The organism is Methylomusa anaerophila, from assembly GCF_003966895.1.
In the GTDB taxonomy this organism is placed as follows: Bacteria; Bacillota; Negativicutes; order Sporomusales; family Sporomusaceae; genus Methylomusa; species Methylomusa anaerophila.
On record NZ_AP018449.1, the window covers coordinates 3,397,910 to 3,513,252 of the forward strand.

Here is a 115,343-nt window from a genome sequence, read left to right on the forward strand (position 1 = left end):
GTTGAACAGAGTTTTCTGGATGAACTCAACCGGAAAAAGCCAAAAACTTTGGACGCGGTCAGCCGGATTTGGTACGAGGGTGTGGATGGGCGAAATGAACACTATCACGACAGCCGTTACCATTGCCTCAATCTGCACAGCGTGTTTCAAAAGGGTACCATAGAATTTCGGCTCTTCAACAGTACCACCCACGCCGGCAAGGTCAAGGCTTATATCCAACTATGCCTTGCCATCTCCGCGCAGGCCCTCAATCAAAAATGTGCCAGCCGGCAAAAGACCCGCAGTACCAACGAAAAGTACACCTTTCGCACTTGGCTCCTGCGGTTGGGGCTGATCGGAGATGAATTCAAAACGGCGCGGCTCCACCTGCTGGAGCACCTGGACGGCTGCATCGCCTGGAAAGACCCGGCGCAGGCCGAACAGCAAAAGCAAAGGTTAAAACAGAAAAAGGAAAAAGAACTGGCCGAGGCTGCACAGAGGGCATCGGGGCAGCCGGTGCCGACAATTGAAAGTGGACAGGAACGGACCGAGGCGGAAGAACAAAGCCTCGGTCTTTCCATGTCCATGTAATGTTTAAAGGAGGAATGAACCAATATGAAACCAGAAACGCTGTACATTGCTTACGGCAGTAATCTGAACCTACCGCAGATGTCCGTCCGCTGCCCCACCGCCAAGGTGGTCGGTACCAGCGAAATTAAGGATTATGAGATGCTGTTCCGCGGCAGCCTAAGAAGCGCCGTAGCGACGGTGGAGCCGCTGAAGGGCTCCAGTGTTCCTGTGCTTTTGTGGAAGCTGAAGGAACGTGACCTGCAGGCCCTCGACCATTATGAGGGATACCCCTCCTTTTACCGCAAGGAAATCCTTCCGGTGGAACTTAAAGGCAAAACAACCTCCGCCATGGTTTATATCATGAATGACGGTCATCCCCTCGGGGCGCCGTCCGATTATTACCTTAACACGATCATGGAAGGCTATCGGTCGGCGGGTTTCGACACAGATTTTCTGGAACAGGCTGTGGAGAAATCCATACGACTGGCGCAGGAGCAGCAGGAAGCAGAACCGGAACAAGGCACGCTGTTCGGACCGAAATGGTGGTGATGACCTATGGCAGCACCTGCAGCTATTACACTTGCGGTCAAGGCCGCCATCGCCGCAGCTACCGACAAGCGAACGTGGAAGGCGGTAGGCGTTCTGATCGCCGCCATTCTGACGCCCTTTATTCTCGTGATCGTCATGATACTCAGCCTACTCTCCGGCACATCACAGCATAACAACGCCGCCATTGACCTGTGTTTCAATGGCGGCGTTGCTGGTTCCTCTGTCCCTGCCGAATACACGGTCTACATTGAGGACATGAGCGGTTGCTTTTCTGTTCTGGATCAGGCGATAGCTGACACGGAGGCCGGGATGAACGGCGGCTCACTGGACAATGTCCGCATCAAATCCATTTTTTATTCTCTGTATTTCGGCGCGAAAAACCTCTCGCTGTCCGACGCCGAGGCCCGTGCCTTCGTGAACTGCTTTGTGACTTATGAAAAGGATTCCGAGAATCACACGGTTGCTGTCCCAGCCAGTCTGGACACGACATACGCAAATCTCGAAGCGTCAGGGATTCCGGTCACGAAGGAGTCAAAGGCTAACGCACTGCAGATCTACCAGAGGATTGTCTATGGCGGTGCCGGATCGTATACCGGGGAGATTGAATACGGTGGCAAAGGCGGTACCGCATTAGACGGACTAACCCTGCTCCACCCGGTAAACAAAAACAACCTGGATCTGGTGACCTATGCCGAAAATGCCTTTAACTCCGGCTGGGGGTATGTATGGGGTACCTACGGCGATGTTCTGACAGACTCGCTGTTCGAATACAAGCTGAAGCAGTACCCGGATGGCGTGGGTGACTATGAAGATTTCATCCGCGAGAACTGGCTGGGCGGCAGGACAACCGACTGTGTCGGCCTCATCAAAGGATATGGCTGGTATAACCCGGACACCAAGACAATTGAGTATGGAACCAACGGCATGCCGGATGTGGGCGCGGACGGCATGTACAATGCCGCTACCGTCAAAGGCTCCATGGATACCATGCCTGACACACCGGGCTTGGCCGTTTGGAAATCGGGGCACATCGGTGTATATATCGGCAATGGCGAAGTGATCGAAGCGATGGGAACAAAATACGGCGTCGTCAAAACAAAGCTCGAAGGCCGCGGTTGGAAAGCGTGGCTGGAGGTTCCGTATATCAGCTATGAAACAAAATAACATCAACCCATGGCCTGTCGGATGGACAGGCGGAAAGGAGAAAACCATGCTGCATTTGAAGGCGGTCTTTGAGAGAAAGACCAACGAATTTCCTGTGAGAGACTGTGTCATCGAAAACATCGTGGAGCTTCCGGCAACAGAATATGCCCGTTTTCGCTCCAACCTGATCCGGGATGCCGATTTCATCGCAGAGAATAAAAACAGGATGTATCAGGATGGAAACGGAATCCAACATTGCCTTCTGGTGCTTGGTGAAAACAGCACGGAAGGCGTTCTTGTTCAAAGCGAAGGTTACGACTATGCCAGGTATGCCAGCCTCCTGCCGGGAGCGAGAGACTTTGTAACCGCCCGGCTGAATGAGCTGGCTGATCAACTCGTCCGGGAGGGGACGCAAAATAGCAGAAGCGGCGTCTGGGCCGTTCACTTTGGAGAACTCAGAGACAAGTATCATGTTACCCTTGATCCTACCGGCAACATTACTTCCATGTTGTTGAATGTTTTAGAAGCAAGACGTGAAATGGCGGCGGTTGAACCCATGGAGTATGGCTTCGATATGGTCATGTTCTCAGCTTACTGTCCCAACATTCAGGAGGGCGCGACTGAGCAGGGGCCGGATGAATCCGGCATGACAATGGAATTCTAAGGAGGAAATAATTATGAGTATGACTGAATTAAAGGTATCCTTCCCTACGGAGAAGCTGGAGGCTCTCCGTTTTTTTATCGGCAAGAAGGACCAGACAATCGAACAGGAGCTGCAGGATTACCTGGACAAGACCTATGAAAGGATGGTACCCGCACAGGTGCGGGAGTTTGTGGAGAGCCGCATGGAGCAGATACCCGCACAGCAGCAGACGCCGGAACCGGAACAGTCTGCCGCTTCGAGGGAGCGACCCTCACGGCAGACCCGCCGCCAGAGGGAACAGGCCGCGCCTGGACCGGCCTCTGTCCCGGAAGCGCCTTCCGAGTCCGAAGGTCCCGCCGAGCAGGAAAACCAGGGCATGACCATGAACATGTGATCTGCAGAAAAAGAAAAAGGGGGTGTCAATCATGATCAAGCTCGGAGTGGACAATGGAAACTACAACGTTAAATCCTCAGAGGGAATGCTCTATGCCTCCGGTTACGCGGTGAGCGACAAGGAATTCATTACGCCGGAGATGCAGCTCTTTTATGAGGGAAAATATTACGCCATAGGAGAACGCCGCCTGCGTTTCCAGCAGGACAAAACCAAGGAGCCGGATACGTTTCTCCTGACACTGCCGGTCATCGCGGACGCCATGAAAAAAGCCGGCGCGACCAACGCGGAAATTGCCTTGGGCGTGGGGCTGCCTATCGACAGTTATGGAACCCAAAAGGAAGCGTTCCGCAGGTACTTTCTGCGGAGCAATGTCTCGTTTATGTTCGAGGGCACCTCCTACCGTTGCCACATAACGGAATGTAAGGTGTTCGCTCAGGGGCATGCCGCACTGTGCCGGTATTATCCGCGGCTGTCAGAATACCGGGGCATAACGCTGGTAGATATCGGCGGATACACCGTGGATGTGCTCACAGTCCACAATTTCAAGCTGGACAGGTCGAGCTGCGCCAGCCTGCGCATGGGGACCATCACTCTGTACAGCCGCATACAGGATGCGCTCCAGAAAAGTGATATCCTGCTATCCGATGAACTCATCACAGACGCCATCCGCGGTGAAATCCAGCACACCGACAGCAAGCAGATTGCGGCTGTGGTGGATCAGACGGTGGCAGCTTATTGTAAGGAGCTGTTCAATGCTCTGCGAGAAAGGGGCCTGGACCTAAAGCTCCCCACGGTGTTCGCGGGCGGCGGCGCGGAGCTGCTGAAATCCCGGCTGTACGATGATAACCTGAATACGGTAGCGGTGCTGAACCGGTTTGCCAACGCAGACGGTTATAAGCTCCTGATGGGGTGATGATATGGCAGAACGAAAACGCTACTTTTTATCCTTCGACAGGGACAATCCAAGACACCGGGAAGCCGAAGCACTCTACTTAAAGCAGGCTGCCAGACAGCGTTCCGATTTTGTAGTCACCTGCATCCTTTCAGCAAATCAGGCAGAGCATCTGGAAAGGTGTGTTCGAAAAGCAATCAGGGATGAAATAAGAAAGCTACGACTGACTCCAACGGACGCACAGGAGGAACCGGATGGGGCTGTTCAGCTGAGCGATCTTCCCAGCAGCCTGATTAACGCACTGGATGAATTGTAACCATGATGGTATACTTCCCGGCATTCGTCGTGAAAGTATACCATCATGGCAATTTTTACTCAAAAACACATGGAAAGGAGCGCGAAGCTCATGAAGCTGGATACCATTCAAATCCGGTATAACACTGAAAAGCTGTGCATCCTCCGGCATTATATAGATGACACAGCACTGCAGACCGAACTGCAAGCTCAGCTGCAGACTCTTTATGAAAAGCATGTACCTGCTGAAATCAGGGCTGGTATTGACAGTCAGGAAGGAGGCACCACCGTATGAAAGAAGCGATGACGCTGGAGCAGTTCCGGCAAGAGCACCCGGAAGATGTAATCCAGATCATGTCGCCCGGAGGTTACATCACCCTTCCGCCCGACAGACCGCTGGATCAGTTATACGCTCACGCAGGTGTGAGAGGTACGGAAATTCCGGTCTCCTGGGAGGAACTCAAAGACCAGATCGTTGAAAGCTGCAACTTCAATGAGGCCGATGGCAACTGGTATCTGTTGACGGATACCCCTTCCCTGAACTGCCCAACGCAGACAATCGGCATGTAGCTTACTCTTTTTCTCTCTGACGTTCGCGCTGCGGCTTAAGAGGGACATAGAACGGCAGAGCATATATGGGCGATACATCTATCGAGCTGTGGTTCAACAAATATCAGCATGATGCGTTGGAGCGCATTCTTTCTCAGCCAGCTTCGCCCGTGTTGTCGCCTGTGTGCCCCTGTGTCGCGTTTCCCGGCAGGGATGGCACAGTAACACCTTTGAGAAAGTAAGGCCCCGTGTTGGGGCTTTGTGCGGCGGGTTGAGAGAAGCCCATCATTCTGGCTTCCGGGGGTGAACCATGGGCATGAAAACGATGCTGGTTAAAGGCAGGTGGTCGCTTTGCGCCCACCTGCCGAAAAACACCGCCCCGCAACGCGGGTCGGGGACGTTCGGCGGGTACACCTAAATAGGGCGTTGGTCACCTCCTGGGTGGTCAAAACTCTTTCAAATCTGCCACTTAACCTAGAAAACAAAGACTTTTCCGGGGTACACCTGTCAGGTGGTTCCGGAGCTTTTCAGACAAGGAGGGTCTGCTATGACTGAAGAAATCAAAACCCGCATCCCGCTCTGGCTCTATCCCAGCACCATCGAGGGAGTAGATGCGATTCTGGAGAAGGACAACTGTAAAAGCCGCAGTGAATTTATAGAAAAGGCAATCCGTTTTTATAGCGGCTATATCGCTGCGGAGGATGGCATGAAGTACCTCCCGACCGCCATCACTTCTGCCATGTCGGGAATTGTCAGCTCATCGGAAAACCGTATGGCCCGGCTTATGTTCAAGCTGGCGGTTGAAATGTCCATGATGATGAATATCCTCGCCACCACCGCGGACGTGGATGAAAACACCCTGCGCCGGCTGCGGGGCAAGTGCGTTAATGACGTGAAAAAATCGGTTGGCTCCGTGACTTTCGAGGATGTCGTAAAATTCCAGAAGGGTGATTAATCATGCCAAGGATTATCTTCAAATGCGGTTATATTAAAAACGATCCGGAGCATGTAAAGAACCTGATAGAGTACGTGGGGACGCGGGAAGGTGTAGAAAAGCTTACACAGTACAGACGGAACCAACCTGCTACCCCAAAGCAGATAGAGCGCATCGGGGACATTCTCACCCGCTTTCCTGATTCCAAAAGCCTCTTTGAATATGAGGACTATCAAAATAAGCCGACTCTCGAAAATGCATCGGCATTTATTACCGCAGCCATTGACCATAATCTGGATCAGCTGACTCATCAGGAGGTCTACGTCAACTACATTGCCACCCGTCCCCGCGCGGAAAAGCTGGGCAGCCACGGCCTGTTTACAGATGAGGATGAGCCGCTGGTGCTGTCTAAGGTGGCCGAAAAAGTGGCGGAGCATACCGGAAACATCTGGACACCTATCATTTCCATGAGACGAGAGGACGCGGCCCGGCTGGGATACGATAACGCTTCCGCATGGATAGCCCTCCTCCGCCAACAACGCAATATATTCGCCGAGCAGATGAAAATCGCTCCGGAAAACCTGCGCTGGTATGCGGCTTTTCACGACGAGAGCCATCATCCGCACTGCCATATGATCATTTACTCGGTTGATCCCCGCAAGGGCTATGTTACAAAGCCAGCAATTGAAAACATGCGGAGCAGTCTGGCACGGGAAATCTTTCAGCAGGACTTACTTCAAATCTACTCGGAGCAGACGATCCAGCGCAACACGTTGACGGAGCAGAGCCGGAATACCCTGCGGGAACTTCTGGAACAGATGGGTACAGGAACTTGCGAGAACCCGGTGATTGAGGATCTGATGTCCAGACTGGCGGAGAAACTAAAGCATACCACAGGAAAAAAGCAATTTGGCTACCTACAAGTCCCGCTGAAGGAACTGGTCAATCAGATTGTGGATGAGCTGGCAAAGGACGAGCGCGTCGCAGCTGCTTATGCCAAGTGGTATGAGATGCACAATGAGGTTCTGCGTACCTATAAGGACAAACTGCCCGAACCTCTTCCACTCTCACAGCAAAAGGAATTCAAGCAGATCAAGAACATGGTGATTGCCGAGGCGGTAGACCTCGGCAATCACCATCTCACCTTTGAAGGCGATGAAAACGCTGAACCAACCTACGAGGAAGAAACCGCTGCCGGGGATGACGAGCCGGAGCAGCTCTTGGCAGAGCCGGAAGCTGTGTTTCATGAAGTAGCGGAAGATCAGGATTACAATCTTTCTGATGCCCAAGACCACGCATCCTCATCGAATTCCGATAGCATAGAACCCGGCAAACCGCATATAGCATGGAGCGACCGATATAAAGGAGCCCGAACCTATCTCTATAGCAGCGACGATACGGAGCCGGACTTTGAACAGGCCCTCCGGTTGTTTCTGGAGGAAGCCGAGGATGGCAACGCTCTCGCCATGCACGACCTCGGCAGGATGTATGCGGATGGGCTTGGCATGGAGATCGATGCAGATACCGCTTTTTATTGGTATGAGAAAGCTCTCTTTGCGTTTATGGATATTGAAGCAGAAAAAGAAAACCGGTACATAGAGTACCGCATCGGCAAAATGCATGCGGCAGGACTCGGCACGATACAGGACTATGAGGAAGCGGCTGGCTGGTTTGATACGGCAGTTTCAAAAAATCACAAGTACGCACAGTATTCGCTTGCCGGCCTGTACTACCGGGGGCAGGGTGTTGAGCAGGATTACCAGACCGCCTTCGAACTATACCGCCGATCTGCAAGACAGAATGTTCCCTATGCCCATTATGAACTGGCAAAGATGTACCGGGACGGTATAGGTACCGCAAGAAATATTGAAGAAGCCGAACTGCACTTTGAGGAAGCCTTCTTCGGGTTTAAGAGACTGGAGGAACAGAGCCACGACGATAAGCTCCAATACCGCCTGGGTCAGATGCTGTACACCGGCACTGGCACGGAGAAGGATGCGGAAGCCGCCATCGTCTATTTTGAAAAAGCTGCCCGGCTGGGCAATGTTCACGCCCAATACATGCTTGGTAAGTTATATCTGGACGCGGACAGCGGTCATGAGAATATCGAACAGGCCATCCTATGGCTGACAAAGGCTGCGGACAATGGCAATGCTCTCGCACAATACGCCCTCGGAAAGTTGTACCGGGACGGCACCCAAGTAGATAAGGATATCCAGAAAGCCATCGCTCTGTTTACACTCTCGGCCGAACAGGATAATTCCTTCGCGGCGTATGCCCTTGGCAAGCTGTATCTTACCGGAACGGAAGTACCCAAAGACATAGAAGCCACAGTAAGATGGCTGACACATTCAGCTGAGCTTGGCAACCAGTTTGCCCAATATGCACTGGCAAAGCTATATCTCACCGGCGAGGATGTGGCAAGAGACATCCAAAAGGCACTGGAGCTGTTCCTGAAATCAGCGGAGCAAGGCAATCAGTATGCGCAGTATCAGTTAGGCCGGCTCTACCTGAAGAGCGAACATGTCCCCAAGGATGCCAAGGCTGCTGTCAAATGGCTGACCGCCTCCGCAGAGCAGGACAATCAATATGCACAGTATCAGCTAGGCAAGCTCTACCTGCTGGGCGAGGATGTACCAAAGGATGTGGAAACTGCCATCAGATGGCTGACCGCCTCCGCGGAGCAGGGCAACCAGTATGCCCAATACACCCTTGGGAAGCTCTACCTGGTGGGCAAAGATGTTCACCGTGACCGGGAAAATGCTGTACGCTGGCTTACCTTATCCGCTGAGCAAGGAAATGTCTATGCGCAATTTTTCTTAGACCATCTGGACTCCTTTCATGATCCTTCTCCTTTTCTTGCAGCAACAAGGCTCCTGCATCATCTGAGTCGAATATTCCGTGAAGAAGAACGAAGGCTTCCAGGCGGACCAGGTATGCAGGTTGAGAGTAAGCTGCGGCGAAAGATCAGGGAGAAAAAGATTGCCCAGGGCCATGCCCCGGACGACCATGAGCAAAGGCTTACAACTTATTAAAGAAAAGGAGTGCTCCTATGAAGAAAAAATACCCTATCAGGCAGGAGAAAAAAGTGCTGCCTGATGCAAAAACTAACCGTTTCTCATTTACACCACCTGCCAGACAGCGGGTGGCTTTTTTTCGCCGTTGCGGAAAGCGCAGGCATTGATAAGGGGGTGCCAAGGGATGGCATATATTCACTTTACCGACGAAGAAAAACAGCGCGCCAACTCCGTCGACCTGGTGGACTTTCTTGAGCGCCAGGGAGAAAAGCTCACCCGATCCGGCCCTGAGTGGCGATGGAAACGGCATGACAGCGTGACTGTCCGCGGGAACGAGTGGTTCCGGCACAGCCGCAAGGAAGGCGGACATGCTATCGATTTTGTTCAGGAGTTTTATAACGTGAGCTTTCCCGAAGCAGTGCAATGGCTGCTTGGTGGTGAAGCTGGCGTGGAGTGGAACCAGACCTCTAAAAGTGCACCGGCGCCAAAAAAAGACTTCGCACTGCCTGAGGTCAATTCCGACATGCGCCGGGTGTTCGCTTACCTTATCAAACAGCGGTTCATTGACCGGGATGTGCTCTCGCACTTCGCCCATGAGAAGCTCATCTACGAGGATAAGGAATATCACAACGCCGTGTTTGTTGGGCTGGACGAAAAAGGAATCGCCCGGCATGCCCATAAGCGCGGTACTTATACTCAAGGCGAACCATACAAGGGCAACGTGGAGAGCAGCGATCCGAGATACAGCTTTCACTGGATTGGAAAGAGCAGTAAACTGTATGTTTTTGAGGCTCCCGTGGATATGCTGTCTTTCATTACACTTCACCTGAAGGACTGGAAAGAACACAGCTATGTCACATTGGACGGGGTGTCGGAACACGCCCTGCTCCAGCAGCTCCGACAAAATCCGCATCTGAATGAGGTTGTTTTCTGCCTGGACCATGACGAGGCGGGGATCGAAGCCGTTGGTCGTCTGAAGGGCATTCTTGCAGAAAACGGATACACAAATACAGCAATCATGCAATCCACCTACAAGGACTGGAACGAGGATCTGAAAGCCAAACACGGCGTGGAGCCGATTCCCTCTGAGGAACATCCGAAGCTGATGCTCCTTCCGCAGGTGTGCGCAGAGCTTTCCGAATTGTGCGAGGCTATTAGAGCGCACAGGGATACCCGCGCATTTGTGACGGATTGCTTTGACGCGCTGGAACCTCTTGTGAATTCGGGAAAAGTTGCGCCGGAGAATGTCGAATCTGTAAGAGAGTGTCTGGAGTGCATGGCTGCAGGTTCTCTGCTTTTGACCAGGGAGCTGTGCCGGCAGATGGAGCATCCTGTGACAACAGAGCAGCTTATGAGAAAACTACAGGCCAGCTACCGCCCCCATGAGGACAGAGGCTGGCTCCGTACCCGGACGGAGGATATCCGGAGGGCTCTGGAGGAAATTAACCGCATGGTGAATACGCCTGGTATCCGCGGAGTAGAAGATCAGCGGCGCCTTGGCAGCTCATATCTTCGTCTGGCTCTTGACTGTGTCAGGGCGAGGATGTTCATTGAGCTGGAACCACAGGTAATGCTGCCAAAACAGGAGCAACCAGAAAATATATTAATGACGATGTAAAGGAGGGATCAAAGTGCAAGCATCCCAAATCATAACCCTGATCGCTGTAGGGCTGACCATGTTCGGCGTCATCGGCTTTTTATCCTTGTTGGCTCATTACTACACACTCAACGGTATCAAGTCCAAGACCGTGGGCGATGGACAGCATGGGACGGCCCGCTGGGCATCAAAACAGGAGATCAGAAATACCTATACGGAAGTCAGGTTCGAACCGGAAAAATGGCGGAAGGGAGAAAATCTCCCAACCGTCCAGGGGTTGGTTGTCGGCTGGCGAAGGGCTTCGCTGTTTGACAATACAGCGCCCCATGGCTACGCGCTGGTGGATGACGATGACATCCATTGCCTGATGATCGGCGCTGCAGGCGTTGGAAAGACCGCCAATTTCCTCTATCCAAACCTGGAATATGCCTGTGCCTGTGGCATGAGCTTCATAACCACGGACACCAAAGGCGACCTCTACCGCAACTACGGCAGCATCGCCAAGGAACACTACGGCTACCATGTGGCCGTCATCGATCTGAGAAACCCCACCCGCTCGGACGGCAATAACCTGCTCCATCTTGTCAACCGATACATGGATATGTACCTTGCAAACCCTCGGAATCTGGCATACAAGGCCAGAGCCGAAAAGTATGCCAAGATTACCGCCAAAACCATCATCAACTCCGGAGGGTTTGATGTGGCGTCTGCAGGCCAGAATGCCTTCTTCTATGACGCGGCTGAAGGGTTGTTGACCTCCGTGATACTGCTCATCGCGGAATACTGCGAACCGAAGCAGCGACACATTGTGTCCGTGTTCAAGCTGATTCAGGACCTGCTAGCGCCCAGCGGCGTTAAAGGACGCACCCTGTTCCAGCTCCTTCTGGCACACCTGCCGGACGAGCACAAGACAAAATGGTTTGCAGGCGCGGCCCTCAACTCTGCGGAGCAGGCCATGCAGAGTGTCCTCTCCACCGCCCTTTCAAGGCTCAATGCCTTTCTGGACTCCGAGCTGGAGCAGGTGCTGTGCTTTGATACGGCTATCGATGCGGAAAAGTTCTGCACTGAGAAAAGCGCCATTTTTCTGGTCATGCCGGAAGAAGATAACACGAAGTATTTCATCATCAGTCTGATTGTCCAGCAGCTTTACCGGGAAATCCTCTCGGTGGCCGACGAGCATGGCGGCAAGCTGCCGAACCGTGTGATGATGTTTCTTGACGAGATCGGCACCATACCAAAAATCGAGTCAGCGGAGATGATGTTCAGCGCCAGTCGTTCCCGCCGCATGTCCATTGTGGCGATCATACAATCGTTTGCTCAGTTGGAGAAAAACTACGGGCGGGAGGGTTCCGCCATCATCATCGACAACTGTCAGGATACGGTGTTCGGCGGTTTCGCCCCCAACAGTGAATCCGCGCAGATATTGTCGAAGGCCCTCGGCAACAAAACCGTCATGAGCGGCTCCGTCAGCCGCGGCAAAAACGATCCCAGCCAATCCCTGCAGATGATCGAGCGGCCGCTGATGACCCCTGACGAATTGAAATCCATGCCCAAGGGACATTTTATTGTGACCAAGACCGGAGCGTATCCCATGCGCACCAGACTGAAGCTGTTCCTGGAATGGGGCATTGTCTTCGGGAAGCCATACGAAATTGCAGAGCAATCCGCCAGAATAGTGGAGTACGCTGACCGCTTCACCCTGGAAGAAGAAATCATCCGGCGCCATGCCGCCTGTGAGGAAGTGCTGGAGGAACCTAAAGCGCCTGAATCTGCATCAGGCGGAATGCTTCACACGCCGGGACCAACGATCAATCTTGACCCTTTTATTCAAAAACAGGAATCCACAAGGGGGTGACGCTATGGGGTACTTTACCTCGCTTTATTCCTCCGAACTGCCACACCGTGCAAGAGCCGTCTATATGTATCTTTCCGACCGCTCCGACAAGGAAGGTAAATGCTATCCGGCGATTGGTACCATCGCCAGAGAGTTGAAGCTGTCCAGGAGTACCGTCAAGCGCGCGCTTGCCGACTTGGAAAAGAGCGGGTATCTCCGCAAAGAACAGCGTTGGCGGGAAAACGGCGGAAAGAGCAGCAACATGTTCTATCTGAGAAAGTCAGATACTAGCTGATAAGCGAAAAATATATTTTCACACCAAGGGAAAAGTCTACCCTATGCGTGAACCATGGAAGGGTTCATGGTGAACCATGAAGGCGAACCTCTCACTCTAAGAGTGTTCAACAACAGAAAAAGAACAATAATTTCTCTGCAGATCATAGTGAAACTGACTTAAAAAAAGAACAGTATAAAAGTAAGGCCGGAATATGATAAAACTATTGTCAGGGGGAGCAAAACTGTTCCTCCTGACTTCTTCCTCATCATAAGAATTTCACTAATGTAACGCCGTTGGCGTTATACTAACTCACATGGAAACTGTTGGATTTAGTGTCCGCATAATATACTGTTACTTATAGTGTTAATGTAACGCAAATAGAGTTATTCGGAGGTAAGTGCTATGAAAGATAAGGCTATCGGCAAGAGGATTCAACAATATAGAGAAGCAAAAGGATATACACAGGAATCATTTGCAGAAATTGTTAAGCTGACTCCTAATTATTTATCAGCTATTGAGCGCGGTGTAAAAACTCCAAGTGTGGACACTTTAATTGATATCATAAATGGCCTGGATGTATCAGCGGATGAAATATTAATGGATGTGATCAATGCGGGCTATAAAATCAAAGCATCAAAGTTATCCGAAGCAATCAGCAATCTGCCGCAGGATGAACAGCGAAGAATTCTTTCTGTTGTAGAAGCACTCATCAAAGAGGCAACGTCGCGATAACTATTTTCAGAATGATGCACAGAACTTGATACAGCCACAGAAAAATAAGCCTAACAGTTTTTAGCTGCTAGGCTTTATGCTTCATTAGCTGAAACATCGTATCAATAACATTTAATATCAGCTTTTGATCATCAAGGCTTAAGGTATTAAGTTTGTTTATTATCAGGGACATTGTGGTACTGTCCGTTTCCATGTTAGATGGCTGTATGTATTTAAACAGATCCTCGAAAGTTAATCCCAGCGCCTTGATAATTTTATCCAAACTGATTAAAGAAGGATTCCTTTCTCCTCTTTCTAACCTGCCCAGATGAGAAGGGTCTATGCCTGCTTTATCTGCAAGTTCCTCCTGACTCAGCCCTTTTTCAGATCTCAAAATTCTTATTCTGTCACCTACAATTTTTGAAATATCATTCATTCTATCACCACCTATTATATAGAAACTTATATGGTGGCGGTGATAATGGCAAGGGTATATTAGTCATATTTATTTATATTGTGACTAATATACCTTGACACAAACACGAAATTTGTCTATACTTGGAAATGTGTATTTTTTCCAAAGGAGGAAGATTAGGTGATGTGGATTTCAAACAATCCAAGAGACAACCTGATAGCCTTGGCTGTCTTAACTGGCATACTTGCCATAACAGGTATAGTGCATTTAATAAAAAAACATAGAGAAAAACAGGAAATAGAGAGGTTCAGACAAAGACAGTGCAAACAGGGTGAAAATATCTCCAAAAGGGATATTATTCATTTAAATAAAAGTGGCAAGGAGCGATAAGTGTGAGCTTTATATTTGACTACTACAATGAACATGGAGAAATGCCTAGTCCCGCGTATTTTCTCGTACTGCTTGCAATAATGGTTATACTGCTTGTCGGAATAACCATTTATAACCATAGACAAGATAAAAAATAAAGACCAGATAATAATTTACTATTTTTCATAATGTATCCAGGCTTCGACACATATCGACGTATTCTATGTGTTACACTAATACTGATAGAGTTACATTAACCCTATTAGAATTAGTAACAGGAGTGATGTAGATGTATAAAAAACTTAGGATGAAGATGTTGGCTGTCAGGATTGAATGGCATTGGGGCTTTATTATGAGAGGCAGAAAAAAAGGAAATCATCTGCTTGAGAAAGGGCCGCCGTATACTTCTGACAAGATACTGAGGCTGAGCAAACGAGTGGATCGTCATTGCAACAGCATTTCAAGGTTGACTAATAAATATATTGAACTAGCAAAAAACGATCAAATTCTTCCATGCTTTAATATGAAAGGCGAAGCTTTATGTAGGCATAATTAACAAAAATTTCGTAGGGCATATCATTCCTACCAAGAAAAATGAGTAATCAAAATTAATTAAGGAGTTACGATTATGCTAGCGGTTACGAAAAGAAAAGTTGACGAACTTGGCAGAATTGTTCTGCCGATTGAGTTAAGGACGAATCTCAGCATTGAATCCGGTGATTCACTTGACATATGTACTGATGAGCGCGGTAATATAATTTTACACAAGTCAATAGACCGCTGTGTTTTTTGCAGAGCGACATCTAGTCTTACCCTTGTTATGGATAAATGTGTTTGCTTAAGCTGCAAAAACACCATAAACAATACCTAATTCTAATTATTTAATACTTCAGTAACCGGGTGCGAAAAACGCATCCGGTTATTTTTTTGGAAATATGTCCATTGGCTAATCCCAAGACAATAAAACTATTATATCAATAGCAGTAAAGATAGCAGCTGGGGGATGAAATAAATTCGCCTGCGGCTAAACTTACCTTGCAATGGCAGTGTCTAGGTTGACATATTCTATAAATTAAATTTTTATGAACAATAAATATCGACCATATTTTACAAAATTTACTATTACATATATTGTAAAATTAATATAGCGGCCAGAATTTCGTTGTAATCGCTATTTTATTGTTGCTTTTAAAAGAAAGGAGATAATTTTTTAAGTCTGAAATTTACAAAAAAACAAATAAAGCGATAAGGGCAAACCTGTTAAAAGACAGCGACGCAAAGCCAAGGGTCTAAGGTACTGCTGACAGCAGCACTATGATTGCCTGGTTACCGAACTGATTACAACTATACTATAACCCTGCCCTTTTAGGCAGGGTTATAATTTTTGCGCAATTCATAGCTTCAATGACTATGAATAGGGCTTTTATGCCGGCATGTCTTTTATATTTGCCCATTGTGAAAGGGGTACAAAATGGGAATTTCAAAAAGGACATTGCTAAGAGGCCCGAAATAAAGAAATTTTTCACGGCAATTTCAACACTAAATACATTAATCAGTTAACAAGTGATTGGGACATTGAATGGCCCGTAATTTGCTATTGGCATTTTGCGGGCTTTTTCTGTTTTTTAAATAAAGCATTAGTCTCTATAAGATGCCGTTCCCCTCCGCTTGTTCTTCATTTCCGGATTTCAAAAATCACGAAATGGAGGACAAGCCTTATGGAAGAAGGCAAGAAACGAACTAATTATAGGAAGCTATACCCTGGCGTAAAAGAAGAAATCTATGAGGTGCTGGAGCGATCTGATCGGAAAATCAAGTACAGTAGATATGATCTGAAAACGGAAAGATGCAACATTGATTATGAAAAAGCAACGGTTACATACATTCCAAGCCGCGAAGATTCCCTCGATAGGCTTGAAGAACAGAATTACCAGTTTTCAGATCAAAGCGAAGGCGTGGAAGATCGCGCAATCAAAGACACTCTGATTGCTGATATGAAGTCTTGCATAAAGCATCTTTCAAAGGAAGATCAAGCTTTAATTACCTATATCTTTTTCAATGGGGGAACCCAGCAAGGCTATGGGGAATTGATTGGCATTACGCAACGTGGCGTTGGCAAGCGCCAGGAAAAAATCCTTGAAAAGCTCAGAAAAATGATGGGCATAGATATTTAAAAAAAATTCAAAATTTTAGTTCTGAACCCTCTCACTCAACGGCCAAATAAGTGAGGGGGTTTTTTCTATCCCTCTTTCGCTCCTTGAAAATTTCATATCCGACAGCATAAATACATGATCTGTCCGGCCGTGATGAGCGGCAGCGACATTGACGGGAGCGCCAAGACTACCTGCGGATGGGTGACAGACATCCGTCGAACCGATGGCATCGAAGGCGACGAGCGGCAAGGCCCGGTTATAAAACAGTCTGTGGTAGACTGTTTCGCCATGAAACGGACAGTGACAATGCTACTTCCGCCCAGCCACAGACATCGCAATGGGGGCGGCTCGGTGAGAACCACGGAGAGGTGAAATCCCTATGAGGCTTGCTGACCACAAGCCGTTTATGCTGCCGCCCTGGCTTCGGGTAGTAGTGTCAAATAGAAGCAGCCAAATGAAGAACAAGAGATCGTTTGATCTTAGAAACTACGCGGCAGGATTTTTATTGCTCTTTTCCCATCCTGCCGCGTCCTTGTAAGATTAAACACCAACAAGGAGGTAATGTTATGAGCAACAAATCACTGAATGAATTGCTGGAAAAAGACCTGGTCGTCGGCTATGTCTATGGTTATGACGGAACGCGTCAGGTCTTTTATTTCGAGAACTCCCCTGCAAACATTGCAAATTTTATCATGCTCCATAGCGAAAACACAGATAAAATCGTTCTGACGGATCAGTTGGACAGGTTAATCCTGAACACCTTTGGGGAATTCATCAACAGCTGTCCCGATCAGGCATTCCTGGAGGAAGTCAAGAAAGAGCTGGTACCCATGCAGCTGGGGGAAAAAGAACCGTCTGAGATACTGTCTGCCAGCGAGGATGAATTTGCCAAACTCTTGTACGAGGAAGATCGGCAAGTAACGGAAGCTGAGCTGCGGATGTTGTAGCTCCGGCTTTTTAATTAATATAGAACGGAGGGTTTCATATGAAAGAACAATTACGCGCTTGGCTCTATTGCCGGATTGATGCTCCGGAAGATACGCATGGCACATTGAAAAGTCAGAAGGAAGAGCTCTATGATTATGCGGAGCAGATGGGCTTTGTTGTTACTGGCTATGCAGAAGATCTTGGAAGTGGTCTAAATTTAAGCCGCTCCGGTCTGCAGGAGACTGAGAAGGCGGCAAATGAAAGTCAAATGGATGTATTGGTCGTGAAAAGGCTTGACCGTATCGGACGGGATACAGCACAAGTGCTGGAATTTCTCCGGGGACTGGACCAGCTGGGCATTGCGATTTATTCCCCACTGGAGGGCGAAATCCGTCTGGAACAGCAGGGTCTGGACTTCTTTCTGCGTTAGGAAGGAGGGGCTGTCATGTCAAGAACTCAGGCATCCAATGAGGTGCAGTATAAAATCTCCATAAAATTCCTGAACATCCTGCTTCGCAACGGTATTATAACTTCTAATGAATACAAAAAAATCGACGATTTGAACAGGCAAACCTTCACGCCTGAACTATCTCAAGTATATGCGCAATAACACTAGCTTTCCGGGAAATTGTGTGGTAGTGTGTGTTGCTAACAGGAGGACAAAAATAAGAAAGGAGAAGATCATATGGCAAAAAATGTACAAATTATTCGTCCTGTTAAGCAGCAAGTTATCCAGCAGTTACAGCCTAAAAAGCGGGTCTGCGCCTACTGCAGAGTCAGTACCGATTCCCGCGAACAGCACAATTCCTTCTCGGTGCAGACGGACTATTATAAGAATTTCATTGAGAGCCAGGAAGATTGGGAGTTCGCCGGAATTTACGCTGACGAGGCACGAAGCGGCACAAAACTGCAAAAGAGAGATGACTTTTTACGGATGATGAAAGACTGCGAGGACGGGAAGATCGATATGGTTATTACCAAATCCGTAACCCGCTTTGCAAGAAACACAGTAGACAGCATCCAGGCAATCCGCAGGCTGAAGGAGCTTGGAATTGGCGTCTACTTTGAAAAGGAGCACATCAACAGCCTGTCGGAAAAAAGCGAACAGATGCTGACCATTTTAAGCTCACTGGCACAGGGAGAAGCCGAAAGCATCTCCACCAACAATAAATGGGCGGTTATGAAGCGTTTCAATGATGGTACATTCACCATAAGCTGCCCAGCCTACGGTTACACCAAGGATGAGAACGGTGAGCTGGTCATAAAGGAGGAAGAAGCCTCGGTTGTACGCCGGATTTTCCGGGACTACCTGCACGGGAAAGGAACCTACCTGATTGCCAAGGAGCTGACCGATGAAGGCTTCCCTACAATTCGCTCCGGTGAAAAATGGAGCGACGGAGTGGTCAGGGAGCTTCTTTTAAACCCCGTTTACTCCGGCAATCTGCTTTTACAGAAAACCTATACGACTGACGTACTTCCCTTCAAGCGAAAGCATAACAGAGGGCAAGTGCGTCAGTATTTTATTGAGGACAATCACGAACCACTCATAAAACCCGAACAGGCAGAGGCAGTCAGGGAGATCATGGAATACCGAAGCAAACAGCATGGTGTGGATTCTGAAAAATGTCAAAACCGTTATGGTTTTAGTAGCAAAATTCTCTGTGGTGAATGCGGAAGCATTTTCCGCCGTCAGAAAATTTACATCGGTAAACCCTACGAAAAAATCCAATGGTGCTGCAACCAGCATATTGAAGATAAAACTAAGTGCGGTCAGAAGGCTGTCCGTGAAGATATCCTTCAATGCGACTTTATCCTCATGTGGAACAAGCTGATCAGCAATTATACTGATATCCTGCTCCCCCTGCTTGAGGTGCTGAAAAAGATTCGGATGGATGAACGACAGGAACAGGAAATTGAAGACTGCAACAACAAAATTATGGAACTGACAGAGCAGGGACATATCCTGAGTCGGTTGATATCGAAGGGGTATGTGGAACCTGCTGTTTTTATAGAGCGCCAGAATGCCCTTGCCCTGGAGCTTACCGAAGCAAAGAAGAAAAGAAATCAACTTATGGATAACAACGGACTGGAGCAGGAGATCGCAGGAACAGAGCTTCTGCTGGAGCTCATCAAAAATAACACCGGCATCCTTGAAGCATACAGCGAGGACTTATTCTCCCAAGCGGTTGAGAATGTCATCATACGAAAAGACAAAATAACTTTCCGGCTGATCAACAAGCTGGAGCTGACAGAATCCATCGGAAAGGAGGAAGATCAGAATGGCACAGCGGCACATGCCCATCGGTTATAAACTGGTGGATGGAAAAATTCAACTGGACGATCCCAAGGCAAATGTCGTAAGACATATTTTTCAGGAGTATGCATCCGGAGCTTCCCTTCTGGACATAGCCAAAGCGATGACGGCGGCCGGACTCCCAAACGCCAACAATCAGCCCAAATGGTACCATGGAACGGTCAGCAGTATATTGGATAACGTAAAATATCAGGGCGACGAGTTCTATCCCCCGCTCATCAACAAAGAATTGTTTGAAAAGGTCCAGCGCCGTCGAGGTGAACGATGCGAAAAGCTCGGACGGAACCTACAGCTTAACAGCGCAAGCCGTCAATCGGTTTTTTCCGGTATCCTACGCTGTGGAGAATGCGGCGACGTTTACCGAAAATATGCAGAGCATTGCGGAAAGCCAACAAAACGGACCTTCTGGAAATGCAAGAGATATATCCACAAGAACAAGGTTTGCTGTTGTAACAGTTTTCTCACAGATGAACAGATCAGATCGGCATTCCTTTCAGTAGCAAATCGAATCATCGCAAACAAAAAATGTCTGGATCGAATTCCGAAAAAGGAACCCGCCGTAAATAACTTTGAATATATCAAGCTGGATAAAAAAATAAAGGAGCTGGAAGCAGAAGGACAGTATTCGTCCAAAGAGCTTCCGGCTCTTATTTTTGAACGGGCAAAAGCCTTTTACAAAACATCTCGTGTCGATGATGCCGCCCATAATACTGAAAAGATGAGGCAAGCATTTTCCGACCGGATGCCTCTCCATGGATTCGACGAAGAACTGTTTCAGACAGTCATCCGACAGATCACAGTACATAAGGATGAGAAATTGACCTTCGAGTTTATCAACGGGCTGACGCTGGAGGCCAAATACTGATTTTTATAAATCACTGAAGAAAGGATGGAACGAAAAATGGCTAAGTCAAATAATACGCAAAAAAACGAAAATCCTTTAAAAGCTGTTTTTTATATGAGGGTAGGAAGTATAGAACAATTAAGCCCTGAAGCGCAGAAAGAATACCTAGGCAAAAAAACAGAAGAAATGAAAAAGGAAGAATTCAGGAAAGGAGATAACTAAGATGCAGACTGCGGCAGCGAAAAAAAAGAATATATCGATTATCCCCCCACAGCCGGAATACGACCGGAGTATCAAGGTACAGTTTAAAGCCCTGCGGGTCGCTGCCTACTGTCGCGTCAGCACTTTGCTGGAACAGCAGGAAGGCAGCTATGAAGCTCAGATATCCTACTATACTGAGAAGATAAAGAGCAATCCCAATTGGAAGATGGCCGGCATTTATGCTGATGACGGAAAATCCGCAACCAACACGAAAAAACGTGATGATTTCAACGCTATGATTGAGGACTGCCTCGCAGGGAAGATCGATATGGTCATCACAAAATCCGTCAGCCGCTTCGCCAGAAATACAGTGGACTGCCTCCAGAATATCCGTAAACTCAAAGAGAAGAATGTCGCCATTTTCTTCGAAAAAGAGGGAGTAAACACTCTGGAGGGGTCAGGAGAACTGCTGATCACAATTTTAAGCAGCCAGGCGCAGGAGGAAAGCCGGAACCTGAGTGAAAACACCCGCTGGGGTCTGGTCAGACGCTTCGAGAACGGAATCATGTCAATTAACCACAACAAATTTATGGGATACACGAAAGATGAAAACGGAGATCTGGTCATCGTACCGGAGGAAGCTGAAATAGTCAGACGAATTTTCCGCCTCTTCCTCGAAGGAAGCAGCTATGTCCAGATCGCGAAGATTTTAGAGAGCGAGGGTATACTTACCGTAACCGGCAAAAAGGAGTGGTGCCCCAGCGTGATCGACCAGATGCTCGAAAATGAAAAGTACATGGGTGATGCCCTTCTTCAGAAGACCTACACGGTAGATTTCCTCACAAAAAAACGAGTGAAAAACCAGGGCATCGTTCAGCAGTATTACATACAGGACAATCATGAAGCGATTATCCCAAAAGAGCTTTTTTACCGGGTACAGGAGGAAAAGGCCAGGAGGGCAAGCCTGTGCAAATCTGCGGCAACAAGGCGGGCTAAAAAAGAGCAAAGCAAGTACAGCTCGAAATACTCTCTATCCGACATTATGATCTGCAAGGAATGCGGACAACCATACCGCAGACAGGTCTGGTCAAAGAACGGTCAGAAAAGCGCCGTATGGCGTTGCGAAAACCGCCTGAAGAACGGAACCAAACACTGCAAACACTCTCCAACGCTGAAAGAGGACGTTTTGAATGAAGCAATTATGACAGCCATTAACAACGTCGTTGAAAACCGGGGTGATTTTGTAGGCGCCTTCCGGGAAAACGTAATACAGGTAATCGGGAGTTATTCCACCAAGAATGTACCCACCGAATATGACGAACAGATCACAAAACTGCAAGGTGAAATGCTGACTTTGATTGAGGAAAACGCAAAGATGGGTTCGATCACCGAGGATTTTGACGAACAATATCATAAGATTGCGGAGCAGATCAAGGAGCTCAAGCAAAAGAAACTGGATAGCATCCGAGATCAAAAACGGGCTGCAGATTTTCAGCAGAGGGTCAGCGATATGGACACCTGCCTGAAAAAGGTATCCTGTTCGGTTCGGGACTTTGATGACGATCTGGTGCGCAGACTTCTGCAAGGAGTTAAAGTTATAAACGAGGATACACTTGAAATACAGTTTAAGTCAGGGATCGTCATGAAGCAGAGAATACCCTACTGCAACTAACATGTTATGTCCAACATAGAGGCAGAAACGATAAAAATTTTTGCATAGGGGTTATCCTTTTCTAAAAACAGATGATGTTTTGACCACTTTTTTGTGTAGCTCCAAAATTATCGGATTATTATCTATCATCAATATCCAGTTTTTCACAAGATATACGTCTTTTTTAAACCATCCTTTGCATAAGCGCAAGGGGTTAATAAACGGCTAAAAGCCAATATTTAGACAAAATTCCCGTGCATAACTGTTTACTGAATATGATGTTCACAATAAATAACGAAAACCTGCCTCAAGGGCAGGTTTTGTTCAATATCTTTAATCAGATTCTACAGGGTATCAATAATCACGCCGCAATCATATAAATCTCATCTACAATGGGCATATTGATGTACTGGACCCTTCTGTTGAAACTAATAAATATTGTTTTCCGGTTTCTGTGTCCTCTAAGATGCAGATCATATAAGCTTGATCATCTTGCGAGTAGATAATTCTAAACCGTTGATTTTTCATTTGGATCACCTCACTATTCAATTTGCTCCTATTTGTTCCTTAAACAGTCTGCTGTGATCTGCTCAATGATGGGGATACAATTCCGATAAAAGCAGGCATATTCTGCCATTATCTCAATCTGATCGTTGAGCAGTTCACACTGACCAAATACATTTTTATTCTTCATTGCGTTGATTAAGTAGGCGCATAGCAGCCCCGTCAGCGTTTTTCCCCTAGCTTATCGACGGCTGCCTTAACAGCTTTCCTTTTGGGTTTCATCCCCCAAAATACAACATTCATCACAACTACAACCATTGCTATTACGAACATAGAAACCCAAAATCCTATGTTAATGCCAAACCACTGTGTTGTACCAAAAAGATTCATCCAAATATGATTCAAGTTCATCGTCATGCCCCTTTCTTTTAAAGAAGATCACCGTAATGCCGTATATATGCCTTTTTCAGACTCGTGGCCAGCACCATGTACAACGCGATACATGGAATCAGATATACAAAGTATGAGGCCGGAAGCGGGAGAAATCCGAGCGTTCTTCCAAAAGTGGTAAAAGGAATAACCGTTACGATTGCAATGCCAGCAAAGGTAAGTAGCGTAAGCGTAACGGAAGCGCGGCTTTGGATGAACGGAAGTTTTGGCGTACGGATCATGTGAATCACCATGGTCTGGCTCCACATGGACTCTACAAACCATCCGGCCTGGAACAGCGCCGTATAATTCGTTTGCATCCGTATTAACTCAGCACCAGTAAAGTGATTTGCTAGGTCGTTATACAGAATACCGTTGGACACAAACAGCGGGCAGAAAACAAAGTACATGAACGCATAGGTAGTCCAGTCAAATATGGAACTTGTGGGGCCAAGCCACAGCATGAAGCTTCCGACAGAAGAAGCATCCCACTTCCGGGGTTCCTTCAGGAATTCCTCATCTACGTTATCCCAAGGTATGGAAGTGCAGGACAGGTCGTAGATCAGGTTGAGAAAGATCAATTGTGCGCCCATCATGGGCAGGAACGGAAGCAGGGCAGAGGCTGCCAGTACCGAGAACATATTGCCAAAGTTGGAGGACGCCGTCATCTTAATGTATTTATTCATGTTGGCGTAGGTCTTGCGGCCCTCGACAATGCCTTCCTCCAAAACCATCAAGTCTTTTTCCAAGAGGATAATGTCTGCGGATTCCTTTGCAATATCTACTGCGGTATCCACAGAAATGCCAATATCAGCAGACTTCATTGCGGCGGCGTCGTTGATACCGTCGCCCAAGAAGCCAACGGTGTGACCATTATTGCGAAGGACGGTCACGATACGGGCCTTCTGATCCGGAGAGAGCTTCGCAAACACATCGGTGTTCTCTGCTGCCTTTGCAAGCTCGTCATCGGTCATTTGGTCAATATCGGAACCTAGTAGCAGGTTATTAACCCTCAAACCAACCTGTTTGCAAATAAAGCGGGTTACTTTGTCATTATCTCCGGTCAGAATTTTGGTTGTAACGCTATACTCCTTGAGGGCTTTGATTGCCGCATGAACGGATTCTTTTGGAGGATCAAGGAAAGCCAGGTATCCGATCAGCACCATGTCGCACTCATCTTTTACTCCAAATGCGCCAACGGGAGACGGGTTGGTTTTCTGTGCAACAGCAATTACCCGCATCCCGTCTTCGTTAAGGGTATCTACAGTCCGAATGATGTTTTCCTTTAATGCTTCCGTAATCGGCTCTACTTTGCCCTGATATTCCACAAAGGAGCAGATGGAGAGCGTTTCCTCCACGGCACCTTTGGTGACCATCTGAGTTTTGCCGCTTTTATCACTGACTACCGTGGAAAGACGGCGGCGGGTGAAATCAAAAGGAATCTCATCTACTTTTGTATAAGCTTCAGACAAATCTATGAGTCTTGGATCGGAGGCTTCCGCTTCCTCTGTCTTGCGGATGATGGCCCGATCCATCAGATTTTTATAACCTGTTTGAAAATAACTGTTCAGGTAGGCGTGGCGAAGCACACGGGTATCCTCATTACCCATAACATCTAAGTGGTACTCCAGTACCACGCGCTCCTGTGTCAATGTACCGGTTTTGTCCGTACAGAGAATATCAATGGCACCAAAATTCTGGATGGAATTCAGATTCTTCACGATAGTTTTCTTTTTAGACATGGATACAGCGCCTTTTGCAAGGCAGGTGGTGACAATCATCGGTAGCATTTCAGGGGTCAGCCCTACCGCGATGGAAATGCCGAAAAGGAGCGCTTGCAGCCAGTCACCTTTGGTAAGCCCGTTGATTACAAACACGACGGGCACCATAACGAACATAAACCGGATGAGTACCCAGGATACGGCATTGACACCCTTGGTAAAGCTGGTTTCAACAGCCTCTCCTGTAACCGAAGAAGCCATGGAGCCAAACAGGGTATCATCACCAACAGAGATAATCACTGCGGTGGCGCTGCCGCTGATCACGCTACTACCCATGAATACAATATTGGGATACTCTGTAACGGTATCAACTTGACCCTCGCTAACTGTCGCAATTTTTTCCACGGGTTCGCTTTCACCGGTCAGGGCTGACTGGCTGATAAATAAATCCTTTGCCTGGAGCACTCTTGCATCTGCGGGAATCATATCACCGGCAGAAAGATGGATGATATCACCAACCACCGCATCAACAAGGGGAATTTCCTGCCTTTTGCCATCCTCCCGGTCAACGGTGCAAGTTGTGGTAATCATGCCCAGGAGTTTTTCAGCGGCATTTCCGGAGCGTGACTCCTGCACAAAACGTAAAGTGCCGGAAATAACGACCATGGCCATGATAATGATGACTGTACGCAGGCTAATATCCTCCGGTGCGTTTTGCATAATCGGAAGGACAACATCCGTAATCGTAGATACAATGGCAAGGCAACCGAGAATTGCCGTAAAGGGGTTGATGAACGCGCCTGCCAATTTCTGCAGCAGCGTTTTTTTCTTTTCGTGAGTCACCCTGTTGTTGCCATAGGCATTACGGCTTGCAGTGACCTCTTTTTCTGAAAGACCGTCCAGGGAGGTGTTGAATTTCCGTAAAACAGTCTTTATTTTATGGGTTGCGGCGAAAGCAATTGTTTCGTTGGCTCTGTCCCTGCGAACGTGGCTCTCTGAAATTTTTCTTATAGCCGCTCTGTTTTGTTTCTTGTTCATGAGTCTATACCTCCTGATAATTTGATTCATTTGGAAGCAAGACACCAGCCTGAATAGACTTAGACTATGTTTGGCAAAACAGATAGCATGTTTTGAATTATACTAAAGTTTTGTTGGCATCTTCTTCGCCCGGGAGGGTGTATGTCTTGCGGACTTCGTTCACCACTAGTGTCGGATTCCATCTGTTTCGCCCCTTTCTTTCTAAATTATCTATATCAACGCCTCTGGCATATTTTTATGGTTCCTAAAGATCATTCCGATTTATACCGGTTTGACTTTGTGATGAAAGCTACATCAAGTCCTGTCAACACAAACCAAACTATCATGCTCCACATAAATGCAGTATTCATAAATTCAGGACTAAATCCGGATGTTAAAAAAATAGCACTGGCGACCAAAAATACGCACCCGATATTCTTGCTGAGATCATCCATGCGTATTTTGTTTTTTTCTTCTTTTGGCATCTCACGCCATGCTTTAATCCATTTTGGCCCCACTCCAATGAAAAAGGCGATACCAACCACCAGGAAGATAAGTCCGAAGGCAATGCAATGTAAATTCATAGTTTCACGCTCCTTTATTGTGTAGTTCTCTGGCGAACGGCTGAAAAGGGCATAAAAAAACCACCGCTTTTATGTTTCTCCAGCACATAACCCGTAATTTGTTTTCAGCAAAGGTTCTTCGCATTTACGGAAATGCAGCATATAGAGGAATACATAACGATGGACAAACGATCTATGGATCAATGGATAGAGATTTCTGTGCTATTCCAATAGCAGCATATCAGTTCCAGTTATAACGAACCTGTTATAACATCCATACATGTCTATTTGACTAACCGTTTTGTTTTGTCCCCTACAACTGTAACTGTCCACGAAATCTCATCTCCTTTACATTTCTTTATATTGCTCAACAGCACCTTATTAGTATAGACATAATCGAAAATAAATAATATAGCCAAATTCTTGCGATTTTCTTACCAAATAGCAAGAAAAAACGGATTGATTTTCGCTGTGGAACCGGCTGAAATCAATCCGTTTTTCTATATTCTGTCCGTAAACTTATAACCAATTCCCCAAATGGTAAGGACGTATTCCGGTGCGTCCGGGTCTGGCTCAATCTTTTTTCGGAGCTTTCGGATAAAAGCCATGATATTACTGTCCGCCATGAGGTAATCTTCTTCCCAAACCGCTTGGTAAATTTGTTCTTTGGTGAAAACCGCCCCCTTGTTCTTCGCAAGAAAATATAGAATGTCAAATTCCTTGGGCGTTAAATTGACCTCAATTCCGCCATGCAGCACTTTGCGGCTCTTGGGATGAATTTCAAGGGCACCGGCATAAATGCCATCGTCTACGACATGGACTAAATTTTCTCCAGGACCGACCATTCCCAGCATGAGGGTAGCTACTTCACCTTCCATCAAATCCTCTAATCCCTGGAGCAGCTCGTGGGAATACTTAGATTTGAGCTCTAAAGTTTTTAAGGTATCATACAGGGATTTAGCAAGGGCGGAATCCATTATGATAAAGCTTGCATTTTTCTTCAAAATGATTCCTCCTCTCTAAATCAACTCATCGTATTTAGCAATGTAGATTCGCTTTAATACGGTGGTTAATAACATATAGCTGGCAACAACAACAAGCAGGAACCCAAAATACCACGGGGGGAGAACCGTTAAGCCCAGGACATCGACCATAGGAGTAAAGGTAAGTCCCGTGAACAACAGGATGCCTATTACCGTAATCAGCATAACCGGAGCCGATGGTCTGCTTTGCAGGAAAGGTATTTTTTTCGTTCGTAGCATGTGTATAATCAAAACCTGTGTCCACATGGATTCTAGAAACCATCCGGTCTGGAAGAGTGCGATATATCGAAACTTCATGGCCGGATCGGTTAATTGCGTAAAGAGCAGTCCTCCGGTAAGCGTCGGGCAAAGGACAAAGTATAAAAACAGGAAGGTGATCACATCAAAGATAGAGCTGATGGGACCGAAAAACCGCATAAAACGTCCAAGCATTTTCCCAGACCATTCCCTGGAAGAAGAAAATACCTCCTGATCAACATGATCCCACGGCAGCACGATACAAAGGATATCATAAAGTAGATTCAAGAGCAGGATTTGAATGGCCGCTATCGGTAAAAAAGGCAAGAAAGCACTGGCACAAACAATGGAAAGAATATTGCCAAAGTTGGAACTTGCGGTTATTTTGATATATTTGGACATATTCGTAAAGGTTTTTCTACCCTCTAAGATGCCTTCTTCCAACACATTCAAATCTTTCTGCAGCAGAATGACATCGGCTACGTCTTTTGCGGCATCAACGGCGGTATCCACGGAGATTCCAACATCCGCTTCGCAGATAGCAGGAATATCGTTCATTCCATCACCGAGAAATCCTACGGTATGCCCATTATCCCGCAAGGCCGTTACAATACGGACCTTTTGGCTGGGGGTTAATTCGGCAAATACATCAGTTTTTTCCACGGCGAGCTGCAATTCCAAATCAGATAAGCCGTTTATGTCTGCTCCGGTCAGTATCTTTTCGGAGGCGATGCCGATTCTGCTGCAAATAGAGAGGGCAATTTGCTGATGATCACCTGTAAGAATTTTCGTTTTGACTTGCAGGTTCTTGAGCTTGGCAATGGACTGTGCCGCCGATTTTTTAGGTGCATCAAAGAAGGCAAGATAACCCATCAAAATCATGTTGGATTCGTCTGGCAGGGATAACGTTTTCTGATTGTCTAAGTCCTTTCTGGCGACAGCTATCACCTTCATGCCGTCTCCCAGCATTTCATCCACCACAGCGGCAACGCTGCTTCTTCCATCTTCTGAAATGGGTTGGACGGTTCCTTGATACTCCACAAAAGCGCAGCGGGAGAAAACTGCCCCCACATCACCCTTCATAACGAGCTGATGATTTCCATTATCGTCTGCGATGAGCGTACTGACATATTTGCGGGAATAATCAAATGGGATTTCATCTGCTTTGTGGTACTGTCTAGCTAAATCCTCATAGTATTCATTTTTCCCCGGCATGTTCCGGCATTTCAAAATAGCATTATCAATGGGATTTTTCACACCAGAGTGGTATAAGCTGTTTAAATAGGCAAAACGAAGCACTTCGTTACTTTCATTGCCAAGAATGTCCATATAGTATTCCAATACTATGGCTACATTGGTCAGTGTTCCCGTTTTGTCCATACAAAGAACATCCATGCTTCCGAAAACCTGCATGGCATTGATATTCTTGATAATCGTTTGTTTTTTGGACATGGAAATACTACCCTTAGCCAGACAGGTCGTGATGACCATAGGCAGCATCTCGGGGGTCAGTCCAACCGCTACAGATAATGCAAAAAGGAATGATTCCATCCAATTGCCTTTTGTAATGCCAGAAATGATAAAGACAATAGGAACCAACACAGCCATAAACCGCAACAAGACCCATGCAATCGAGTTTGCACCTTTTTCAAAACTGTTGGACGTAAGGGCATTGGGCTGAATAAAATTACCGTATAGTGTTTCTTTTCCAACGGCCAATACAACACCTTCGCCTTTTCCACTGATCACAGTCGTTCCCATAAAGACAAGATTTTCATATTGTGAAAAAGCCATTTGCTCCGTATATTTATGTTGTCGACTGTTTTTTTCCAGGATGCCGCTTTCACCGGTGATGGCGGATTGAGAAACAAATAAATCCCTGGTATTTGTCAGGCGCATGTCCGCGGGTACGCGATCACCTGCGGATAAATAGATAAGATCGCCTACCACTAGATCTTCGGCAGGTACTTTGATAATGACACCATCTCTTTTTACATTGACATGGGTATGCACCAGTCGGTCCAATTGATCGTAGGCATGTTTAGCCCGAATCTCCTGGATAAAACGAACAGTACCACTAACGAGAATCATCACGATTATAATGATAACCGTTGTGACGTTCTTATTGAAATTGTTCGTACGCCATATATCCGTTACAAAGGATACAATTGCCAACACGAACAGAATAATGGTAAACGGGTTAATAAAGGCCCTGCGAAGTCGAAACCATATGGTATCCGATTTTCTGGAAACGATATTATTGTCCCCGTATTTTTTCTTCATTTCCTCGAGTTGCTCCAGTCGGAGCCCGTTTCGTGAGATACCTAAATCGTTATAAAGAACTGTCGTATCACTATGAGCGTATTTTTCCATACGGTCGTTTAATAATGAAGCTTTATTCAAAGTGATACCTCCTTCATTAAAATCTTGTTTTAACTATTTTGTTTCAATATTATACCATGTTTTTATTTGTTGAAAAACTGCTAATCCTGTGGGGCGAATTTCATCAAGCCTCTGGAATAATAGATATCGTCCTCGTCGTCAATAATCTAACATAAGCTATCAACTTAGTAAAAATAACATGAATGTAAATAACGTAAAGATCAAAGCAAATTGACAACTACTATTCCAGAACCATATAATTATAGAAAATTGTAACGAATAAAACCTTCAAACGCAAGGAGTATTTGAGGGTTTTATTGCTTACAATTTTTGAACTATGAGATCAAAAGTGTTAAGCTATGTACAACCATTTGATGTCAAACAAAAATCTCCGGCATACAAATTTGAAAAAAGTGCTATGCTTTGCCCGAAAAAATTGAATCCAAGGGGCAATTTTCTCAAGAGGATACCCTTCCTCCAAGGGGGTACCAGCTTCAAGTGGCATCTTTTTTGACCGTTCAAGGCACGTGGAGGCTATTGTGTTGCTACAACGCCAAACTACCTAGAAATCCTTAATTTCCGGTACTTCTACAAGCATATCGTGTTTGTGGGAGAAGGCGAAAAAATAAGAAATAAGATCATCAAAAAGTACATCCGGGTTTCTGTGGTTATCGATATGGAGTGTGTAGACACAAAAAATCAGCAGATAGAAGATTGGGATTTTTAAAGAAAAGTATTTTTTAAGATGAATTAGACGTTCAATTTTGCATTGGACGTCTATTTTTTATTTCAAAAAGGAGGATATAATTTTATGGAACAAAGCACCGGCATGATTATAATCTGCTTTATGAATCTCAAGGGGGGCGTGGGAAAAACGACACTTGCTACGCACGTCGCTTGCGCCTTGGATGAACTAGGAATTAAAGTCCTTTTCATCGACAACGACAAACAAGGAAACGCCAGCCGCTTTTTTCAAGCGGAGACAGAGAATACTTTATCCGAAGTTTTAGCTGGCAGCATTTCGGCAGCACGGGCAATTCAAAAAACGGCATATGAAAACATTGATATTATTTCAGCCGATATGGGACTAGCTGCAGTGAATTTTGACATTATGCTTTCCGATAAGTATAAAAACCGTAATCAAAAGTTTTTACTTAAAGAAGCATTAGAACCGGTTCGCGCCCAATATCAGTTTTGCATCATTGATAATCCGCCGGACATCAATACCAGCGTCTATAATGCCTTAATGATCGCCAATGAAGTTATCTTCGTAACGACACCGGATTGCTACGCACGCGATGGCATGGACTTAATGCTCGGGCAACTGCAGGCGGCAAAGAATGATCGAATAGCAATGGACCAAGGATATAATGAATTTTTGCCGGACCGGCGCCTTCATTTCCGGGGTTGTGTGCTAAACAAGTATACGCCCGATGCCGCTTCGATATTAGAAAGTCTTCGAAAGAAAATGCCCACTTTTTCAACTACCATTCGTTTAACCAAAATAGGAGCGAAACGCTTGAGGGAAGCAGCAGAGCGTGGAATTTCCGTGCAAACACTTTCGCCAAGTTGCGGGTTCTCGCGGGATTTTAAGCACTTTATGGAAGAGTTGCTCTACACGCAAGAAAGTGGGAAGCGCTGATGGCAAAAAGAGCTCTTGATATGAATGCGTATTTCAATCGGGCATCACAAAGTCCGGAGATACTGCCGGAATTGGTACACATGCTTGAGATGTCAGCACTCGTTGTGAATAAGCAAAACTTTTATAGCATCTTAGATATAGAAGTTTTAGCGGCGGATATTCTGCGCAACGGGATTCGGCAGCCGCTCGAAGTGGTGATGCAGCAGGATGGGGTCACCTATCGCCTGATTTCGGGGCATCGGCGGCTTGCCGCTTTACAGTATCTAAAAGATCATGGAGAGTCCGTTCCGGAGAAAGTCCCGTGCATCATACGTCGTTTCGAAACAGAGAAAGACGAAATTGAAGCCATCATTTCGGCCAACTGCCAACGCGACAAAACCATAGAAGACGAAATCAATGAACTGAAATATTTACAGCCGATTTTCCGTGAACGCTTTGAAAAAGAGAAGCCAGGCGGGAAGTTCCGCGCATATTTTGCCCGCCAGTTAGGAGTGTCCGAGTCAACGCTGAAAAGAAAGCTGGAGCTATTGAAGCTTTCACCGGCACTCTTGAATCGTCTAAAAGAAGGAAAACTGCCGTTATCGGCAGCGTATGAATTAACCGGCTTATCGCCGGAAGAGCAGGAAGAGGCGGAACATTCCCTGCCGGAAGACGCGAGTGTGCAGGCGGCAATTGAGGTGAAAGAGGAAATCAGGGTGCAGAAGGCGTCGGTGTCGTCAACCCTGGAAGAAGCTGCTGGTGAGGAGGAGCTTGCTGTAGAAGGGGAAATGGTAGGTATTCTTGACAGCAAGAAAAGCAGGAAAAAATCTTCACCAAAGGCCGAGAGTTCTTCCCAAGAGGAATCTGGCGGCGTTTCCCCTATCCATGCCAATCAACCGCTGCCAAACGATCTTCATGAACAATTTGCAGCGGCCGTTTCTGAAACAGATGAAGTCGATAGTATGACAAAGGAACAAATCGAAACAGCGGATTTTCACAGACTGTCCGTTCAGATGCAAAAAAAGAGCATCCTTTGGGTGGCGGATTTTTGCCGCAATCAGATGCGGCAGACAGCCGAGCGTTTGGTGGAAGAAAAAGATACCTCGAAACAGACTGTGGGCAGAATTGCAGTATGGAAAGAATTGCTTTCGCATCTTGACAGTTTAGAAAAAAAGATAGTGGGATAAAGTGTTAGGTATTGACGGCAGAATTTCTGCCGTTTTTTTATGTACTAAAGGAGGGAGTTCCGTGGAGAAACCAAGTCGGGAAGAATTGGAATTTGTAATTGCTGCGCTACAAGAGAAAATTCTGGTGTTGGAAACAGAGTTAAACGAGCGTGGTGTATTGGCTGTTGAACAAATTGTTGAGCCGAAGGATTATAGAGATATGAAAGCCCATGTTGAGAAACTAGAGCAAGAAGTTGAGGCCCTGCGATATATCCTGTCCTTTTCCGGCGTTCAGTCACTGGACATGCTGGCGACTGATTTTCTCTCGATTTTACAAACTCGCCTTAAACAAATCGCTGTAGAATTTGGGAACTTTCCCGTGGGTCTAGAGGAGCGAAATATACTGAAGAAGATCATTCACAGCCTGCATAGCGGCGCCCGCCAACTCGATCAGTTGCTCAAGTAGGAGGTGCTTAGCATGACATTAGCAAAGAAAATTCGCAACTTACGGGAAAAAAACGGCTACAGCATTTCTAAACTTTCCCGGCATATAGGTATCGACCGCACGAGTATTTACCGGTGGGAGGAAGGAATAACAACACCAACATTGGCCAGCCTTACGCTGCTTGCGCAATTTTACGGGATCGACGTGCGCAAGCTCCTAGAAGATAATGAGCTAATTGATTTACGGTTGCTGGTTAAAAATCTCGAAGCACGTGTAGAAAAACTTGAGCGGAAAGGGGAGGGGCCATGAGTATCATCCGGGTAGAAAAACAACGGAAATACACTTGTGTAAGCAATGTTCCTTTGCAGGATGCCCGCCTGTCCCTTAAAGCGCGTGGGCTTATTACCTATTGTCTGAGTTTGCCCGACAATTGGACGTACAGTGTTAGTGGGCTAGTGAAAGTGATTGGCAGTGAAGGGAAAAGCTCTATTCAGTCGGCACTGCATGAATTGGAGAATTGCGGTTATCTCATACGCAGGCGTTTGCATGATAAAAATGGCAAATTTACTGGCACAGAATATGTCCTTTACGAAGAGCCGCAAATACAGGCGAAACAACCATTTACCGAAAATCAGTCAATGGTTGTTTCGAAGGAAAATGAACCATTTACCGATTTTCCGTCAACGGTAAACCCGTCAACGGAAAAACCGCCGACGGCTAAACCGTCAACGGAAAATCAGCCACTACAAAATACGTATTCTACTAAACAAGAAAACAAGAAAATACACACACAACAAAGCGATGCCGGTGTGTTTTCTGGTGATGAAAACAATGGGCAAGGAGAAAAGGCTACGAGCATAGCTGTTCCACTAGAGCAGCTTGTAGAAATCGCAATGCGGTGCCGTATTCCGGAAGAAAGCATTGGAAAACTTCTCAAACGCTATCCGCGCGATAAGATCCACGTTCAACTTCTCTATCTGGAATCACAAAAGGGGAAGGTGCATAACCCTGTTGCCTGGCTGTTTCAGGCATTAAAACAGGATTATGATACACCACTTCCAAAGCCAAAGTCTATAGTCGTTCAGCCGCCGCCACTACCGCCGCTGCCAGAGCCGAGTCACGGACCTCTTTCACCGGAATTTCAGGCAATGCTGGATAGAATACATAAGTTAATGGCAGGTAATGAGAGAGAAAAAAAGGAGGAAGACGGATGAACCTATTTCTTGTCAGGGGAAGATTATTACGCATGATTGCGGATTACTATGCATTGGAAAAAATACGTAACTTAGAAAAAGCTTTGACGTATGTGGAAAGAAAGCTCAATCAACCACGCCTTATTTTTAAGCTGCGTCAGGAAATTGTTCAACGAAAAGCTGATGCCGCCTTAGTTGCAGCCATGATTATGCTGATGCCTAAAGAAAAACAAGAATTCTTCCGCTTGCGCTATCAAAAAAAGATGCCGCTTGTTTTTGTTGCGCCTAAACTTTATATTTCGCCTAAAGTTGCCGGCGCATGGAATGCGGAAATTCTGGAACGTCTTTATGTTCTGCGGGAAGGTATCGTAGGGGAGTTTATCCTATCCCCGCAGGCACTCTGCGCAGTTGAAAGCTATCTCAATACGATTTTAGATTTTTTTCTGATGGAGGAAATGAAATATGCTGATCCTGCCTATGTCAGGCAACTGGAAGCCAGAAGGGCTTTTCTTTTGCAGTTGCGACTATATATGGAGCAGTATTTGGAGAAAGTAAATGCAGAGGAACGCCAACTTTTGCTTTCTTGGTGCAATGATCCATGCCTCACCTATGTGGAACTTGCTAGACGATTTTATGTGTCAGAATCAACGGCGGGACGATATGTACTACGCTTTAAGGGAGCGATGTTTATTTTTTGGGAAGCATTGCGCAAAGAAAATGCAGTGAAAGTGCTTTCTGGACTTTGCTGAATCTACTAACGAGATACTTTGATAGAGAAGGGCAAATTTTTTGAAAGTAAGCCACTGCCAGTATAATCGAAACATAAAGGAGCCAGTAAGCATCTGGTATTCCATAAATAATCAGTTGCTTATTGGCCTGCCTCTAATGCTACTGGTTAAAAAAGATTACTGTCTGATGTATGGCGTAATTACAGGGTATTGAACTTTTCATATTTAGGAAACTGTGTAATAATGTTAGTAAGTGGCAATTGGTTGAAAGGCGGCATAATAAATGACGTTGTTCACAATTGGATCAGGTAAGAAATCTGCTCGTGAATTTTTCTCACTTTTGCAAATGAATAATATCAAACGAGTATTGGACATTCGGTTAAGCAACACTTCGCAATTAGCTGGTTATACAAAAAAAGCTGATTTTGAATATTTTCTTAAAGAAATTGCTGATATTGATTACTACCATATGCCAGAACTAGCACCTACGGAAGAACTGTTAAATGCGTATAAAAGTAAAGAGGTAAGCTGGCAGGAGTATGAAATAGAGTATATTAGAATTATCACAGCAAGAAATCCATTAGCGAAGTTAACTATCACGTTTTTTGATAAAGCATGCCTTTTGTGTAGTGAACCTACCGCAAAACAGTGCCATCGCCGTTTGCTGGCGGAATACATAGCCGACAGCTTGCCCGATTGGAAGATCGTTCATTTATAACACTATCATGTTTAAAACGTCTTTACATGTAACTGGAAGGAGAGGGGACAGTGGACTCAAAGCAAAAGCTTTATACAATTGGCCATTCAACAGTTGCCAATACATTTTTCCTGAAACTCCTTCGCCAGTATGAGGTTAATTGTATTGTGGATGTACGGAGTGTTCCTTTTAGTCGTCATGCTCCGCAGTTTAATAAAGATGAGCTAAGTAAGTTTCTACGGAAAAATACAATTAAATACGTCAGTATGGGGCAGGAGTTTGGCGCACGGCGCGATGATTTAACTTTATATACTGAAGCTGGCTATTTAGATTTTGAAAAGACGCGCAAGTCGAGTCTGTTTCTACATGGAGTAGAACGTATCGAAAAAGGAATGCATAGTGGCTTTTCAATTGCGTTAATGTGTACGGAAAAGATGGCCATTGAATGCCATCGCAGTATCCTAATTGCAAAAAAGTTTTATGATATGGGATACGATGTATATCATATTCAGCATGATGAAAATTCATATACACATAAGGACTTGGAGCTGGAATTGGTAAAACACTATTTTCCCAATCGAAATGCCATTAATATGTTTGTCGGGGCGGAAGAAAATGCATTAAGTTTTCAGGAAATGGTGTTAGCCGCTTACCGTTATCATAATGCAGAAATTGGATATAAAATACATGAAGAAACGGAGACAGTGCATTTGTAAGAAAATTAGGGGGCGCTTAGCTTGGATAAACAAATTATTCTTCTGGCTAAGTCAAAAAAGATGGGACATTATTGCACGGCAGGAATTGATATTGCCACTGGTGAATGGATAAGAATTGTATCGGAAGATGCCTCGATTCAGCATGCGGTGTGCGAGTGCCATATGCGGTATGAGAGTGGAGCAGTTCCTCAAGTGTTAGATATCATTAACATTGGTTGTCAACGTCACTCGCCCAATGAATATCAAAACGAAAACTATGTGTTGAATCCTTCCTGCACCTGGGAGAAAATAGGGCAAGCATCCATTCAGGACGTCTTGCGAATACATCCTATTGATAAGCATAACGCACTATTTTACAACTATAACCATAAAGTTAGTCATGAAGTAATTCAACAAACTGAAAGCTCTTTGCGCTATTCATTAGCTTTAATTGACCCGGATAATGTGAAGATTCTTATTGAACCCAAGCAATATAACGACGAAAAAAGTATTAAAGTACAATTTTGGTATAATGGTAGTTGGTATAAATACATACGTGTAACAGATCCGGAATTTTTAGCTAGATATTCTTCCTATGATTATGGTGTGTATGCCTTGTCTGACGATGTTTTGTTTGTGATGAGTCTAGGTGATGCTTATAGTAACGAGAATAGTCATTATAAGCTGGTCGCTACAGTTTTAGAAGCATACTGATTTCAACGATGGCATTGAAGAAGGCAGTATCCTGGATGACAGTAATTATTTGAATCGTAGTTATTTGATAGCGAACTCTCGGACAAGCTCCGGGAGTTTTTCGTTTCCACTGAAAAGAGCAGACGGAAACAGCGAGGCGGTGGCTTTGTTCGTGAAACCAACTTAACAAACTTACAATTTCTAACCGTTGAAAGGCAGGAATCCGACAAATTTGCGGACTTCTGCCTTTTTTATTTGAAACAGTGCGTAAAGAAACATGCAGGAAAAGGGTGCGCCGGCCTCTGCCGCTTTTTATTAAGCTGAAGCGGAAAGGAGGATGCGCATGCGAAAACTGTCCCGCCGAAAATGCGTCTTGACACTTTGCTTCTGGCTAGTGCTGGCATTGCCGTTTTTGTTCCGGCAGCAGATGCCAAGTCTGTTTATCCGCAATGATACGGAATCGATGCCACTAGGCTTCTATGTCATCTTAACAGATCGGCCCCTAAAAGCAGGAGATATTGTTGTCATTACGCCGCCCCAAGAACTTTGGCAGCTGACCAAAGATCGCGGCTGGACCAAGGGGGAACGGTACTGGCTAAAGGAAGTAGCCGCAGTTGAAGGCGATACCTACACCATTACCGATACCGGGATTTACATTGACGGCCGGTATGCCGGCGCGGTTGCGGCCGTAGACCGGCAAGGGCAAGCTTTACCGCAGCTTCGCGGTACTTTTCAGGTAAAACCAGGCTATTTCCTGCCATTGGCAACGTACCGCCCCACTTCCTTTGACGGCCGTTACTTCGGCGAACTGCCGCTTTCTGCAGTCCATAAGCATGTGCATCCTCTTTTCACAATGAAACTTTTGGAGGTGTTTTATTGATGGACAAGAGGGCAAGGAGAGGCATAAGGCAGGGAGGGCGCAGTACGTGAAGATCCGGGAATTTTTTTTCGAACCGAAACAGTACGCCAACAGTTCAACGCCAAAAACGCCCTTTGACCAGGCGAAAGAAGAATGGGACAGGCGCGAAGGCCATATTGTTGTGCAAAATTACAACCTGCGCCGCCTGCTGCTGCTGTCGTGGCTGGTCCTGCTGGTGATCTCGGCCGGACTTGTGGTGCAATCACTAAAATCAAGCGTGGTTCCATATGTCGTTGAGGTGGACAGCACAACCGGCGTGGTACGGAATGCCGGGCTGGCCGAAGCGCAAGCGTACACGCCGCAGGCAGCGGAACTGAAATACTTTCTCTCGCAGTTTATTCGTAATATCCGCTCCCTGCCGCTCGATCCAGTCGTATACAAAATGAACATGGAAGCGGCATACGGATTTTTGACCAAGCAGGCGGCCAACAAGATGAGCGTGCAGCTGCAAAATGAAAATCCGCTGGAACACTTCGGCAAAGAAACCGTGCAAGTCAAAATCGGCAGCATGCTGGCAATGACGGACGGCAGTTCATCGTATCAGATCCGCTGGACGGAAGACCATTATGATATTGCTTCCGGGAAAAAGACCAGCATTCCGATGAACGGTATTTTCACCATTCGCCTGCAGCCGCCGCGACAGCAGAAGGAACTGGAAATTAACCCGTTGGGCATTTTTATTGCCGACTTCAATTGGACCCAAGAAGGCGTGAAGGGAGAATAAGGCATGAAGCTTACAGGTCGTCAGCTTGCTATAGTTTTCAGTCTGCTGTTGTCTTTTCCCAGCACAATGGCTGTTGTCTCGGCGGGGGCTATCGAGATTCCCCCAGCGCCGCCGATGTTTTCCTACGGGGAGTTTTACGACGCGGCCGATACCAGGGAGTTAACCAAGAAGATATTTTCCTATAATCCGGCGAGCGTCTATACCATCTATTGCCGTCCCGGTTACTTGACGGATATCGCTCTCTATCCCGGTGATCAGGTGCTCTATATCGCGGCGGGCGATACGGCGCAATGGGGAGTAGATGTAAATACGGCGCAGGATACGCCGCATATCTATGTCAAACCGCTCAACACGGCTGTCCAAACGAATTTGATTGTCAATACCGACCGGCATCGGTATCACTTAATACTGACGGCGGCGGACTGGCATAATCCCATCATCACCTGGGAGTATCAAACCGAGGAAGCAATCGCCCGCTATGAAGCCGACAACCGCGCCAAACAACAATTGCCGCTGCTGCGAAACTTCCAATTCCGTTATGAGGTGCGGGCGCAGGGCAAGAAGACGCCTGGGTGGCTGCCGCGCGATGTATGGGACGACGGCAAAAATACCTATATCCGCCTCGGTGATACCCAAAAGGAACTGCCGATTCTGTTTGCGCTCAAGGAAAAAGGCCGGACTGCTCCGCTGCAGTATAAGCACGAAGGTGAATACTTTGTGGTAAACGGCATCCTGGATCAGGCTCGCCTGCAGAGCGCGCAGGGCGAAAAAGTGGACATTGTCCGGCGGGCGAACAAGGAAGGCGGTGCATCCTGATATGCTGAAAAAATTGCGGGAATTTATACAGCAATTGCGGGCGCGGCTGAAACGGCAACCGCCGCCGGAGGCGGCAGCCGCCAAAGAAGCGGAGGTAACCACGAAAGCAGAAACGGCCAAAAGCCGTACGGTTAACAAGAAGAAAGTGTACCTGCTTTGTATTCTGTTATTGGTTTCGTTCATCGGCTCCTTTTTTGCCTTTTCCAAGGATACGGCCAAGCCCAAGAAAAAATCGGTTGAGACGGCGGACACAAAGCTGGCGGCGCCGCTGCTGGCCGCTGATTACAGTGACTTGGCACGGCTGGCGCAAAAAGACGCGAAGCCAAAAGTGCCAACGGGGAACGGAACGCCCGCTCCCGGCCGGCAGCAAGCGCCGCTGGGCAGGGAGAACGAACCGCCGGCCAGGACGGTATATCAGACAGCCGATCCGGGAATCCGGCCGACGTTACCCGGCGATATCCGGGCACAGGAAACGGAGGAGCGGAACGCGGCGGAGCGGGCGCAAGCCGTACAGGAAAAAGCATGGAGCTCGGCAATTGCCTTTACCGTCAGGAAGGAAGGGCAGGAGGGCGGCGCTGCGGAACCGCGCGCCAATACCTACCAGGCGGCACGGAAAAACACGCTGGTCACTGGTACCATGCTGCCGGCCATGCTCATCAGCGGCATTAATTCCGACAATGGCGGGCAGGTGACGGCGCAGCTCACCGCCGACGTCTATGACTCGCTGTATGGCAGTACGCTCTTAATTCCCATGGGTACACGGCTGGTAGGCAACTATGAAGGCGGGGCCAAGCTGGGCGAATCCCGCGTGAATATCCGCTGGAACCGGATGCTGCTGCCCAACGGGGCCTCCTATCAAATGACGGATAGCCTCGTAACCGCGGGAGTGGACGGCTATCCGGGCATCCTGGGAAAAGTCGATACCCATGGCGACCAGGTTGTTTCGGCCGGTCTGGTGACAACAGCGCTCGGCGCGCTTGGTTCGATTGCCGCCGGCAATACCTCCAGCGGCGACAACGACAGCGCTTCGAATCTTGCCGCGCAGGGGGCGGCAAGCAATTTGCTCAATACGGCGGGCAAGCTCATGGACCAAGAAATGAGCCGCATGCCGACCATTACCGTGGAACCGGGGACCACCTTTTTCTTGCGTGTCGCCGATATGCTGCCGCTCCGGCCCTATGAAGGCTAAACGATGGAGGAACCCAAGAAAAGGCGGTTCCTGATACTCCTGGGTACGGTCGGCGTGGTCATGCTGCTGGTTGCCTGGCTGACTACCCAGTGGTTTGCCCGGCGCTTAGACTATGATCCTCTGTTAGGCTGGGCGTTTCCCCTTAATGACGGCACTAAACTCTATTTCCCCTGGGATATTTTTATCTGGCGCTGGAAATTTGCCGCCGTAGTGCCGCATTTGTCGGCGCTGGCCGGAAAGTATCTGCTGCTGGGCCTGATGGGCAGCGTGGCCTTAAGCTTTTTCCTTGAAAGCAAGCTCAGGCCGTTGGATTCGCACGGCAGCGCCGACTGGGCCGGCCGCAGCGACGTCAAGAAAAGCGGCCTCTGCGTCAAAGAGGGCGTCATTTTAGGCCGCAATCCCTATACCAAGAAATATCTGTTTCACGATGGACCGGAACATATTCTGCTGCTGGCGCCGACGCGCAGCGGTAAGGGCGTCGGCGTGATTATCCCGACCTGCCTTGTCTGGAAACACTCAATGCTGGTAACGGACGTAAAGGCGGAAAACTGGAATTTCTCTGCGCCCTATCGCCGGCATGTGCTCAAGAACCGGGTGATTAAATTTGAGCCTGGCTGCATCGACGGCACCGGCGCCAGATGGAACCCGCTGCTGGAAATCCGCTACCGGACGGTGCGCGAATTCGGCGATGTGCAAATCATCGCCGACATGCTCGCCAATCCGGACGGCAAGGATATCAGCGGCGACGGCGCGCACTGGGTTATAACGGCATCCTCGCTGATGCGCACCGTGATTATGCACATCCTCTACAAAAAACATCAGGAAGGTAAACTGCCGCCGACGATGATGGAAGTTGCCACCTTCCTGTCTTTGCCCCACAAAGCCATTATTGCGGAAATGAAAGTCTATCCCCATATTGCGCCGGCAGAATTCCTGAGCGATACCAATGTTCTTGATGAGATTTACAGCCTGCCGGGTACGCCGTATATTGATATCGGCAACTGGAAACGGGAGGTGGCGGACAGCTTGGAAGACCCGGCGGCGAAACGTGCCGTCGAAGCGCTGAAAACACTGCCGGACGTACGCGCCTATATGCAAGAACGGTATCACGAAAATCCGGAAATTTTTACGCAAATGCCCTATGCTGAACTGCTCGTTCATCCGAAGGTGCTGGAGGGCGCACGGGAGATGGGGAACCGGGAGGAAAAGGAAGAATCCAGCGTTCTCTCGTCGGCAGTCAAAGCGTTTTTGCTGTATCGCAATCCCGTTATCGCCAAAAATACCGGCGCCAGTGACTTTAGAATCAACGACCTGCTCCGGCCGGATTACCCGGTATCAATCTTTCTCGTTACCGCGCCGGGCGACCTGGACACGATCAAACCGCTGTTTCGTTTATTTATGAACTTCGTTATTAAACGCAACGTAGAAAAAATGGATTTTGGCAGCAAGCAGAAACAGCGCTGCCTGCTCCTGTTTGACGAGTTTCCCCAGTTCGGGCGCATGGATTCGGTGGAGCTGGGGCTGGCGGTCATGGCCGGGTACGGCCTGAAAGCGCTCTTGATTGCCCAGGATATCCACCAATTGAATAAAGCCTATACGAAGGATAATTCCATTATTGCCAATTGCCATGTGCGGGTGTTCTATACTCCCAATGAGGATGGAACGGCGGAAATGCTCAGTAAATCCCTGGGGAAAAAGACGATCCGCGTGGACAGCAAGAACAGCGGCCAGGGCCTTGGCACCGCGTCGTATACAACCTCCGAAACCGGACGCGAATTAATGACGCCCGATGAAGTCAAGCGGCTGCCCAAAGAACAGGAGCTTGTTTTTGTCGCGCAAACCCGGCCGATTAGGGCCGAAAAGCTCTTTTATTTCAAAGAGAAATTCTTTATGAACAAGATTGAAAGCTGCGGGCAGGCGCAGGCTTTGAACCTGCATTCCGATACGGCCAGTGCCGTCCGCTCTTATGAGGACCTCCTGCCGCCGGGCCTGCAGGTGCCGACAGCCGACAGCGCTCTGGCCAGGCAGGAGGAACTGGCTGACCTGGAGGGCAAGCAGCACGAACTGGGGGGATGGCTGGACGTGTCCTATGAAGCCGTAAAGATGCTGGATCGCTTAGACGACGCTGCCGTCGAAACAACAGCCGCCGCAGCAATCGTGCCGGCTGTTAGAGACGAGTATCGATTTATCGAATAACCGGGGAGGAACGTTTATTTGACCAAACAAAGCCGGACCGAAGCCACATTGTATTTTCTCCTGGGCCCGGATATCCGCGCCTACTTAGCCGATGATAATATCACGGAAGTGTATCTCAATACCAATTCCGATGAGATTTGGATCGACACCAAGGACCGCGGCCGAGTGGCCACCGGAAAAATGATGGATGCCCGGACGGCGGCCAACGTCATTTACACGGTTGCCGACCTTACCGGCAAGATCTGTAATGATACGAACGAAACGCTGGCCGCCGAGTTTCAGGGCATTCGCTTTCAGGGGCTGCTGCCGCGGGTGGTGGAAAAACCCGCCTTTAATATGCGCAAGCACTGCGCCGGGGCCCTGACCCTGGAAGACTATGTAACCAGCGGTATCATGACCAGGCGGCAGCAGGAAGTGCTGCTTGATGCCATCTACTCCCGCCAAAACATCCTGGCGGCCGGCGGCACAAAGTCCGGGAAAACGACCTTCCTGAACGCCGTTTTAGCGGAAATCGCTAAGACCGGTGACCGGGTGGTTCTGCTCGAAGATACCAAGGAACTGCAATGCGCGGCGCCGGATATGGATAGACTGCTGACAACAGCGAATAAAACGCTGGAGGATCTGTTGCGCGACACCCTGCGCCTCACACCGGAGCGGATTATCGTCGGCGAGGTGCGCGGCCCGGAAGCGTTGATTTTACTGGACGCGTGGAGTACCGGCCATAAAGGCGGGGCGTCAACCATTCACGCCAATAGCGCGCGGCAGACGCTGCGCCGCCTGGAAGAGCTTGCGGCCCGGGCGGAGGCGAGGGAGCACCAGTATATGATCGGCGAAGCCATCGACATCATTGTCTATTTGCGCTATAGCGGGCTGCAGCGGAGAGTGGAACAGATTCTGGCGGTGGACGGCTGGGATGCCAAGAAGGAAGAATACCTGGTCAGAGATTTGTGTGCGTAAAGGTGAGGTGGTCAATTTGACCACCTCACTGGCAGCCGGCGTGAATGGGCACGCGGAACAGCCTTCGTCCTGACCGCTCAAAAGAAAATGTACTAAAATGAAAATATATGATATAATTATTAACATATAAGTACAGTTTGAATGCGTACATATATGTCAATAATGTTAATGAGAAGTTTCATTTTTGTACGGGCGGTGGCGGATATGACCTATATCGAACAAATTGTTAATATAGCCAAGGAGCATAACGGGATGGTAACCGCAACGCAAGTTACGGAAGCTCGCATACCAAGACGCTGCTTGACGGAAGGCGTAAAGAAAAACCGGTTATTCAAAGTAGACCGCGGGGTTTATGTCCTGCCGGACATATGGGAAGATGAGATGCTCATTTTTCAGTATAAATACCCCAAAGGCATTTTTTCTTTTGGCACAGCGCTCTATTTACACGGCTTAACCGATAGAACGCCACTTCGCTATACCATGACATTTCCCCAGGGCTATAATATATCTGCCGCCCAAAAAAACGGCGTAGATGCGAAAATTGTGACCGAACAGCATTATCCATTGGGCGTAATGGAAATGAACTCACCCTCTAAGAATAAAATTAAGGTTTACGATCAGGAGCGTACCTTATGCGATATTGTGAGAGGAAAAAATGCCGTTGATGTGCAAGTGGTGAATGCGGCCATGAAAAGCTATATTAAATCCAGGGAGAAAAACATCGACAAGCTCTATCGCTATGCGGAGAAGTTAAGAGTAAAAACCAAGATCGCGCAGTATATGGAGGTGCTGTTGTGAGAATAAGGAACCCAATGCAGCTAAAGGATTTAATCAAAAAAGAGGCGAAAGCAAAGAAGCTTACCGCGCAGCTTGTCATGCAGAACTATATGCTGGAGCGGTTGCTGGAACGCATATCCTTATCTCAATACCGTTCCAATTTCATATTAAAGGGCGGCTTCTTAATCGCCGCGATTGTCGGGCTGGATACGCGGGCCACCATGGATTTGGATACGACGATCAAGGGTTTGGCGTTGACGGAAGAATCCTTGCGGGCCATTTTTGAGGAAATTGGGAGCATTCCGGTGGATGATGATGTTTCGTTTGAGATTGTCAGCTTGACTGAAATCAGGGAAGGCGATGTGTATCCAGGCCTTCGCGTGGGGTTAAAGGCGAAATACCCGCCCCTGGATGTTCCCTTATCCGTGGATGTTACGACCGATGATAAAATCACGCCGCGTGAAGTGGCATATACCTTCCGGCTCATGTTTGATGATCGTACTATCAACATTTTAGCCTACAATCTAGAAACGGTGTTGGCTGAAAAGATAGAAACCGTGCTTTCACGCAGTATTGCCAATACCAGACCGAGAGATTTTTATGATATTTACATTCTTTATACCTTAAGAAGAGGGGAATGCAATCTCAGCGTATTGAAAGAAGCATTGGCGAACACAACGGAAAGACGGGGCAGCCAGCATATTTTACAAGAACACGAGACGATTTTAGACGCCATTCAAAGCAGTGACACTTTGCAGGGATTTTGGAATAAATATCAACAGGAATTTAACTATGCGCAAGGCATTGCGTTTGGCGACACGTTAAGTTGTATTCGGGAAATGATAAAAGGCATTTATAAATAAAAGGGAAAAGCGCTTTTGAAACCTATGCGGGGCTGGAGTTACAGCTCCGTTTTTATATGTATGATGAAATGAGGAAAAAGGGTGGCACGCAGCCGCTCTTTTTTTATTATGCTCGAAGCGGGACTGGTAATGGAATTTCGAGGAGGCGAGTTTGGTGAACGTAATCAAGAACCGAAAGAAAAAAGCAGGAAGGAGCAGCCGGTATGTAATCTTGACGGCAATAGCGGCGGGGATTTTTCTTTTGCACGGTACAGGCATGGCAACCGATGCGGGCAGTATGCAACTGCCGTATAGAACCGCACTGGCCACAATGTATAGGGAACTTACGGGAACGGTTCCGCTGATTGGCGGGACGATTGCCATCGCGGTTGGCGGCGCCATGTACATGCTGGGCGAAGGACAAATGACGCGCACGGCCATGCGTATTTGCATCGGCACAGGCATTGCCCTGCTGGCGCCGCAGGTCGTCCAGGTCTTTGCGCCGGATGTGTCGGCCGGAGTTTTATTTTGATGGCGCAGAGAGCGGAGGGAGGGACGCTGGCTGTCCAGCCGCTGTTTCGCGCCCTCACCGGCCAACTACTGGTTGCCGGAGCGCCGCGCGGCATGATCGTTCTCAATATGTGCCTGGCTAGCATTTTTCTCATGGCGCTGCATATTCCCTGGATTGTGCCGGTCAATCTCTTAATTCACCTGTCTGCGGTCTATCTGACCCAAAAAGATGAGCAATTCTTTGATGTTTTACGGCGTTATCTGCACAAAAAAGCTTACTACGGGATATGAGGAGGACGAAATGAAACGATTTCAGGAATATCAGGAGGATTTAACGAGAGTGGCTGAATGGCTGCCGTGGGCCGCTATGCCGCTGGCGGGCGTTGTGGAGAATAAAGACCATTCCTTCCTTGGGGCGTTTTCCTATCCTTGTGACGCGGTCTTTGACCGCGCTTGCCTGTGCCGGGAACTCCAGGCGTTGGGTTCCGGCTGGGGACTATGGTGCGAGAACCGGGACGGCCGGCGTTACGCAGCGTTTTCCTGGCTGCCGCAGGCTCCGGGGGACGACGATGCCGGCCACTTTGACCGGGTTTTGGCGAGGTTAGCCGAACAATTGCCGCTGCGGCGTTTATACGCCGGAGAATTGTTGCAATACCTTTTTGAAAGCATTGCCACCAAAAAGGAAATGGCCTTTCCTGCGATACCGATGTATTTAGATGCCTTGCTTTCCCTGGGCCAGACGTATAAGCTGAAGCCGCAGGAAATTCACGTGGATGGATTGCAGGTGACGGTAATTGTTTTGAATGGGTTTTTGGAAGAATGCGTCGGCAGGCTGTATGCGTTTTTAAGCGAAAAAACCATTCCGTTTCGTTCCGTGCGCCGCTTTCTACTGCTCACAGAGGCTGAGGCAGCCGAAGAAGCAAACCGTTATATGGCCGGGTGGTGCAAGAACCGCAAGACAATTGCGCCACTCCTTGCCTATGAAGACAATCCGCAGAAGCCTTGCGGCTTTTACGCTCATTTGCTGGTGCATTGGTGCAGCGAAAGAGCAGCGCTTGTGCAGCAAAGCGGCGAGATCAAGAAATTCCTGCTGGAGCAGGGGCTGCTTGCCCATAGTGAGCATCTGCAGCCGGAACTGTGGTTTGCCGCTGTTCCCGGAAATTTCCGCGCCTACCTGGTCGCCCCAATGCTGCAAATCGACGACGTAAGCATACTGTTTGGGGGCGAAACGGGAGCGGACCCGGTATGATTCAATTGAAAAAGTACCGGGAAAAGCGGGTGCTGTTACAGGACGTCATGCCGTTTGGGCGCATCCTGCATTTGGAGAACGGCGCCGGGTTATGCGTATTGAAGGATGGCGCCTTTCTTGCTTCCTTGCGCTATCGCGGCCCCGATCTAGACAGTGCAATCGAAGAGACGCTGGCCTGGATGACCGGGCAGATGAACAGCCTGTTATTAACACTGGGCACCGGCTGGGTGCTGTATGCCGAAGCCCAGCGTGCGCCTTCGATCAGCTACGACCGGGATGTGTGTTTTCCGGACCCAGTAACACAAGCGATTGACGAGGAACGGCGGAAAAATTTTCAGAGCGGGCAGCACTATGAAAATTGCTACTATCTCTCGCTGTATTGGCTGCCGCCGGCCGATACGATCAGCAAGCTTAAGAATTTCTTTGTCGAGGAGGCGGAAAAGACGGCAGTGCCTGCCAATGCCGCGGAATATATCGAGGACTATACCAAACAACTGGCTGTTCTGTTTGCGGCGTGTTCCGCTGTCGGTATGCCGGAAACCGAATGGCTGGGGCCGGATGCCCTTCTGTCTTATCTGTATTCGACCATATCCCTGAAACAGGCGCCACTCAAGCTGCCGAAAAATCCGGTACTGCTGGATGGACTGCTTTATGACACGCCGTTGTACGGCGGCATGGAACCGCGCCTGGGCGAAAAGCATTTAGCGGTCGTGTCGCCGATAAAATATCCGGAGCACAGCAGCTTTGGCATGCTTAATATTTTAAATACGCTGCCATTTTCCTACCGGTTTATCACGCGCTACTATTTTCTGGATAAACAGGATGCGCTTGCGGAAATAGGGACGTTTGCCCGTGGCTGGCGGTCGAAGGTAAAGCCGTTTACGGCCACGCTCAAAGAGCTGCTTACCGGTTTTGCCGGCAACGAGGTCAATGAGAACGCGGTGGAAAAGGTTGAGGAAATCCGTTCCATGGAGCAGTTAATCGAAGCCGATACCGTAGGCTGCGGCTATTACTCCGCCATGCTGCTCCTGGCCGACCAGGACAAAATTCGTTTGCAAAAATGCGCCGAAGAAATTGTGCAGCTGTTTACGAATATGGAGCAGGGAGCAATAACCGCCAAAATAGAAGGGCTGAACACCTTGGAAGCCTATTTCGGCAGCATTCCGGGCAACGTGTATTATGGAATCCGCCGGCCCTTGCTGTCAACGGGAAATTTAATTCACCTGCTGCCGATTACGGATATTTGGGCCGGGAAAAAACGCAATGACCATTTGAAAGCTCCCGTTTTGCTCTACACGAAAACAGGTGAAAATACATCCTTTCGCTTGAACCTTCATGTCGGCGATGTCGGGCATACGATGCTTATCGGACCGACCGGCGCGGGTAAATCGGTGCACCTCAATCTGATTGCCGCCCAGTTTCGCAAATATAAGGATGCCCGGATTTTTATTTTTGACAAGGGCGGCTCCAGCCGGATCTTAACAGAGGCTGTCGGCGGCAATTTCTTTGACCTTGGCAATGAAACGGAGCTTTCGTTTCAACCGCTCAGGCAGATTGACAACGAGAAAGAGCGCATGTGGGCGGCTGAATGGATTTATGACTTTTTGCGGCAGGAGAATGTAACGATTACGCCCGAGACCAAGAAACATACCTGGACGGCCTTATCGTCCATGGCGGTGCTGCCGGAAGGCTATCGCACAATATCAACATTGAGAACTACCGTGCAGGATAAAATGCTGAAAGATGCTCTGGTCCCCTTAACGCTTGAGGGCGCCTACGGAAAAATGTTTGATTCGGCGGAAGAAAGGCTTGCCTTTTCCAGCTGGCAGACCTTTGAAATGGAAACGCTGATGAATACGCCGGCGATTCTCTCACCGGCGCTGATGTATATTTTTCATCGCATTGAGCAGGTCCTGGATGGAAAGCCGACATTGATTGACTTAGATGAATGCTGGATATTCTTTGACAATCCAACCTTTGCGGCCAAAATCCGGGAATGGCTTAAGGTTTTGCGTAAAAGCAACGCCGCCGTTATTTTCGCGACGCAATCCTTAGCGGATATCGTGGATTCACCAATATTTCCTACCATTCTTGAATCCTGTCCGTCGCGGATATTCCTGCCGAATAAAAACGCGTTTGAGGAACGCTCGAAAAAAATGTACCGGGCTTTTGGCTTAAACGATCGGCAACTGCAAATTCTTACGCAGGCAACGCCCAAGAAAGAATATTATTATGTATCGGAACTTGGCTGCCGCCTTTATGATCTGGACCTGGAACCGGAAGCCCTGGCGTATTGCGCGGTCAATAAGCAGGACTTAATTGTCTGCAAGCAGCTTTTAGCCGAACATGGCAAGGCAAATTTCGTGAAACAATGGAGAGCTTATAAACGATTAGCGTAAGGATTAATAATGAACATCTCATCTCAAATCCAATCCGGTCAAGGTACTAGTATTGCAATAGTCCCTGCAAGGACTATTTGGCTTGGAGGGGAGCCATGAACCAAGAAACTCGTGAACAGATTGTATTAATTAATTCTGCGCTTAATAAATAAGTGGCCTCTATCATCAATGGCTACAGAAGCACAATCTTAATTATTACACGGCGCAGGTATTTATGCGTTGTGAAACAATGTGACGAATTATTTACAGGCTTCCGGTGAAAAAATTAATAGGGTTAAAAAGGCTATAGGTTCTACTTTCGCCAAGGTATTCGGATCTTAAAAATAGTTCTTTTTCCTTGTTCACTTTTACCGCTATCGTTTCGCCCATGCTTCTCTTTGATTAGAGTTTGGGCCGCGCAGAAGCGTGCTCTGCTAGAGGTTGCAGAGGCTTATAGCGATAGTCCTCCAGATGGACTTAGGCCGAAATTTGTCAAAAACGAAGGTATCCGCAATGGCGAAGACATCTACTGCATCTTTTTTGCAGTCTGAATAGGAGTCTTTGAACTTTTTAATTTGTTTAGGATTGAGGACATGGATTTTTTGTTGGATCACCCTAGAGCACCGTCTTCACGCAAAAAATAAACGAGATTATCTTCGTAAACCGAAATGGCTTCAAGGCAGAGAACAACGTTGGATAATCCTTGCTCCGTCAATGCAACCACCGTACTTTACCTGATTGACTCAAGTCAATTATATCATGGGTATTTTAAGCCGATTGACTTGTTGGCGATTAAGCAGGATCGCCTAAATTCTTTCTGCAAATCGAAGAGCAATTTTTATGAGTAGTAAAATTTTGATTGCTTACTTTTCTGGTGAAGGGAAAGACTATGTAGGAGGCAAGCGTGCGAAATGCAAACTTCCGATTGAGGTATTAATTAAGTACTCAAAAAGGCGATACGACGGCCAGATGTTTTAATATTCAAAAATATATATACTGATATAGGAGGAAGCGACAATGAAAGATAAAATTATCCTGATTACTGGCGCAAACGCGGGAGTTGGCAAAGCAACGGCAAAAAAATTGGCCGAGCTTGGTGCAACTTTGATCTTAGCGTGCAGGAATCAGGAAAAAGGCCAAGACGCCCGGATGGAAATCATTGCAAGCACAAAAAACGCCAATATTGAAGTCATGAAACTCGATCTTGCCTCGTTCACTTCCATACATGCCTTTGCTGATGAGTTTAACGGCCGGTATGAAAAACTGGACGTGCTGATAAACAACGCCGGTATCATGCAAGGGAGAGGGGCAAAAACCGCAGATGGCCTGGAACTGGTGATGGGCACCAATCATTTTGGACACTTTTTGCTCACGATGCTTCTTTTTGACGTCTTAAGGAAATCTGCCCCGTCCCGGATCGTTATAATCAGTTCCATGGCGCATGAATATGCTAATTTTGATGCTAATGATCTGCAGACTTTTATCGATAATCCTTTGTACTCATACGGGAATTCCAAATTAGCCAATATTCTATTTACGTACGAACTTGCCCGGAAGCTGCAGGGGACGGGCGTGACGGCAAACTGTCTGCATCCCGGTGTGATTGACAGTGAGTTTTACAGTCACGCAGAAAATGAAGAGGAAAGGCTGAGATATGAAGCCATGAAACCACATATGATTTCCCCTGAAGAAGGGGCGCTAACTTCAGTCTATTTAGCATCTTCACCTGAAGTGGAAGGTGTAACTGGCAAATATTTCGTCCAATGCAAGGAGGCCTCATCTACACCGATGAGTTATGACGTTCAGTTAGCCAAGAAGTTATGGGATCTCAGCATGAAAGTCGTTTCTTTAGATTAAATAACTCGTTAATCTGATCCGAGCCCAAAAAGGGGCAATAATTATGAGTATCCTTGATGGAAGAAAGGCAATTTTAGTCACAATCAGTTTTGAAGTCGGTTATGAAGCATGAAGGAAGGCGCTGATATCATTGCAGCCCCACGGTGTCTGGAACGGCTTGAGGTGCTTGTCAGGATGGAAGGACAGAAACTAGTACAATGTTCGTTTATTGTTGTGCAATAGTCTGCATTAGAGCAGAAACTTACTACCTGTCTTAAGCGGCTTGAGATATGTGTGATGCGCATACGTTATTAGCGAACGGTATACTAGTAATAGCCCCACATATTTGTAATATTTTAAAACTGTATTAAGAGAAAATCTATATATTATTTGTGTGCTGGCGTATCTTTTAAGTATTTTAAGCTGAGTGATTCATCTCAGAAACCGCCTCCCTCTTTGTGGGGCAATGTGGTATATATTTCCGCAGACAAAGGAAGAAAACATTAGGCTTTTGGGTCTGGCATTTTAAACATTATACTAACACGTCAACCCCGACTCAATCTGTTCAACTGACTAAAAAGATGGAAATATATTGACTCAATTAGATGATGATGATAATATTGACATATCAACTATATTGGGAGAATTACTATGAACGTTGCCGGAGAAACATCAACCAGTTCTCTAATCGCCCAGATGGCCTTGCATATTAAAGCCGAACTTAATAATGCCTTTCAAGAGAGCGGGGCCAATATTACCAGTGATCAATGGGGAGTATTGAAGTGTTTATGGCAGGAAGAAGGCATCTCGCAAAGTGAGATTGCGGAGAAAGTGAATAAGGATAAGGCAAGCGTCACCAGGATATTGGATATTATGCAAAAAAATAAGCTGATAACGCGTTGCGACGATGAACGTGACCGAAGAAGCTATCGCATTTACCTTACAGAAGAGGGGAAAAGCCTCGAAGGAAAGTTGAAACCAGTCGTTCAGGCTACTAACCGGCGGGTATATCGGAACCTGAACGAATACGAACGGCAGGAGTTACAGAAACTATTACTCAAATTAATGAAGAGCGACGAGTAATAATTATTATGGGCAAATAGTTGATGTATCAAATATATATATAACAACCTTATGTAGCGGCTCGCATTATTGTCTGTTCTGCCTGCCGTAGATCATGCGAAATTTACTCGGCCCAGACATTCTGGACCTACACTGGGTTTCAATGGGAAGCCTGCGCCATAGGTCAAATGTGGTGCAAGGACAAATGACGGGAGCGATTTTCAACATGTCATGGGCCAAGGATGCATTTTTTTATCATATTTACCCGCTGGGCTTTTGTGGAGCCCCAAAACATAATGATTATTCCTTGTCCGCCACGCCCCGGTTGTTAAAGATGCTCGAATGGATAGAACACATAAGGGCGATGGGCGTAAATGCTCTTTTGCTGGGGCCGTTATTTGAGTCGATCTCCCATGGCTACGATACTGTTGATCATTGCCGAATCGACAGGCGCTTAGGAGACGGAGAAACTTTTCAGCAGCTGACAAACTGTCTTCATGAAAATGGGATAAAGGTTGTTGTTGATGGGGTGTTCAACCACGTGGGGCGAGATTTTTGGGCCTTTAAAGATGTTATCGCCAAAAAGGAACAGTCTGAATATGTTCATTGGTTCGGCTGTGTCGATTTTGCGGCAAGAAGTCCTTACGACGATCCCTTCAATTATGAGGGGTGGGAAGGTCATTACAATCTGGTAAAACTTAATTTAAAAAATCCAGCAGTTAAAAACTATATTTTTTCGGCGGTAAAAGAGTGGATAGACCTATATGACATTGACGGGATACGGCTTGATGTTGCCTACTGCCTGAATATTAACTTTATGAAGGAACTGGCAGCCCTGTGCAAGGCTATCAAACGGGATTTTTGGCTAATGGGTGAGGTAATACACGGTGATTATGCCAGATGGGCCAATCCTTTGCTTTTAGATTCCGTAACTAACTATGAGTGTTATAAAGGGCTTTATTCCAGCCATAATGACAAGAACTATTTTGAAATTGCCTATTCTCTTAACAGGCAATTTGGCGACAAAGGCATTTATAAGGAACTGCTGCTGTATAACTTTGCCGACAATCATGATGTTACAAGAGTTGGCAGTATCGTTAATCATCCGGCGTACTTGTATCCTCTTCACGCATTGCTTTTTACGATGCCGGGAATACCTTCCATTTATTATGGCAGTGAATGGGGGATTGCCGGCAAAAAGGGCTGTGACTCCGATGAAGATTTGCGGCCGGCTCTTGATTTGACTCTTGTCGGTAAAAACAGCCCCAATAGGGATTTAGTGAAAGCAATCATCCGGTTTGCCAGAATAAGAAAAGAGCATAAAGCATTGCGGGAAGGAAGTTACCGACAGCTCCTGGTGCGCAGTCAGCAATATGCCTTCCTTAGACAGACGCAGGATGAAGCGATTGTGGTCATCGTAAATTCGTCATTTCAGAGCGCGTCATTAGAGTTTGAAATTCCAATCGGCGGTTTAATGCTGCTTGATTTAGTAAATCATGGGGAGAAATTTCCTGTTCGTAACCGCAAAGCATATATCCAGATACCACCCTGCTGGACCAGAATTCTATTGGTGAAATAAGAGGAGTGCCTATACCCATGAAATTCGAGCTATGGGGCACTAGGGAGGAAGATGCCGGATGAATGAACCCGGCGGCAAAAAACAAAAGATCGTCATTGGCCTGCTTGCGGCATTTTTGTTGCTTGGCGGAGCAGGAGGCGGTTATTACTGGTATTATACAAGCAGGTATGTCAGTACCGATGATGCCCGGATCAGCGGTACCATCGTAACCATAAGCAGCAAGGTCTCGGGAAAGGTGAGCCGGATTTTGGCGGCAGAAGGTGACAACGTCAAGGCCGGCCAGGTTTTAGCCCGGATTGATTCCCAGGATATCTTGGCACAAAAAGTTCAGGCCGAAGCCAGTCTGGCTGCGGCCAAGGCCAATTACGAACAACTGGTCAACGGTTCCCGCCCCCAGGAAATTCAACAGGCACGGGCGGCGGCTGATCAGGCTAAAGCCAACCTAGAGAATGCCTCCTTAAACTACGGCCGGATGGAACAACTATTCCACGACGGAGCTATCAGTGCGTCCCAGCGCGATAACGCCGTGACGACTTATCAGGTGGCACAGGAAGCCTATATTGGCGCCGTTCAGGCTTTGGAACTGGCTGTTGCCGGCCCCCGTGAAGAAGCGGTCAGGGCAGCCGCCGCGCAGGTGAAACAGGCTGAAGCTGCTGTGACAGCGCTAAATTTGCATTATAATGACACAACTATTATTTCGCCAGTTGACGGTATTGTCGCCCAAAAGTCGGCTAATGCCGGGGAAGTGGTGGTGATGGGGCAGCCACTTTTCAGTGTGATTGACAGGAACGATATTTGGATTAATGCCCGTATTGAAGAAACCTATATCGGCAAACTGCAACTTGGCCAACTGGTTGAATACACGATTGACGGGTATCCTGGGAGCCTTTTTTACGGTAAGATATATGATCTCGGCAACGCAGCCACTTCGGTTTTTGCTTTGATTCCGATTGAGAATGCCTCGAACAATTTTACCAAGGTGACTCAACGTATTCCGATTAAAATTAGTCTGCCGGAAACCAGTGATGTTATCTTTCGGCCGGGAATGTCGGTAGTCATTAAAGTCCACCTGGATAAACGGGGGTGAGGGGGTGAATATTCCCCGTATTACGCTGCCGGGTGCGACATATCGGTGGTGGGCACTGGTAGTGACGATTATCGGCAATTTCATGAGCCTGCTGGACACCAGTATCGTCAATATCGCCATTCCCAAGATGATAGCGGTCTTTTCGGTGGAAGCGAAAGACGCCCAATGGATTTTGACCGCTTATATGCTGACTATGGGAGTGATGCAGCCGGTCAGCGGCTATTTCTGCGACAGATTCGGCACGCGGCGGATGTACCTGTTCAGCCTGACCGTGTTTACCGCCGGCTCGGCATTGTGCGGTATGGCCTGGAGTAACGACAGCCTGGTCTTTTTTCGCATCCTCCAAGCGATCGGCGGCGGGCTTATTTATCCTGTGACCATGACGATCGTTTATCATAACTTTCCGCGCGAAGAGCGCTATCAGGCCATGAGTATTTGGGGACTATCAGCGATGGTTGCACCGGCAATCGGTCCGACTTTGAGCGGCTATCTCGTAGAGTACTGGGACTGGCGGCTGATTTTCACCATCAATGTTCCGGTGGGTTCTATTGGTTATCTATTGGCCGCGTTGATACTGCGGGAAAGCGTACTTACTCGCAAGGGCAAGTTTGACGCCGCCGGTTTTATCACGTCGTCCCTGGGGTTGTTTTGCCTGCTGCTGGCGCTCAATAAGGGGGCGGAAGAAGGCTGGACGTCAGCCTATATTCTTGCTCTGCTCTATATTTCCGTTGCCAGTCTGGCGTTATTTGTCGCCATTGAGCTTACGTCTGAAAATCCGCTGCTTGATTTGACGGTGTTTAAGAGCTGGAATTTTACCTGCAGTTCCTTCGTTTTGTTCAGCGGGACTGCCTGTATGTACGGCGGTCTTTTTATGGTGCCGCTATTTATGGAGAATATCCGTGATTACACGGCGATGCAGACCGGCGTTCTGCTGCTGCCGGCGGCATTGATCTCCGGACTGATGATGCCGGTAGCGGTCAGAATCGCCAGAAAAGTGGGGCCAAAACCAGTGGTAATCGCCGGCGTAATTATCCTGGGAACTGCTTCCGTGCCTTTTGCGAATCTTGACCTGGATACCGGCTACTATACCATACTATTTGTCATAGTTTTAAGAGGGGTGGGGCTGGGATTATTTCTGATGACAGCCACCACATTGGGGATGAATATCCTCCCCTTGGCTAAAATGAGCCGGGCGACGGCGATGAAAAGTGTGATCCGCCAAATTGCCGGATCATTCGGTATCGCCTTATTATCGACGGTGATCCAGCACCGTCAGGCCTATCACTTGGCCCACAGCGCGGAATATATGAATGTCGCCTCATTTCCCATGAAACAAACTCTGGTAAGCTACGAAAACCTTTTTTGGCAGGCCGGGGGGACACCGGGAACTGTTCAACACATGCTGACCTACGGGGACAGCCTATATGCTCAGGCCGGTTTTGCGCCAGGTATCATCCAGACCAAGGCTTTGGCGCTGCTTAGTTCCGTTGTACAAAAGCAGGCATTAATCTTCGCCTTTGATGACGCATTTGTTGTTTTGGCGCTGATCTGTTTTTGCGGAATGATTCCCGCTTTGTTATTAAGAAACCGGGTTTCCTCTAAATGAACCGTCAGCAGTAAAGAAAGCCATATTCCTTTACACCACATGTGGTTGACCGGTGGAAGCACTGGTGCCGCCGTCAACGGGGAGCACAACGCCGGTGATGTAGGCGGCATCGGGCGAAGCCAAAAACAACACGGCCGGAGCGATATCCTCCGGATACCCTGGTCGTCCCAAGGGAATACGGTTAATAAACGGGGTGAGTTGTTCAGGCGAGCTTGCCAGGTTCACAGTCATATCGGTTATGGTAAAAGCTGGTGCAATGGCGTTCACGCGGACGCCTTTTGCGCCCCAATCCAGCGCGAGAGAGCGAACAAAGCCGCTGACGGCGTGTTTGGTGGCATTGTAAGCGGCCTGTCCCCAGTCTCCGTTTAACCCGGATACCGACGAGGTTGCAATCAGTGTGCCGCCAACCTCCTGCAAGGCCGGAAAAGCAGCTTGGGCAAGATAGAAAAATGCATCCACGTTTATTGAACGAAGTTGCTCCCAATTTTTTTTGTTCAGATCTATAATGTCTCCGCCCGCATAAACGCCGGCGTTGCTGACCGCTACGTCCAGACGGCCAAAACGCTCTAGTATCGTCGCCACAATCTGTGCGGCGGCTTGTGGCTCGGAGATATCTTTTGCAATCGCCAGGGTACGCTCTTGCGGGTAGGCAGCCAGTGTTTCTTCTAATGCTTCCAGGCGGCGTCCGACAACAGCGACGGCAGCATTGTTGTCTAGAAATGCCTGCGCAATGGCCCGTCCCATGCCACTGCCGCCTCCGGTTACCAAAACGACCTTTTGGTCGAAGGGATAAGAATTCTTTGTCATACGTGCCTGGCGCCTCCCTCTATATGGATGGTTTCGCCGGAAACATTTCCGGCACTGAGCAACCATATGGCAGCATCCGCAATATCATCGGCTGTACCGACCCGTCCGACTAAACTGGATGCCGCAGCGCCGGCGAACAGGCCTTTTTTATCTTGCTCTCCAAGCGGGTCCCAAGTACCAGAATCCGTAATGCCCGGGGAAATTGCATTCACGCGAATGGGCGCCAGTTCTTTTGCCAGCTGTGAAGCCAGGAAAGCAACCGCTCCATTGGTTACTCCCATCACCGTATATCCGGGGGCTGGTTTCCACGCGGCCACACCGGAGAATAGAAGGATAGAGCCTGTTGGAGACAGAATGGGGGCAAAGTGCTTTGCCAATAGCAGGGGGCCAATCACTTTTGCTTCAAACGCGGCGACGATTTTATCATGTTCCAGATCTTTGACAAGCACGTTGTGGTGGGCGGACGCGGTGATTACCACATGATCGACGTGCCCCAGCTTGGCTGCTGCGGCAGCAATTGTGCTTTCATCCGTAATATCGATATGGATCGCACTCGCCCCTGGCAACTGGGCGGCTGCCTGGGAAGCCTGTTCAAGGTTGCGCGCGCCAATCACTACCTCGGCTCCAGCTTCGCCCGCCCGCCGTGCAACGGCCAGACCCAAATATTTCGACCCGCCGATAACCAATACCCTTTGCTTACTAAGTTGTTCTTTCATGTTGATCTCCTTTCATTCTTCGAATTGTGTTTTTTGCTCTCTACGAAAAGGAGCGAGACTTCCATCATGGAAGTCCCGGTTCAGTACCCCAAGCATTCACCAACCAAGATCACCGTTATACATCCCGCGATCTTACACATCCGCTCTTTCGCGGCAGGCGGCTAGTTATTCTCGGTATGCCTGAACAGCACACCCGTTTTTCATTCTACTTTCTGGTACAGGTTGATTTCCCCCGGCTTTTCAAGAAACTCGTCAAGTTGCGGAAAGAGCTCTCTGAAATGTCTGGACGCCATGTGTTTGTCGAGGGCCTCCTGGTTTTCCCATTCCTCTATGAAGGACAGTACCCCGGAATTTTGCGAATCCTGAAACAGATCGTAACTGATGCATCCCACATCGGATTGGTGGGTCTTCTCTACAAGCTTCTTGGCGATAGCGATGAAACTGTCGATTTTGCCCTGTTTCACTGTCTGCTTTGCCACAATTGTAATCATAGTAACACTTCCTCTTTTTTATATTTGCTAATTGGTGCGCCAATCATTTTGCTAAGGCCGCTCGGCGGCGGCCTGTCATGAAGCGGTTGAGGGTGAGCACCAGCAACAACGCCGTGAAAGAGAGCCCCCCACCGCCGAAGCCCACAAAGCCGAGACCGGCATGGTCGACAATCAGCCCGCCGACTAGCGAGCCCAGCGAAATGCCGAAATTAAAAAAGATCGAATTCAGCGACGACGCGAGGACAACGGATTGGGGATAATCCTGCTCCGCCACAGCGAGAAAATGCATCTGGATGGGCGAATTGAGCAGATACATCGTTATCCCAAGAATGAGAATGACGGCCGTACCGGCTGCACGGAAATTTAGAAACAGCGGCAGCGTGAACATCAGCGCGGTTTGCAGCAGATATACGGCAGGCATCTTATGCAGTCCGCTTTTGCGCGCCAGCACACCGGAAAGCTGGTTGCTGAGAATGGTAGTCGTGCCGTAAAGGAAGAGAAGAGTTGTCACCCAGTGAATAGGATAGGCGAGGATTGTGGACAGGATGGGCTGCAGGTAAGTGTAGACTACATAAATGCCGCCGGAGCCGAAGAGCGGCAGCAGCACGCCAAGCTGTATCCGCCTGTCCTTAAACAGACCGAGTTGTTCGGCGATCCCGCAGCTAATCGCTGCCGACCGACGGGGCAGCACTGCCGCGAGCAGAAAAAGCACTATGGCGCTGGCCACGGTGATGACCAGAAAGGAGGCGCGCCACCCTGCGGCGGCGCTGATCCATGCTCCGATGGGCACGCCGAACACTGCGGCGATGCTAAATCCCGAAAACACCCACGAGATGATGAACGCTTTTTTCTCCCGCGGCGCGATGCGATTGGCAAATGTCAGCGCAAAAGCAATTATGGGACCGGAAACAGCGCCGGTGAGGACCCGGGAAACGCAGAGCAGCAGGTAAGACTCGGACAGAAAACTGAGAAGGTTCCCCACGATGAACACGACCGTGAGAAGCAAGAGCGAACGGTAATGGCTGCAAGGTCCGAGCAGCAGCGTGATGATCGGTGTCGCCACGGCATACACCAGTGCAAAAGCGGTAACAAGGATTCCCACCTGGGAGACGGGTACCTGCAGAGACCCGGCAATATCCGATAAAATGCCCACCACGACAAATTCGCTGCACCCGAGCGTGAAGCTCAGCAGCACCAGCGCCACAGTCTGTAGTTTATAAGGATTCATGGGCTTGGGGATCCAAAGAGCGCTTCTCCTCGAAAAACTATCACTATCATTTTCATTATCAGTATCATTGATTGGTTGCATAAATTCGTCAACTCTCGTCTGCTGTATAATCTAGGGCACCACGCTTTATGGAAGGCTATTCGATGATATACGCACTGACAATTTCTCCATAATAAGCCGTATGGAAATCCCTGTTTGCATCGTAGAAAAAGCTATCCACATCCTGCGGGTAGAAGGCCTTCTTGTTTTCTTCCGTAATGGCATGCTCATCTTGTTTCTGTTTATAGACAACCCTGCACTCGATCGTTAAAGGAAGTTCCTTAATTGCAGGGACAGAAACAATCTTCGGTGTTTCAAGTGTTAAATTGAGTTCTTTGATTTTGTCAAGGTCTCGACCGGATTTAGTCCCGCAAAACCCCAATATTTTTTTGTCAAAAGCTCCATGGGGTATATTTATTGTAAATTCGGGATTTTTCTCAACCTGAGATCTTGTAAAACGATTTTCTCTGATGAAAACTGTAAATATCGGTTTCTCCCATTCTATTCCCAGAGTGCCCCAGGAAATGGTCATGGAATTTACTTTGTCGCCTGCTTTTGTAGTCAGCAAAACGCCAGTTTTGACTGCATTCATAATATCACTAGCGTAATCCAATACTTCGATTTCTTTCTTCATACTGTGATCCCCCTTTAAATCTTGTTTAGCTTATGATGCTGTGATGTGTACTAGATAGACAGTACCAGTGAACAGCGTGGACTGCCGTAGCTATAGATAAAAGAAACGGATTGTGATATATTTTTATTTATAGGATAGACCATATTGCCGGGTGTACCTAATCGTTGTTGCACATACCGGGTATAACCAAAACGCATAGCCTATGGAAGGAATACTATGATCAGCCTTGAACAGATACGATATTTTTTGGAAATTGTCCGTTGCGGCAGCCTGAATAAAGCGTCAGAACACCTTTACGTCTCGCAGCCGTCGCTTTCAAAACAGCTCCGGCAGCTTGAAAAAGAACTTGGTTGCGAACTGGTTAACCGAAATTACGACGGCGTGGAGCCCAATCCCCAGGGGAAGCTTCTCTATGAGCGGATGAGCAGCGTGCTGGATGAGTTTGACCGGGCCATTGACCAGGTCCGGCATTTTACAGAAGTGCGCCAACTGCGCATCGGCGGCCTGGGGAACCTTGTGACCTATTTTCTCCCCCGGTATATGGAAAAGCTGAAAGCAGAGGGACGAAATCAGGTAATCGTCGATATCTGCTTTTCCAACCAAGACCTTGTGGATGGTGTCGAAAACGGTAAGTTCGACATGGCACTGCTTTCCAATGCGGAGCCGCAGAAAGATATTGCCGTGATTCCGCTTATGACGGAGCCGCTCTATGTGGTCTTTCCGGTGACCCATTCTTTGTATCACCGGGAGGACGTCAGTTTCATGGATATCGTCCGGCATGAAAAGCTCGTGCTTTATAAGGACCCATGCACGATCCGCGCCTCTATACGCAAGGCGTGTAACCGAATGAAGGTCACGCCTAATATCGTAATGGAGCTTGATTTGACGGAGTCGCTCCTCAGCTATGTGAGTTGTGGAAATGGCGTCACACTTTTGCCTTCGATTGTAGCGAAGGCGCTTCAGACCCCGGCTGTCGCCGTGCGGGAAATCAGCCAAATTCCCATTTACCGGGAGATTGCCGTCGCCATGAAAAAAGAAAATGTGCCCGCTTATCTGCCTATGTTTTCCGAGGATGTTGCGACACCTTGAGCTTTCGATATACGCAATAACAAGAATCCTTACGATCATCTCTCCAGCGACGGCAAAAGGGTGCACCTCACTTTGTGGGGTGCGTTTACTTTTATGCCTGCGATTTTGTCTGCGTCTTTCATAACACAGAATGAGGCAGGTTATCTGTATTTTATATTGGAACTATTTGGAGATAAAATTACTTACTGGTAGAATCCAAGATATCGAAAAATATATCGCCAATCTCTAATCTTTTTTTTACAAATTTAATAAATTCTCGAGTTGCAAACCCTAAATACTTATCCGATCTGTAGAAAATACCAATATTGCGCGTAATAGGCCAATCCTTTACTTTAATCAAATGTAATGTTGGGTCATTGATGGATTGGATTAATGGAAGCGGTTGAATGGTTGCTCCAATGTTTGCTTTCACAAACCCAAATATAGATGAGCCTGCTGTCGTTTCAATTATCGTATTTAAATGAAAGCCGTTGTGTCTACAACATTCTTCAACGAGTTCCCTGCTTACAAACCCTCTTGGATACATAACCATATTAATTTTCTCTATATCCATAATAGAAATAGACCGGGTATTTGCTAATTCGTGGTTTTTTGAAACAACCAGTACATATTCCTCCGAATATAAAGGAATACATACTAGTTGTTTCTCTAATTTTGGCAGAAGGGAGATGCCAACATCCGCCTCATTATTAAGAATTTGTTTGTCAATCGTAACGGATGAAAGTATTTTTAAGTGGATTTGCGGAAAACAATTATGAAAATCGATAAATAAGGAATTTAGCCGGTAATCCAATTCTGCGTGTAAAACACCCACGGCTAAACTTCCTCCCTGGAATTCGCGCAGTTCACTGATTTTGTTTTGTGCATTTTGTAAAGTCCAAAAGACTTTTTGGCTATTCTCTAACAGAATAGTCCCGGTTTCAGTTAATTTGATTTTTTTACCAATACGGTCAAATAAGGGTAAGCCTATTTCTTCTTCTAATGCTCCAATTTGTAAACTTAAGGTAGACTGAGCGATGCCAAGTTTTTCAGCCGCTCGGGTAAAATGCAGTTCTTCACAAACTGCAATAAAATATTTTAACTGTTTGAGTTCCATTGTTTGTTTCTCCATGATCATTGTGATTTCTGATGATAACCATATAATTCATTGTATTGAACGATTATTCCTTTTGTACTATGATAAATTTCATAATTTTAAACAGGTTACATGGAGAGGTATTACAATGAATCAACAAGTAGAGCATTCTGGATATTTAGTTGCAGGACTGTCCATTGCAATTTTTATGTCATCTTTAGATACGAGCGTTGTAAATGTAGTATTGCCGACGCTTGTAACAACATTTAAGACCTCGTTTGCGGCGGTTCAGTGGGTGGTGTTAAGCTATTTACTCGTCGTTGCTTCCCTTATTGTGGGAGCAGGAAAGCTGGGGGATGTAATTGGCAAGAAAAAATTGTATATAGGAGGACTGGCCACCTTTACCGTGGCATCCGCATTGTGCGGAATGTCCGCTACTATTATTATGCTGATCATCAGCCGGGCATTGCAGGGGGTTGGTGCGGCCATTGTTATGGCCCTTGGTTTTGCCATTGCCCAAGAGTGGATACATCAGAAAGACATTATCCGCTCTATGACCATTTTGACGGCGATGGTATCCCTGGGCTTCGCCGTAGGGCCTACCTTGGGGGGAATGCTCATTCATATGTTTGGCTGGCGCGCAATTTTTTATATTAATGTTCCTTTCGGCATTACAGCAATTTTTTTAGTCATGAAGGCGCTACCTTCATTTGCCGAAAAAAAAGAAAATACCTTTGACTGGAAAGGAACTTTAATACTTGCCGTTACTTTGACAACTTACATATGTGCCATGACATTAATTGAGATGAAAGGGTTTGCATCAGGGCTTGTACTTAGTCTTTTAGCGGCAAGCATACTCGAACTGGCCATATTTATCTGGATGCAGTCAAGAGTGGCACATCCATTGGTCATGCTGAACATGTTTAGAGACCGTCTGTTGACAACCAGTTTGTTGTCCGGCGTATTTGTGTATTCTAATTTAATGTGCGCCCAGATACTGTCATCGTTCTTTCTTGCAAGGGTTGACGGATTTTCGGAAACACAGATTGGTATTGCCTTGTCCGTGGGACCTTTAACGACAACACTGCTGGGATTTGTGGCAGGAGTTTTGGCAAAACGCTTTCAGCCACGAAAAATTATGGTTGTGGGTATTGGCATTATGATATTTGGTAACCTGGCTATGACTACCATGGCAGCTTCTGACACTTACTGGGACTTTTGTTGGAGAATGGCTTTAATCAATGGGGGATTGGCACTTTTTCAAACTCCGAACAACCTAATGGTCATGGGGGCAGCTAAGTCCAATCAGCGGGGTGTTGTTTCTGGCTTGCTTGCGTTAGGGAGGAGTTTGGGGCAAATAACGGGTGCTTCAGTAATGAGTTCGGTATTTGCCCAACTAGTAATTAAAGCGTCAAAGCAGGGTAATCCCGTAGCAACGGCGGAACCCGTAGCGCTAATTACCGCTTATCACCAGACGTTTTATATTATCATGACGTATATGATCCTTACGGCAATGATTGCTGCGCTAGGAGTAATACAGTCTGAAAAAAGAGAGAGCGCTGTTTAGATACTATTTGATCAATAAAAGAGACAAGAGGCATGGTACTGTATAAAAAAAGCACGCAGGATAAATCCTGTGTGCTCTGTTACTCATACATTCAGTTTATTTAACTACAATCAGCTCATAGTCCCGAGTACCCAACCCGATTTTCTCCGCATGCTCCAAACAGGTGCGCCATTCGGACTCTGGTGCAGAGTTGGTAAAGTGATCATGATGGTCAACAAAGCTCGGGTTTGCTATATTGTCGGCCAAGTGGCTACCTGGAAGCGGCGCGGACTTCAGACAGGCGTCTACACAGGCTTGGTCCAGTGCCAGCGGATCAAAGGATGCAAACATACCCAGATCAGGCAGAATAGGCGCGTCGTTTTCTCCGTGACAGTCGCAGTTTGGGGATACATCCACTACCAAGGAAATATGGAAGGAAGGGCGTCCGTCCACTACTGCTTTGGTATATTCCGCCATACGACGGTTCAAAAGCTCGTTAGCGGCGTCGTTGTCGAATGCGATGGCATCAAAATTGCAGGCACCCAGGCAGCGGGCACAACCCACACAATTTTCCTGATTAACCGTCATCTTTTTGCTGGCAGTGTCAAACATCAGACCCTCGTTGGCACACTCCTTCCGACACCTATTACAGCCTCGACACAAATCCTGTTGAATGTGGGCTTTGCCGCTGCTGTGTTGATCCGTTTTTCCGGCGCGTGAGCCGCTGCCCATGCCTATGTTTTTAATAGCACCGCCAAAGCCGGTCATTTCATGCCCTTTGAAATGGGTCAAGCTGATAAATACGTCTGCATCCATAATGGCTCGGCCGATTTTGGCCTCTTTCACATATTCGCCTCCCACAACAGGTACCGCGATATCATCAGTCCCCTTCAGTCCGTCCCCGATTAGAATAGGACATCCTACTGTCAGCGCGGTAAAACCATTCTCCCATGCACATTCCAAATGCTCTAAGGCGTTTTTTCGTTTACCGGGGTACATGGTATTGCAATCGGTCAAAAAAGGCTTGCCACCCAGTTCCTTTACCACGTCAGCAACGGCCTTGGCATAATTGGGGCGAAGGTAACTGATGTTTCCCAACTCGCCAAAGTGTAGCTTGATGGCGACGAACTTGCCCTCCATATCGATCTGCCCGATATCGGCTTTTTTAATCAGTTTCTTTAGTTTGGCAGGCAGTCCGTCTCCGAAAGCTACCGTACGGAAATCAGTAAAATAAACCTTTACTTTTTCCATTTTTTATCCACTCCTGTTTGAATCATTATTTATATAGGTTGATTTTGTTAAACCTATATAAATGTTTTACTTATTATAATTTCCAAATTTTACAAAAAAATATTTACTGGTATGCCTTACTCCTCCTTTCTAAACAAGGATACAACTTTAAGTTAGCTCCAAGTCAAGTGTTTTTAATAATTTTTTTCGTAATTTTTCAATTTGCGAGGATTTGTTTCATAATTTATAATTTCAGCATAATCTGTAAACTATAAAAATATTGCAGAAATTTTTTTGTTTACTCTTGACTTGGAGTTGACTTAAAGTAATATAATATTTTAAATTAGACAATCAGGAGGTGAATTTGTATGACGATTTCAGAAGTAAGTCAAAAATTTGATATTTCACAAGATACTCTTCGTTACTATGAACGTGTTGGACTGATTCCTCGTGTGAACCGCAATAAAAGTGGGAACAGGGATTATACGGAAGAAGACTGCAATTGGGTCGAATTTATCAAATGTATGCGAGATGCAGGCCTTACAGTTGAAGTGTTGATTAAATATGTTGCCCTTTTTCAAAAGGGTGAAGAAACCGTTGAGGAGAGAAAAAAACTGCTTATTGAGCAGCGTCAACTGCTCCAAAAAAGAACGGAAGAGATGCTGGATACGCTGAAACGCTTGGATTATAAAATTGAGTGTTTAATAGTTACAAGGAATAACAACAAGGAGATTGGAGCATGTATGCCAAAAAAATATTAGAAGTATTTTACCTATTATGGAATATATATATTCCTAACAAAACAAGGTCCTGTACAGCAAGGAAAAGTTTGCTATACAGGACCTTGCTATTTGTGAAGTACATATCTTACCAGGAGGATGCTGAGTTCATATAGCAGTATCATTGGAATTGCAACCATTATTTGAGAAAACACATTCGATGTAAGGGGTCTGTAAATAGTTTTGTGCTTTAGCTACCGCTAAGAAAGTGAAGATTTGACCGGAAAGCAGGCGGCAATGGCTTCGGTAAATCCTCTTAAGTTGTCGACACAGCAAACCAGGATGTCCTGAACTCCGCGATTTCTCAGCTCGTTGAGTACAACCAGCCAGAATTTAGCGGTTTCATGTTCGCCAATCCACATGCCCAGCACATCCTTGCGACCATCCAGGTCAATTCCAATGACCATGTAAGATGCTTTATTAACAATAGCACCTTCCTGGCGGACTTTATAGTAAATAGCATCTAAAAATACCACCGCATAGGTCTTTTCCAGGGGACGATTTTGCCATTCTTTAATGAGGGGCATTAATTTATTTGTCACATTGGAAATGAGGGTTGGTGATATCTCTACTCCGTATAGGCGGTTAAGATGATCCTGGATATCGCGGACTGTCATTCCTTTCCTATAGAGGGCAATTACCTGTTCTTCGATACCCGTTAAGTTTTTTTGATGCTTTTTTATAATTATGGGCTCATGTTCACCATCGCGGTCACGGGGAACTTGGATTTCGGTATCGCCATATTCGCTTATCACTGTTTTTTTACTGTGGCCGTTACGGCGATTCGCACCGGTCTTAGCAGAATTCTCGTTTTTGGTGTAGCCTAACGGGGTATCTAGCTCAGCTTCCATGATTTCCTGAATAGCCTCGCCAAACAGATCCCTGAGCATGGAGGATACATCCTCCGTAGTTTTCATATTCCGTTCTTTAATGAGTTCGCGTATCTGTTCTTTTGTAAGTATGGCCATGCTTCTGCCCCCTTGATTCTATTGTATAGCCTTGTTCGGCTATTGGCAAAAGCACAATCTATTTTACACTACCTAATCCTATCGCTTTCTCTGCTCGTTTCTGCGGGCGCTTTTACGGGCAACAGCGTAGCTGCCGAAGCAAATATAAATTCGCAAACAGTCACCCGAGCCGGTGCACAGGCTTCCTACCAAGGTTCAAGTCAATATTTTACCGGCAATGTACGTGTTGATCCTTTATTTTCCGTAAGCGATTTGACTCCATTTTCGGGCAATTACGTTACTTTTGAATCCGGAGCCCGCTCCGCCTGGCACACCCACCCGGCAGGGCAGCGACTGGTCGTTACTTATGGTGTTGGCTGGACACAGGAGTGGGGTGGTCCGATTGTAGAAGTCCACGCCGGCGATGTCATTTGGTGCCCGCCCGGCGTCAAGCATTGGCATGGAGCATCGCCAACCACACCCATGACCCATATGGCTATTACCGGCGTAGTCAATGGCAAAAGCGTTGATTGGCTGGAAAAGGTCAGCGATGAAGAGTATCGGAAATAAACTTGAAAACAAAGAGAGGTAATGTGGATGAAACATAAAATTGCCATATTTCTGGCAGGAATTTTCTTCTCATTAGTCGGGTTAACTCCGGTTTCGCAGGCGGCAGGTGCTCAGGATCTGTCTGCCAAACAACAAGGTATTGTTACGATTGCGGCTTTTACTGCCAAAGGCGATTTAGAAGGGCTAAAAACTGCGTTAAACGAAGGCTTGGATGCTGGTTTGACTGTAAATGAAATTAAAGAAATTCTTGTGCAGATGTACGCTTATTGTGGATTTCCACGCAGCTTAAATGGAATCAATACCTTCATGAGCGTAATGAAAGAACGGGAAGCCAAAGGTATCAAGGATGAATTGGGCAGGGAAGCAAGTCCCTTGCCTGATAATAAAAGCAGCATCGAACTTGGCACAGAAGTTCAGACAAGCCTGATAGGTGCCCCCGCCAGCGGGGCAATCTACACCTTTGCTCCCGCCATTGATCAGTTTCTAAAAGGACATTTGTTTGGGGATATCTTCGGACGCGACAACCTGGATTTCCAGAGCAGGGAGATCGCGACCATTTCGGCCTTGGCCAGCATGAACGGCGTTAATAACCAGCTTCGTTCCCATTTCAATGTGGGATTGAATGTGGGGCTGACCGAAGCGCAGCTGAGGAGCCTGATAACCGTGCTCGAAACGAGAGTGGGCAGGCAGGAAGCCGATAATGCTCAAGATGTGCTGCGCGCGGTTTTGAATAGCCGGTAACATTGTTGGCATCAAAAAGACCCAATCTGAGGTTGGACTGAAAAATACCAGTGGAGGAACTCGGAATTGGTTTTGTTCCGTATTTCTCAAATTTGAGTTACAAATAGCCGGATGAAACTAATGAGATTAGTTTCATCCGGCTATTTGATGACTAAAAAAGGACGGAACAACCCCGTATGGAGATCGAGCGGATCTTGTGCTGTATGGTGCAACGGAATTTGCCTATGCCACTAGAGACAATTCGAAGACCATTATTTATGCCTAATAAAAACAGCAGCCAGTCGCGCAAATTCCGCTCTTTGAGGTAACGCTTCATATTATCTATTTGTTTTTTATCCCTAATCGGCTCCACAAACTCCATCATTATTCTCACCTTTTAATATGTCATACATAATAATATAATATGACATATTAGAAGGCAAGGATGCTTTATGCGTTGATTAATAAAAGCCCGCAACCCCTTGCTATGTCTGTGATTGCAGACTTTCAATGAATCTGTCACAAGTGTATTGTGACAGATTCATTGAATCATACCATAAGGCATGAAATTCATCTTTGTTTTGTGTGTACTTACCAATCATAAGTTGTCGCGCTATTGCTTCGCAGCCGATCCTCTTGCGACGAAAACATTTGCTGAAAATATTATACAGTTGTGCTTGGGTGGAAGGCTCCTAAATCAAAATATTTATTTTTACCTGATACCGACAGTGGAATTCCTAAAATTTTATTCACGTCATTACCCAGCAAGCGCATTTCCATTGCTGTTTTTCCTATTGAGAACATTATGCGGTTATCAATCCTATTATCGGCCGCTATGGAAACTGCGCTGCCGATGGCAATTCCCAAATCAATATCATCAAACGCACAGTGACCTCCTTTTTGTTGAGTTTCACTGCAATTCTCAAAACCGCAAAAACCGCAGAAAGTAATGCCTCTCGGTTTTGTTTTTGTTCCAATTAGAACGACCGCATCCGAATTTCTCACACTTTTAGCGTCGCGTATGTTTCGCGTGCAAAATTGCTTATCATGTTTATGCCCTAACGCATCCATTTTAGTAGCCAACTTTTCTAGATCTATTTCCGTCAAAATTGCTGTTATGATACGGTCAATTCCTCTTGTTTTTGGCGCCGTTCTCGCAGCTACGCACATTTTTTCAGCGACATCTAATACTGCTTCTTTTTCAGCCACGCTGCTTTCAATAACCATACAATCCCTCTCCTCTCCTCTACTAAATGTATGGTATAATAATAAAATATAATTTTACTATTTGCTAGTACGCACATTTATGTGACATAGTATCTATTTTTATACTAAAAAAGGGAGTATCATGATGATTGAGTATAAAGGTGCCTCTTATCAATGTTCAATGGAATTAACACTTTCTCTCATTGGCGGTAAATGGAAATGTATAATTATTTGGTATCTAGGTGAAAATACCTTACGCTTTTGCGAATTAAAAAGAAAATTGCCAGGCGTCACACAAAGAATGCTGACATTGCAACTTAGAGAGTTAGAGAATGACGGTCTCGTAATTAGAAAGATATTTGTACAGGTGCCTCCAAAAGTAGAGTATTCGTTAACTGATGCCGGAAAAAGGCTGATTCCAGTACTTTCAAAATTGTCAGAATGGGCATTAAATTGTTATACCACTTATACCACTTATACCGCTGACGCGGTTACTATCTCCAGCAGTCAGCGACCTAGTGAAGAATAAACGGTCAAATCTTTATTCCGATAAATTCCATTTACTTTTCAGTACATGACACGAATGCTACCACTACCCCAATAAGGAAAGTAGTGTGTAATGCAATCAGAAATTTCTCCAAGTAGAAAAGCAAATATGCAAACAGGAAGCATTTCTCTCCATCTTCTTTTGTCAGCCAAGCCTAAATGCTGCAATTGAGGCGGCACGCGCTGGCGAGCAAGGGCGGGGGTTTTCTGTTGTAGCAGAAGAAGTCCGCAAACTAGCAGATCAATCGCAGGAAGCAACGAAAAGCATTCAAACGACTTTAAAGGAAATAGAACAAGCTGTTACCGCTCTTAATCAGTCAGTGGAAATAACAGGAGCGATTAGTCAGGAGCAAGCTGCTACCACTCAAGAATTATCTTCTGTATTAGATAGTGTCAATAACAGCACTAAAATTCTTCAGCAACACGTGGCTCGGTACAAATAAAATTGGTTGACTGGTTTTATTGGCCTCCGGGAAATGAAACGCACCAGAGAAAACAGACAGAGAAAAGAAAAGCCTATCGCAGAATATTGCTAATTTACGCCGATTGGCGCCGCTTTTCAAGCGGTGCTCGTCGGTATTTCATTTGAAAGCGCTCAAAGTTGTAATAATGGATGTAATCATCGATGAGCGTCTGCGCGTGCTCAAAGTTTTGAATTTTCTGCCGGTAAATGTATTCCGTTTTCAGGATCGCGAAAAAATTCTCAGCCATTGCGTTGTCATAAGGGTTTCCTCGTCTTGACATGGAGGGTGTAATGCCATATTCTTTAATCAGGTTAAAATATGCTTGTGAGGTGTATTGAAACCCTTGGTTGCTGCGGATCTGCAATTCCACAAACGGCGACTTATCGACCTTCTGTTTTACGGCTTTCTGATCTCAGACAATGAGGATGGAATATTGGGTTCTATTCTGTTGTTATATGGAAGCGATACTTATTAGGACCATATTTTTATTGATCCCCGTTTTTAAAACCAGGGAATTGGCAGCAATTTAATGAAGCATCTAATAAATACACAACGAGAAAATGGAGTAAGGACAATTAACATCTTAGTTGATCCTAATGCTGCCGGATTTTATGATAAAATCGGAGCTGAGTTTATCATATGTTCTTTCCAAACATAGCGGGAAGAGAAATTCCGCTTTATCGTATTAATTAAATGTCTGATTGGCAATATTGTCCTTCTGATTTGCTTTAAGCCCTTAGTTACTTTATCCTGGAATTGCAATCGTTGATGTAAAACAGTTGTGATTGTAATTATGAAGAAAAGGCTAGAGCGAGCACTTGAATTGAGAATTGAATGGGTGATGTTAGTGGATACACAAAGCATATTGCGCGCTTTTTTCGATGCCGAGAATAAGCGAGATTGGGAAAAATACCGTAGTTTTCTTTCACCCGATATAGTATGGGTTTTACATTCTAAACAAACAATGGTAGTTTATGAAAAAGTAGAAGCATATTTATCAGCAATAATGGAAGCGTATAAGAACAGTGATAACACATTTGTTTGTGAAGCAGTGTATAAAAGTTCGGATGGACATAAGCTTGTTGCTATTTTGAAAAACAATCTTGGAGAAAGATCGTGCGATATATTTTATTTCAGAGATGATCTTATTGTTGAAGAACATGAATTTATATTAGGGTGATGTAGAAATATATGCCCGGCATAATCTGGCGGAAAAAGGAAGATAAAAGGTGTCATTCAGGTCACTCATGGCATAGGTGAAACAGTTGATCATTACCAGGAATTCAGTGAAAAACCAATTAAGGCGGGGGTTGCTGTCTAAATAAATGAAGCAAGCGGTTATGGCAGGACAGCAGGCGATATTAGTTCACTAAAATACAGGGAAAAGCCGGTGATGGTGATATCGGCGAAACCGAATTTGTTAAAATGAAGGAGATTTGCATACTCTGTCATTGATAAATAACAGCAAAAAAGATAAAGGAGCGTGAAACAATGGATGAAGTTCGGCAGTGGAAAGTGAGAATTCATTAAAATAGGGAAATGGTTACAAATACATAAAGATTCTGACAACAATTTTACAACAACCACGTTGAAAAGTTCTGTGATGAAAATCTAGCAGTGACAAATATCCGGCGTTTTGAAACGTAATATGGAGTCAAACCTTGACTAAGAATCAAAAGGGTCACAGGATAAGTCTGTTGAATCAAAAAACAGCTCTTTAAAATTCTCTGCCAAGTTGTTCGGCTTTTGCAAGTGCGTCGGTATACAGGATATCGCCTTTTGCCGAAACCTTAGATACGATTAGAAAGCCTTTATCCTGCCATTGCTGATAGCTGGCTATATGCTGATAAGATGCAATTAGGCCGCTAAATTCTTCTTCCTTTTCAGTTGCCCCGCAGGCGAGCAGCATACATTCCTTAATCTGCAAAGGCCGCTCGCCCGCAATAAACGATTCCAGTTTGTCGATAGCGGCTTTTAGCTGGGCGGTAAACGTAAACCAATACAAGGGCGTTACAAAAACGAGCGCTTCTGCTTTTTGCAACAAAGGTGCGAGAGAATTAAAATCATCGTCAAAAGAGCAGGCTGTTCCCTTTTTAAAGCAGGTGCCGCAGGCTCTACACCCCATTATTTTTTTTCGGCCTGCATCAAAACGCTCGACGCTGTGTAAGGATTGCTCTGCGCCTTTTATAAAAGCACCCGCTAATAAATCGCTGTTGCCGCCTTCGCGGGGGCTGCCCGTTAATACCAGAAGTTTTTTGCTCATGGTAATTCTCCTTTCGGCTTCGCTTTATTTATTGACTACTGATATAAGTCTAATATACAATAAGGCGAAAAAGAAGTACGCACGTTGGCGTTATATACTAACCGACGGGAGAGTGTGAAATGGGAATTGAAAGCTGTAGTCCGACCGGCGTTGCTATTAAAGATACCGGTTTTGGTTATACCTTATCTGTCATCGGTGGAAAATATAAAATGACTATCCTGTATTGGCTTGTGGAATACAAAGAGGTAATGCGATTTAATGAACTTAAAAAATGTATCGGTACTATATCATTTAAAACCTTGAACACTACGCTGAAAGAATTAGAGGCTGATCAGTTGATTATACGAAAAGAGTATCCGCAAGTTCCGCCCAAAGTGGAGTATCGTTTATCCGAGCGGGGCAAGTCTCTTATTCCCGTGCTGAATATGATGTGTGAATGGGGAAATGTCAATCGGATTTAGTAACATTAGTTTGTCATGGCCCCCGGCAATTCCAGGTCGGCAAAACCGGAGCCTGCGCCATATGCCAGACCGTTGCTGGCCATGGTAAAAAAAGACCACCACTGTATGGTGGTGGCAGTCGCAGACCAGGTAAGTGGTTGCTGCTGGAGGACTGTTTTATAGGATACAACTGACTAACGAGGGTCGGCCATGCCGGTCGGAAACCGAGGTTTTCCCTTCGATTTGTCGTCCCTCAATCAGTTTTTACTACAACAACCGTAGAACAACGTGGCGAAAAAGTTCTGTGGTGGTCTCTGACGAAAATCCAGCATTCATAGCATTTTGAAAACGAAAAATGGCGCTCAAATTTGTATAGGGCAAAGAAGTAGCAAAAAAAGTGCTGTGAACCGTCATGGCGGTGATGCAACGGTAGTGCATTTGCCTGAAATTGGCATTCATGGCAATACCCACTTTCCGTTCTCAGACTTGAACAATGTTGAAATCGCCGATGAGCTTTCCAAATTTCTTAAAGAGAAGGGATTGGATTAAAATTTGGCCCCTTTATAAACAGTGATATGAAATAGATTAAAAAGCATTTTGCCTTTTAGTCGATTTACAGTGAAACCAAATCCGCTTTTAGGCTGAATGCATGAGAGTGGGTTTGGTAACTATTTTTTGTTTTGCTTCATTATAAGAAAGAGCCTTCCTAAATTGGTTGTGTGACCCTGGCGCTTTCACACATTTTTTATGAAGGAGGCCATTTTATGATTGAAATTCCACAAGACTCTTTTCGGCTATATTCTCGGGACGTGTGAGGCGCATTCAAATGGCAAAAGTTGTATTATCTGCGATAAAAACCTGATCTTCAATTTTCTTGGCGATGCGATACCCATAATTTAGACAAGATGGTCAGTGCTGATTCGCAGTAGGTAATTTGTTGGGATAAAGTTTTATTTTCCTGCTTTTGTAAGCTGACAAGATAGTCTTGTTCTTCACTGTATTTTTCGCGGAGTGCTTCAAGGGTATTAGATAAAGATTGCCTATCGCGATGTATCTCTTTAATGGTTTGAAAAAGCTCCTTTTCCTGTTGGCCCATTTCCGAAAAATGTTCGGCAGCCAGGCATTCGCCGAAATGCCGGATGCTTTGGTAGGCGAGGTCCGTTACTTTTTGCGCAGCGGTGAGATCAGGGGAAGGAGAAGGGAGGCTTCAGCCGATGTGTTTTGTAGTTGACCATCCGCCTGTTCGGTTAGCCTTTTTGATTTTCGTTCCTTTTTATAATTTTGTAATTTTTGCAGACGGTCGGCCGCTTCAATTAACTAACTTGCGGAGAACACGGCGTTCTTTCATGGCAACCACCAATGGATGATCAGGGGTATTTGCAATCGTTGGGCCGATGTGTTTTTCCGGTTCCAGGGAAAAGAGCCTCTCCGTCAAGACATCCCCCTGTTAGACGGCTTCCTCCCTGCGGGCACGATTGGAGCGGTGGTCGACGCGAACGGTGTGCCCGTATTTTTCTAACGCCGCATTTGTTAGATTGGCGAAATCTTCGCGCAGATACAATAGATGGTTTCGGCCTTCTACTTGCTTATTCCAGACGGAAGCAACGGCACAGCCGCCTTCGCGGCGCTGGTCTATGATACTTCCGTCTTTACGCGTATAGAGGCGGCGCGCTTTTTGAAAAAAACAGCGTGGCTGGCGTTCGCTTTCTTTTTCCAAGGCATCCAATTTGCGCGGTGAAAACATGAGATGACAGTGCAAGTTTTCCTCGCCCTCGCCCATGGCGGCCAGTTTGTTGTGAATAGCATAGGAGTAATAGTAGTCTGTCCCCAAATGTTTGTCGATAAATTCCTGAGCGAGGGCAAGATTTTGTTCCAGCGTCAGTTCGCTTTGCAGAGCGAATTCAATTTCCTTATAGGTGTGGACGGAAGTTTCATAAGCGTCTGCTGCCCGAAAGAAAGCTTTCGGGGAATTGTTTGCCCAGGCCGGCAGATGGTGTCCGCCGCAAATAAAACCTTCCTTTTGGCTGTAGTTTTCCTGCCGAGCAATATAGTCAAGGTGATCTGCAGCCGCGACATGACCGGCACGCTTTTGATCAAGGTTTGCATACTTTCCCTCGCGGTGATTGTATTCGGCGTGATCGCTGGCCAGGATGATGCGGCCGCCCGGTGTCTTGTTGTCTTTGATCGTAAAGTGATAAAGCGCCATGCTCTGCGTACCTCCCTGAGAGAAAATTGGCCAACTGCAGGTTCAGCGCCGCCGCAGGCAAGCGGCAGATGGGCTCGGCGCGACTTGACGAAATCGTCAAGTCATAAGTGCGCCTGTCTCTGTTTCGATCTGCTGTTTCAGTTTCAGTGTAACATGGCTGCGAAAAAATCATGTTGCACGCTGCTGTAGGAGTTGCGCACACCGTCTATTCTAGGGTTTACGGGCTTCGTATAATGAAAAAAAGGCGGTGGAAAGACATGGATAGGCTAGCGGCAATCGAGAAAAAAATTGAACAGAGGAAGCTTGCTTTAAAGCAGTTGGATAAGGCCAGGCGGTCGTTGGTGCATAAATATCACGCCCATATTTTCTGTGATGCATTGCAACAGGCCGGCTGGCAGAGTAAAGAGGAATGGAGCGGGGAGGAGTTTTCCTTATTGGTTGGATTTCTGTACGCCTTGAAATGCCGTGCTATTTCTGAAACCGATCGCCGCCTTTATCTGCACTTTGCCGCAGGCAAAGTAGCAAAGAAAGAAGGGGAAGATTGATGACAACGGCAAAACCAAAAACGATTGTCGAGATGGAGGAGCGGCTTGACATCCTCTACCGGCGCAGGCAGAAAGCCGAGCAACGGCTTAAGAAGTCAACTGCGGAAATGAAAACCCTGCAAAGGAAAATCAGGGATTTAGAAGAGGCAAAGTTTACCCGTGAGTGCAAAGACTTTGGCTTGGGTTTGGCAAAGGAAAATCTTTCCGTTTCACAGGTGGATGTGGAAAAGGTCGCTCAGCTGGTTGCGACAAATCCCGGGGGATATGCCCGATTGTCAGATTCCGCGGTGCTGGAAAATTCGCTGCACCAGGAGGATCAACCGAGCCCGGACGGGAGGGAATCTGAATGAGAGTTTGGATTGCCGAAAAACCGAGTGTTGGATGCGAACTGGCGAAATATTTGGGAAAGGGGCGCAAAAGAACGGCTATATTGAAATTGCCGGGACAGACGAGGTGGTGACCTGGCTGTTTGGACATATTTTGCAGCAGAAGACGCCACATATAGAGACGATAACGAGGATACAAAGAGCGGATACGTAAAAATCCTTAGATTTAGGCACTTTGTGAAGCATGTGGCATTCACGGACAATGGGGAAAAACACTGTAATAAAGAGCTAAAAAAGTATGTCAATGTTTCGATAGTGATTGATCTAGTATGTGGGAACACAAAAGAATGAGATAGAGAAAGGTGATTAAATCCCGCAAAAAAAAGGGACAAGCATGACGAAACCCGAAAGTCTCATAGCGACTTTCGGGTTCTTCTCTATGTATATGCAATCTAATGATACTTTCATAAATCCTCGCTAGATCCATTCTTTACTTTATCAGCCGCAAAGCCTAGAGTTGCTAAAGGATTCATAGTTCGATAATTTACAGAAAATCTTCGGCAACAAGTCCAGCGGCATTTAGATAGATTTCCCGGGGGCGGGAATGTCCGGCAAAATCGGCTGGGCTCAGGGAATAGCCATAAGCGCCGGCATTACTCCAGTCAAGCGGTTGCTCGGTTGGGGAATACGGGACGCCGAAGCCGCCGCCGAAGTCTATCAGTGACAGATTCCAGCTCAGTTGCTCCTGGCAAAAGGCGGCGATTGCAAAAAAACGTTTAAAATACTGATATATTGCGTCATCACCCAGGACCTGGCTGCGCAGAAAGACGTGAATAACGGTGATTTCGATAAATTCCAGCGTGTCGATAAAATGCTTGTTAGGCAACAGGCTTTCTTCGTCCACCCCGAATTTACTGGCGGCGCCCGCGGTGATTGCCGGCGAGGCCCCCATGCCGATGTGGAAGGCGGGATTGATCCGCAGGCTGACGGCGATCCTTTCGTTCCGTTTTTGGCTGATCAAATTAATTATAGCCAGTTCGTTATATGAGTCGGCTACGAGCATGGCTTTTCCGAGCGTATGTTCAATGTCGGCCGGAGTTTTTCCCGGCGAAGAATACAGGATGTTCCGGCAAGCGAAGCCGGCGTCGACCGCTTTGCGCACCTCTCCGGCCGAAGCGGCGTCCGCGCCCAGGCCTGCCCGGCTCATGAAGCGGCAGATTGGCGGGTGGGGGTTGGTCTTGAGCGAATAGAAAATCTCAAAATCCGGCAGAGCTTCTTGGAGCGTCCCACCTGTTTCGCGATAACCGCTTCCTCACACACATACAGGGGAAACCCGTTGCCCGCAATCAGTTTTTCGAGAGTTTTCAGGTGTGCCATTCTTACAGCTCCTTTATGTTGGCTCTCTGGATAAATCCGTTCTTTACCTTGTCAGCCAGGACGGAAATGGTTCGCTGATTGATTTCGGCAAAATCATGCTGCTCCAGGACACTGATAATGCCGCTGATGACAAAGGTAACCGTACAGCGGGATATTCCATTGTCCTGATTGCCGGGATCAACCCTTTGCACGATATTCTCGATGAGAAGGTGCTTCATTTTGCAGGCACTGGAGGCGAGGCTCGGCGATTTGAGAAAGGGCATATAAAGGTCCCTGTTCTCTTCAAATATGTTCATAATGTTTTTCAATATACCGGAAAAATTGTCGATTATCCCGTTGAAATCGTAGGGGGCAAAAACGTTGCTGACCTCAGCGAGGATGGTATCCCGCAAACAGTCGGCGCAATCATAGATATCTTTATAATGCAGATAAAAGGTGCTCTTGTTGATGTCGGCTGTTTCGCACAACCTCTTTACCGTGATATCTTCCATGTTCATTTCCGCTAACAGCTTGGGAAAAGCGGCCTGGATGGCGGCTTGTGTTTTTTTAATGCGCCGGTCGGTCATTTTTGTTCTCCTTATTAGACGAAATCATCGAATTGGTTGAGTAATCGACTATGGCCTCAATATTGCTGGTTGAATGAACCGGATATCGCAAATATAATAGACTAAAGTCTATATTTGAATTATAGTCTATTAACTTGGCTGTGTAAAGCATATCTCAACCATGAAGGGAGGATAGCATATGAAAGATGTATTTTCAAATGCTATTACGGCAAGAGTTAGATCCCAATACCATAAAATTTAGGAAAATGGAGTGAATCAAATGAACAAAAAAATGTTGAATCACTTAAATATTTCGCCATTGCCGGAGCCGACTGTACTGGTAACCGTAAAAACAGAAGCTAAGGAGCCCAATATTATTACCATAGCCTGGACCGGCGTTTTCAGCCATAGCCCCGCTGTAGTCTACATTGCGGTCAATCCGGCGAGATATTCCCATTCGCTGTTAGAAGAATCGAAGGAGTATGTCATCAATGTCCCTTCCGAGAATTTAGCCAAGATCGTCGATTACTGCGGCATCGTATCCGGGAAAAACGTAAACAAATTTGCCGAAACCGGCCTGACTGCGCTACCGGCAACCGTGGTAAAGGCTCCCTTGATAAAGGAATGCGCCGTCAATATCGAATGTCGGGTAAAAGATGTTCTGAATTACGGCAGCCATGACCTATTTGTCGGCGAAATTGTCGCCGTGCATTATGACGAGGAAGCGATTAAAGCCGACGGCAATCCTGATCTGGAGAAAATAAGGCCTTATGGTTACAGCCTGGGAGAATATCGGGCTATGGGGGAGAAGTTGGGAGTGGCGGGCTACAGTAAACGGGGCGGGTGAGAACCGAGCAAAACAGCGAATGGCTCAATATTGACCGTTTATTTTAGCGGGGAGGAGCTGATAACATGAAACTGGGGCTAGGTCAAAAAGTTGTGGTCGTTACAGGAGCCAGTTCCGGCATAGGCTTGGAAGCGGCGCTCGGTTTTCGAGAAGAAGGCAGCCGGGTCGTGGGGGCCAGTGGCATGTCGATACCCTGAAGCAACTGAACTATGGCGATCGGTTACAACCGGTAGCGGTTGATCTGAGCCAACCACAGGGACCGGCACAACTCATCGCGGAAACGGTTGGCCACCTTCGGCACGATCGATGTTTTGGCCAACAATATGGCAATCGCACCGTACCGGGAAGGCGGATTCCTTCAGATGAAAGATCAAGACTGGGAAGAGATTTTTCAGGTCAATTTGATGAGTATGGTTCGCGCCAGCCGGGCTGCGCTACCACACATGGTCAAACAAAAAGGCGGTTTTCTAAATCCTGTATTAAACTATCCATAAATTCCATCTCGTTCTTGATCAGTATCAGCGGGTGCCAGTACAATGCCTGCAAATTGACCGGTATCCGTTGTTTCTTCAGATCTTCGAATTTTTGATTGATACCGCCCGCGATTTCCGTCTATAATCCATTTCCACTTACCGCCGACTACAGATAACGTATATATTATTGACTTGCCGCATTCGTTCATTGAGCAATTTGCCATGACACTATCCTTTTGTATAGTATCTACCTATAAAGTGCATACTTTTCTTTTAGACTAAATGATATACAATTAAAAGAAAAATATCAAGGGCAAAGCTGAAACTAGGGAGGAGAAAGACAATATGGAATTGATACAGGTTGACCGGGAAAAATGTACTCAGTGTGGCCGTTGCACCCAAGTCTGTCCGTTGGGTGTTATCGGTATGGACGGACATGGGCCGAAGGTTATAAGGCAACTCTGTATTGCCTGCGGTCACTGTGTGGCTGTTTGTCCCTCGGATGCCCTGGACAATGTAAATACACCATTAGCCAATCAAATACCATTGGAAAAAGCGCCGGTTTTAGACGCAGACACCGCGGCTCTTTTTCTGCGCAGCCGACGTTCCGTTCGGGCGTATCAAAAGACGGTCGTTCCTCGGGAAAAGATTCGGCAGCTTCTGGATATCGCCAGGCTTGCGCCTACTGCTGGCAATTCGCAAGGAGTTGCATATCATGTCATCGATAACCAGAACACACTGCGTAGCATTACCGCCGTTATCGTTGGCTGGGCAGAAGAGGCATTGCAATCTCCGCCTTGGGCCGGATCACCCTTTGAGGCGTCCCTTGCCGCGCAAGTGGCCAGCTACCGTCAAACCGGTCGGGATGTTGTTTTGCGTGATGCTCCTTGTCTGGTGGTGGCCATAGCTGACAAAAACTTTTTGCCCACCGGCCGGGACAATACTCACTTTTCACTAGCTTATGCGGAACTTTACGCGCCATCCATCGGTCTAGGAACCTGCTGGGCCGGATTTTTCGAAGCCTGTGCCGCCGCCGGTTATCAACCACTTCTTAACCTTTTGAACCTGCCGGAAAACATGAGTATAACCGGTGGCATCATGGTGGGTTATCCGCAATTTACCCATAAAAGGCTGGTAGACCGAAATCCCCTGCAAATAACCTGGCAATAGTTCGTACAGACAGTATGCTTAAGATCGAAAAAATTGATAATGAGGCAATAAAATAATTTAGCAGTGAGGAGAGCGAAAATGAAAGTATTAGCATTCAACGGAAGTCCGCGGAAGACCTGGAATACCGCCACACTACTCAATAAAGCTTTGGAAGGAGCTGCATCACAGGGGGCTGAGACGGAACTGATTCATCTTTATGATCTCAACTACAAAGGATGTATCAGTTGTTTCGCCTGCAAAACCAAAGACGGAAAGAGCTATGGCCGGTGTCCAATACCGGATGATCTGGCGCCGGTCTTTAAAAAAGTGGAGGAAGCGGATGCTATCATCCTGGGTTCACCCATTTATCTTGGCAGAGTAACAGGCGAGATGGCGTCATTCATGGACCGGCTAGCGTTTCAATATTTGATGTATTCCGATCAGCCCCAATCGCTTTTTCCCAAGAGAATTAGCACAGGGTTTATTTATACGATGAATGTCACTGAGGAACAGATGCAAGAATTTGGCTTTGCAAACCATCTTGTTTTTAACGAAAATATATTGCGACGTGTGTTTGGAAACTCGGAAACTCTCAACAGTTTTGATACTTATCAGTTTGAGGATTATTCAAAGGTGGTTGCGCCGAGGTTTGATCCTGTGAAAAAAGCAAAGAGGCGAGAAGCGGTATTCCCTGAAGATTGCCAAAAAGCCTTTGACATGGGCGTGAGATTTGCCCAAAAAGTATAGGGAAAGGCGGAAGCATTTGAAAACCTTGTTTGATGAAACTAGTACTCTGCGTCACTTAAATCATTAGATAAGGTTGCAAGGATTTTTTTGTCCTGCGAGGCGGAGGAGCCGCGCATATCGGACATATGTAAGGAGACGACAACGAAGCAGGACGAAAAAAAGACTGCAAGATTATCCATGTATTTAGGTGACGCAGAGTACTAGAATCAAGCATGAAGCTGAAAAACCGATTCATACGTTCGGTAACATGGGAAGGTATGGCGGACAGCTCAGGCGGCCTGACGGACAGATTAATTAAGGTATATGAAACACTGGCCCAAGGCGGCGTTGGCTTAATTATTACCGGCGGTACTTATTTAGCGAAGAATTCGACTACATTGCCAGGAATGGCGGGCCTTTACGAAGATTCAGCGATTCAGGACTATAGAAAATTTACCGATATGGTTCATGCACACGGCTGCCCTATTGTTTTACAACTTGCGTATGCTGGCCGGGACGGCGAAATGTGGAATCCGTCTTCTCCTTCGAAAAATGATATAAAATCAGTTGTAAAAGTGTTCGGAGAGGGCGCCATCAGGGCAAAACGGGCGGGGTTCGATGGGGTGCAAATACATGCGGCCCATGGGTATTTTTTGAGTCAGTTTCTTAGTCGGCAAAGCAATACACGCCAAGGCTTCAAGGGGCGCATGGGTTCCGAAGCGTTTTAAAAGGCCCAGAAGGAAGAACAGCCGGTTGTCTATCGGCTATTCCTTTAGCAACGCTAATAAATAAGGAAATGTTACTTTCCATCTGCCATTGGTGGCATATTTTCTAAGGTACCATCTTACCTGGCTCTATCACGCGACCTTGGTGCCATGTACGTAAAGGTAACATTTTGGGGAGAAATCATACAAATACAAGCATGAAGTGCCCGCTGTCGATAAACAGCGGGCACTTTTCATACTCATTTATCGGGCTATCCGGCGTATTCATGCTGGGTGCTTCTCCAAAAGACATTAGGAACAAGGAATACTTTTGACGGGGTGTCCACTAAACCTTGATATTTTCTTCACCTGGGATGATCTCAATATTTGTAATCAAATTATCGGCGACAGTGAAGAAGTAATAGAAAATTTGCGGGCTGCTCGGGAAATTCCCACTGGCGATGGAAGTTACAATGGTTATCCCATATTTTTCTTCCACGGCAGTGACTTCAGATTTTAGCTTGAACTCATCATTGCTCCCGCCGCGCCATTTCTTTATGGCTTCAAGTCCATTGATATGATTGTTTTCCCCTACGTCATGGACATGGGCATCTTTGGTGAGGCACTTTTCCAAAACGCTGCTATCATTGGAATTGATCGAATCCAGGTAAATCGAGATGGGGCCTGAAAGTTTCGTATTCATGTTTTTCTCCTTTCTTGGGGCAAAATTCCGTAGTTGTTCTGTGGTGCAAGTACCTATAGCTTTACGATACCCCCTTTGAGTGGTATTAGTGTCTCCTAATAACTCAATTGTATCAGGCCAATATGACAACTATGTGTCATATTTATCTGATATAATTAAAATAAAAGTTGGCCATGAACAGGCCATGGTCAGCGCAGTGGTTTAGCGGCTATTGGCAGTAGGCTGCAAGTAGAATTTGTGCTGTATTTGGGGATTATAGAATCTGTCTGATAAAGCTGCTCCCGCTTCCAATTGTGCAGAGTGGTGGTACTTTATAAAAGTCATTGCCAGTAGGGCGTGAAGTTCGTAAGGAATTGAAATAGTATAAGCGTTATTGGGGTGATGGAAATGAAAATGGGTCGGTTGTTTGAAATAACAACAATCCTCATTAACAAAGGGAATGTTACCGCTCAGGAACTTGCTGACCGCTTTAGCGTATCGACGCGGACAATTTACAGGGATATTGATTTGCTTTCTTCCGCCGGTGTGCCTGTATATATGAACAAAGGCCATGGCGGGGGGATTTACCTGCTCGAAGATTATACACTAAGCAAGGCGCTTATCTCGGACAAAGAAAGCGAAAATTTACTTCTGGCGGTCAAAACCCTTCAGGCGACGCAGTATCCCGAGATGAATGCCATTCTGGAAAAGATGGGTGCCCTGTTTAAGAAGCTTCCTAGCCATGACTGGGTGGAAGTGGATTTTTCTCCATGGGGGAGTTCGCCAAACGAACAAAATAAATTTAATGATATCAAGCGGGCCATGCTGAACCGCAATGTGATCCGGTTTGATTATGTGAACGGGGAAGGCCGCAAGAGCAACCGTCTGGCGGAACCGGAAAAACTGATATTTAAAAATAACGCCTGGTATCTGATGGCCTTTTGCCGTCAGCGTCAAGAACACCGGACATTCCGTATTTCGCGACTAAAAAAATTGGCATTGGTTGGGGAAACCTTTGAAAGAAAAGCGCTGCCAGGACCGGAACCGGAAAAAAGGAACCCCCAGCAGCCCTTGATTGATTTGAAGCTTCGCTGCAAGGCGCAGGCGCTAAGCCGGCTTTATGATTATTTTGATGAAACATTTCTCATTCCGAACGCTGACGGCAGTTTTTCGTTAGAAGCATCGCTGCCCGAAGGCGAATGGCTTTACAGCTATATTTTATCTTTTGGCAACTTGGTGGAAGTAGTAGCCCCAGTGCATATACGAAATATCATCATACAGCGAATACAGGAAACATTAAAAATTTATCGACCATGATTAATATGACAGGCTGTTGTCTTATTATCTTCTGTATAATCAAGAAAAAACAGGAGGCGCGAAAAAATGAATTTAATCAAGGTTGATCAGGATAAATGTACGCGGTGTGGCCTTTGTGTTGCGGTTTGTCGGGGAGTTCTCGGCCTGGGGAATAGTGGACCAGAAGTGATTCGTCCCCTCTGTATCGGCTGCGGTCAGTGCGTGGCGGTTTGTCCGCAGTCTGCCCTCGATAATTTAAAGTCCCCGCGTAGTAGACAAATGGTACCCCAAACACCGGTCTTTGATGCCGAAACAGCAGCCTTGTTTTTACGGTCCCGCCGCTCTATCCGGGACTACCAGCCAGAGGCTGTACCGCGGGAAAAGGTTTTGCAACTGCTCGATATTGCCCGTATGGCTCCAACTGCCTGCAATTCTCAGGGCGTTGCCTATCATGTTGTAGGTAACGCCGATACGTTGCGGGCGGTTGCCGCTGTCATTATTAAGTGGACGGAAGACGAGCTGAACAAGAATTCGGCAATGGCAGCCTCGCCGTGGGCGCCGAATTCGGTTGCTCAGCTTGAAATCCATCGCCAGACAGGGGAAGATATAGCGCTAAGGTCAGCTCCGTGCTTGATAGTAGCCATAGCAGAGAAAAATTCTCCGGCTCCTGTCAGGGATAATACCTATATCGCGTTTTCCTACTTGCAGCTATTTGCGACGACAATTGGTTTGGGGACGTGCTGGGCTGGATTGTTCGAGTATTGCGCCGCTTCCGGCTATGAGCCGCTTCTCCATCTGTTGGACTTGCCGGCAGGTATGCAGGTCATCAGTGGCATGATGGTAGGCTATCCAAAGTATACCTATAAACGGGTGGTAGAGAGAAACCCTTTGCGCGTTACCTGGAAATAGTTTGAGCGGTTATTGCATCGAAATGGAGGATACTTTTAGCACATGACATGCAATGGAACCAGTTGCGAAGCCGTAGTATCATTGAGTTCTAGATTCTTGTAAACAGTTTTTTAACACGTCATTGGTGCCATGTTCATGTAGATCATTAATGTTTAAGCGAGCGTGGAGGACAGTATGATGAAACGAACAGTGTGTTACTATATGATAAAATGAAGGCTTAGCGTTATTGCTAAGCCTTCATTTTATGGTGACCTGCCAGGGACTCGAACCCTAAACACCTACTGATTAAGAGTCAGTTGCTCTACCAATTGAGCTAGCGAGTCATTATAGAATTTTTCATTAACAATTATACATTCTATATATTAAACTGGGTGTTGTCAACCCGTCTGATCACCTGGTCAATGTGGTATAATAAACCTTACATACCAAAGTTGGAGGTACCGGCTGTGAACCATGTCAGAGTAAGATTTGCCCCTAGCCCAACTGGATATTTGCATGTCGGCGGCGCAAGAACCGCTTTATTTAATTGGTTTTTTGCCCGCAAGCAGGGCGGGCAGTTCGTTTTACGGATTGAAGATACCGATACCCAGCGGTTGAAGGAAGACTCGGTATCGCAAATTCTAGCAAGTATGAAATGGTTGGGAATAAACTGGGATGAGGGACCGGAGATTGGTGGCCCGTGCGGTCCCTACTATCAATCCCAACGGCTTGAATTGTATCAAAAGGAAGCTCGGCGGCTGGTTAAAGAAGGAAAAGCTTACTATTGTTTTTGTACGCCGGATGAATTGGCCGAGACACGGGAGCTCCAGCGGCAGACGGGTCAGGCGTTCCGCTACAATGGCAAGTGCCGCGACATTCCTCTAAAGGAAGCCCTAAAACGAATAGAAGCCGGGGAGGAGGCTGTCATTAGGCTGCGGATTCCCGACGAAGGACAGATAACAGTAACCGACTTAATTCATGGGAAAGTGAATTTTGAACTGGACCAGTTGGATGACCTAATCATCGTGAAATCAAACGGAATACCCGCCTATAATTTTGCCTGTGTCGTTGACGACCACGCAATGAATATTAGTCACGTCATCCGGGCGGAAGAGCATCTTTCAAACACGCCGAAGCAGGTACTAATATATCAGGCACTGGGCTATCATACCGTCCAGTTTGCTCATGTGCCGATGATACTGGCCCCTGACCGCAGCAAACTCAGTAAGCGTCACGGGGCAACATCAATAGAAGAGTTCCGCGAACAGGGGTTTCTCGCCCCGGCGATCGTGAATTATCTGACGTTCTTGGGATGGTCTCCGGGTACCGACCAGGAGCTCATAACGCCTGCGGAAACGGTAGAACAATTCGAGATCAGCAAGGTATCCAAAAAAGCGGCAATTTATGATACCAAAAAGCTGGCCTGGATTAACGGCCAGTATCTTAACAGCATGGGTCTGAACGAGGTGACGGGGGAGGCAATCCCTTTCCTGCTGCGCAAAAATCTGATAACAATAACGCAAGCTGGGGAACAGTATGATTCGATCAGAAGCATCATTACTGTGGTGCGGAACAGGGTCAAGACACTTGTTGAGCTGGCCGAAGCGATGGAGTACTTTTTCAAGGATGTTACGAAGTATGACGAAAAAGGTCAGCGCAAATATTTTTCACGGCAGGAAGCAGCGGAGCTTTTGCGCCAGGGCCGGGATTGTCTGGAGCGGATTGAGTGTTTCGATGTTCAACATACAGAGGCTGCTTACCGGCAACTGATCGAGGATTTATCCATCAAAAGCGGTGATCTCATTCATCCTACCCGGCTTGCTTTGACAGGTCGTACGGAGAGCCCTGGGTTGTTTGAAGTCATGGTGTTGTTAGGGAAGGATTACTGTCTGGCAAGAATGAATCAAGCCATAGATTTTATCTGTAAGATGCCAATATAATATTCATATGTAGCTCTTGCGATTTTCCATTAGACGAGTTACTATAAATAAGGGATTCCAGATAAGGTAGTAACGGAGTTTACTCTGGGACCTCCATTATATTGTGGCCCTATGGTCAAGAGGTTAAGACGCTGCCCTCTCAAGGCGGAGACAGGGGTTCAATTCCCCTTAGGGCTACCATACATTCTTCAAGAAAGATCTTAGTCGAAAGTACTTCGGCTAAGATCTTTTTGCGTAACACCTGCTTTCCCCTTTAACAACGAATATGAATATCGCCTTTCCCCGAAGCTTTAATCCGGCCGATAATAGTAGCTTGGACAATCCCTTGGTTTTTGAGTTTTTCCACTAGTGATTCAGCCTCTGGCTCTGGTACGCTGAAAAGTAGGCCGCCCGACGTTTGTGGGTCATAACACAAGTCTCGGATATTACCAGGGACGCCGTCGTCAAATGTTACTTGGGTCAAGTAATCGCGGTTGGCGTATGCGCCGGCGGGAACCAGCCCCATAGCGGCGGCATCGGCTGCCTCCGGCAGAAACGGAAATAAGTGGCTATATAGCTCCACCTGGACGCTGCTTGCTGCCGCCAGTTCATACGTGTGCCCGAGCAGGCCAAATCCAGTAATATCAGTACAGGCATTAATAGGAAAGGTGCCGGCTGCATCGGCTGCAGACCGGTTTAGCATGATCATGCTTTGGATGGCAGCCGCTACTCCGAGCGGGAGCATGTCAGCCTTGGCAGCAGTCGCGAGAATTCCGGTACCTAATGCCTTGGTTAGAATAAGGACATCTCCCGGCTTTGCGCCGGCATTAGTCCAAATTCTGGAGGGATGAACAATTCCCGTGACACTGAGACCATACTTAGGCTCAGGATTATCGACAGTATGACCACCGACGATTACTACTCCCGACTCAATCGCCTTGTCAAAGCCGCCGCGGAGAATATCTGCAAGCACATCCGGCCCCAGGGAACATATAGGAAAGCCAACAATATTAAGCGCCGTCAATGGCGTGCCGCCCATGGCGTAGATATCGCTTAGACTGTTGGCTGCGGCAATCTGGCCAAAGGTATAAGGGTCATCGACAACCGGACTGAAAAAGTCGACTGTCTGGACGAGTGCCGTATTATCATCTAACTGGTAGACACCGGCATCGTCTGATGTCTCAAGCCCAACTAGTAATTTATCATTAGGTTGTTTAGGTAATTGGTGCAGCACACGAGACAAGACTCCTGGCCCGATTTTTCCTGCACAGCCGCCATGTTGTGCAAAGGTCGTGAGTTTTACCATGTTGATCCCTACTTTTCTTTAAGTTTTAGCTTTTTTTTATATTCGGTGTCCGTCAGGAGGTATATTCCTTGCAAAATATTTCATATCCTGCTAAATTAATGTTAATATTCGTACGATTACACAATGCCGAGTGGGTTTAGGATTGTCCGCGACTTATAGACAGCTAAAAATGTTTTCTATCAAGCTATTATGTAATCTCGACGCATACAGAAACGGTCTGTCTTCTTGAGAGGCAATAAAGTCTTGGCTTCCATTGGTTATACGAACCGATACGAGGCCCTGTAGGAATATAAGTCGGAGGCGGAATCAAGTAAGTCCATGAGTTTACTTGAGGGATTTCTTTGAGATAATCACGTAGTTTAGCATGTGCCACACCCCTGGGTAGCGTGCTTTTAGGAAAGGCTGGGTTTTGCCAAAATCGCTTACCATTCTCCATATATAAAGACCCAGCGCCTCCCACGGTGACAATTAAACGATTCTCCAGATTGCCGGATGCTTCACGAATCCGCTTATTAAGTTCGATAAGGGCTGTTGGAGGAATGTTTTCTCGGAGCCTTATAGCATTGATAATGATATCAATATTTGCAGTAGCATCCCGCAGACTGGTAGGACTGTTTATATCTACAATAGCGGTTTGAATAGGCAGTTCCGTCTTCGGAAGTCTGGAAATATCGCTGGGGATTCGTATTGCCGCAGTCACCTGAATATGCTCATATTCTAATAATTGTCTTAAGACGGAGCTACCTGTGCGGCCAGTCGCTCCCCAAATTAACAAACGTTTCATAATCAATCAACTCCTTGAGGATCTCTCAGAAAATAAAGATATTACATGAAATGACTTTCAATTTCTGACCTATTAATTTGGGACCATAGTAGTATGTTTGTTTCCGAAAAAGTGCGTTACTGCCGCGATAATTTGAAAAGTAACTCCAAGAATACAAACTCCCGTCCACCCGGACAGTCCCCAAAAATATGATCCCAAAAACGAACCTATCGCACCACCGATAAAATAAAAAGCCATATAAACACCATTATTTCGACTGCGCAAAGCGGCATCCAGTGTATTAATTTTTGCCTGATTGGATATTTGGGCGGTTTGGACACCTACACTTAGCAGAATAATTCCGAAAATAAGTCCCCACATCTGATATCCTAAAATCCAGAAATACATGAAACCTGCCATGGAAAGACTGATCCCTATTGTTAACGTGAAATAATACCCCTTTTTGTCTACAACCCTTCCTGCTATAGAGGCAGCTAGAGCACCAACTGCACCAATAAGCCCAAGCATTCCGGCCGTTTGCGCTCCTAAATTATACACAGGAGATTTCAACAGAAAGGAAAGCGTCGTCCAGAAAGCGCTGAAAGATGCAAACATCATCGCGCCTATCAAAGAAGAACTTCTTAATATAGGTTGATTTCGCAGTATACTACTCAAAGATGCAATCAATTTACCATAACTCATAGCTGTGTTAGGAGCGGACTGGGGTAGGTAAAAATAGAAAATAATAATTAGTATTCCTATCATTACAGAAGCAATCTGATATACCACTTGCCAGCCATAATATGTTCCGATAATTCCACTAAAAGTACGTGACAGCTGCATTCCAATTAACAATCCGGTCATTACAGTACCAATTACGCGACCTCTGGAAGCGGGATTTGCCAAATGCGCTGCTAATGTTACAAGCATCATTTGGGCAATAGACGTGATTCCAACAAATAAAGAACCAATTGTGAACCATATAATATTTGTGGCAAACGAAAGTTCCAGCAATGCTGCCATCGAGCAGATGAGCATAACGATAATTAATGAACGCTGGTTTACTATGTCGCCCAACGGGACAATAAAAATCAATCCAATGGCGAAACCAATCTGAATAATCGTTGCCGAGATTCCGATAACGGTCGACGAGACATGAAAATAGGTCGAAAGATTGGATAGCAAAGGTTGAGCGTAATATAAATTTGCTGCACAAATTGCGCTGGCGATTGACATCAAAAGAATCAAGAATTGATTTAGTTCTATTTTTTCAGAAGGTTTCTTTTTTATTTGGTTCATTTTAATCCTCCAATATATATCCCGTTAGGCAAAAGTTCCTGACGGATATAACCATCGCCGATAACCCACATTCCTATGTATTTGTTTTTCTCGTTTTGTTCCATAATACCACTCCTTTTCTTTATCTATTATTGCATGTTAATATCAAATCGCTTAGATACCACTAAGCGATTTGATATTATTATAGCCTAGTGATCACAATATATGGTATAATATTTACATCAACTTCTTGCCTAATACTATCATTTGAATTGCGCATTATCTGAGTTACTGTTCAGATATAATAAAAACAGAAGCTGATAAGGGAGATAATTAATGCCGGATTTTATAACGTTAACACCCCAAAAATATACAAGTACAAAACAACATGAACTAGCCAGACTTATTAAACGTTTTTCTGGTAGTGATGGAGACCATGAAACCCAAATTTCATCCCTTCATCTCATTTGTGATTCAAATATTGCAGTGCCTATATGTCATATTCAAAAACCGTCCTTATGTATAGTTGCTCAAGGAGAAAAGATAGTGATGCTCGGTTCGGAAAGTTACCGGTATGGCGTTTCTGACTATCTTGCTGTGTCTGTAGGTGTACCGATTACCGGAAGAGTGACCAAGGCCTCGCGTGAATTTCCCTATTTGGCAATCCGGCTGGATTTGGACCCAAATCTTATTTTTGACATTATGAAAGAAACTGATCTTCTGCCAAATAAAATAAAAAGATCCAGCCGCAGTTTGTTTTTGGGAAAAATGCCTTTTAATCTTCTTGATGCAGTAGTAAGGCTTGTTCAACTTCTGGAAAACCCAAAAGATATTCCTATACTTGCCCCATTAATAATCCGTGAGATTCTCTATAGAGTTCTCTGTGATGAACAGGGAGATGCTTTGAAATTAATTGCTATGGCAGACAGCAATTTCTGTCGCATTGCGGAAGTAACCGAATATATTAAAAAGAATTACGACAAGAATTTGCGTATTGACGATTTGGCTGTGATTGCAAATATGAGTTCTGCATCATTGCATCGTCATTTTAAGGACATAACTGCCATGAGTCCATTACAGTATCAAAAACAAATCAGGCTGCAGGAGGCAAGACGTTTATTATTGTCGGAATCATTTGAAGCCGCAACTGTCGCTTATCGAGTCGGTTATGACAGCCCTTCTCAGTTCAGCAGGGAATATTTACGAATGTTCGGATTACCTCCCATTAGTGATATTAAGCAACTTCGGCTAGCTTTATCGCATAACACTTAAAAGAGGGTTTTCTATACATTTTTTATTCCTTTTTAGAACGATTTTTACATGCCTTTTAAAAAAATACTTACTAAAACTTACCTAAGCATAGAATTTTATTAAATACATAATGTACGTCATCCAAAATAAAACGGAGCATGTCACAAACACGCTTCGTTTTTTCGTCTTACGCTATGCCGTCCCTTATGCTTTTATCGGCTCATTTTTTGGCAGGTTATTCATTGGAACAAACACGCCTTTGACATTGGACATTTACTACCAACTAAAAGAAGGATTTTATAAATTTCCATAGAATTACTATAAATATAATTATTTCCATAATAGGATTTAATTTCAATTTTGCATAATCTGCTATGCTAAATTATGCCTCATTTAATTCAAAAATGGATATTTGTGGGGGGGACTATTTTGGGAGATTGGTATGTATTGCGAACTATTTCCAGCAAGGAAGAAACAGCAGCCGCATTTTACCGGAAAATATTTCCGGATTACGATATTATTTACCCGAAGAGAAGAATTTGCTGGCGAAAATGCGGAAACTTGATAAATATAATCCGACCATTGTTTGAAGGTTATTTGTTTGTTTCAACTGATAATAATAAAATCCATGATTTTGATAACCTTTTACACAAACTTAGATTTAATGTTGGCTGGCTAGTTTATACTGCCGGGGCACTAATGCCTATATTTGACGAAGAGAAAAAAATGATTCAAATGCTGATGGGGACTGAAGGAATAGTAGAAGTTAGTGAAATAGAAAAGGTTCAAAACCGATTTAGTGTAGTGACGGGGCCTTTAATGGGATTTGAAGCAATGATAAAGAAGTTTTCCGCTAAAAACCGCCGTATTACTGTGGAAATTCCGATCTTAACTGAAAACAAGCGGATAGAGCTTGGTGGCATATGGAAAAACGCAAATAATATTAATAGGCATATAAAGCCGCATCTGGATAGTAGCTTAAGCAATAATGAATGAGATTTATTAAATTTTTTCCTAGAGTTCCTAATTGCGGAGGCGCGGGGAATGAAGGAAAAAAGTCATAATGACAGGCAAAATCAGAGGTATTATTTTTTACCTTAATGGATTCTCTATGCCTTGTCGTAGATGTTTTTTAAGTTAAATTTTCTATCAGGATAAAAACAATCCTCCTATTAAGAATAATTATTAAATAGGAGGATTGTTTTTATAAAAGTTAAGCAAATTATTCTGATTTTTTCGCATCCGAAATGTTACAAAATGTTCGATTTTTTAATACTTGTGATTTATATTTTTTGACAAGTGGCTGAACAAGATTTACATGATCAAAATGGGAGTGTGTTAATAATATCATTTCTAAGTGTACATCTAATTTTTTAAGAAAAATCTCAATAGTTTCTAATTCCCAAGTTGGATCAACAATGGCAGCAAAATGGGTATTATCATCAACAATAAGATATTGTTTAGAAGGAGGCAAAAAATAATGATTACTTATGTTTTTCCCGGACAAGGCTCCCAGAGTAAAGGAATGGGGGGAGAACTATTCGATGAGTTTAAAGAATTAACAGCAAAGGCAGACAGTATTTTAGGTTATTCAATCAAGCAGCTTTGTTTGGAAGATACAAATGGAAATTTAGGTCAAACCCAATTTACCCAACCTGCTTTATATGTTGTTAATGTATTAAGTTATCAGAAAAGGGTTGCTGAAACAGGTAAAAAGCCTGATTACGTTGCAGGTCACAGTTTAGGCGAATATAACGCGCTTTATGCGGCAGGTGCATTTGACTTTGAAACAGGATTAGAACTGGTTAAAAAAAGAGGGGAATTAATGAGTCGTGCTACAGGCGGTGGAATGGCTGCAGTTGTTGGTTTAGCTCCGGAACAAATTGTTGATGTGTTGCAACAGAATAATTTGCAGAATGTAGAAATGGCTAATTTTAACTCGCCTACGCAAATAGTAATCTCAGGTTTGAAAACTGAAATTGAAAAAGCAAAAGATATCTTTGAAGCAGTTAAAGGTATGGCAATGTTTATCCCGTTAAAAACGAGTGGTGCTTTTCACTCCAGATACATGTCAGCCGCTAAAGCAGAATTTGCAAATTTTTTGGAGACGTATAAGTTTTTTAATTTAACCATTCCTGTGATTTCAAATGTTCACGCCAGACCGTACCGGTCTTCCTCAACAAAGCAAAATTTGATTGATCAAATAACAAGCCCTGTTAAATGGACGGAAAGTATCAGATATCTGATGGGGCGTGGAGAAATGGAATTTGAGGAAATTGGGCCCGGCAATGTGTTAAGTGGGTTGGTACGGCGTATTAAAAGGGAAGCAGAGCCGTTAGTAATAGAAGACAGTGGTATTGACGATTGTATTATGGAACAAAAAGTTGAGTGTAAAGAAAGCTTTATAAATAATAATCAGAGTTTGCAAGTACAGGAAGAAAGCAGTGTGCAAGTAGCTGATAAAGGAGCAACCCCAGGGGCTCTTTTTTTTATTACACCTGAATCATTAGGAAGTTCCCAGTTTAAAAAGGATTATAATCTCAAGTATGCATATTTAACCGGGGGAATGTATCGGGCTGTTGCTTCTAAAGAAATGGTTGTAAAGATAGGAAAAGCAGGTATGATGGGTTTCTTCGGTACAGGCGGCCTGGATTTATTTCAAATTAAAGATGGAATCAAATATATTCAAACTGAACTTGATGCCGGGCAGGCTTATGGAATGAGTTTAGTACATAATATGGCTGACCAGGAAATGGAAGAAAGAACGATAGATCTTTTTCTAGAAACCGGAGTTAAGCATATTGAAGCAGCAGCTTTTTTAAATGTTACACCTGCTTTGGTGAAGTATCGTGCCCAAGGAATAGTTAGGGATAGACAGGGGAAGCCCATTACTTCTAATAAAATAATTGCAAAGATTTCCAGGCCGGAAGTAGCAGCAGCATTTTTAACTCCAGCTCCGGAAAGAATCGTTGCAAAACTGTTGGCGGAAAGTAAGATTACACAGGAACAAGCCGGTTTATTAAAAGAAATTCCCATGGCCGATGATATTTGTGTTGAGGCTGATTCCGGTGGGCATACAGACGGTGGAGTAGCTTATGCATTGATGCCGGCCATGATAAAATTACGAGATGAAATGATGGTAAAGTATCGCTATTATAAAGAAGTTCGTGTAGGGGCAGCTGGTGGAATCGGCACTCCGGAAGCAGCAGCAGCAGCCTTTATATTAGGCGCTGATTTTATATTAACAGGATCAATTAATCAATGTACCGTGGAAGCTGGCACAAGTAATATCGTAAAAGATTTGTTACAGCAAATGAATATTCAGGATACCGAATATGTGCCGGCAGGAGATATGTTTGAACTTGGTGCTAAAGTTCAAGTATTAAAAAAAGGGTTGTTTTTTCCGGCTCGTGCCAACAAGTTATATGATTTATACAGGCAATATAATTCACTTGACGATATTGATGAAAAGACAAAAAAACAACTTCAAGAAAAGTATTTTAGAAAAAGTTTTGAAAAAATTTATGAGGATGCAAAAGCTTTTTATCCGGCGCATGAAATTGAGCGAGCAGAACGTAATCCTAAGCACAAGATGTCCTTAATTTTCCGATGGTATTTTGGCTATAGCAGTCGTCTAGCCTTAAGTGGTAGTGAAGAATCTAAAGTGGATTATCAAATTTATTGTGGTCCGGCATTAGGCGCATTTAACCAATGGGTTAAAGGAACAGAGCTAGAAAACTGGCGAAAGCGGCATGTAGATGAAATTGGCAAAAAGCTTATTATTGAGACTGCTGAATTAATTAATCACCGACTAAAAAATATAGTGGGCTAATTATCAAAAAGTGAATGAGAGGAGAACTAAAGTGACAAAAGAAGAAATTTTTAAACTTGTTGTAAACAATAGCTGTGCGGTAATTCCTGAATTGGAAGGACAGCGATCTATGCGGGTCCAATAGACCCCTCTTTAAACTGGGTAAGGGGTCAAGCTTTTTCTCATATCATTCAAAATGCCTTAACTTTAATTAAGTATGGGATTTGGTGGGATTAATACGGCACTCTGTTTACAAAAATATGAGAATTAAAGGAGTATGATTTATGATGCCTGTTGGAATAGAAGCAATGAATGTATTTAGCGGTACAGCATATCTCGATGTAAAAAAATTGGCTATACATCGTCAATTAGATACAACAAGGTTTGAAAATTTGTTAATGAAAGAAAAGACAGTAGCGCTGCCTTATGAAGATCCGGTTACCTATGGGGTTAATGCCGCTAAGCCGTTGATAGATTCTCTCTCGGAAGCAGAAAAAGATCGAATTGAATTATTGATAACTTGTACTGAATCCAGTATTGACTTTGGTAAATCCTTAAGTACATATATTCATCAATATTTAGGTCTTAACCGAAATTGCCGCTTATTTGAAATTAAACAAGCCTGCTACTCAGGAACTGCAGGATTTCAAATGGCGGTCAATTTTATATTGTCTCAGGTATCGCCTGGAGCCAAAGCATTGGTAGTTGCCACTGATATCTCCAGATTTATTATTGTTGAGGGCGGCGATGCATTGACAGCAGACTGGTCTTTTGCAGAGCCTAGCGGCGGTGCCGGTGCAGTGGCAATCCTAGTCAGTGAAAATCCCTATGTTTTTCAAGTAGATGCAGGGGCTAATGGGTATTATGGCTATGAGGTGATGGATACTTGTCGGCCAGTCCCGGACAGCGAAGCTGGAGATGCGGATTTGTCTCTTTTGTCTTACTTAGATTGTTGTGAACAGGCATTTTTGGAATATGAAAAACGGGTAAAGGACGTAGATTATGCAAATACATTTCAATATCTTGCCTTTCATATTCCTTTTGGCGGAATGGTAAAAGGAGCCCACCGCACAATGATGCGAAAGATGGCTAAAGCTAAAACGACTGAAATTGAGAAAGACTTCCAAGAACGGGTAACCCCGGGAATGACCTATTGTCAACGTGTCGGGAACATTATGGGCGGTACTGTATTTCTATCCCTAACAAGTACAATAGATCAAGGCGTCTTTGATATTCCCAAGCGGATTGGGTGTTTTTCTTACGGCTCAGGTTGTTGTTCTGAGTTTTATAGCGGCGTTGTCACTGCCCAGGGGCGGTCGCGTCAGCATAGCTTTGGAATTGAAAAACAATTAAATGAGCGTTATCAGTTATCCTTGAATGAATATGAGGACTTGTTACGCGGTAACGGCGCAATTAAATTCGGTACCCGCAATTTTAAGTCAAATTTTGACTTACTACCTGGTGCATTAGCTTCATGTCAGGGAAAAGAACGATTATTTTTAGAAGAAATCCGGGATTTTCACCGGGAATATAGGTGGATAAGATGAATTATCAAACAATTCAGGTGCGTTTTCAGGATTCTGTTTGCTTTTTAAAAATTTATCGTCCTGATGCCAATAACGCAATAAACGACCAACTGATTGAGGAATGTCACCAGGTGCTATCATTATGTGAAGAATTAATTACTGTTATAGTACTGGAAGGCTTACCCGAGGTCTTTTGCTTTGGCGCTGATTTTCAAGAAATTAATTCGCAAATGTCAAGTGGGCAACAACGTCAAGCCAGCCCTGAACCGGTATATGATCTATTAATGAAGCTTGCAACCGGACCGTATGTTACAATTTCCCATGTGCGTGGAAAGGCTAATGCGGGAGGCGTAGGATTTGTTGCAGCCAGCGATATTGTTCTTGCTGATACTAGTGCACAGTTTAGTTTATCCGAATTGTTGTTTGGACTGTTTCCGGCCTGTGTTCTGCCATTTCTTATCAGACGGATTGGTTTTCAAAAAGCCAATTATCTGAGCCTGATGACTCAGCCGATTTCCGTTCAGCAGGCTTATCAATGGGGATTGGTTGATGCTTATGATATGTCGAGTGAAACTTTACTCCGTAAGCATTTGCTTCGGCTTCGGCGTTTATCCAAAACCGGAATTTTACGGTATAAACGCTATGTAAGCCAATTATATGATTCGTTGCTACACTCCAAACCGCTGGCTTTAGCAGCTAGCAAGGAGGTATTCTCAGACCCGGATAATCTTGAGCTGATTTGCCGGTATGTAGAAACAGGGCAATTTCCCTGGGAACGTTAAGCCGGAGTGTCGTATATATTAATTACATATTATAAATTTGTAAGGAGTAATACTGCATGGCAAGCAATAAAAAATTTAGTTGCTATATCATTGGTGATGGAGCGCTAATTATTGCATGTGGACGAAGAATAATTGACTCCGGCCATGATATTTGCGGGATTATCACAGCGAATTCCAAAGTTCGGAATTGGGCAGGGGATAAGAGCATTCCATGTTTTGGATATGATAATTACTTGAATTTGATAAAGCAAAAAGCTTTTGATTATTTATTTAGTATCGTTAATTATGATGTCATTCCCGAGGAAATTCTTGCTCTACCTAGGAAAATGGCCATAAATTTCCATGATTCTTTGCTGCCTGCATATGCGGGAATTCATGCGACTTCCTGGGCTCTTATCAATAAGGAGATAAAGCATGGGGTAACATGGCATGAGATGGTAACCGGAATTGATATGGGCAGAATTTTAAAACAGGAGATAGTAGAAATTGAAACAGACGAAACTGCTTTTTCTCTAAATCTCAAGTGCTATGAGGCTAGCTTAAAAGCCTTTGGCAAACTGATAGCTGAGCTGGCTACAGATAGCTACAGCTCAAGTCTTCAGGATATAAACCAGCGTACATATTTTTCGAAAAATAAGCGTCCGTCTGTTGGTTGTGTTTTGTCGTGGAAGTCTTCAGCAGAAGATATGTCGGCACTTGTCAGAGCGCTTGATTTTAAACAATACCGTAATAAGATTGGCCTTGCCAAACTGGCGGTTAAAGATGAGTACATTATTATTGACAAACTCTGTGTTACCGGAATCAAATCAAGCCATACCCCCGGAACAATTGTTGAGATTACAGATTCGTTGGTTAGAATTGCTACAGTAAATAATGATATTGAAGTTAATTCATTTAGGACAATTGATGGAGAAAAACTATCAATTTGCGATTTCATCAAGCAATATAATATAAGCGTCAAAGACTGTTTAGTTGAAATTGATGCTGATAAAGGGGCCCGGATTAGTAAACTTTATAATTCGATATGCCGGTTTGAAGATTTTTGGGTGAATCAACTATCATGTACTCCGCCTAATAGTTGTCCAGGCATTGTCCAAAATGGAGCTCCAAAACCCATAGATAATTATTTGTCAGTAGAAGTTCCCGTAATTCAGGAATTTATTAATTATGGTAAAAATAATGGCAGTATATTTACCTGTTCTTTGGCTGCTATTGGTGTTTTTTTGTGTATGCTAAATGAAACAACCAGGATTAATATGTCTATAGGCTATAAGGAGTTAAAAAAGGAACTTAAAGGTCTTGAAAATCTATTTGCTGTGAATGTACCAATGCAACTGGATTTTGATTGTATTCTTACTTTTAAAGAAGCTTGCGCCCATGTCGGCGAAAAATTAGACACAGCGAAGCAAAATAAGACATTTATCCGGGATCTTATAGTAAGATATCCTGAGCTAAAATCAAAATCAGTCGGTTACAAAAATAAAATGCCGGTAGTGGTTGAACATGTGAGTTCTATAAAAAATTATTCTCATGCGGAAGGTAGTTATTTATCAATAGGTATTTCGAATAACGTTAATACATGGAAAATAGTTTTTGATGAAGGCATATTGAATGAAGAGAAAGTTTTAATATTAAGTAAAGCAATGGCGGAATTCCTGAAAAAAATTGTTACAATGCCGGAAATTACCTTGGGACAAATCGCTGCATTTGTATACGAGATAAAGAAACAACTGGTATATGATGGGAGTGAGACTATGGCAGAAGAAGAAAATAGGGAAGATTTTATAAGTGATAAAGATGAAGCACACTCTTTATATTGGAAACAACAATTAGCAGGAAGTTTGTCGGTTTTGGAGTTGCCAACAGACCGGCCGCGTGCTTTTGCGACAAGCTTTACGCAGCAAGTGAGCAAATCTGTGATTTCCCCAGAAATAAGTGAACGCGTAAAGTTCTTTGCTCAAAACCAACGCATTAAGATACCTGCATTCTTCCTGGGAATTTTCAAATTACTGTTATATCGTTATACCGGACAGGAAGATATTATTATTGGTATGCAAACAGAACATATACATGAGAGTTTAGGTATTCTAAATAATAACTCTATTAACATGATTGCTATACGTAGTAATGTAGTAGGTACTCAACAATTTTTAGATTATATCCATAAATTGCAGCAAACTTTTAATAATGGATTGAAACATGCAGCATACCCTTTTGAGTTGCTGGTTCGAGAATTAAATATATCTGCAGCAGAGGTATTCCAAGTGGCGTTTGCCTATCAAAACTATAATGATACCGAAATGCAGCATCATTATAAATACGCAACGGAATTCACGCAAGACAAATCTCAGAATTGTAATTATGAACTTAAACTGGAGATTAGCGAAAAAGAAGATTCTTTTGAGTTTAACACTATTTTTAATTTGGATTTATTTGATCAAACAACAGTTGTTCGCCTGATAGAGCATTATAAAAACTTAATTGAAGAAGTTATTAGCAATCCGGACATGCCTCTGGCCAAGTATTCTGTTTTATCTGCCAAAGAACAAAAAACGATATTTGAGGATTGGAATGCGAATCAAGCGGACTACCCGAAAGATAGGTGTATCCACGAATTATTTGAGCAGCAAGCTAAAATGACACCGAACGCTATCGGTGTAGTTTATCAAGAGGAAGCTCTTACCTATCAGCAATTGGATGAAAGAATTTCGCAGCTGGCAATTTATTTGCAGACGCAAAATGTACGTCCGGAATGTTTAGTTGCACTTTGTGTTGAACGTTCAATTGAGATGATTATTGGTTTATTAGGAATCCTTAAAGCGGGTGGAGCATATGTGCCTTTAGATCCAGACTATCCGGCAGAGCGATTAGAATATATGATGAAAGACAGTAAAGTGTCACTAATTCTTACTCAATCCAAACTTATGGATAAAATGTCAGGAATGATTGAAAATGCTAAGACTATTGCCTTAGATAATGACTGGGAGGAAATAGCAAGCGCGGCTCAAGGCGGAAAAACGCTTAAACGGGAAGTGCGGCCTGACAATTTAGCTTATGTAATTTACACATCCGGCAGCACGGGAAAACCCAAAGGAGTAATGGTTAGCCATAGAAGCATCAGCAATACTTTGCATTTTTTGGAATCCTATTATTATTTAACAAACGAGGATGCTTATTTGCTCAAAACAAATTATACTTTTGATGTTTCCTTAGCAGAATTGTTTGGTTGGTTTATAGGAAATGGCCGACTTATTATTTTGCCGCCTAACGGAGAAAAGTCACCGGAAATCATCGTCGATGTGATAAAAAAATACGCAGTAACTCATATTAATTTTGTTCCGGCTATGTTAAATGTTTTCTTGAATGAGGTAATAAATAACAAACAATTTTTAGAAAACTGTTCATTAAAATATATTATGGTCGCAGGGGAAGCGTTTCCCAAGGAACTTGTTAAAAAAACTATTGTTACATTTAGAAATACCCGCATTGAAAATATTTATGGGCCAACTGAGGCGGCTATTTATGCTTCGTGGTTTTCGTGCTCAAATGAAAAAATAGTGAGTATAAATACTCCTATTGGTAAGCCGATTGCGAATACAAAATTATATGTTGTAGACCGTAATCTACAAATTACTCCAGTAGGCGTTCCTGGAGAGTTGTGCATTGCAGGCGAAGGTTTAGCCAGAGGTTATCTAAATCTTCCTGAGTTAACAGCCGAAAAATTTATTGATAATCCTTTTAGTCCAGGAACTAAGCTTTACAAAACTGGAGATTTGGTACGTTGGCTTCCTGATGGTAATATAGAATTTTTGGGACGAATTGATTTTCAGGTAAAGATCCGTGGGTATCGTATTGAATTAGGTGAAATTGAAAGTCAACTTGTCAACCATCCGAATATACAAGATTGTGTTGTAGTGGTAAGAGAACATGAGAGCAATAAACAACTGATAGCTTATTATACAACTAAACGTTCAGAACAAGGCCAAGGCCTGCTTACGCTTGCGGAGCTACGCAAGTATATGAGCGCACGGTTGCCTGATTATATGGTACCCTCATTTTTTGTTCATTTAGATAAATTACCGTTAACTTCATCTGGAAAAGTTAATCGCGGAGAACTAGAGAAAAATAGTAATACAACTATTCATAAGCGAGCGGAAATAATAAATTTGCCGCAATCAGCAATTGAAACAAAAGTGTTGGAAATATGGAAAAATGTACTTGGAATTACTGATATAACTACCGAAGATGTATTTTTTGATATAGGCGGGGATTCAATTTTAGCTGTTACTGTTGCCCAGAAGATTAAGTCCGTGCTGAACTGTGATTTTAATGTGACGTCACTTTTTAAATTTCCTAATGTCAAAAGCATTAGTAAATATATTGCGGAAAGAAACAATGAGCTGGTTTCGCAGGGCGGAGTGCCTGAAAAAACGGAAAGTAGTTGCATGGGGTACAAGCCTATTAATACTGTTTATGAGCAATCCTATCCTGATTATTATAATAACAGTTTGGCCATTATCGGGATTTCTTGCCATTTTCCTGGAGCGAAAAATCATTTCGAATTTTGGCAAAATTTAAAAGAGGGCAAAGAAAGCATTAAATTTTTATCTGAAAAAGAATTACAAAGGTTTGGTTTGCCGAAAAAAACAATTCATAACTCTAACTTTGTTCCCGTACAGTCAACGATAGAAGGAAAAGATTATTTCGACCCAAGATTTTTTAACATTTCACCCCGTGATGCCGAATTTATGGATCCGCAGATGAGATTGTTACTAGTTCATTCATGGAAAGCTTTGGAAGATGCCGGTTATTCTCCCAGGCAGATACCTGAAACAGGTGTATTTATGTCGGCAAGTAATAGTTTTTATCAGTTTTTACTGTTTAATACCACTAAACCCATCAGTATAACAAATAGCGCGGATGATTATGTAGCTTGGATTTTGGCTCAGGGTGGGACTATTCCGACAATGATTTCCCATAAATTAGGGCTAAAAGGTCCAAGCTTTTTTATTCACTCAAATTGTTCGTCATCTTTAACTGGCCTATATACCGCTTATCAAAGCTTGCAAGCTGGTGAAATAAAATATGCCTTAGTTGGCAGTTCAACAATATTTCCGGCATCAACACCGGGGTATGTTCATCAACCCGGTTTGAATTTTTCCAGTAATGGCCATATCAAAGCCTTTGACGCGGCAGCAGACGGAATGATTCTTGGAGAAGGCGTTGCTGTAATGCTGCTTAAAAGAGCTATAGATGCTGTGGAAGAAGGGGATCATATTTATGCTCTGATCAGAGGAATTAGTGCGAATAATGACGGCAATGATAAGGTAGGCTTTTATGCGCCAAGTGTTAAAGGTCAGGCGGAAGTTATTCAGAAAGTATTAAATGCAACACATATTAATCCAAGGTCAATAAGCTTTGTTGAAGCCCATGGAACCGGAACAAAACTCGGAGATCCTATCGAATTCACTGCTTTGTGTGATGTTTATCAGCAGTATACAACAGATAAACAATTTTGTGGTATTGGCTCAGTTAAAACCAATATCGGACATCTTGATGCAACCGCCGGTTTAGCGGGATGTATAAAAGTTGCGTTAAGCTTGTATCATGACGAAATTCCGCCTTCGTTAAATTATGGGACCCCAAATCCCAATATTGATATGACAAATTCCCCGTTTTACGTTATTAATAAACTTAGAAGTTTGGAAAAAACTGCAGAGCCTCATAGAGCGGCGCTAAGTTCGTTTGGCCTTGGAGGAACGAACTCTCATGCAATTTTAGAGCAATATATCGAAAGTAAAACAACCAATGTAAGATTGGAAAACGATGAAACCATTTCTTATATAATTCCGCTATCGGCCAAGAACGAACAGCGGCTTAGAGAATATGTCCACGAACTTGCTGTCTTTTTGAAAACTTACTGGGAGCAGCATTATCAGTTGGCTGATCTTGCCAATACATTCCAAGTGGGACGCGAAGAGATGGATAGCAGAGTAAGTTTTATTGTCCGTAATAGTAATGAGTTAATTCAGAAACTGGAAAAATATGAGCAAGAGGAAAGTAGCGAAAACTGCTTCCGGGGAACGGCTAAACAATCTGAGGAAATTATAAAGATGTTTGGTGAAGAAGAATGTCAAGCAATAATTAATAAGTGGCTGTTAGCACAAAATTATCAAAAATTGGCTGAGCTATGGGTAAAGGGATTTCGTGTGGATTGGAAGTTGCTACATTGTAATGCCAAACCTCGCCGAATCAGCTTGCCTACTTATCCTTTTGCACAGGAGCGTTACTGGCCGCAGCCGGGAGAAAGTAAAAGTGATAGTTCTTCAATGCCGATTTCTGTAATTCATCCTTTATTGCATAGAAATACTTCAGATATAAGAGGCTTGAAGTTTAGTTCAATTTTTACCGGCCAGGAATTTTTCCTGGCTGATCATGTTGTAAAGGAAGTTCCTATTTTGCCCGGTATGGCCTCGCTAGAAATGGCACGAGCAGCTGTGGAACAGATTATCGGGAATTATGAGAAGGGAAAGACTACAATTAGATTCCGAAATGTGGTTTGGCCTCGTCCGATTACTTCCAATCAGGCATTAGAAGTACATATCGGGCTTGTTCTTGACGACAACGGCCGAATTTCTTATAAAATTCATAGCGGATCTGAAGACTTTGGTAAAGAACCTCTATTATGTAGTCAAGGTAATGTAGAGCCGATTTTTGAAGCAATAACTTCAAAGCAAGACATTAGGGCTTTACATGCTCAATGTCGCGACAGAATCATAAATTCACGCCAATTTTACGATCTGATTGCAGCAATGGGGATTGATTACGGGCCAGGTTACCAGGGAATTGAGGAAATATTTTTGGGAACGGACCATATATTAGCGAAATTATCTTTGCCTGCAATAGTGGCTGATACGCAAGGTCAGTATATTCTTCACCCCAGCATAATGGATTCAGCCGTACAAGTTACACTAGTTCCGAGAGTAAGTCCCAATAATTGGCTAGAGTTTGGCAGTAAGATTCCTGATAAAGTAACTTTGCCTTTCGCGCTTGAAGAGTTGGAAGTCAGGAATCAGTCTGCTCCTTTGATGTGGGCTCTTGTACGGCCAAGTATTAATAATTTAACTAGGGATGTCCAAGAACTTGATATTGATTTGTGCGATGACCAGGGCGTAGTTTGTGTTCGCATGAAAGGATTTACATGGAGAGTGCTGGAGAAAGAAATTAAGCACGACAGCGGCGCAGATACGATTTCGGTTGAAACCGGAACCGGCAGTGACTCTCCTGGCGAGGCGGTTATGTTGATTCCTGTGTGGGATTCTGTATCGCTGGAAAGCAACATAATGCCGCCGGCAATCCGTCAGGAGGTTGTAATTATCGGGGGAATAAATGAGAATATTGAAGTAATCAGGCAGGTATTTCCTAATCTTCGTCTTATAGATACGACATCTGCAGATTCCCTTGAGGTTGTAATACAAAAACTCAAAGCATGTGGTTCTATAGAGCATATTTTGTGGATTGCTCCTTCAAGTTCTTGTGAAAGTCTGGCAGATGATGCTTTGATAAACGACCAGAACAAAGGTGTTTTGCATTGCTACCGGGTTGTTAAAGCATTACTTCAACTCGGTTATGGTATAAAAAATTTGAACTTTACCGTGATTACGACTCAGAGTCAACCAATTAATAGAAACGAACAGGTCAATCCCACTCACTCAAGTATTCATGGGTTTATCAGCACAGTGTACAATGAATATTCGCATTGGCAAATTCGGCTTATTGATTTAGCGGCGAACAGTCGTTGGCCAATTGACGATATGTTTAACCTTCCAGCCGAATACCAAGGTAATACTTGGGTGTATCGGGAGAAAAAATGGTATCAGCTCAAACTAGTACCGTTTTCTTGTTCTTCATTTAATCAGTCATTATACAAGAAAAACGGGGTGTATGTGGTAATTGGCGGAGCTGGTGGTATTGGAGAAGTCTGGAGTGAATATATGATCCGGAATTTTAAGGCTCAGATTATTTGGATAGGCCGAAGAAAAAAAGATAATGTCATTCAAGCTAAATTGGATAGATTGGCAAAGCTTGGTCCTGTTCCCCAATATATATCGGCTGATGCTACCGACCGTAACTCTCTTCAGCAGGCTTATGACCAAATTAAACAAGGTTTTTCCCAGATCAAGGGAGTAATTCACGCAGCTATATTATTACAAGATAGTAGTCTGGCAAATATGGATGAAGAGAAATTTAAACGCGGTCTTTCAGCAAAAGTTGATGTATGTGTACGTATTGCTCAAGTTTTTGACAAGGAGTCGCTGGATTTTGTGCTGTTTTTCTCTTCGATTAACTCATTTACCAAAACACCAGGACAAAGCAACTATAATGCAGGGTGCATTTTTAAGGATATCTTTGCACACCAACTTTCTCGCGCATGGTCTTGTAAAGTAAAAGTAATGAACTGGGGTTATTGGGGGAATGTGGGAGTTGGTGCAGATAAAACCTACCGGGATAAGCGTGCTCGGGAAGGAATCGGGGCTATCGAACCTCAGGAAGCCATGGAGGCTTTAAACCTCCTTCTTAATGGGCCAGTAGACCAAATTGCTATGCTAAAAAGAATAAAAGAGCAAGTTTTCAAAGAAATCAATTCTAAAGAAACAATTACAGTATATCCGGAAAGTCTTGTTTCCTGCATTCATAGTATACAGCAACATATTTCTCCAGTTTCACCACCGATAGATTGCTATAACGGCCTATCAAAAATCTAGCTTATTTCAAAAGATGGTTGGAGGAACAAGAACTGCAGTATTAAATAAAGGGGGAATCCATAAATGAGAAGAATGGACGAACTTCTTTGTCGGCTGTTATGGGAGCAATTAAAATCTATCGGATTATTTTCGGAAAAGAAAGCAACAATGGCCGACTTAAAAATGAAAATTAGTCAGCATAGTTTATATGACAAATGGTTAGAGGAAAGCCTGGCTATATTGTTACGGAATAGCTATCTTGAGTATGATGGGGAGTTCTATACTACCGCAGGTAATATGTCTGTCAATATGGACGGCTGGCTGGATTGGAATTTAATAAAGGAAGAGTACAGCCAGAATCTTAATATAAAAGCCCACATGGTACTGGTTGAAGCAATGCTGAAAGCATTGCCGGATATTCTTACAGGAAAAGCTGAAGCTAGAAATATTATATTTCCCAATTCTTCTATGGAAAGGCTTACTCAACTAGAAAAATATAATAAAGCTGCCGGTTATTTCAATGAAGTTGTTGCTAATACTGTTAGTGGTTATATTCAAGAGCGGATACGGCAGGATTCAGCTGCTAAACTGCGGATTATCGAAATAGGTGCAGGTACTGGGGCGGCCAATGCAATAGTATTTTCTAAGCTCAGTACGTACAAGCAGCACATCCGGGAGTATTGTTATACAGATGCTTCTAGAGCGTGTTTAGCTCATGTTCAACAGGAATATGGGTCGGATTATTTGGTTTGTAAACTTTTAGATATAGATAGACCGATTGCCGGGCAAGGTGTCAACTCGGATGAATATGACATTCTGATTGCGGTTAATTCACTACATGCTGTTAAAGATATTCGGCAAGCATTACGCAATATTAAAACGCTGCTGCGGAAAAACGGTCTAATTGTATTAAATGAAATAAGTGAGAATTCGTTATTTATACATTTGACCTTTGGTCTTTTAAAAGAATGGTGCCTATATGAAGATTCAATGTTACGAATACCTGGCTGTGCCGGTTTATATCCTGAAAAATGGCAGCAGGTATTGGAAAGTGAGGGCTTTCAATTTATTTCTTTCCCTGCTACTGATGCACACAATTTAGGCCGGCAGATTATTGTTGCTGAAAGTGACGGAGTGATTCGTAAAAAACATGACTTTACATTGATGCCAGATTCTGTAGGCTATGATGAAAATTCATCGCCAATTAACTCTGATTATTGCTCTAAGATTCCGCAGGATAGGATAGCTATACAAAAAAATCAGCCTGAAACAAACAAAGCGGAAATGGATGTAACCGAACAAACAGTGAATAACTTTACTAGAATGATCCTCCGGGAGAGTATTGCCGGAGCATTAAAGATGGAAACCGGAAAAATAAAGGATGAATTGAGTTTCTCTGAATATGGCGTGGATTCTATTATTGCGGTTAATTTGGTTAATGCTATTAATAAAAAGCTAAACATTACTATGCAAATTACCGCATTGTTTGATTACAATAATGTTAACCAACTAGTACGGCATATTGTTGAGGAATATGAGTCAATTTTGATTTCAATGTTACAGGAACAGGAAAACATGCCTGGTTTAGCAGAAACCGGCACCGAGCCTGCCGAAGCTGTGGCAGTTAACGATTCAAAATGGCAATTAAGCCGGTTTGACGGGGCAAGCTTCGATTTTTATCCCGAAATGCAAACTAAATACACAGAACAAACGATGAGTAGCAGTGTATTCAAAACAAGTTCACCAGAACAGCAGGATGATATTGCAATTATCGGTATGAGTGGTAGATTTGCCAAATCAAGCACAGTAAAAGAGTTATGGAATAATTTAAAAAATGGCACAAATCTAATACAAAAGGTTTCTCGCTGGGATCTTTCCCAGTATTTTGACCAAAATCGGAAGTATTGTAACTATGGCAGTTTTTTAGAAGATATCGACAAATTTGATCCTCTTTTTTTTAATATATCTGGTCTTGAAGCAACTTACATGGATCCCCGGCAGCGCATATTTTTGGAAGAAGCGTGGAAAGCATTGGAAGATGCCGGCTATGCCGGAACTGCAATAGAAGGACTGAAGTGTGGCGTGTATGTGGGATGTGGTAGAACAGATTATGATCAGCTATTTAATGATAATCCACCGCCACAAGCATTTTGGGGTAATGATAACGCTGTTATCCCTGCCAGAATTGCTTACTATTTGAACCTTAAAGGGCCTGCGGTAGTTGTTGATACTGCTTGCTCCAGTTCGCTGGTCGCAATCCATCTTGCCAGTCAAAGTTTGCGGGCCGGTGAGACAGATTTGATGCTCGCCGGCGGTATATACTTAACCTGTTCGCCACATACCTATTTAGTAGGAAACCGTGCAGAAATGCTTTCATATAGCGGGCGTTGCTACACCTTTGATGAACGGGCGGACGGATTTGTTCCTGGGGAAGGAGTCGGGGTTGTTGTACTCAAGCGCCTTAAAGAAGCAATAGCTGATGGGGACAATATTTATGGCGTAATTCGTGGTTCGGGAATTAATCAGGATGGCAGAACCAATGGAATCACAGCACCAAGTGCACTATCGCAAGAGCGTTTGGAACGATATGTTTATGAAACCTTTCATATCGAGCCTGAAAGAATTCAAATGGTAGAAGCCCATGGTACGGGTACCAAATTAGGAGATCCTATTGAGTTTAATGCCTTGACGCGAGCATTTCGAGCTTATACCAATAGAAAACAATATTGTGCAATTGGCTCAATTAAAACGAATTTAGGCCATGCGGTATATGCCGCAGGGGTTGCTGGCGTTATTAAGGTACTGTTAGCAATGCGACATAAAAAAATTCCGCCGACCCTTAATTTTCAATCGGGTAATCCTAATATTAATTTTGAGGATAGTCCATTTTATGTAAATACAAGTCTTAGATATTGGGACATCGATTCTAATTCTAAACGTTGTGCGTTGGTAAGTTCTTTCGGATTTAGTGGAACAAATGCTCATATTGCTATCGAGGAACCTCCGGCACCAGCGCGGCACTACCAGGAAGAACCAGGATACTTGATCGCAGTGTCGGCCCGTACCCCGGAGCAATTACGTCTGCAAATAAAACAATTAGTAGCTTATTGTGAGGAAAATGATGAAAACATACATTGCGGCGACATAAGTTATACATTGTTACTAGGACGGAAACATCTTCATAATCGATTGGCATGCATTGTCCATGACCTGCAAGAACTTGTGGTGCTCCTCAAAAAGTGGCTGTCAGAAAGCAGTGCGCCACAGGTATATTATTCGGTATTACATGAAAATGATCTTAGCGAAAAAGAGTCCTTAAAGCATAACGGAAATCAATGTATAGAAAAAGTTAAAAAGGCAAATTGTGAGCGGGAGTTTTTAGAGCATTTGGCTGCAATTGCAAAATTATATATTCAGGGATACAAAATTGAATTTGATAAATTATTTTCAGATAATAGATATTGCAGAACTTCTCTGCCGACGTACCCCTTCGCTAAGGAAAGTTATTGGGTGCCGGACAATAACACGGGTACATTAACAACTGCAGGGTTAGCAAATAAAGTTATAAACCACCCTTTGCTGCATCAAAATACTTCCGATTTTTTTGTACAAAGGTTTAGTTCTGTTTTTACCGGACAGGAGTTCTTTTTAGCAGATCACATTGTTAAAGGACAGCGAATTTTACCTGGAGTTGCTTACCTTGAAATAGCGCGAGCAGCTATAGAGCGGGCGGCGGGTTTGCTGAAAACAGATGAAAATGTGATTAGCTTAAAAAATGTAGTATGGACGCGTCCGCTGTCTGTAAATGCTCAAGCTGTTCAGATGTCGATAGAACTCATTCTTAACGAGAATGGCGAAATATCTTATGAAGTCTATAGTAAACCGGAAGCAAATGTCGCTGAATTACAAATACACAGTCAGGGCAGTGCGGTACTTAACCCGCAAGCAGAGATACAAGCTTTGGACATTAAGGCCATAAAAGCCAAATGCCAGCAAGGTATTCTAACTGCCGGCCAATGTTATGATATTCTTGGCAAGATGGGGCTTAATTATGGGGCAGGTCATCAGGGAATTGAGCAAATATATTTAGGTACAGGTGAGGTTCTAGCTAAGCTTTCTCTGCCTTCCAACGTATCCAATACTTTAGAACAGTTTGTTTTGCATCCCAGCTTGCTAGATTCTGCATTACAAGCATCTATAGGTTTGAGGGTGAGCAGTACTAAATTACTTCTTCCCTTTGCTCTTTCTGAGCTTGAAATTCGAGATAATTGTACCGCTAATATGTGGGCATTCATTTGTTATAGTGATGGTAGTACGGCCCGGGATAAAGTACAAAAACTAGATATCGACTTATGTGATGAACAAGGAAAGATTTGTGTTAGAATGAAGGGATTTTCAACAAGAGAACTGGATAATGAAATAGATTCTAAAGAAGCAGATTCCGGTACTATATTACTTCACCCATGTTGGCAAGAGCGGGCTATTAGTCAGCTAAACAAACATCCAGACTATGATCAGCACATTGTAGTATGCTGTGAGGCTGGTGAAGTATCTCAGAAAAGCATAGAAGCCGGCATCAAAGGAGTACTTTGCTTTATTTTAGACAGTGAGCAAGAAAGTATTGAGAGACGATTCAAAAATTATGCCGTTCAATTGTTTGAGGAAATTCAAAGTATTTTTAAGCGTAAACCAAAAGAAAAAATATTACTTCAGGTTGTTATTTCTGCAAAAAACGAAAAGCAGCTTTTCCGTGGGTTTTCTGGTTTATTGAAGACGGCTCAACTTGAGAACCCGCAACTGAAAACCCAATTAATCGAAGCTGATAACACGGAAGAACTTGCAGAAAAACTGCTGAAAAACAGACGGCATTCGTTGGATAATCATATTCGTTATCAGGACGGTAAGCGCTGGGTGGCCGGTTGGAGCGAAGTAGAGGAAGCAGAACAGGCGAGAACAAAGATCCCTTGGAAAGACCAGGGGGTCTATTTAATTAGCGGTGGAACTGGCGGATTGGGACTAATTTTTGCTAAAGAAATTGCTGAGCACGGTAAAGGTGTGACTCTAATACTTACAGGCAGTTCACCGCTAAATGAAGGCAAACAGAGAAAATTAGAAGAATTGCAAGCATTGGGGGCAAAGATTAAATATCAGCAAACCGACGTAACTAAAAACGAAGAAGTTAATAGCTTGATTAAAGCTATTATTAATGACTATGGCAAGCTCAATGGTATCATCCATTGTGCCGGAGTCATTGATGATAACTTCATCATTAAGAAAACTTCAGCTGAGTTCTTACAAGTTCAAGCCCCGAAAGTTACCGGATTGGTAAATCTTGATCACGCAAGCAAAGATTTGCCACTAGACATATTTATGCTATTTTCCTCTGTTGCGGGAGTCATCGGTAATCCAGGGCAGGCGGACTATTCCTTGGCAAACGCTTTCATGGATGCTTATGCCCAATATCGTAATGAACTGGTGGCGGCAAAACGCCGTTATGGTCAAACATTATCAATCAACTGGCCGCTATGGCAAGAAGGCGGTATGCATCTTGATGAATATACTGAAAAGATATTTAGGAAAAACACCGGGATTATTCCCCTTGAGACTGCGATTGGCATCAAGGCTTTGTATCAAGGGTTAGCTTCCGCACACGAGCAGGTAATGGTAGTGACCGGAAATGCCGCAAAAATTCGGGAGCTGTTTGTGGAGCAACCATCTGTAGCCGTACATGAAGAAAACATTAAGTATGCAGTAAACAAGACCGTTTCAGCAGTTGGAGCGGATTTGCTTCGAGAAAAAGTAATCCATTTCTTCAAAAAGCTGCTTTCGACGGTAATCAAATTGCCTGTGCAACGGATTGAAGCCGATGCTCCTATGGAGAAATACGGAATAGACTCGATTATGGTCATGCAGATGACCAATCAATTAGAAAACACTTTTGGTTCTTTGCCAAAAACATTGTTCTTTGAATACCAAAGTATCCAGGAAATAGTTGGCTATTTCCTGGATACTTATCGGGAAAAACTTGTGGAATTGCTGGCGGCCAAGAATGAGACAGAGACGTTCAGCAATAATCCTCCGATTTCCCCGCCTGCTGAGCGTCCGGTAAGTCAAGGCCTTCGTAACCGCATTGCACCAGCCATTGCAAAATCCCGGGGAAAAACAGCCCAAGGGCCTTTTGATATTGCAATAATTGGTGTTTCCGGCCGTTACCCCGGCGCAAAAAACATCAAAGAATATTGGAAAAATCTTCAGGAAGGTAAAGACTGTATAAGCGAAATTCCGAAAGACCGCTGGGACTACAGCCGTTACTTTGACGAAGATAAAAACAAATCCGGAACAATCTATAGTAAGTGGGGCGGGTTTATCGAGGGCGTGGATCAGTTTGATCCTCTTTTTTTCAATATTTCACCACGGGAAGCGGAGTTTATTGATCCTCAGGAACGCCTGTTTTTGCAATGTGTCTATGAAACATTAGAAGATGCAGGCTATACCCGGGAAACCGTCGGCATGAACCGGGAGGGTGGCGTAGACGGCAATGTAGGTGTTTATGTAGGAGTGATGTATGAAGAGTACCAACTTTACGGCGCCCAAGAGCAGATGATGGGTAGGCCAATAGCCCTTACTGGCAGTCCGGCATCAATAGCCAACAGAGTATCCTATTTTTGCAACTTTAACGGACCGAGTATTGCCATAGATACCATGTGTTCCTCCTCTTTGACAGCTATCCATTTAGCCTGCCAAAGCCTGCAAAGCGGCGGCTGCCAACTTGCAATTGCGGGAGGCGTCAACATATCGGTTCATCCCAACAAATACTTAATGCTCAGCCAAGGTAAGTTCTTATCCAGCAAAGGGCGGTGTGAAAGCTTTGGCCAGGGCGGTGACGGCTATGTACCGGGAGAAGGTGTCGGTGCAGTATTGCTCAAACCACTGGACAGAGCCGTCGCGGACGGTGATCATATCTATGGAGTAATAAAAGGTATCGCCGTAAATCATGGTGGGAAAACCAACGGGTACACAGTTCCTAACCCCAATGCCCAGGCAACTGTTATTGGACGGGCATTAAAGCAAGCACGAATCAATCCAAGAATAATCAGTTATATTGAAGCCCATGGCACAGGGACATTCTTAGGAGATCCGATTGAAATCGCGGCTTTGAGTAAAACATTTCAAGAATATACAGCAGATAAACAGTTTTGCGCCATTGGCTCAGCTAAATCAAATATAGGGCATTGCGAGAGCGCGGCAGGTATTGCCGGAGTGACCAAAGTACTATTGCAACTGAAATATCATCAACTAGTTCCCTCTTTGCATTCCAATGTACGTAACCCTAATATTGATTTTGGCAAGACTCCATTTATCGTCCAACAAGAGCTTGGCGAATGGAAAAGACCAAAAGCTGCGCTGGATGGAGTCATGCGCGAATATCCAAGAACCGCCGGCATTTCATCTTTTGGTGCGGGAGGTTCAAATGCCCATGTAGTGATTGAAGAATATATACCTAATTCCCGGGAAGTGCAAATACCATCGTCACCCGCAATAATTGTATTGTCAGCTAAAAATGAAGAAGGGCTTAAAGAGCAAGCTAAAGAGCTATTATGTGCCATTGAAGAGCAATGCTTCGCTAATACTGATTTGGCTTCCATGGCTTATACTCTCCAAGTAGGACGAGAAGCCATGGAAGAACGGTTAGCTATGACAGTAGGTTCAGTGCAAGAACTTGAAGAAAAACTTAGGGATTTTGTGCAAGGAAAAGATAATATTGATGATTTATACTACGGTCAGGTAAAACGCAATAAGGAAACGCTGGCAGTTTTAGCAACTGACGAAGATATGACAAAAGCAATAGACGCTTGGTTCAGTAAAAGAAAATATGCTAAACTTCTGGAGCTTTGGGTCAAAGGCCTGAATATTGACTGGAACCGGCTGTATCCTGATACGAAACCGGAGCGAATTAGCTTGCCTACATATCCTTTTGCCAAAAAACGGTGTTGGGTACCTGGAGACGGGAATTATCAAATTGACCAGATTTCTTTAGCTAACATACCAAATTCATGGGATGGTTTAATGTATGTACCTATATGGGAAGAGCAACCTTCAACTGATATTGTAAAGCAGAGAGAACCTCATGCAGTTTTAATCGTCTACCATGAATCATCCTCAAAATTAGCGGAAATAATCTATGACCATTATTCTAAAAACAAGCTAATAGAAAGCATTCTGCGAGTCCGGTTAGGTAATCAAACAAAACAAGTATCACAACAAGAATGGATATGCGATATTAATGATTT

General features: G+C 45.1%; 112 protein-coding genes, 2 tRNA genes, 3 pseudogenes and 1 riboswitch (2 of these 118 running past the window's edge). Of the genes and pseudogenes, 86 read left to right on the forward strand and 31 right to left on the reverse strand.

Annotated features, from left to right (window positions below; genetic code table 11):
- The 16 genes from MAMMFC1_RS15395 to MAMMFC1_RS15465 form a co-directional block, all read left to right on the forward strand.
- A protein-coding gene (locus tag MAMMFC1_RS15395) for an amidoligase family protein (RefSeq protein WP_126309301.1) crosses the window boundary here: on the forward strand, window positions 1-570 show its 3' portion. 483 nt of this gene lie to the left of the window's left edge; the window shows 570 of its 1,053 coding nt (coding positions 484-1,053); its start codon lies off the left edge, out of view; its stop codon occupies window positions 568-570.
- 24 nt (window positions 571-594) lie between these two features.
- The gene (locus MAMMFC1_RS15400; protein ID WP_126309302.1) at window positions 595-1,098 is read left to right on the forward strand and encodes a gamma-glutamylcyclotransferase family protein; all 504 of its coding nucleotides are present in this window, start codon (window positions 595-597) and stop codon (window positions 1,096-1,098) included.
- Between the two features lie 6 nt (window positions 1,099-1,104).
- A complete protein-coding gene (locus MAMMFC1_RS15405; RefSeq protein ID WP_126309303.1) occupies window positions 1,105-2,262 on the forward strand; it encodes a hypothetical protein in 1,158 nt (385 codons plus the stop codon).
- A gap of 46 nt (window positions 2,263-2,308) precedes the next feature.
- Window positions 2,309-2,905 carry a DUF6329 domain-containing protein gene (locus MAMMFC1_RS15410; RefSeq protein WP_126309304.1) on the forward strand — a complete coding sequence of 199 codons (597 nt, stop codon included), beginning with the start codon at window positions 2,309-2,311 and terminating at the stop codon, window positions 2,903-2,905.
- 13 nt (window positions 2,906-2,918) lie between these two features.
- Window positions 2,919-3,278: a DUF6103 family protein gene (locus MAMMFC1_RS15415; RefSeq protein WP_126309305.1), complete on the forward strand. Its 360-nt coding sequence runs from the start codon at window positions 2,919-2,921 to the stop codon at window positions 3,276-3,278.
- 31 nt (window positions 3,279-3,309) lie between these two features.
- Window positions 3,310-4,191 (forward strand): ParM/StbA family protein, encoded by an 882-nt coding sequence (locus tag MAMMFC1_RS15420; protein ID WP_126309306.1) that lies wholly within the window; start codon window positions 3,310-3,312, stop codon window positions 4,189-4,191.
- 4 nt (window positions 4,192-4,195) lie between these two features.
- Complete coding sequence (locus MAMMFC1_RS15425; protein WP_126309307.1) at window positions 4,196-4,486, forward strand: plasmid segregation centromere-binding protein ParR; 291 nt, start codon at window positions 4,196-4,198, stop codon at window positions 4,484-4,486.
- A 69-nt stretch (window positions 4,487-4,555) separates the two neighbouring features.
- On the forward strand, window positions 4,556-4,759 hold the full coding sequence (locus MAMMFC1_RS15430; RefSeq protein ID WP_197723834.1) for a DUF6103 family protein: 204 nt from the start codon (window positions 4,556-4,558) through the stop codon (window positions 4,757-4,759).
- Window positions 4,756-5,034: a hypothetical protein gene (locus MAMMFC1_RS15435; RefSeq protein ID WP_126309309.1), complete on the forward strand. Its 279-nt coding sequence runs from the start codon at window positions 4,756-4,758 to the stop codon at window positions 5,032-5,034. The genes MAMMFC1_RS15430 and MAMMFC1_RS15435 overlap by 4 nt, the downstream gene beginning before the upstream one ends.
- Window positions 5,035-5,560: 526 nt before the next feature.
- Window positions 5,561-5,968 (forward strand): hypothetical protein, encoded by a 408-nt coding sequence (locus tag MAMMFC1_RS15440; protein WP_126309310.1) that lies wholly within the window; start codon window positions 5,561-5,563, stop codon window positions 5,966-5,968.
- Window positions 5,969-5,970: 2 nt separating this feature from the next.
- On the forward strand, window positions 5,971-8,982 hold the full coding sequence (gene mobP3 / locus MAMMFC1_RS15445; RefSeq protein WP_126309311.1) for a MobP3 family relaxase: 3,012 nt from the start codon (window positions 5,971-5,973) through the stop codon (window positions 8,980-8,982).
- Between the two features lie 17 nt (window positions 8,983-8,999).
- On the forward strand, window positions 9,000-9,131 hold the full coding sequence (locus MAMMFC1_RS22720) for a hypothetical protein (RefSeq protein ID WP_269471842.1): 132 nt from the start codon (window positions 9,000-9,002) through the stop codon (window positions 9,129-9,131).
- 17 nt (window positions 9,132-9,148) lie between these two features.
- Entirely contained in the window at window positions 9,149-10,582 is a 1,434-nt protein-coding gene (locus MAMMFC1_RS15450; RefSeq protein ID WP_126309312.1) for a DUF3991 domain-containing protein, read from the forward strand.
- Between the two features lie 13 nt (window positions 10,583-10,595).
- The gene (locus MAMMFC1_RS15455; RefSeq protein WP_126309313.1) at window positions 10,596-12,416 is read left to right on the forward strand and encodes a VirD4-like conjugal transfer protein, CD1115 family; all 1,821 of its coding nucleotides are present in this window, start codon (window positions 10,596-10,598) and stop codon (window positions 12,414-12,416) included.
- A 4-nt stretch (window positions 12,417-12,420) separates the two neighbouring features.
- Window positions 12,421-12,690 carry a helix-turn-helix domain-containing protein gene (locus MAMMFC1_RS15460; RefSeq protein ID WP_126309314.1) on the forward strand — a complete coding sequence of 90 codons (270 nt, stop codon included), beginning with the start codon at window positions 12,421-12,423 and terminating at the stop codon, window positions 12,688-12,690.
- 384 nt (window positions 12,691-13,074) lie between these two features.
- Window positions 13,075-13,404: a helix-turn-helix domain-containing protein gene (locus tag MAMMFC1_RS15465; RefSeq protein ID WP_126309315.1), complete on the forward strand. Its 330-nt coding sequence runs from the start codon at window positions 13,075-13,077 to the stop codon at window positions 13,402-13,404.
- Between the two features lie 67 nt (window positions 13,405-13,471).
- On the opposite strand, the gene MAMMFC1_RS15470 is transcribed toward MAMMFC1_RS15465, so the two are convergent.
- A complete protein-coding gene (locus MAMMFC1_RS15470; RefSeq protein WP_126309316.1) occupies window positions 13,472-13,819 on the reverse strand; it encodes a helix-turn-helix domain-containing protein in 348 nt (115 codons plus the stop codon).
- Window positions 13,820-13,978: 159 nt separating this feature from the next.
- Here MAMMFC1_RS15470 and MAMMFC1_RS15475 point away from each other — a divergent pair, with 159 nt between their 5' ends.
- The 13 genes from MAMMFC1_RS15475 (at window position 13,979) to MAMMFC1_RS15520 (ending at window position 22,278) form a co-directional block, all read left to right on the forward strand.
- On the forward strand, window positions 13,979-14,188 hold the full coding sequence (locus tag MAMMFC1_RS15475; protein ID WP_126309317.1) for a hypothetical protein: 210 nt from the start codon (window positions 13,979-13,981) through the stop codon (window positions 14,186-14,188).
- A gap of 268 nt (window positions 14,189-14,456) precedes the next feature.
- Complete coding sequence (locus MAMMFC1_RS15480; protein ID WP_126309318.1) at window positions 14,457-14,723, forward strand: hypothetical protein; 267 nt, start codon at window positions 14,457-14,459, stop codon at window positions 14,721-14,723.
- Window positions 14,724-14,795: 72 nt separating this feature from the next.
- Window positions 14,796-15,038, forward strand: coding sequence for an AbrB/MazE/SpoVT family DNA-binding domain-containing protein (locus MAMMFC1_RS22725; protein WP_126309319.1), 243 nt, complete (start codon window positions 14,796-14,798; stop codon window positions 15,036-15,038).
- Between the two features lie 369 nt (window positions 15,039-15,407).
- Window positions 15,408-15,501: riboswitch (cyclic di-GMP riboswitch) on the forward strand.
- Between the two features lie 384 nt (window positions 15,502-15,885).
- A complete protein-coding gene (locus MAMMFC1_RS15490; protein WP_126309320.1) occupies window positions 15,886-16,341 on the forward strand; it encodes a sigma-70 RNA polymerase sigma factor region 4 domain-containing protein in 456 nt (151 codons plus the stop codon).
- A 114-nt stretch (window positions 16,342-16,455) separates the two neighbouring features.
- On the forward strand, window positions 16,456-16,692 hold the full coding sequence (locus MAMMFC1_RS15495; protein ID WP_126309321.1) for a hypothetical protein: 237 nt from the start codon (window positions 16,456-16,458) through the stop codon (window positions 16,690-16,692).
- Between the two features lie 7 nt (window positions 16,693-16,699).
- A complete protein-coding gene (locus tag MAMMFC1_RS21570) occupies window positions 16,700-16,858 on the forward strand; it encodes a hypothetical protein (RefSeq protein WP_158618787.1) in 159 nt (52 codons plus the stop codon).
- Window positions 16,859-16,886: 28 nt separating this feature from the next.
- Window positions 16,887-17,267, forward strand: coding sequence for a resolvase (locus MAMMFC1_RS15500; RefSeq protein WP_126309322.1), 381 nt, complete (start codon window positions 16,887-16,889; stop codon window positions 17,265-17,267).
- Between the two features lie 38 nt (window positions 17,268-17,305).
- Window positions 17,306-17,677 carry a recombinase family protein gene (locus tag MAMMFC1_RS15505; protein ID WP_126309323.1) on the forward strand — a complete coding sequence of 124 codons (372 nt, stop codon included), beginning with the start codon at window positions 17,306-17,308 and terminating at the stop codon, window positions 17,675-17,677.
- A gap of 15 nt (window positions 17,678-17,692) precedes the next feature.
- On the forward strand, window positions 17,693-17,857 hold the full coding sequence (locus MAMMFC1_RS21725; protein WP_174234384.1) for an SHOCT domain-containing protein: 165 nt from the start codon (window positions 17,693-17,695) through the stop codon (window positions 17,855-17,857).
- 75 nt (window positions 17,858-17,932) lie between these two features.
- Window positions 17,933-19,558: a recombinase family protein gene (locus MAMMFC1_RS15510; protein WP_126309324.1), complete on the forward strand. Its 1,626-nt coding sequence runs from the start codon at window positions 17,933-17,935 to the stop codon at window positions 19,556-19,558.
- Window positions 19,527-20,426, forward strand: a complete 900-nt coding sequence (locus tag MAMMFC1_RS15515) for a recombinase family protein (RefSeq protein WP_126309325.1) — start codon at window positions 19,527-19,529, stop codon at window positions 20,424-20,426. Before MAMMFC1_RS15510 ends, MAMMFC1_RS15515 begins: the two co-directional genes overlap by 32 nt.
- Window positions 20,427-20,462: 36 nt before the next feature.
- Window positions 20,463-20,627: a hypothetical protein gene (locus MAMMFC1_RS21575; protein WP_158618788.1), complete on the forward strand. Its 165-nt coding sequence runs from the start codon at window positions 20,463-20,465 to the stop codon at window positions 20,625-20,627.
- Window position 20,628: 1 nt separating this feature from the next.
- Entirely contained in the window at window positions 20,629-22,278 is a 1,650-nt protein-coding gene (locus tag MAMMFC1_RS15520) for a recombinase family protein (RefSeq protein WP_126309326.1), read from the forward strand.
- 366 nt (window positions 22,279-22,644) lie between these two features.
- On the opposite strand, the gene MAMMFC1_RS22965 is transcribed toward MAMMFC1_RS15520, so the two are convergent.
- The 6 genes from MAMMFC1_RS22965 to mgtA (MAMMFC1_RS15545) form a co-directional block, all read right to left on the reverse strand.
- A complete protein-coding gene (locus MAMMFC1_RS22965) occupies window positions 22,645-22,785 on the reverse strand; it encodes a DUF6440 family protein (protein WP_408631214.1) in 141 nt (46 codons plus the stop codon).
- A gap of 198 nt (window positions 22,786-22,983) precedes the next feature.
- On the reverse strand, window positions 22,984-23,172 hold the full coding sequence (locus MAMMFC1_RS15525; protein ID WP_126309327.1) for a conjugal transfer protein: 189 nt from the start codon (window positions 23,170-23,172) through the stop codon (window positions 22,984-22,986).
- Window positions 23,173-23,189: 17 nt separating this feature from the next.
- Window positions 23,190-25,949: a magnesium-translocating P-type ATPase gene (gene mgtA, locus MAMMFC1_RS15530; RefSeq protein ID WP_232035477.1), complete on the reverse strand. Its 2,760-nt coding sequence runs from the start codon at window positions 25,947-25,949 to the stop codon at window positions 23,190-23,192.
- A 251-nt stretch (window positions 25,950-26,200) separates the two neighbouring features.
- Entirely contained in the window at window positions 26,201-26,512 is a 312-nt protein-coding gene (locus MAMMFC1_RS15535) for a DUF3784 domain-containing protein (RefSeq protein ID WP_126309329.1), read from the reverse strand.
- Window positions 26,513-26,991: 479 nt separating this feature from the next.
- Complete coding sequence (locus MAMMFC1_RS15540; RefSeq protein WP_126309330.1) at window positions 26,992-27,495, reverse strand: winged helix-turn-helix domain-containing protein; 504 nt, start codon at window positions 27,493-27,495, stop codon at window positions 26,992-26,994.
- 15 nt (window positions 27,496-27,510) lie between these two features.
- Window positions 27,511-30,174 (reverse strand): magnesium-translocating P-type ATPase, encoded by a 2,664-nt coding sequence (gene mgtA / locus MAMMFC1_RS15545; protein WP_126309331.1) that lies wholly within the window; start codon window positions 30,172-30,174, stop codon window positions 27,511-27,513.
- A 790-nt stretch (window positions 30,175-30,964) separates the two neighbouring features.
- Between mgtA (MAMMFC1_RS15545) and MAMMFC1_RS15550 the strand changes: the two genes are divergently transcribed.
- The 26 genes from MAMMFC1_RS15550 (at window position 30,965) to MAMMFC1_RS15675 (ending at window position 57,118) form a co-directional block, all read left to right on the forward strand.
- Window positions 30,965-31,795, forward strand: a complete 831-nt coding sequence (locus MAMMFC1_RS15550) for a ParA family protein (protein WP_126309332.1) — start codon at window positions 30,965-30,967, stop codon at window positions 31,793-31,795.
- Entirely contained in the window at window positions 31,795-32,961 is a 1,167-nt protein-coding gene (locus MAMMFC1_RS15555) for a ParB/RepB/Spo0J family partition protein (RefSeq protein WP_126309333.1), read from the forward strand. Before MAMMFC1_RS15550 ends, MAMMFC1_RS15555 begins: the two co-directional genes overlap by 1 nt.
- A 61-nt stretch (window positions 32,962-33,022) precedes the next feature.
- The gene (locus MAMMFC1_RS15560) at window positions 33,023-33,406 is read left to right on the forward strand and encodes a hypothetical protein (RefSeq protein WP_126309334.1); all 384 of its coding nucleotides are present in this window, start codon (window positions 33,023-33,025) and stop codon (window positions 33,404-33,406) included.
- A 12-nt stretch (window positions 33,407-33,418) separates the two neighbouring features.
- Window positions 33,419-33,694 (forward strand): helix-turn-helix domain-containing protein, encoded by a 276-nt coding sequence (locus MAMMFC1_RS15565; RefSeq protein ID WP_126309335.1) that lies wholly within the window; start codon window positions 33,419-33,421, stop codon window positions 33,692-33,694.
- Entirely contained in the window at window positions 33,691-34,599 is a 909-nt protein-coding gene (locus tag MAMMFC1_RS15570) for a helix-turn-helix domain-containing protein (RefSeq protein WP_126309336.1), read from the forward strand. Before MAMMFC1_RS15565 ends, MAMMFC1_RS15570 begins: the two co-directional genes overlap by 4 nt.
- Window positions 34,596-35,327, forward strand: coding sequence for a hypothetical protein (locus MAMMFC1_RS15575; RefSeq protein WP_126309337.1), 732 nt, complete (start codon window positions 34,596-34,598; stop codon window positions 35,325-35,327). Before MAMMFC1_RS15570 ends, MAMMFC1_RS15575 begins: the two co-directional genes overlap by 4 nt.
- Window positions 35,328-35,589: 262 nt before the next feature.
- Entirely contained in the window at window positions 35,590-36,024 is a 435-nt protein-coding gene (locus tag MAMMFC1_RS15580; protein ID WP_126309338.1) for a DUF488 domain-containing protein, read from the forward strand.
- Between the two features lie 50 nt (window positions 36,025-36,074).
- Window positions 36,075-36,719, forward strand: a complete 645-nt coding sequence (locus MAMMFC1_RS15585; RefSeq protein WP_126309339.1) for a DUF488 domain-containing protein — start codon at window positions 36,075-36,077, stop codon at window positions 36,717-36,719.
- Between the two features lie 21 nt (window positions 36,720-36,740).
- Window positions 36,741-37,412: a dual OB domain-containing protein gene (locus tag MAMMFC1_RS15590; protein WP_126309340.1), complete on the forward strand. Its 672-nt coding sequence runs from the start codon at window positions 36,741-36,743 to the stop codon at window positions 37,410-37,412.
- Between the two features lie 322 nt (window positions 37,413-37,734).
- Window positions 37,735-38,271, forward strand: a complete 537-nt coding sequence (locus MAMMFC1_RS15595) for a S26 family signal peptidase (RefSeq protein WP_158618789.1) — start codon at window positions 37,735-37,737, stop codon at window positions 38,269-38,271.
- A gap of 46 nt (window positions 38,272-38,317) precedes the next feature.
- Complete coding sequence (gene trbF / locus MAMMFC1_RS15600) at window positions 38,318-39,034, forward strand: conjugal transfer protein TrbF (RefSeq protein ID WP_158618790.1); 717 nt, start codon at window positions 38,318-38,320, stop codon at window positions 39,032-39,034.
- 3 nt (window positions 39,035-39,037) lie between these two features.
- Window positions 39,038-39,850: a TrbG/VirB9 family P-type conjugative transfer protein gene (locus MAMMFC1_RS15605; RefSeq protein WP_126309343.1), complete on the forward strand. Its 813-nt coding sequence runs from the start codon at window positions 39,038-39,040 to the stop codon at window positions 39,848-39,850.
- A 1-nt stretch (window position 39,851) separates the two neighbouring features.
- Window positions 39,852-41,039 carry a TrbI/VirB10 family protein gene (locus tag MAMMFC1_RS15610; protein WP_126309344.1) on the forward strand — a complete coding sequence of 396 codons (1,188 nt, stop codon included), beginning with the start codon at window positions 39,852-39,854 and terminating at the stop codon, window positions 41,037-41,039.
- A gap of 3 nt (window positions 41,040-41,042) precedes the next feature.
- Window positions 41,043-43,235, forward strand: coding sequence for a type IV secretory system conjugative DNA transfer family protein (locus MAMMFC1_RS15615; protein WP_126309345.1), 2,193 nt, complete (start codon window positions 41,043-41,045; stop codon window positions 43,233-43,235).
- Window positions 43,236-43,253: 18 nt separating this feature from the next.
- Complete coding sequence (locus tag MAMMFC1_RS15620; RefSeq protein ID WP_126309346.1) at window positions 43,254-44,192, forward strand: ATPase, T2SS/T4P/T4SS family; 939 nt, start codon at window positions 43,254-43,256, stop codon at window positions 44,190-44,192.
- 168 nt (window positions 44,193-44,360) lie between these two features.
- Window positions 44,361-44,990, forward strand: a complete 630-nt coding sequence (locus MAMMFC1_RS15625) for a type IV toxin-antitoxin system AbiEi family antitoxin domain-containing protein (protein WP_197723835.1) — start codon at window positions 44,361-44,363, stop codon at window positions 44,988-44,990.
- A gap of 14 nt (window positions 44,991-45,004) precedes the next feature.
- Window positions 45,005-45,832, forward strand: a complete 828-nt coding sequence (locus MAMMFC1_RS15630) for a nucleotidyl transferase AbiEii/AbiGii toxin family protein (RefSeq protein ID WP_197723836.1) — start codon at window positions 45,005-45,007, stop codon at window positions 45,830-45,832.
- Window positions 45,833-45,986: 154 nt separating this feature from the next.
- Complete coding sequence (locus MAMMFC1_RS15635; RefSeq protein ID WP_158618791.1) at window positions 45,987-46,343, forward strand: TrbC/VirB2 family protein; 357 nt, start codon at window positions 45,987-45,989, stop codon at window positions 46,341-46,343.
- The gene (locus tag MAMMFC1_RS15640) at window positions 46,343-46,612 is read left to right on the forward strand and encodes a VirB3 family type IV secretion system protein (RefSeq protein ID WP_126309350.1); all 270 of its coding nucleotides are present in this window, start codon (window positions 46,343-46,345) and stop codon (window positions 46,610-46,612) included. The genes MAMMFC1_RS15635 and MAMMFC1_RS15640 overlap by 1 nt, the downstream gene beginning before the upstream one ends.
- A 10-nt stretch (window positions 46,613-46,622) precedes the next feature.
- The gene (locus MAMMFC1_RS15645) at window positions 46,623-47,570 is read left to right on the forward strand and encodes a hypothetical protein (protein ID WP_126309351.1); all 948 of its coding nucleotides are present in this window, start codon (window positions 46,623-46,625) and stop codon (window positions 47,568-47,570) included.
- Window positions 47,567-49,969: a TraG/VirB4 family ATPase gene (locus MAMMFC1_RS15650; RefSeq protein ID WP_126309353.1), complete on the forward strand. Its 2,403-nt coding sequence runs from the start codon at window positions 47,567-47,569 to the stop codon at window positions 49,967-49,969. Before MAMMFC1_RS15645 ends, MAMMFC1_RS15650 begins: the two co-directional genes overlap by 4 nt.
- Before the next feature lie 996 nt (window positions 49,970-50,965).
- Window positions 50,966-51,805 (forward strand): SDR family oxidoreductase, encoded by an 840-nt coding sequence (locus MAMMFC1_RS15655; protein ID WP_126309355.1) that lies wholly within the window; start codon window positions 50,966-50,968, stop codon window positions 51,803-51,805.
- A 630-nt stretch (window positions 51,806-52,435) separates the two neighbouring features.
- Window positions 52,436-52,867, forward strand: a complete 432-nt coding sequence (locus MAMMFC1_RS15660; protein ID WP_126309357.1) for a MarR family winged helix-turn-helix transcriptional regulator — start codon at window positions 52,436-52,438, stop codon at window positions 52,865-52,867.
- A gap of 205 nt (window positions 52,868-53,072) precedes the next feature.
- A complete protein-coding gene (locus MAMMFC1_RS15665) occupies window positions 53,073-54,425 on the forward strand; it encodes an alpha-amylase family glycosyl hydrolase (protein WP_126309359.1) in 1,353 nt (450 codons plus the stop codon).
- Window positions 54,426-54,483: 58 nt separating this feature from the next.
- Window positions 54,484-55,512, forward strand: a complete 1,029-nt coding sequence (locus MAMMFC1_RS15670) for an HlyD family secretion protein (protein ID WP_126309361.1) — start codon at window positions 54,484-54,486, stop codon at window positions 55,510-55,512.
- Between the two features lie 4 nt (window positions 55,513-55,516).
- Window positions 55,517-57,118, forward strand: coding sequence for a DHA2 family efflux MFS transporter permease subunit (locus MAMMFC1_RS15675; RefSeq protein ID WP_126309364.1), 1,602 nt, complete (start codon window positions 55,517-55,519; stop codon window positions 57,116-57,118).
- 30 nt (window positions 57,119-57,148) lie between these two features.
- Here MAMMFC1_RS15675 and MAMMFC1_RS15680 read toward each other — a convergent pair whose 3' ends face one another.
- The 5 genes from MAMMFC1_RS15680 to MAMMFC1_RS15700 form a co-directional block, all read right to left on the reverse strand.
- Window positions 57,149-57,925, reverse strand: a complete 777-nt coding sequence (locus MAMMFC1_RS15680) for an SDR family NAD(P)-dependent oxidoreductase (protein WP_126309366.1) — start codon at window positions 57,923-57,925, stop codon at window positions 57,149-57,151.
- Complete coding sequence (locus MAMMFC1_RS15685; protein ID WP_126309368.1) at window positions 57,922-58,641, reverse strand: SDR family oxidoreductase; 720 nt, start codon at window positions 58,639-58,641, stop codon at window positions 57,922-57,924. Before MAMMFC1_RS15685 ends, MAMMFC1_RS15680 begins: the two co-directional genes overlap by 4 nt.
- 200 nt (window positions 58,642-58,841) lie before the next feature.
- Entirely contained in the window at window positions 58,842-59,132 is a 291-nt protein-coding gene (locus tag MAMMFC1_RS15690; protein WP_126309370.1) for a putative quinol monooxygenase, read from the reverse strand.
- A 43-nt stretch (window positions 59,133-59,175) separates the two neighbouring features.
- The gene (locus MAMMFC1_RS15695) at window positions 59,176-60,336 is read right to left on the reverse strand and encodes an MFS transporter (protein ID WP_232035478.1); all 1,161 of its coding nucleotides are present in this window, start codon (window positions 60,334-60,336) and stop codon (window positions 59,176-59,178) included.
- Window positions 60,337-60,496: 160 nt separating this feature from the next.
- Window positions 60,497-61,033 (reverse strand): flavin reductase family protein, encoded by a 537-nt coding sequence (locus MAMMFC1_RS15700; RefSeq protein ID WP_126309372.1) that lies wholly within the window; start codon window positions 61,031-61,033, stop codon window positions 60,497-60,499.
- A 216-nt stretch (window positions 61,034-61,249) separates the two neighbouring features.
- Here MAMMFC1_RS15700 and MAMMFC1_RS15705 point away from each other — a divergent pair, with 216 nt between their 5' ends.
- A complete protein-coding gene (locus MAMMFC1_RS15705; RefSeq protein WP_126309374.1) occupies window positions 61,250-62,122 on the forward strand; it encodes a LysR family transcriptional regulator in 873 nt (290 codons plus the stop codon).
- Between the two features lie 178 nt (window positions 62,123-62,300).
- Here MAMMFC1_RS15705 and MAMMFC1_RS15710 read toward each other — a convergent pair whose 3' ends face one another.
- The gene (locus tag MAMMFC1_RS15710) at window positions 62,301-63,218 is read right to left on the reverse strand and encodes a LysR family transcriptional regulator (protein ID WP_126309376.1); all 918 of its coding nucleotides are present in this window, start codon (window positions 63,216-63,218) and stop codon (window positions 62,301-62,303) included.
- Between the two features lie 13 nt (window positions 63,219-63,231).
- Here MAMMFC1_RS15710 and MAMMFC1_RS15715 point away from each other — a divergent pair, with 13 nt between their 5' ends.
- Complete coding sequence (locus tag MAMMFC1_RS15715; RefSeq protein WP_158618792.1) at window positions 63,232-64,764, forward strand: MFS transporter; 1,533 nt, start codon at window positions 63,232-63,234, stop codon at window positions 64,762-64,764.
- Between the two features lie 96 nt (window positions 64,765-64,860).
- Here the strand turns inward: MAMMFC1_RS15715 and MAMMFC1_RS15720 are convergent, their stop codons facing one another.
- A complete protein-coding gene (locus MAMMFC1_RS15720) occupies window positions 64,861-65,994 on the reverse strand; it encodes a DUF362 domain-containing protein (protein ID WP_126309380.1) in 1,134 nt (377 codons plus the stop codon).
- Between the two features lie 347 nt (window positions 65,995-66,341).
- On the opposite strand from MAMMFC1_RS15720, the gene MAMMFC1_RS15725 reads away from it, so the two are divergent.
- Window positions 66,342-66,734, forward strand: a complete 393-nt coding sequence (locus tag MAMMFC1_RS15725) for a MerR family transcriptional regulator (RefSeq protein ID WP_126309382.1) — start codon at window positions 66,342-66,344, stop codon at window positions 66,732-66,734.
- Between the two features lie 86 nt (window positions 66,735-66,820).
- Here MAMMFC1_RS15725 and MAMMFC1_RS22425 read toward each other — a convergent pair.
- A pseudogene (locus tag MAMMFC1_RS22425) lies at window positions 66,821-66,916 on the reverse strand (twin-arginine translocase subunit TatC); the annotation flags it as partial.
- A 57-nt stretch (window positions 66,917-66,973) separates the two neighbouring features.
- Window positions 66,974-67,720, reverse strand: a pseudogene (locus MAMMFC1_RS15730) (IS256 family transposase); the annotation flags it as partial.
- 21 nt (window positions 67,721-67,741) lie between these two features.
- On the opposite strand from MAMMFC1_RS15730, the gene MAMMFC1_RS15735 reads away from it, so the two are divergent.
- Together MAMMFC1_RS15735 and MAMMFC1_RS15740 are read left to right on the forward strand one after the other, a co-directional pair.
- The gene (locus tag MAMMFC1_RS15735; protein WP_197723837.1) at window positions 67,742-68,269 is read left to right on the forward strand and encodes a (R)-mandelonitrile lyase; all 528 of its coding nucleotides are present in this window, start codon (window positions 67,742-67,744) and stop codon (window positions 68,267-68,269) included.
- 27 nt (window positions 68,270-68,296) lie between these two features.
- Window positions 68,297-69,010 carry a carboxymuconolactone decarboxylase family protein gene (locus MAMMFC1_RS15740; protein WP_126309386.1) on the forward strand — a complete coding sequence of 238 codons (714 nt, stop codon included), beginning with the start codon at window positions 68,297-68,299 and terminating at the stop codon, window positions 69,008-69,010.
- Window positions 69,011-69,652: 642 nt separating this feature from the next.
- Here MAMMFC1_RS15740 and MAMMFC1_RS15750 read toward each other — a convergent pair.
- On the reverse strand, window positions 69,653-70,216 hold the full coding sequence (locus tag MAMMFC1_RS15750) for a ferredoxin domain-containing protein (RefSeq protein ID WP_126309388.1): 564 nt from the start codon (window positions 70,214-70,216) through the stop codon (window positions 69,653-69,655).
- 124 nt (window positions 70,217-70,340) lie between these two features.
- Between MAMMFC1_RS15750 and MAMMFC1_RS15755 the strand changes: the two genes are divergently transcribed.
- Window positions 70,341-70,724 (forward strand): winged helix-turn-helix transcriptional regulator, encoded by a 384-nt coding sequence (locus tag MAMMFC1_RS15755; protein WP_126310651.1) that lies wholly within the window; start codon window positions 70,341-70,343, stop codon window positions 70,722-70,724.
- A gap of 169 nt (window positions 70,725-70,893) precedes the next feature.
- Window positions 70,894-71,184 (forward strand): annotated as a pseudogene (locus tag MAMMFC1_RS15760) (methyl-accepting chemotaxis protein); the annotation flags it as partial.
- Window positions 71,185-71,278: 94 nt separating this feature from the next.
- On the opposite strand, the gene MAMMFC1_RS15765 reads toward MAMMFC1_RS15760, so the two are convergent.
- On the reverse strand, window positions 71,279-71,575 hold the full coding sequence (locus tag MAMMFC1_RS15765) for an integrase core domain-containing protein (protein WP_126309390.1): 297 nt from the start codon (window positions 71,573-71,575) through the stop codon (window positions 71,279-71,281).
- A gap of 144 nt (window positions 71,576-71,719) precedes the next feature.
- On the opposite strand from MAMMFC1_RS15765, the gene MAMMFC1_RS22970 reads away from it, so the two are divergent.
- Together MAMMFC1_RS22970 and MAMMFC1_RS15775 are read left to right on the forward strand one after the other, a co-directional pair.
- On the forward strand, window positions 71,720-71,863 hold the full coding sequence (locus tag MAMMFC1_RS22970) for a GNAT family N-acetyltransferase (RefSeq protein ID WP_408631251.1): 144 nt from the start codon (window positions 71,720-71,722) through the stop codon (window positions 71,861-71,863).
- A 135-nt stretch (window positions 71,864-71,998) separates the two neighbouring features.
- Complete coding sequence (locus tag MAMMFC1_RS15775) at window positions 71,999-72,385, forward strand: nuclear transport factor 2 family protein (protein WP_197723838.1); 387 nt, start codon at window positions 71,999-72,001, stop codon at window positions 72,383-72,385.
- 537 nt (window positions 72,386-72,922) lie between these two features.
- On the opposite strand, the gene MAMMFC1_RS15780 is transcribed toward MAMMFC1_RS15775, so the two are convergent.
- The gene (locus MAMMFC1_RS15780; protein WP_126309395.1) at window positions 72,923-73,468 is read right to left on the reverse strand and encodes a flavodoxin family protein; all 546 of its coding nucleotides are present in this window, start codon (window positions 73,466-73,468) and stop codon (window positions 72,923-72,925) included.
- A 119-nt stretch (window positions 73,469-73,587) separates the two neighbouring features.
- Here MAMMFC1_RS15780 and MAMMFC1_RS15785 point away from each other — a divergent pair, with 119 nt between their 5' ends.
- Both MAMMFC1_RS15785 and MAMMFC1_RS15790 read left to right on the forward strand, forming a co-directional pair.
- The gene (locus MAMMFC1_RS15785) at window positions 73,588-73,929 is read left to right on the forward strand and encodes a winged helix-turn-helix transcriptional regulator (protein ID WP_126309397.1); all 342 of its coding nucleotides are present in this window, start codon (window positions 73,588-73,590) and stop codon (window positions 73,927-73,929) included.
- Window positions 73,930-74,250: 321 nt separating this feature from the next.
- Window positions 74,251-74,457, forward strand: coding sequence for a hypothetical protein (locus tag MAMMFC1_RS15790; protein WP_126309399.1), 207 nt, complete (start codon window positions 74,251-74,253; stop codon window positions 74,455-74,457).
- A 316-nt stretch (window positions 74,458-74,773) separates the two neighbouring features.
- Here MAMMFC1_RS15790 and MAMMFC1_RS15795 read toward each other — a convergent pair whose 3' ends face one another.
- The 3 genes from MAMMFC1_RS15795 to MAMMFC1_RS15800 form a co-directional block, all read right to left on the reverse strand.
- Complete coding sequence (locus MAMMFC1_RS15795) at window positions 74,774-75,004, reverse strand: hypothetical protein (RefSeq protein ID WP_126309401.1); 231 nt, start codon at window positions 75,002-75,004, stop codon at window positions 74,774-74,776.
- A gap of 213 nt (window positions 75,005-75,217) precedes the next feature.
- On the reverse strand, window positions 75,218-75,343 hold the full coding sequence (locus tag MAMMFC1_RS22730) for a hypothetical protein (protein WP_269471843.1): 126 nt from the start codon (window positions 75,341-75,343) through the stop codon (window positions 75,218-75,220).
- Window positions 75,344-75,355: 12 nt separating this feature from the next.
- Window positions 75,356-76,114: a MobA/MobL family protein gene (locus MAMMFC1_RS15800; RefSeq protein ID WP_126309403.1), complete on the reverse strand. Its 759-nt coding sequence runs from the start codon at window positions 76,112-76,114 to the stop codon at window positions 75,356-75,358.
- Window positions 76,115-76,371: 257 nt separating this feature from the next.
- On the opposite strand from MAMMFC1_RS15800, the gene MAMMFC1_RS15805 reads away from it, so the two are divergent.
- The 3 genes from MAMMFC1_RS15805 to MAMMFC1_RS21580 are packed head-to-tail and all read left to right on the forward strand — an operon-like array spanning window position 76,372 to window position 77,199.
- A complete protein-coding gene (locus MAMMFC1_RS15805; RefSeq protein WP_126309405.1) occupies window positions 76,372-76,659 on the forward strand; it encodes a hypothetical protein in 288 nt (95 codons plus the stop codon).
- On the forward strand, window positions 76,659-77,009 hold the full coding sequence (locus tag MAMMFC1_RS15810) for a hypothetical protein (RefSeq protein WP_126309407.1): 351 nt from the start codon (window positions 76,659-76,661) through the stop codon (window positions 77,007-77,009). Before MAMMFC1_RS15805 ends, MAMMFC1_RS15810 begins: the two co-directional genes overlap by 1 nt.
- 31 nt (window positions 77,010-77,040) lie before the next feature.
- Window positions 77,041-77,199, forward strand: a complete 159-nt coding sequence (locus tag MAMMFC1_RS21580; protein WP_158618793.1) for a hypothetical protein — start codon at window positions 77,041-77,043, stop codon at window positions 77,197-77,199.
- Between the two features lie 330 nt (window positions 77,200-77,529).
- Here the strand turns inward: MAMMFC1_RS21580 and MAMMFC1_RS15815 are convergent, their stop codons facing one another.
- Both MAMMFC1_RS15815 and MAMMFC1_RS15820 read right to left on the reverse strand, forming a co-directional pair.
- Window positions 77,530-78,255 carry a type III PLP-dependent enzyme domain-containing protein gene (locus MAMMFC1_RS15815; RefSeq protein ID WP_126309409.1) on the reverse strand — a complete coding sequence of 242 codons (726 nt, stop codon included), beginning with the start codon at window positions 78,253-78,255 and terminating at the stop codon, window positions 77,530-77,532.
- A gap of 109 nt (window positions 78,256-78,364) precedes the next feature.
- Window positions 78,365-78,928 carry a TetR/AcrR family transcriptional regulator gene (locus tag MAMMFC1_RS15820; protein WP_126309411.1) on the reverse strand — a complete coding sequence of 188 codons (564 nt, stop codon included), beginning with the start codon at window positions 78,926-78,928 and terminating at the stop codon, window positions 78,365-78,367.
- A gap of 259 nt (window positions 78,929-79,187) precedes the next feature.
- On the opposite strand from MAMMFC1_RS15820, the gene MAMMFC1_RS15825 reads away from it, so the two are divergent.
- The 6 genes from MAMMFC1_RS15825 (at window position 79,188) to MAMMFC1_RS15855 (ending at window position 82,830) form a co-directional block, all read left to right on the forward strand.
- Window positions 79,188-79,754: a flavin reductase family protein gene (locus tag MAMMFC1_RS15825; protein ID WP_126309413.1), complete on the forward strand. Its 567-nt coding sequence runs from the start codon at window positions 79,188-79,190 to the stop codon at window positions 79,752-79,754.
- Between the two features lie 65 nt (window positions 79,755-79,819).
- On the forward strand, window positions 79,820-79,951 hold the full coding sequence (locus MAMMFC1_RS15830) for an SDR family NAD(P)-dependent oxidoreductase (RefSeq protein WP_197723839.1): 132 nt from the start codon (window positions 79,820-79,822) through the stop codon (window positions 79,949-79,951).
- Window positions 79,952-80,038: 87 nt separating this feature from the next.
- Complete coding sequence (locus MAMMFC1_RS15835) at window positions 80,039-80,248, forward strand: SDR family NAD(P)-dependent oxidoreductase (RefSeq protein WP_126309415.1); 210 nt, start codon at window positions 80,039-80,041, stop codon at window positions 80,246-80,248.
- Window positions 80,249-80,572: 324 nt separating this feature from the next.
- On the forward strand, window positions 80,573-81,397 hold the full coding sequence (locus MAMMFC1_RS15845) for a nitroreductase family protein (RefSeq protein WP_126309417.1): 825 nt from the start codon (window positions 80,573-80,575) through the stop codon (window positions 81,395-81,397).
- A 78-nt stretch (window positions 81,398-81,475) separates the two neighbouring features.
- A complete protein-coding gene (locus MAMMFC1_RS15850) occupies window positions 81,476-82,123 on the forward strand; it encodes a flavodoxin family protein (protein WP_126309419.1) in 648 nt (215 codons plus the stop codon).
- Between the two features lie 212 nt (window positions 82,124-82,335).
- On the forward strand, window positions 82,336-82,830 hold the full coding sequence (locus MAMMFC1_RS15855; protein ID WP_126309421.1) for an oxidoreductase: 495 nt from the start codon (window positions 82,336-82,338) through the stop codon (window positions 82,828-82,830).
- Window positions 82,831-83,152: 322 nt separating this feature from the next.
- Here the strand turns inward: MAMMFC1_RS15855 and MAMMFC1_RS15860 are convergent, their stop codons facing one another.
- Window positions 83,153-83,509 carry a nuclear transport factor 2 family protein gene (locus tag MAMMFC1_RS15860; RefSeq protein WP_126309423.1) on the reverse strand — a complete coding sequence of 119 codons (357 nt, stop codon included), beginning with the start codon at window positions 83,507-83,509 and terminating at the stop codon, window positions 83,153-83,155.
- Between the two features lie 387 nt (window positions 83,510-83,896).
- Between MAMMFC1_RS15860 and MAMMFC1_RS15865 the strand changes: the two genes are divergently transcribed.
- Window positions 83,897-84,805: a helix-turn-helix transcriptional regulator gene (locus tag MAMMFC1_RS15865; RefSeq protein ID WP_126309425.1), complete on the forward strand. Its 909-nt coding sequence runs from the start codon at window positions 83,897-83,899 to the stop codon at window positions 84,803-84,805.
- A 66-nt stretch (window positions 84,806-84,871) separates the two neighbouring features.
- On the forward strand, window positions 84,872-85,693 hold the full coding sequence (locus MAMMFC1_RS15870) for a nitroreductase family protein (protein WP_126309427.1): 822 nt from the start codon (window positions 84,872-84,874) through the stop codon (window positions 85,691-85,693).
- 245 nt (window positions 85,694-85,938) lie between these two features.
- Here MAMMFC1_RS15870 and MAMMFC1_RS15875 read toward each other — a convergent pair.
- Window positions 85,939-86,016, reverse strand: a tRNA-Lys gene (locus MAMMFC1_RS15875).
- Between the two features lie 123 nt (window positions 86,017-86,139).
- On the opposite strand from MAMMFC1_RS15875, the gene gltX reads away from it, so the two are divergent.
- Both gltX and MAMMFC1_RS15885 read left to right on the forward strand, forming a co-directional pair.
- Window positions 86,140-87,612, forward strand: coding sequence for a glutamate--tRNA ligase (gltX, locus tag MAMMFC1_RS15880; protein ID WP_197723840.1), 1,473 nt, complete (start codon window positions 86,140-86,142; stop codon window positions 87,610-87,612).
- Between the two features lie 105 nt (window positions 87,613-87,717).
- Window positions 87,718-87,792: transfer RNA gene (locus MAMMFC1_RS15885), tRNA-Glu, on the forward strand.
- Between the two features lie 73 nt (window positions 87,793-87,865).
- Here MAMMFC1_RS15885 and selD read toward each other — a convergent pair.
- From selD to MAMMFC1_RS15905, 4 genes are all read right to left on the reverse strand, one after another.
- Entirely contained in the window at window positions 87,866-88,897 is a 1,032-nt protein-coding gene (gene selD / locus MAMMFC1_RS15890) for a selenide, water dikinase SelD (RefSeq protein WP_126309431.1), read from the reverse strand.
- A gap of 187 nt (window positions 88,898-89,084) precedes the next feature.
- Entirely contained in the window at window positions 89,085-89,681 is a 597-nt protein-coding gene (locus MAMMFC1_RS15895) for an NAD(P)-dependent oxidoreductase (RefSeq protein WP_126309432.1), read from the reverse strand.
- A 72-nt stretch (window positions 89,682-89,753) separates the two neighbouring features.
- Window positions 89,754-90,959: an MFS transporter gene (locus MAMMFC1_RS15900; protein ID WP_126309434.1), complete on the reverse strand. Its 1,206-nt coding sequence runs from the start codon at window positions 90,957-90,959 to the stop codon at window positions 89,754-89,756.
- On the reverse strand, window positions 90,956-91,063 hold the full coding sequence (locus tag MAMMFC1_RS15905) for an Atu4866 domain-containing protein (protein ID WP_126309436.1): 108 nt from the start codon (window positions 91,061-91,063) through the stop codon (window positions 90,956-90,958). The genes MAMMFC1_RS15900 and MAMMFC1_RS15905 overlap by 4 nt, the downstream gene beginning before the upstream one ends.
- A 211-nt stretch (window positions 91,064-91,274) precedes the next feature.
- On the opposite strand from MAMMFC1_RS15905, the gene MAMMFC1_RS15910 reads away from it, so the two are divergent.
- Together MAMMFC1_RS15910 and MAMMFC1_RS15915 are read left to right on the forward strand one after the other, a co-directional pair.
- Window positions 91,275-92,210, forward strand: coding sequence for an AraC family transcriptional regulator (locus MAMMFC1_RS15910; RefSeq protein ID WP_126309438.1), 936 nt, complete (start codon window positions 91,275-91,277; stop codon window positions 92,208-92,210).
- A gap of 363 nt (window positions 92,211-92,573) precedes the next feature.
- Entirely contained in the window at window positions 92,574-93,185 is a 612-nt protein-coding gene (locus tag MAMMFC1_RS15915; protein ID WP_126309440.1) for a transcription termination/antitermination NusG family protein, read from the forward strand.
- A 226-nt stretch (window positions 93,186-93,411) separates the two neighbouring features.
- Here MAMMFC1_RS15915 and MAMMFC1_RS15920 read toward each other — a convergent pair whose 3' ends face one another.
- Window positions 93,412-93,663, reverse strand: a complete 252-nt coding sequence (locus MAMMFC1_RS15920) for an MBL fold metallo-hydrolase (protein ID WP_232035480.1) — start codon at window positions 93,661-93,663, stop codon at window positions 93,412-93,414.
- 6 nt (window positions 93,664-93,669) lie between these two features.
- Here MAMMFC1_RS15920 and fabD point away from each other — a divergent pair, with 6 nt between their 5' ends.
- The 5 genes from fabD to MAMMFC1_RS15950 all read left to right on the forward strand — a co-directional run.
- Window positions 93,670-96,021 carry an ACP S-malonyltransferase gene (gene fabD, locus MAMMFC1_RS15925; protein WP_126309442.1) on the forward strand — a complete coding sequence of 784 codons (2,352 nt, stop codon included), beginning with the start codon at window positions 93,670-93,672 and terminating at the stop codon, window positions 96,019-96,021.
- 263 nt (window positions 96,022-96,284) lie between these two features.
- Window positions 96,285-97,547, forward strand: a complete 1,263-nt coding sequence (locus MAMMFC1_RS15935) for a hydroxymethylglutaryl-CoA synthase family protein (RefSeq protein ID WP_126309444.1) — start codon at window positions 96,285-96,287, stop codon at window positions 97,545-97,547.
- A complete protein-coding gene (locus tag MAMMFC1_RS15940) occupies window positions 97,544-98,308 on the forward strand; it encodes an enoyl-CoA hydratase/isomerase (protein ID WP_126310659.1) in 765 nt (254 codons plus the stop codon). Before MAMMFC1_RS15935 ends, MAMMFC1_RS15940 begins: the two co-directional genes overlap by 4 nt.
- A 56-nt stretch (window positions 98,309-98,364) precedes the next feature.
- Complete coding sequence (locus MAMMFC1_RS15945) at window positions 98,365-107,073, forward strand: non-ribosomal peptide synthetase (RefSeq protein WP_126309446.1); 8,709 nt, start codon at window positions 98,365-98,367, stop codon at window positions 107,071-107,073.
- A gap of 63 nt (window positions 107,074-107,136) precedes the next feature.
- Window positions 107,137-115,343, forward strand: the 5' portion of a protein-coding gene (locus tag MAMMFC1_RS15950) for an SDR family NAD(P)-dependent oxidoreductase (RefSeq protein WP_126309448.1). 3,037 nt of this gene lie beyond the right edge of the window; 8,207 of the gene's 11,244 nt are visible here — the first part of the coding sequence; the start codon lies at window positions 107,137-107,139; its stop codon lies off the right edge, out of view.

What these genes read in the sequence shown, in the direction of transcription:
- MAMMFC1_RS15645 (WP_126309351.1), top strand. Translation starts at nt 46,623, where the DNA reads ATGAAACGATTTCAGGAATATCAGGAGGATTTAACGAGAGTGGCTGAA.
- MAMMFC1_RS15555 (WP_126309333.1), top strand. Translation starts at nt 31,795, where the DNA reads ATGGCAAAAAGAGCTCTTGATATGAATGCGTATTTCAATCGGGCATCA.
- MAMMFC1_RS15750 (WP_126309388.1), bottom strand. Translation starts at nt 70,216, where the DNA reads ATGGTTATTGAAAGCAGCGTGGCTGAAAAAGAAGCAGTATTAGATGTC.
- MAMMFC1_RS22720 (WP_269471842.1), top strand. Translation starts at nt 9,000, where the DNA reads ATGAAGAAAAAATACCCTATCAGGCAGGAGAAAAAAGTGCTGCCTGAT.
- MAMMFC1_RS15515 (WP_126309325.1), top strand. Translation starts at nt 19,527, where the DNA reads ATGGCACAGCGGCACATGCCCATCGGTTATAAACTGGTGGATGGAAAA.
- MAMMFC1_RS15595 (WP_158618789.1), top strand. Translation starts at nt 37,735, where the DNA reads ATGCGAAAACTGTCCCGCCGAAAATGCGTCTTGACACTTTGCTTCTGG.
- MAMMFC1_RS15460 (WP_126309314.1), top strand. Translation starts at nt 12,421, where the DNA reads ATGGGGTACTTTACCTCGCTTTATTCCTCCGAACTGCCACACCGTGCA.
- MAMMFC1_RS15805 (WP_126309405.1), top strand. Translation starts at nt 76,372, where the DNA reads ATGGATAGGCTAGCGGCAATCGAGAAAAAAATTGAACAGAGGAAGCTT.
- MAMMFC1_RS15680 (WP_126309366.1), bottom strand. Translation starts at nt 57,925, where the DNA reads ATGACAAAGAATTCTTATCCCTTCGACCAAAAGGTCGTTTTGGTAACC.
- MAMMFC1_RS22725 (WP_126309319.1), top strand. Translation starts at nt 14,796, where the DNA reads ATGCTAGCGGTTACGAAAAGAAAAGTTGACGAACTTGGCAGAATTGTT.
- fabD (WP_126309442.1), top strand. Translation starts at nt 93,670, where the DNA reads ATGATTACTTATGTTTTTCCCGGACAAGGCTCCCAGAGTAAAGGAATG.
- MAMMFC1_RS15860 (WP_126309423.1), bottom strand. Translation starts at nt 83,509, where the DNA reads ATGAATACGAAACTTTCAGGCCCCATCTCGATTTACCTGGATTCGATC.
- MAMMFC1_RS22965 (WP_408631214.1), bottom strand. Translation starts at nt 22,785, where the DNA reads ATGAAAAATCAACGGTTTAGAATTATCTACTCGCAAGATGATCAAGCT.
- MAMMFC1_RS15935 (WP_126309444.1), top strand. Translation starts at nt 96,285, where the DNA reads ATGATGCCTGTTGGAATAGAAGCAATGAATGTATTTAGCGGTACAGCA.
- MAMMFC1_RS15435 (WP_126309309.1), top strand. Translation starts at nt 4,756, where the DNA reads ATGAAAGAAGCGATGACGCTGGAGCAGTTCCGGCAAGAGCACCCGGAA.
- MAMMFC1_RS15685 (WP_126309368.1), bottom strand. Translation starts at nt 58,641, where the DNA reads ATGAAAGAACAACTTAGTAAGCAAAGGGTATTGGTTATCGGCGGGTCG.
- MAMMFC1_RS15415 (WP_126309305.1), top strand. Translation starts at nt 2,919, where the DNA reads ATGAGTATGACTGAATTAAAGGTATCCTTCCCTACGGAGAAGCTGGAG.
- MAMMFC1_RS15450 (WP_126309312.1), top strand. Translation starts at nt 9,149, where the DNA reads ATGGCATATATTCACTTTACCGACGAAGAAAAACAGCGCGCCAACTCC.
- MAMMFC1_RS15440 (WP_126309310.1), top strand. Translation starts at nt 5,561, where the DNA reads ATGACTGAAGAAATCAAAACCCGCATCCCGCTCTGGCTCTATCCCAGC.
- MAMMFC1_RS15710 (WP_126309376.1), bottom strand. Translation starts at nt 63,218, where the DNA reads ATGGAACTCAAACAGTTAAAATATTTTATTGCAGTTTGTGAAGAACTG.
- MAMMFC1_RS15410 (WP_126309304.1), top strand. Translation starts at nt 2,309, where the DNA reads ATGCTGCATTTGAAGGCGGTCTTTGAGAGAAAGACCAACGAATTTCCT.
- selD (WP_126309431.1), bottom strand. Translation starts at nt 88,897, where the DNA reads ATGGTAAAACTCACGACCTTTGCACAACATGGCGGCTGTGCAGGAAAA.
- MAMMFC1_RS15700 (WP_126309372.1), bottom strand. Translation starts at nt 61,033, where the DNA reads ATGAAGAAAGAAATCGAAGTATTGGATTACGCTAGTGATATTATGAAT.
- MAMMFC1_RS15800 (WP_126309403.1), bottom strand. Translation starts at nt 76,114, where the DNA reads ATGGCGCTTTATCACTTTACGATCAAAGACAACAAGACACCGGGCGGC.
- MAMMFC1_RS15425 (WP_126309307.1), top strand. Translation starts at nt 4,196, where the DNA reads ATGGCAGAACGAAAACGCTACTTTTTATCCTTCGACAGGGACAATCCA.
- MAMMFC1_RS15720 (WP_126309380.1), bottom strand. Translation starts at nt 65,994, where the DNA reads ATGGAAAAAGTAAAGGTTTATTTTACTGATTTCCGTACGGTAGCTTTC.
- MAMMFC1_RS15400 (WP_126309302.1), top strand. Translation starts at nt 595, where the DNA reads ATGAAACCAGAAACGCTGTACATTGCTTACGGCAGTAATCTGAACCTA.
- MAMMFC1_RS15780 (WP_126309395.1), bottom strand. Translation starts at nt 73,468, where the DNA reads ATGAGCAAAAAACTTCTGGTATTAACGGGCAGCCCCCGCGAAGGCGGC.
- MAMMFC1_RS15830 (WP_197723839.1), top strand. Translation starts at nt 79,820, where the DNA reads ATGAAACTGGGGCTAGGTCAAAAAGTTGTGGTCGTTACAGGAGCCAGT.
- MAMMFC1_RS15525 (WP_126309327.1), bottom strand. Translation starts at nt 23,172, where the DNA reads ATGAACTTGAATCATATTTGGATGAATCTTTTTGGTACAACACAGTGG.
- MAMMFC1_RS15550 (WP_126309332.1), top strand. Translation starts at nt 30,965, where the DNA reads ATGGAACAAAGCACCGGCATGATTATAATCTGCTTTATGAATCTCAAG.
- MAMMFC1_RS15510 (WP_126309324.1), top strand. Translation starts at nt 17,933, where the DNA reads ATGGCAAAAAATGTACAAATTATTCGTCCTGTTAAGCAGCAAGTTATC.
- MAMMFC1_RS15505 (WP_126309323.1), top strand. Translation starts at nt 17,306, where the DNA reads ATGAAAGAACAATTACGCGCTTGGCTCTATTGCCGGATTGATGCTCCG.
- MAMMFC1_RS15570 (WP_126309336.1), top strand. Translation starts at nt 33,691, where the DNA reads ATGAGTATCATCCGGGTAGAAAAACAACGGAAATACACTTGTGTAAGC.
- MAMMFC1_RS15940 (WP_126310659.1), top strand. Translation starts at nt 97,544, where the DNA reads ATGAATTATCAAACAATTCAGGTGCGTTTTCAGGATTCTGTTTGCTTT.
- MAMMFC1_RS15575 (WP_126309337.1), top strand. Translation starts at nt 34,596, where the DNA reads ATGAACCTATTTCTTGTCAGGGGAAGATTATTACGCATGATTGCGGAT.
- MAMMFC1_RS15895 (WP_126309432.1), bottom strand. Translation starts at nt 89,681, where the DNA reads ATGAAACGTTTGTTAATTTGGGGAGCGACTGGCCGCACAGGTAGCTCC.
- MAMMFC1_RS15430 (WP_197723834.1), top strand. Translation starts at nt 4,556, where the DNA reads ATGGAAAGGAGCGCGAAGCTCATGAAGCTGGATACCATTCAAATCCGG.
- MAMMFC1_RS15420 (WP_126309306.1), top strand. Translation starts at nt 3,310, where the DNA reads ATGATCAAGCTCGGAGTGGACAATGGAAACTACAACGTTAAATCCTCA.
- MAMMFC1_RS15740 (WP_126309386.1), top strand. Translation starts at nt 68,297, where the DNA reads ATGAAACATAAAATTGCCATATTTCTGGCAGGAATTTTCTTCTCATTA.
- MAMMFC1_RS21725 (WP_174234384.1), top strand. Translation starts at nt 17,693, where the DNA reads ATGTCAAGAACTCAGGCATCCAATGAGGTGCAGTATAAAATCTCCATA.
- MAMMFC1_RS15845 (WP_126309417.1), top strand. Translation starts at nt 80,573, where the DNA reads ATGGAATTGATACAGGTTGACCGGGAAAAATGTACTCAGTGTGGCCGT.
- MAMMFC1_RS15630 (WP_197723836.1), top strand. Translation starts at nt 45,005, where the DNA reads ATGCAGCTAAAGGATTTAATCAAAAAAGAGGCGAAAGCAAAGAAGCTT.
- MAMMFC1_RS15615 (WP_126309345.1), top strand. Translation starts at nt 41,043, where the DNA reads ATGGAGGAACCCAAGAAAAGGCGGTTCCTGATACTCCTGGGTACGGTC.
- MAMMFC1_RS15870 (WP_126309427.1), top strand. Translation starts at nt 84,872, where the DNA reads ATGAATTTAATCAAGGTTGATCAGGATAAATGTACGCGGTGTGGCCTT.
- MAMMFC1_RS15605 (WP_126309343.1), top strand. Translation starts at nt 39,038, where the DNA reads ATGAAGCTTACAGGTCGTCAGCTTGCTATAGTTTTCAGTCTGCTGTTG.
- MAMMFC1_RS15640 (WP_126309350.1), top strand. Translation starts at nt 46,343, where the DNA reads ATGGCGCAGAGAGCGGAGGGAGGGACGCTGGCTGTCCAGCCGCTGTTT.
- MAMMFC1_RS15650 (WP_126309353.1), top strand. Translation starts at nt 47,567, where the DNA reads ATGATTCAATTGAAAAAGTACCGGGAAAAGCGGGTGCTGTTACAGGAC.
- MAMMFC1_RS15495 (WP_126309321.1), top strand. Translation starts at nt 16,456, where the DNA reads ATGATCTGTCCGGCCGTGATGAGCGGCAGCGACATTGACGGGAGCGCC.
- MAMMFC1_RS15825 (WP_126309413.1), top strand. Translation starts at nt 79,188, where the DNA reads ATGAACAAAAAAATGTTGAATCACTTAAATATTTCGCCATTGCCGGAG.
- mgtA (WP_232035477.1), bottom strand. Translation starts at nt 25,949, where the DNA reads ATGAACAAGAAACAAAACAGAGCGGCTATAAGAAAAATTTCAGAGAGC.
- MAMMFC1_RS15480 (WP_126309318.1), top strand. Translation starts at nt 14,457, where the DNA reads ATGTATAAAAAACTTAGGATGAAGATGTTGGCTGTCAGGATTGAATGG.
- MAMMFC1_RS15690 (WP_126309370.1), bottom strand. Translation starts at nt 59,132, where the DNA reads ATGATTACAATTGTGGCAAAGCAGACAGTGAAACAGGGCAAAATCGAC.
- MAMMFC1_RS15725 (WP_126309382.1), top strand. Translation starts at nt 66,342, where the DNA reads ATGACGATTTCAGAAGTAAGTCAAAAATTTGATATTTCACAAGATACT.
- MAMMFC1_RS21580 (WP_158618793.1), top strand. Translation starts at nt 77,041, where the DNA reads ATGCGAACTGGCGAAATATTTGGGAAAGGGGCGCAAAAGAACGGCTAT.
- MAMMFC1_RS15820 (WP_126309411.1), bottom strand. Translation starts at nt 78,928, where the DNA reads ATGACCGACCGGCGCATTAAAAAAACACAAGCCGCCATCCAGGCCGCT.
- MAMMFC1_RS15580 (WP_126309338.1), top strand. Translation starts at nt 35,590, where the DNA reads ATGACGTTGTTCACAATTGGATCAGGTAAGAAATCTGCTCGTGAATTT.
- MAMMFC1_RS15490 (WP_126309320.1), top strand. Translation starts at nt 15,886, where the DNA reads ATGGAAGAAGGCAAGAAACGAACTAATTATAGGAAGCTATACCCTGGC.
- MAMMFC1_RS15910 (WP_126309438.1), top strand. Translation starts at nt 91,275, where the DNA reads ATGCCGGATTTTATAACGTTAACACCCCAAAAATATACAAGTACAAAA.
- MAMMFC1_RS15660 (WP_126309357.1), top strand. Translation starts at nt 52,436, where the DNA reads ATGAACGTTGCCGGAGAAACATCAACCAGTTCTCTAATCGCCCAGATG.
- MAMMFC1_RS21570 (WP_158618787.1), top strand. Translation starts at nt 16,700, where the DNA reads ATGAGGCTTGCTGACCACAAGCCGTTTATGCTGCCGCCCTGGCTTCGG.
- MAMMFC1_RS15565 (WP_126309335.1), top strand. Translation starts at nt 33,419, where the DNA reads ATGACATTAGCAAAGAAAATTCGCAACTTACGGGAAAAAAACGGCTAC.
- MAMMFC1_RS15850 (WP_126309419.1), top strand. Translation starts at nt 81,476, where the DNA reads ATGAAAGTATTAGCATTCAACGGAAGTCCGCGGAAGACCTGGAATACC.
- MAMMFC1_RS15755 (WP_126310651.1), top strand. Translation starts at nt 70,341, where the DNA reads ATGATTGAGTATAAAGGTGCCTCTTATCAATGTTCAATGGAATTAACA.
- MAMMFC1_RS15610 (WP_126309344.1), top strand. Translation starts at nt 39,852, where the DNA reads ATGCTGAAAAAATTGCGGGAATTTATACAGCAATTGCGGGCGCGGCTG.
- MAMMFC1_RS15865 (WP_126309425.1), top strand. Translation starts at nt 83,897, where the DNA reads ATGAAAATGGGTCGGTTGTTTGAAATAACAACAATCCTCATTAACAAA.
- MAMMFC1_RS15900 (WP_126309434.1), bottom strand. Translation starts at nt 90,959, where the DNA reads ATGAACCAAATAAAAAAGAAACCTTCTGAAAAAATAGAACTAAATCAA.
- MAMMFC1_RS15655 (WP_126309355.1), top strand. Translation starts at nt 50,966, where the DNA reads ATGAAAGATAAAATTATCCTGATTACTGGCGCAAACGCGGGAGTTGGC.
- MAMMFC1_RS15465 (WP_126309315.1), top strand. Translation starts at nt 13,075, where the DNA reads ATGAAAGATAAGGCTATCGGCAAGAGGATTCAACAATATAGAGAAGCA.
- MAMMFC1_RS15915 (WP_126309440.1), top strand. Translation starts at nt 92,574, where the DNA reads ATGCCTCATTTAATTCAAAAATGGATATTTGTGGGGGGGACTATTTTG.
- MAMMFC1_RS15785 (WP_126309397.1), top strand. Translation starts at nt 73,588, where the DNA reads ATGGGAATTGAAAGCTGTAGTCCGACCGGCGTTGCTATTAAAGATACC.
- MAMMFC1_RS15405 (WP_126309303.1), top strand. Translation starts at nt 1,105, where the DNA reads ATGGCAGCACCTGCAGCTATTACACTTGCGGTCAAGGCCGCCATCGCC.
- MAMMFC1_RS15670 (WP_126309361.1), top strand. Translation starts at nt 54,484, where the DNA reads ATGAATGAACCCGGCGGCAAAAAACAAAAGATCGTCATTGGCCTGCTT.
- MAMMFC1_RS15500 (WP_126309322.1), top strand. Translation starts at nt 16,887, where the DNA reads ATGAGCAACAAATCACTGAATGAATTGCTGGAAAAAGACCTGGTCGTC.
- MAMMFC1_RS15705 (WP_126309374.1), top strand. Translation starts at nt 61,250, where the DNA reads ATGATCAGCCTTGAACAGATACGATATTTTTTGGAAATTGTCCGTTGC.
- MAMMFC1_RS15520 (WP_126309326.1), top strand. Translation starts at nt 20,629, where the DNA reads ATGCAGACTGCGGCAGCGAAAAAAAAGAATATATCGATTATCCCCCCA.
- MAMMFC1_RS15795 (WP_126309401.1), bottom strand. Translation starts at nt 75,004, where the DNA reads ATGGGCCAACAGGAAAAGGAGCTTTTTCAAACCATTAAAGAGATACAT.
- MAMMFC1_RS15665 (WP_126309359.1), top strand. Translation starts at nt 53,073, where the DNA reads ATGTCATGGGCCAAGGATGCATTTTTTTATCATATTTACCCGCTGGGC.
- MAMMFC1_RS15945 (WP_126309446.1), top strand. Translation starts at nt 98,365, where the DNA reads ATGGCAAGCAATAAAAAATTTAGTTGCTATATCATTGGTGATGGAGCG.
- MAMMFC1_RS15855 (WP_126309421.1), top strand. Translation starts at nt 82,336, where the DNA reads ATGAAGCTGAAAAACCGATTCATACGTTCGGTAACATGGGAAGGTATG.
- MAMMFC1_RS21575 (WP_158618788.1), top strand. Translation starts at nt 20,463, where the DNA reads ATGGCTAAGTCAAATAATACGCAAAAAAACGAAAATCCTTTAAAAGCT.
- MAMMFC1_RS15535 (WP_126309329.1), bottom strand. Translation starts at nt 26,512, where the DNA reads ATGAATTTACATTGCATTGCCTTCGGACTTATCTTCCTGGTGGTTGGT.
- MAMMFC1_RS15905 (WP_126309436.1), bottom strand. Translation starts at nt 91,063, where the DNA reads ATGGAACAAAACGAGAAAAACAAATACATAGGAATGTGGGTTATCGGC.
- MAMMFC1_RS15775 (WP_197723838.1), top strand. Translation starts at nt 71,999, where the DNA reads ATGAAGAAAAGGCTAGAGCGAGCACTTGAATTGAGAATTGAATGGGTG.
- MAMMFC1_RS15470 (WP_126309316.1), bottom strand. Translation starts at nt 13,819, where the DNA reads ATGAATGATATTTCAAAAATTGTAGGTGACAGAATAAGAATTTTGAGA.
- MAMMFC1_RS15625 (WP_197723835.1), top strand. Translation starts at nt 44,361, where the DNA reads ATGAGAAGTTTCATTTTTGTACGGGCGGTGGCGGATATGACCTATATC.
- MAMMFC1_RS15810 (WP_126309407.1), top strand. Translation starts at nt 76,659, where the DNA reads ATGACAACGGCAAAACCAAAAACGATTGTCGAGATGGAGGAGCGGCTT.
- mobP3 (WP_126309311.1), top strand. Translation starts at nt 5,971, where the DNA reads ATGCCAAGGATTATCTTCAAATGCGGTTATATTAAAAACGATCCGGAG.
- MAMMFC1_RS15715 (WP_158618792.1), top strand. Translation starts at nt 63,232, where the DNA reads ATGATCATTGTGATTTCTGATGATAACCATATAATTCATTGTATTGAA.